We start from the raw sequence: 113904 nt of genomic DNA on the forward strand, positions 1-113904 counted from the left end.
TCAACATGGCCGATCGTACCAATGTTGCAGTGAGGCTTCGAACGGTTGAACTTCTCTTTGGCCATTGCTCGCTTCCTTCAGCGACATTCCCGGTCGCAAAATCGGGCCGTGGGATAGGCGGTTTCCCGCCCTTTCGCAAGACCGGCTTTCAATGGAGAGCCAGTCGGTCGCACCGGACCCGCCGCGCCTCGCCGCATGCCTTGCGCGAGACACGGGGCCGTAGCCGCGATCGATGACAGGCTCATGAAAAGGAAACTGGAGCGGGTGAAGGGAATCGAACCCTCGTCATCAGCTTGGAAGGCTGTTGCTCTACCATTGAGCTACACCCGCGCCGCGTCTCGAACGTCTCGGCTACGGGCGACGTGGTGGGGGAGGTAGGACTCGAACCTACGAAGGCATAGCCAGCGGATTTACAGTCCGCCCCCTTTGCCGCTCGGGACACTCCCCCTTGCACGTCGGTCGCGGCCGGAACGCTCGGTGAGCGTGGTCTCCGGTCTTTCGACCCCGGTCTTGCGACCATCGAACCGGAACGGAGCCGCGCCGGTTCGTGCGGCGCGCTTTATGGTGAGGTGCCCGCGCCCTGTCAACCCCGCCACAACCGCTTCCCACCGTTCTGCATGTGGATGAAATTGCAATGCGCTGCACGGCGTGAGATGAACCGGTGCATGAGCGAACGTAACCGCCCACCATCCAAGGGTCAGCCCTTCCATGCCCGTGGCGGCGCCAGGGGCGCCTCCTCCCGCGGCGAGCGCCCGGCCGGCCGGCCGTTCGGCGCCTGGCCGGACGATGTCGCCATTCTCTATGGCTGGCACAGCGTCACCGAGGCGCTGCGCAATCCGCGCCGGCGCATCCGCCGGCTGCTCGCCACCGAGAATGCGATGCGTCGCCTCACCGAGGAGCAGATCCCGCTCAAGCACGATCCGCAGATCGTGCGGCCCGGCGAGATCGACCGCCTGCTGGAGGCGGATGCGGTGCATCAGGGCCTGTTCGCCGAGGCCGATCCCCTGCCCTCGCCCAGCCTGGCCAAGGCGGCGGAATGCGACCTCCTGCTGGTGCTCGACCAGATCACCGATCCGCACAATGTCGGCGCCATCGTACGCTCGGCGGCGGCCTTGAAGGTCGGCGCCATCGTCACCACCGCCCGCCACAGCCCGGCCGCCACCGGCGTGCTGGCGAAAAGCGCGAGCGGCGGGCTGGAGCATGTGCCCTTCTGCTTCGTGCCCAATCTCGCCCGCGCGCTCGACGAGTTGAAGGATCGCGGCGTGCTGGTCGTCGGCCTCGACAGCGAGGGCGCCGCCGATCTCGCCGATACCCCCCTGCGGGCGCCGCTCGCCCTGGTGCTGGGGGCGGAAGGCAAGGGCCTGCGCCAGCTTACCCGCCAGACCTGCGACGTGCTGGCGCGAATCGATCTGCCCGGCGCCATCGTCAGCCTGAACGTGTCGAACGCCGCGGTGCTGGCGCTTCACATGGCGCGGCGCGCCATCTCGGGAACCACCGGCACCGCGCGCCCCTGAGACACCGCGAAAGCCGAGGACGGGACGACGCGCCCACGCGCCGCCCCGCGCTCCGGCCTTTGCGCGCTCCCAACCCTTCGCACCCGATTCTCCCGAGCCACCCGTCGTCCGGCGGCGCATCGACGCGCCGGGCTGCCGGCCCGGCGTCCCGTCATGGGCAGCACACCCTCAAAGGTTGCATATTCCGTATGGACAACCATTACGTAGCGTGATGGTATATTCCTCTGCGTAAGCTCCCACGGCGAAGACGTCTCCGCCGATGAAAACGCAGCGCTGAAGCTCAGCGCGCGAAGCGTCCACCTTGAAGTCAAGAATAGGATTAAATTCCTAAAATTGAGTGCAATGACCAATACTTGAACGACATCATCCCAATCTCGCCAGGATGTCTCGACATGGACATGACGACATTCAACATTGATCGGTTGCTTTTCATAAATCTCGACCACAGGATCGACCGGCGCGATCACATCGAACGGGTATTGTCGCCCTGCCGCTGGCCCGCCGAGCGGATTTCCGCCGTCCGGCTTCTCTCACCGGAGCTGGCCGCCGAAGAATCGGCACCGTCCCTCAACGCGCTCAGCATCTGGAAGTCGCACCGCAAGGCGCTGGCACATGGGCTGGAGCGCCTTGCCGATGGCGGGCTGATCGTCATCGAGGACGACATCGCGATAAATCGGGATTTCTTCCGCGACACCCTCTCCCTGCCCGCCTCGCTTCCCGGAGACTGGGAGATTCTCCTCTTCAATACCCGCTTCCGAAAACGCTCCATCGTCAGCAACGGCATCAAGATCCGCCAGCGCTGGGAGAAGAACGCCTTCCGCGCCGCGCCCGCCTATCTCCCCGCCATCAAGAAGACCTATATCTGCAACGGCGCGCATTTCTGCGTGTTTCGCGATAGGGGCACCATCGAGAAGATCATCGGGGCGATGGATGCCGCTCCGGCGAAATGTCACATCGATTCGTTCTTCGGCCACAACTTCCGAACCTATGCGCTGCACTCCCGTTCGATCGGCTTTGCAGACTTCGAATCGGACAATCGCCTGGCCGGCCTCCCGGCCGTTCGCCCGGAAGTTGCGGGCCACAGCGCCCCGGTCCAGCCTGCCTTCTAAGCCCGCCCCATGGCCCGCAACTGCCCGCCGGCGCAGGATTTTCCTCGCCGGCGGGCGCGCCGCGTGACGGTGCGGGCAGCGCCGGCCGGCCGATCTCCCGCCGCACCCACTGCCTCTTCCGGCGCCCACCCGGCGGGTTACGACCAATTGCCAATCGTCAAGCTCGGACGAATTCGTCAGACTTTTCCCTAAGGCATGTCGAATACCAGTAATTCGACTTGCAACATCGCCGGAGCACCGTACCGCCGCGACAGATGGCGGGCTGTTCCGGGAGGAAAACGATCCGAGCGATGGGCGGTCGTCAAGAACCCCCAAATCTCGACAGTACTCGTCGGTCGCGCATGTGGCGCGCCGGGCATTTGGCGCGCGCAGTCTCCTGCGAGGCATTTGCGCGGCCGGTGCAAACAACGTCTTACTTTGGGGAAGGATTAGACCATGAGCGTCACTACCGCCGGTCCCGTCGGCTCGACGGCACCGATGACGCGCGAGGAGAAGAAGGTCATCTTCGCCTCGTCGCTCGGCACCGTATTCGAGTGGTATGATTTCTATCTTTACGGCTCGCTTTCCGCGATCATCGCCGCGCAGTTCTTTTCCGGCGTCAACCCGACCGCCGCCTTCATCTTCGCGCTGATGGCCTTCGCCGCCGGCTTCGCGGTGCGTCCGTTCGGCGCGCTGGTGTTCGGCCGGCTGGGCGATCTCGTCGGGCGCAAATACACCTTCCTCATCACCATCCTCCTGATGGGCATGTCGACCTTCGTCGTCGGCATCCTGCCCTCCTATGCCTCCTGGGGCATGGCGGCGCCGGTCATCCTCATCATCCTGCGCCTGTTCCAGGGCCTGGCGCTCGGCGGCGAATATGGCGGCGCGGCCACCTATGTCGCCGAACACGCCCCGCATGGCCGCCGCGGCTTCTACACCTCGTGGATCCAGACCACCGCGACGCTCGGCCTGTTCCTGTCGCTGCTGGTCATCCTCGGCACCCGCACCTGGTTCGGCGAGGCGGAATTCGCCGCCTGGGCCTGGCGCATTCCCTTCCTCGTCTCGATCATCCTGCTCGGCGTCTCCGTGTGGATCCGTCTGACGCTGAACGAATCGCCGGCCTTCAAGAAGATGAAGGAAGAGGGCAAGACCTCGAAGGCGCCGCTCACCGAGGCCTTCGGCCGCTGGGAGAACGCCAAGGTCGGCCTCGTCGCGCTGCTCGGCGGCACCGCCGGCCAGGCGGTGGTCTGGTACACCGGCCAGTTCTACGCGCTGTTCTTCCTCACCCAGACGCTGAAGGTCGACGGCGCCACCGCCAACATCCTCATCGCCGTCTCGCTGCTGATCGGCACGCCGTTCTTCATCGTGTTCGGCTGGCTGTCGGACAAGATCGGCCGCAAGCCGATCATCCTCGGCGGCTGCCTCATCGCGGCGCTGACCTATTTCCCGATCTTCGCCGCCATCACCCACTACGCCAACCCGGCGCTGGAGACCGCGCAGGCCACCTCGCCGGTGCGCGTCGTCGCCGATCCCGCCGAGTGCTCCTTCCAGTTCAACCCGGTGGGCACCTCCAAATTCGTGTCGTCCTGCGACATCGCCAAGTCGTTCCTGGCGCGCAACTCGGTGAACTACTCCAACGAGGCGGCGCCGGCCGGCACCGTCGCCAGCATCCATGTCGGCGACAAGGTGATCTCCTCCTTCAACGGCGTCGGCCTCGACGCGGCGGCGTTCAAGACCCAGTCCGACACCTTCAACGCCGAGATGACCACTGCCATCCGCACCGCCGGCTACCCGGCCAAGGCGGACCCGGCGGCGATCAACACGCCGATGGTGGTGGTGCTGCTCACCGTCCTGGTGCTGTTCGTCACCATGGTGTACGGGCCGATCGCCGCCTGGCTGGTGGAGCTTTTCCCCACCCGCATCCGCTACACCGCCATGTCGCTGCCCTACCACATCGGCAATGGCTGGTTCGGCGGCTTCCTGCCGACCACCGCCTTCGCCATGGTGGCGGCCACCGGCGACATCTATTACGGCCTCTGGTACCCGATCGTGGTGGCGCTGATGACCGTGGTGATCGGCCTGCTCTTCGCGCCGGAAACCAAGGACCGCGACATCGAGAACTGGCACTGAGCGCGGGCGGCGCCCGGTTCGCCGGGCGTCGCACCGCCGGACGCTCCGCGGTCGGCCTTGCGCCGGTCGACGCCTCGGCCCCCGACCCGCAACGGGGGCCGCCTCTTTCGTCGGACATGAAAACGGCCCCGCCTTCCTATCGGCGGGGCCGTTTCATTTCAGCGGCAAGGCTGTCGCGGCGGTTCAGACCGCCGCCGTCACCACGATCTCGACCTTGTAGTCGGGGGTGGCGAGCGCCGCCTCGACGGTGGCGCGGGCCGGCACGCCGCCCGGGGCGACCCAGCCGTCCCACACCGCATTCATCTCGGCGAAGGTGGAGATATCCGCCAGATAGATGGTGGCGGTCAGCAGCCTGGTCTTGTCGGTGCCGGCCTTGGCGAGCAGCGCGTCGATCTCGGCGAGCACCGCCTTGGTCTGCTCGGCGACGCTGGGACCAAGCGCCACCTGCCCGGCGAGATAGGCGACCGATCCATGGACCACGGCCTGGCTCATGCGGGTGCCGGGCTCGATTCTCTTGATGCTCATTGTCTCATGCTCGCTTGTGAGTGTCGGGCGCCCGCGGCGGGGCGGGCGACGCCTAGCTAGAACATGTTGCGCGAAAGATGAAAGACTTTCGCGAGGCGGGCGGATAGCCGGGCTTGCGGCGGCCCGCCCGGTCGCCGGCCTAGAGGTCGCCGGGCTAGAGGCGGATCAGCGCCAGCCCGCTCTGCGGGTCGACCCGCTTGCGCAGATGCGCCGGTGTCTCGGTGAGCATCACCTCCAGCGTCGGGCGGACATGGCCGCGGTTGAAATGCCCGGCCAGCGCCGCGCCGCCGCGGCGGCCGAGCACGGCATGCGCGTGGATCGCCGGCCGGCCGTCGGGGCCCACCGCCACATCCCCCGAGAGCGACGCCACCTCCACCTGCTCGCGGACCGGGATCTCCTCATATTCCCGCCGATCCCAGTCGAAATAGCTGATCACCGCGTCGCGGAAGGCGCCGATGGCGGAGAACTGCGCGGCAGTCACCTGCTCGCGCTCGACGAAGGCCGCGAGCGAGGCCATCGCCTCGTCGCCAGTCTCGAGGATGATCGCGAAGGTGCGCAGCCCTCCGGCATCGGCAAGCAGCTTCGATTGCATGGATGTGTCCTCCTCCGGGTGGCCTCGTCCGGGCGTCCCTGTCCGGGCGTCTTCTTTCGGGTGTCTTCTCCGGCCTTGGCCAACGGGCGGACGCCCCGTCCTGTTCCCTCCCGCGTCGCCGGCGTCCCCTTCGCCCCCCTGGCGCCGGCATGAAAAAGGCCGCCCTGCATCGCTGCGGGGCGGCCTTCCGGGAAGGCTGCGGGCCGGAGAGCCGGACCGCGGAGCCGTCAGCTCACTGCAGCGGCTTCGGCATCGCCGACATGGTGCCGATGGTGAAGATCTCGACGCGGCGGTTGATCGGGTCGGTCGGCTTGGACGGCACTTCGAGCGCCTCCTGGCCGAGGCCGACGGCGTCGAGGCGGGCCGGATCGACCTTGCCGAGATTGACCAGCGCTTCCTTGATGGCCTCGGCGCGCTTCTGGCTGAGCGCGAGGTTGACGGCGCGGGTACCGGTGGTGTCGGTGTTGCCGACCACCAGGAAGCGATAGTTCCACAGGATCGGATGGTGCATCGCATCGGCGATGGAGCCGAGCGCCGCATAGGATTGCGGGCGGATGACTGCCGAATTCAGCGCGAACTGGATCTGCACGTCGATCTGCGCCAGCTTCGCGAGACGCTTGGCAATCTCCGACTGGTCGAGCGGCAGCGGCTGGTTCGCCTGCACGGCGCGCTGCGCCATGTTCTGCAGCACCTGCGCGGTGAGGCTCGGATCGAACTGCGTCACCTCGGACAGCTGCTTGGTGATCTCGGCGCTGCTCATCGGGGTCTGGGCGCTCGCGCGGTCGGCGAAACCGAGGGAGGCGCCGAGCGCGAGGCCGGCGGCGAGGGCGAGGCCGGCGGCGCGGCGGGTGAAAGCGATCATGATGGTGTCTTTCCCTTGAACCTTGCCGTCGGAATCAGTTCGCCCAGCCGGCGTCGGTCAGCCCCTGCCGGCACGCGCCCTTCACGACCTTGTAGGAGGCCAGCAGGCAATCGAGCAGGTTGGCGTCGCCCGGCTTCACGCCCTTGCAGAACTGGCGGGCATCGTCCTGGCACAGCCCGAAGGTGGCCTTCTGGGCGGCGAGGCGCGCCGTGGTGCCGGCCTCGGCCTGCTGCAGGGCGGTGAAGCACTGCGGCGGCACGTCCTTCTGGTGCTGCTGCAGGCAGGAGGCGACCTTGCCGGTGCCGATATCGTCGCGGGCGCAGAAGCGCTCGATGGAGGCGCCGCAGGCCTTGGCGATCAGCGCGCCGGCGTCGGCGAAGCTCATGGTCTGGGCCGACGCGCCGCCCGCCGAGGCGGCGAGCGCGAACAGAGCCAGCCCCATAATATGTCGCTTCATGAATTCAGCCTCCCAAGACGGCGCGGCAGCACATTGAGACTGCGGCCGGCCCCATTTCCGGTCGCCATGACCGGATTACCCAATGTGAAGATTTCGCAGAACCCTACGACACTTTCAATGCGGCAAACGCCCGTATCGCGTGCCCGAGGGGGGTACCGGCAGGAACCGGCAGGCCGGAAGCGCTTGACCGCGGGACGGCCATCGGCGAAGAAACCGCGAGGCGATCTCCAGGCCCCGGCGGCGGGATGATCGGCCCCGGGGCGAGACCGGCGCCGACTCACCTCTTGTCGTGCCGCGGTTTCCTGGCCCGTTCCTGGCTTGCCGGCTTAGCACAGCGGTAGTGCAGCGGTTTTGTAAACCGAAGGTCGGGGGTTCGATCCCCTCAGCCGGCACCAGCCCTCCCCGAGCATCCCGGCTCCGCGAAGGCGGCTCCACGCCGCACACGGCGGCCGGCCACGGGGTAGCATCCGCACCGGCGGGCCTAACCTTCTGAGATTGCCGACGAATCAGTTATATTTTCCGCCACGATCCCCGGGGAAGGCCGACATGCACTCCAAATGGCAGGCATTGGCATGCTATCTCGGCGTGGCGGTGCTGTGCGGGCTCTATCTCCTGCTCGTTCCCGGCGTGCGCCTGCTGGATGTCTGTGCCGGCGCCGGCCTCGGCGCCGCGCTGATGTGGGCCCTCAACGAGTGGGAGGCCGGCAAGTGGGGCAAGGCTGAGCCCGTCCGGCGCCCCCCGCCGGCGCCGCGCCAGGGCGCGGCCGTGCGCCCCGTCCTGCTCGTCCGCCCTCGTACCGCGTCTCCCACCCTCGCCGCGCCGGCACCGCAGCCGCGGGCCATGCCGCTGCCGGCGCCGCCTCCCGCCCCGGCGGCCGCGCCGCCGCCCCCCTATTGGGAACTCGACGAGGCGCAGGCGGCGGCCGAAGCGGCGCGCGGTATGCCGGACTGGGACGCCACCGTCCTCGCCGAGACCTGGGCGAAGCTCCGCGACGAGCTCGCCATCGCCTGCGAGGACAGCCCCCGCGAGACGATCGCCGTCGACCTGCCGGCCACCGCCGAATTCGACAGGACCGGGCGGTTCGCCGATATGTCGCCGGCAAACAGATATGCCGCCCCGCCGGTGGACAAGCCCGCCGCTCGCCAGCCCGCCCCGCCGCCGGTTTCGCACCGGCCCATGGAAAGCGGCGCCGAGGCGCCTTCCCCGCGTCTCGCCCGCCCGGTTCCGCCGGCGATCCTGCGCCCGCATGCCCGCCGGCCGCGCTGACGGCGGGACGGCCGGCCACCGCGCCCTGCGCCGGAGATCGCCCCCGCCGGCTCACTCATCGGCGGAATAGCGCTCTTCCTTCCACGGATCGGCGTGGTTGTGATAGCCGTTCATCTCCCAGAAGCCGCGCCGGTCGGCGGGGCGGAACTCGATCTTCTGCAGCCACTTGGCGCTCTTCCAGAAATAGAGGTGCGGCACCATCAGCCGCAGCGGCCCGCCATGCTCGCGGGTCAGCGGCTTGCCCTCCCAGCTGTGCACCAGCATCGCGTCCGGCGCGGCGAAATCCTCCAGCGCCAGATTGGTGGTGTAGCCGTCATAGGAGTGCAGCAGCACGAAGCCCGCCTCCTCCTTCGGCATGACGAGGTCGAGCAGGTCGCGGGTGAGCAGCCCTTCCCAATTATTGTCGTAGCGCGACCAGGTGGTGACGCAGTGGATGTCCGTCACCTCGCGGCTCTGTTTCTGGGCGAGGAACTCCGCCCAGCTCCACGACACCGGCTGCTCCACCGCACCGGTCACGTCGAGGCGCCAGCGGTCGAGCGGAATCTCCGGCTGCAGGCCGAGGTCGAGCACCGGCCAGTCCTTCACCAGGTGCTGGCCCGGCGGCAGGCGCTCGGTCTCGGGACGCGAGATCCGCCCGGTGAGGAACTTGCCGCTCTGTGCCCAGCTGCGCTTGCTGCGGGTGAGCTTGCTGTCGGCAGGCAGCGCCGCGTCGTCCGGCATCGGCAGCGCGTCGTCATCGGTCATCGGCGAACTCCTCGGGAGGCGGCGGGGGCGGGAGGAAACGGCGGGGTTCCGCCGGGATCATAGCATCGCCCCGCCGCCGCACGCCCGGTTTCGCACGGCCCTCGTCGCATCCCAGCCCCGCGCGGCGCGCACACGAGAACGGTGGCCGAAGCCCCACACAGCGACAAACGAAAACGGCGGGCCGAAGCCCCATCCGGCCGACAAACGAAAACGGCGGGCCGAAGCCCGCCGTCCGAGTCTCGCCTGCGTTCCGGCGGATGTCACTCCGGCCGGCGCTTGCGCTGCAGCATGTTGAGGCCCTCGATCGCCGCCGAGAACGCCATGGCGGTGTAGATGTAGCCCTTCGGCACATGCGCCCCGAAGCCCTCGGCGATCAGCGTAGTGCCGATGAGCAGCAGGAAGCCCAGCGCCAGCATCACGATGGTCGGGTTGCGGTTGATGAAGTTGGCCAGCGGCCCGGCCGCGAACAGCATGGTCAGCACCGCCACGATGACCGCGATCACCATGATCGGGATGTGGTCGGTCATGCCCACCGCGGTGATGATGCTGTCGATCGAGAACACCAGGTCGAGGATCAGGATCTGCACGATGGCGGCGGAGAAGGTGATGTCCACCAGCTTGCCGACGCCGGGCGCATCCTCCTCGTGCGGCTCCATGCTGTGGTGGATTTCCTTGGTGGCCTTCCACACCAGGAACAGGCCGCCGGCGATGAGGATCAGGTCGCGCCAGGAGAAGGCGTGGTCGAAGATCGTGAAGATCGGCGTGGTCAGCTTCACGATGATCGCCACCGTGCTCAGCAGGCCGAGCCGCATGACCAGCGCGAGACCGATGCCGATCTTGCGGGCGCGCGGACGGATGTCTTCCGGCAGCTTGTTGGTCAGGATCGAGATGAACAGCAGGTTGTCGATGCCGAGCACCACTTCCATGGCGATCAGCGTCACCAGCGCCGCCCAGACCGCAGGATCGGCGGCGAGTTGCATCAGGTAGTCCATCGGTCACTCCTCCCCAGCCAGCGTGGCGGCGCGCATCAACGCGCGGCAACCGTAATCGGATGCAGCTTGCGACGGTAAAATTATCATAGGAATGACAAAGCCTTTCACACCGGCATGACGTCGGAAATCGATCCGACATCACGCGAACGCCGGCACGGCTCGCGTCAGAGGGGCCCGGATCATCGGGTGAGCGCAATCTAATGGCTCGCCCCGGCCCCGCCAGCCTCGCGACGCATGACAGATTGTCGCACCCTCGGCCCGGCCGCGACGGGCCATGCACAGCTGTGCGATACCTTTGAACGGATGCGACGATTCCCTTGTTTCCGCGCGACGTTCGCCTTGCGCTGTCCACGGCGCATGTCATCGTTCGTTCATCGCCCCGCACTAGAGCGAGCGCCACTCGCCCGCTGGGCATTGGGAGGAACAGATGAGCCGCTTTTCCCGCCGTAACTTCATGAAGGCCGGCGCCTTCGCCCTTGCCGCTCCGGTGGTGCTGCGCGCCCATGACGCGCTCGCCACGTCCGGGTCGGTCGACGTCTATGCCTGGGGCGACTATTTCGACAAGAACACCGTGCTGGCCGACTTCACCAACGCCACCGGCATCAAGGTGAACCTGTCGACCTACGGCTCCAACGAGGAAGCCGAGAACAAGCTGCGCGCCGCCGGCGGCAAGGGCTTCGACCTCCTGTTCCCCTCGGTCGACACCGGCCCGAACTACTACAAGGACAACCTGCTGCAGCCGATCGACGAGGCGAAGTTCAAGGTCGATCAGGTGATCCCCTCGATCTACCGCAACTCGCTCACCCTCGGCGCCGCCCATCGCGGCAAGCGCTTCCTGGTGCCGTTCGACTGGGGCACCGAGGGCGTGACCTGGGACTCGACCAAGTTCAACAAGAAGTCGGGCGAGATCTCCTATGGCGACATGTGGCTCGCCGACCACCCCAAGCAGACCGCCATCCGCCAGAAGTCGGTGTTCAACGGCGTCGCCCTCTATCTCGACGCCAACGGCACCCTGCCGTCGAACCGCGGCCTCGACATGTACAAGTCGGAAGCCGATGCCCGCCGCGTCTTCGACGGCGTGCTGAAGTTCATCGTCGCGCATCGCGGCAATATCGGCGCCTTCTGGAACAACGCCACCGAGGCGACCGCCGCCTTCACCGATGCCGGCTGCACCATCGGCCAGACCTGGGACACCACCGGCATCCTGCTCCACCAGAAGACCGACAAGAAGTGGAGCTATGGCATGCCGAAGGAAGGCGGCCTCGCCTGGACCGACACGCTGGCCATCCCCGCCGGCGCCGCCAATCTCGAGCAGGCCTACGCCTTCGCCAACTTCCTCTACCAGCCCGAGGTCGGCGCCCGCTTCGCCAACACCACCGGCTACAATTCCTGCGCCAAGGGCGCTGACGCCTTCCTCTCCGAGGAAGCCCGCGCGGCCTTCCAGGCGGCCTATCCGGCCGGCACCATCGACAACCTGTTCTGGTGGCCGATGCAGACCGACTTCTACGCCAAGCTCCGCGGCGAATATGTCGAGAAGCTGACCAACGCCTGATCACCGGCGCGCCGGGGCTTTCCCGGCGCCGCACGGCCCGGCGCGGGCGAAACGGTTCGCGCCCGCATCCGGCGGCGGGGCCTGCCTCGCCCCCGCCTGCCCCGCGTCCCCGGGCCGGTCCCGGGGACAGTCTTTTCGACTTCCGGGCAGTTTCGTAACGTCACCGCACCGGAACATGCCCGGCCGGACCCGCTCCGGTCGCCGCTCCCCTCCCTCCTTCGCGGAACGCCCCATGCGCGGCAAGGACGTACGTCTCGATCAGGTTTCCATCCGCTTCGGCGACGCCGTCGCGGTGCAGCCGCTGAACCTCACCATCGAGGCCGGCGAGTTCTTCTCGATCCTCGGCCCGTCCGGCTGCGGCAAGACCACCATCCTGCGCACGGTCTCCGGCTTCATCGAGCCCACCATCGGCCGGGTGCTGATCGGCGGCGAGGATATGGCCGGCAAGGGGCCGAACGAGCGTCCCACCGCGCTGATCTTCCAGAACCTCGCGCTGTTCCCGCTGATGAGCGTCGCCGAGAACGTCGCCTTCGGGCTCGAGGCCCGCGGCGTCGCCAAAGCCGAGCGGCTGAAGCGGGCGCAGGAACTGCTCGAACTGGTGGCGCTCGGCGGCTATGGCGACAAGAAGCCTTCGGACCTGTCCGGTGGCCAGCGCCAGCGCGTCGCCATCGCCCGCGCGCTCGCGGTGGAGCCGTCCGTGCTGCTCCTCGACGAGCCGCTCTCGGCGCTGGACCTCAAGCTGCGCCAGCACATGCGTGCCGAATTGCGCGCCATCCAGAAGCGGGTCGGCATCACCTTCATCTACATCACCCACGACCAGGGCGAGGCGCTCGCCATGTCCGACCGCGTGGCGGTGATGAGCCGCGGCCAGCTGGAGCAGGTCGCCGCGCCCGACACGCTCTATGCCGAGCCGGCGACACCCTTCGTCGCCACCTTCGTCGGCGAGCAGAACGTGATCCGCGGCACGCTGCGCCGCATCTCCAACGGCATGGCCAGCGTCGATACCCCCCTCGGTCCCGTCGAGGGCCGCGAGGTCGGCACGCCCGCCATCGGCGCCCCGGTGCTGGTGATGGTGCGCCCGGAGCGGATGACGCTGGGCGACGGCCGCGACAACCGCATCCCGGCGACGCTGAAGGCGCGCCATCTCGAAGGCCCGTCGGTCAATCTCGAATGCACCGCCGCCGGCCAGACGCTCACCGTCACCCTCGCCAACGGCCCGGCGGTGCGCGAGCTGCCCGACGATCTGGTGCTGGGCTTCGGGCGCGACGACGCGCGGGTCTATGCCGAGGGAGCGCTCGCCAATGGCTAGCCTGTTCCGCGCCTATGGGCGGGGCCTCGGCGCGCTGCTCATCCTCATCGCCACGCTGTGGATCCTCGCCCTCATCCTGGTGCCGCTCGGCGCCATGATCGAGCAGTCGCTGTGGTGGAAGGACTCCAAGGGCGACATCACCCTGCAGATCGACCGCCTCTACAACGACATGGCGACGCTGCAGCTCGACGCTTCCGGCGAGAGCGACGCGGCCAAGAAGGCCGGCCTCGAGGCGCAGATCGCGCAGAAGCAGGCCGAGGCCACCGCGCTCGAGGCGCAGGAAACCAACCCGCCCAAGACCTACGGCCTCGCCAACTTCACCCGCATGAGCGGGCTGCATTTCTACATCTTCATCCGCACCATCATCTACGCGCTGATGGTCACCGCCCTCGCCCTCGTGGTGTGCTACCCGATGGCCTATGCGGTGGCGCTGGCGAGCGGGCCGCGCAAGGCCATCGTGCTCACCGTGGCGCTGATCGTGCCCTACGCCATCAACGAATTGCTGCGCGTCTATGCCTGGCTGATGATCCTCGACTATCGCGGCGTCATCAACGGCATCCTCGGATGGCTCGGCATGGTCGATCTCGACAATCGCGGCTGGATACCCTTCCTGGAAAATCCCTCCGCCGTCTTCCTGGCGATGATCTACACCTATGTGCTCTTCATGGTGTTCCCGATGGTGAACACGCTGGAGACGCTGGACCGCAACCAGATCGAGGCCGCCCGCGACCTCGGCGCCTCCTCCTTCCGCATCCACCGCCGGGTGATCATCCCGCACGCCAAGCCGGGCATCGCGGTGGGCTGCATCATGACCTTCATGCTGTCGGCCGGCTCCTATTCGGTGCCGGCGATCATGACCCGCGGCCAGGGCGGCGACTGGTTCTCGCAGCTGGTCTACCGGCAGTTCTTCGAGAGCAACAACTGGAACATGGGCTCGGCCTATGCGGTGTCGCTGCTGGTGGTGTGCACGGCGTTCATCCTCATCATGATGCGCCTGTTCGGCGTCGGTCTCAGGGACATCGCGAAATGAGCAGGATCGACGTCTTGTTTCGCCCCCACACGCTGGTCCCCGATCCCCGTGCGCTCTTTCCTTCCCTCTCCCCGTTGGGGAGAGGTGGCCCGCGAAGCGGGTCGGTGAGGGGGCCCCACGTTGGGAAGCCAAGAAGACCCCTCACCCCACCCCTCTCCCCGACGGGGAGAGGGAGCAACGCCGCTCGATCGGCGAGGTCCTTTCGTTCGGCAGGGATCACCGGCCCGGGCGCCCTCACGCCCGCCTTTGTCAGCGCCTATGCCGGAGCCCGCCCATGAGCACCGCCAATGACAGCGCCGGCGCCCGGCTGATCCTCAACATCTATATCGGCCTGTTCTGCCTCTATCTGTTCCTGCCGCTGGCGGTGATGTCGGCCGCCGCGTTCAACTCCTACGACTATCCCTCCGTCACCCAGTGGCGCGGCTTCACGCTGCAATGGTTCGTGGCGCTCGCCCATGACGGGCGGCTGATCCAGGGCCTGCTCAACTCGGTGGTCGTGGCGCTGGGCGTCATCGCGGTGTCGATCCCCGCCGGCCTCGCCGGGGCGCTGATCCTCACCCGGCTCGGCCAGCGCTCCGGCACGGTGCTCTATTCCATCCTCGTCTCGCCGGTGCTGACGCCGGGCATCATCCTCGGCATTTCCAGCCTGATCTTCTGGCGCGAATTCGGCGTGCCCGGCGGCCTGTTCGTGGCGGTGATGGCGCAGTCGAGCTTCATCGCCTCCTACGCCATGCTGCTGTTCCTCGCCCGCCTGCAGCGGCAGGACCGCACGCTGGAAGAGGCGGCGCTCGATCTCGGCGCCAGCCACACGCTGGTGTTCCGCCGCATCACCCTGCCCTTCCTGGCGCCCACCGCCTTCACCGCCGCGGTCGTCGCGTTCCTGCAATCCTTCGAGAACTACAACACCACCGTCTTCGCCATCGGCGGCGAATGGACGCTGGTGACGGAGATCGCTTCGCGGTTGCGCTTCGGCCTCTCACCGGTGATCAATGTGGTGGGCGTGATCTTCGTGGCTCTGACTCTCGTGGCGGCAACGACCTATGTTCTTCTCTCCAGCCGCAAGAAGGCGCGCTGACGCCGTCCTCGTCGCCGCCGGCCTTGCCATGGTCCCGGCGCTCGCCGCCGGGCCGGCGGCGGCCGGCAGCAACGTCATCGGCCTGTCGGTGGCGAGCGAGCGGGAGCCCGGCGACTTGTCCGCCACCAAGTCGACGGACACCCAGCTCAGCTACGCCCATACCTTCGACAACAATGTCAGCCTCGGCGGCTCGGCGAAATATTACGATACCGCCCACACCAGCGCCTATGCCTGGAACGTCGAGGGCACGGTCGGCTACACCTATCCGCTGAACGAGGTCTGGTCGGTGGCCGGCGTCGCCGCGCTGGGCAGCCACATGCCGAGCAACGCCACCGACTTCGCCTATTACAGCTTCACCGGCTCGCTGAACGTGAAGCTCTCCTCCGTCGTCACCTGGACGGTGATCGCCGCGCGCTACCGCAACGCCTTCGACACCGCCTACGCCTATGAGACGCCCGAGTTGTCCACCCAGTTCGATTTCCGCCTCAGCGACGCCCATTCGGTGTCGGTCAAGCTGGAGCGCGACTGGAAGAATGGCGACGTGTCCTACGACGCCATCGAGCTCGGCTATAAATACCACTTCTAGGCGTTTCACCCGAACGTGATACCCGTTGCCGTGACGCTCGCGAGGCGAAGCCCTAGCTTCGGCCCGCCCGCAGCGCGCCGCACCGCGCGCCCGCCCCGCCGGCACACGAACACCCCGAAGGAGACCGCCATGACGACCCTCTCCCGCCGTGACGCCCTCATCGCTTCCGCCACGCTTCCCGCCGCGACCGCCATCGGAGGTCTCGCCATGACCGGCGCCACGCCCGCCGCGGCCCAGACCCCGTCGGGCCAGCAGGTGCCCAGCATCTACCGCTACAAGATCGGCGACATCGAGGTGACGGCGGTCAGCGACGGCGCCCGCGTCGGCCCGCTGCAGGACGGCTTCGTGCGCAACGCCTCCCGCGACGACGTCAATACCGTGCTGGACAAGGCCTTCCTGCCGAAGGACCAGCTGATGAACCAGTTCAACCCGCTGCTCATCAATACCGGCGGCAAGCTGGTGCTGATCGACACCGGCAACGGGCCGCAGGCGGGCAACGCGACCGTGGGCAAGATGTTCGCCAACCTCGCCTGGGCGGGGGTGAAGCCCTCCGACATCTCCACCGTGGTCATCTCGCATTTCCACGGCGACCACATCAACGGCCTGCGTGCCGCCGACGGCGCCCTCGCCTTCCCCAATGCCGAGATCCTCGTCCCCGAGGTCGAGTGGAAATACTGGACCGACGAGGGCGAGGCGAGCCGGGCGCCGGAACGCGCGAAGGGCAATTTCGCCAACGTCGCCAAGGTGTTCAAGGATCTCGACAGCCGCATCAAGCCCTATGCGTGGGACAAGGAGATCGTGCCGGGCATCACCTCGGTGGAAGCGGCCGGCCACACGCCCGGCCACACCGCCTTCGTCGTCGCCTCGGGCAATGGCAAACTGTTCGTGCAGTCCGACACCACCAACAACCCCACCCTGTTCGCACAGAATCCCGAATGGCAGGTGATGTTCGACATGGACGGGGCGAAGGCGGTGGAAACCCGCAAGCGCGTCTGGGACATGCTCGCCGCCGAGCGCATGCAGGTGGCCGGCTATCATTTCATGTTCCCGGCCCTCGGCTTCGCGGAGAAGACCGACACCGGCTACCGCCTGGTGCCGGCGGTGTGGAACCCGGTGCTCTGAGGCGACGGCGGGAGCGCCCGCGCGCTCCCAGGCCGGGCCGGTCTCCTCCGCCGCGCCCGGCCGCCCTCGCGCCGCGCATATGAAGGAGCGCGGCGGCGTTGGCATCCGGCTCCGGCTTGTCTATGTGTCGGCGCATTCGCCATTTGCCGTGCCGAGGACATCATGACCGAGCCGACCACCCTTCCCGACCGCCTCTCCAGCGATCCGTCGAGCCCCTATTACAATGAGGAGCTGCTGACGCGCGGCGTCGGCGTCCGCTTCAAGGGCGTCGAGAAGAACAATGTCGAGGAATACTGCATCAGCGAAGGCTGGGTGCGGGTCTCGGTCGGCAAGGCCAAGGACCGCGCCGGCAATCCGATGACGGTGAAGCTCAAGGGCGCGGTCGAGGCCTATCTCCGCGATCCGCCGGCCGACGATTGAGCCCCGGCGTGGAGGCCACCGGGCGGCGCCGGGCCCTGCTCGACCACGCCCTCGCCCGTTGGAATCTGACGCCGGACGGTACGCCGCTCGCCACCGCCACCAGCCTGCTGCTGCCGGTGCGCCAGTCCTTTGCCGGCTCCGCCCGCCCGGCCATGCTCAAGGTCAGCGACGAGCCCCACGAGGCGCGGGCCATGCCGCTGATGCGCTGGTGGAACGGCGACGGCGCGGCGCACATCTTCGCGCACGAGGTCTTCGCGCAGGAAGCTTTCACGGATCCGGCCTTCACGGATCCGGCCGCCGGCGACAGCGCCGGCGCGCTGCTGATGGAGCGCGCCGAAGCCCCCGGCGCCCTGCTCGCCCTCGCCCGGCACGACGACGCGGCGGCGACCCGCATCATCTGCGCCGTCGCCACCCGCCTGCACCGCCCGCGCGGCCCGCTCCCCGCCGGCCTGGTACCGCTGGACGGCTGGTTCGCGCCGCTGCTCGCCATCGGCCCCGGCCAGGGCGGGCTGCTCGCGCGCGCCGCCGGCATAGCCGAACGGCTTCTCGCCGACCCGCGCGAGATCGCGCCGCTGCATGGCGACCTGCACCACGAGAACATCCTCGACTTCGGCCCCTCCGACGAACGCCCCGCGATTCCCGGCCGCGCCGGCGACTGGCGCGCCATCGATCCGAAGGGCCTGCTGGGCGAGCGCGGCTTCGACCTCGCCATCCTGTTCTGCGATCCCGACCTCGGCCGGCCGGAGATCGAACTCGCCCGGCGGCCGGACATCTTCGCGCGCCGCCTCGCCACCGTCGCCGAGGAGACCGGCATCGCGCATACCCGGCTTCTCGACTGGATCCTCGCCTGGACCGGCCTGTCCTGGAGCTGGGCGGTGGAGGACGGCGTCGACGCCCCCATTGAGCGCGCCATCGCCGGCTTCGCCGCCGCCGCCCGCGACCGCTGAGACCACCGGCACCGGTACAGCCCTTCCCCGCAGGCTAGGCGTCGGTCTCCATCTCGATCCAGTCGAGATAGTCCGGGTCGCCGCCAGTCACCGGCAGCACCAGCACGCCCGGCGTCTCGTAGGGATGGCGGGCGCGCACCGCCTGCGCCACCGCCTCGGCGAGGTCGGCGCGGGTCTTCAGCAGCATCGCCACCTCCTCGGCCCGCTCGATCTCGCCATGCCAGCGATAGATGGAGACGATGCGCGGCAGGATGTTCACCGCGGCGGCCAGCCCGTCGGCGACGATGGCCCGCCCGGCCGCCTCGGCCTCGACGAGACCCGGCCATGTCGTATAGACCATCACCGTGCCGAGCTGTGGCTCCATCCCCTCCTCCCCGCGTATCGGGCTGTCCGTTATGAATGAAGCCGCCCGCCCAGCCCCTTCTTCCGCAGCGGACGCTCCCGAAATGGCAGCATATGGCCGAATCGCCTTTGTCGCGAGCGATGCCGCGGATGCGGTGCGCGCGCGCAGCGAGCTCACCGCGCTATACGGCCATGTCGCGCCGGAGGAGGCGGACATCGTGGTCGCCCTCGGCGGCGACGGCTTCATGCTGCAGACGCTGCACCGCTTCCGCGACACCGGCATTCCGATCTACGGCATGAACCGCGGCTCGGTGGGTTTCCTGATGAACGGCTTCCGGCTGGAGAACCTGCCAGAGCGCATCGCCGCCGCCCAGCGGGTCGTCATCCACCCGCTGCTGATGGAGGCCACCGACGTCAATGGCCGCGTCCACCGCGCCCCGGCGATCAACGAGGTGTCGCTGATCCGCCAGTCCTACCAGGCGTCGAAGCTGCGCATCTCCATCGACGGCACCATGCGGATGGAGGAGCTGATCTGCGACGGCGTGCTCGTCGCCACGCCCGCCGGCTCCACCGCCTACAACCTCTCGGCCCAGGGGCCGATCCTGCCCATCGGCACGCCGCTGCTGGCGCTGACCCCGATCTCCGCCTTCCGCCCGCGGCGCTGGCGCGGCGCGCTGGTGCCGGACCGCGCGCGCATCGACATCGCGGTGCTGGAATCCGACAAGCGCCCGGTCAACGCCACCGCCGATCATTATCAGGTGCTGAACGTGGTGGCGGTGCGCGCCCGGCTCGACACCGGCTCGACGCTGACCATGCTGATGGACCGCGACCATTCCATCGAGGAGCGCATCCTGCGCGAGCAGTTCGAGGTCTGACGCCGGCTCAGGCCGCCAGCGTCGCCGTGCGGGGGTCGAGCGGCGCCTCGTGCCGCCAGCGCTCGAGCAGCGCCACCACCGGGTTGCGCCCGGCAGGCTCGCCGAGGCGGGCATATTGCTGCAGCGCCGCCTCGGCGATGCGCTTCTGCAGCCCGGCCGCGGCGTCCTCGTCGTCGAGATAGGCTTCCTTCTGCACCAGCTGCAGCGCGCTGCGAAAGGCGATGTAGGCGCCGCACGGCAGGCCGATCCGGTCATAGAGCAGGCGGAAGGCGTCGCCGGAGCGGTCGGCGGCCAGCGCCGCCACCCGGTCGGTCGGCAGGCCGGTCAGCTCCGCCGCCATTTCGAGGAACATCCGCATATGGCCAGCCAGCAGCGCCCGCAGCGCCACCGCCGGCGTCAGCTCGCCGCGCTGCTTGAGCCCGGCCGCGAAGGCCCGCAGGTCCGGCGCCGATCGCCCGATCATGGCGATGCCCGGCCGCTCGCCGGTCCCTTCGGCCGCCGCCGCCGGCGCGGTCTCGCCGCCGGCTTCCGTCCCGGCGGCGCGCCGGCCGCGCTCCACCACGAACACCGACAGCGCGTTCGCCACCGCCCGGATCAGCGCCTGATGCACATTGGCCGGCAGGTCGCGGCGGGCGAGCAGCACCTCGCGCAGCGCCGCCGCCTGGCCGTGCCGGGCGACGATGCGGCCGAGCGAGAAGCCGGGCAGGTCGACGCCGGGATTGGTGACGAGGCTGAGGCAGGCCTCCTCGCCGGCGATCTCGGCTAGCGCGGCGGCCACCGGCGCGGTGAGGTGCGCCCGCGCGGCGATGGCGGCGCGGCGCGGCTCGTCGCCGGCCTCGGCGAATTCGACCAGATCGCAGTCGTTCAGCACCGGTGAGCGGGCGAGCATGATGAGGCCGGGTTCGCCGTCGAGCCCGGCGAGCAGCTGGGCGAGATCCTCGGGAAGCCCGGGCTGGCGGCAGAGCGCCTCGACGAGGGCGAGGCGCGCCGGCGCGAAGGGATCCTGGGCCAGCACCGGCAGCGCCGCCTCGAAGCCGAGCCGCTCGGCTCCCCGCAGCTCGCCGCGGGCATAGAGGCCGGCCAGCAGGCCGAGGCCGCGGGCGCGCTCCGCCTCCGAGACCGTCTTCGCCCAGAGGAGATACTGATGCACGATCATGCCCACCTCCTTCCGCCTGCCGGAAGAAGAGTGAATCACGACGGCATTAAGAATTCGTTGACCATGATCGCCGACGCTGATCCGTCGGCCCGGGCGCGCCCGCCGGCCCTACCCGGGGCGCGACCTCAGTCGCCCGAGCCGCCGTCCGCGGCCCCTTCCGGTGCGGCCGCCTGCTCGCCCACCAGCACGTCGACCCGGCTGTCCGAGCCGGATTCGACGTTGAAGGTCTTGGTGAAGGTCTTGCCGTCATAGCGCACCAGCGCGGTGTACTCGCCTTCGGCGAGCACGAAGGCCGGCGTCGGCGCCGAGGAATCCTTGATCGAATCGCCGCCGGGCGTCAGCACCGACCATTGCGTGCCGGAAAGCGGCGCGCCGCCGGCCTGCGCCACCAGCTGCAGCGTGATCTCGGCGGCGCGGTGGTGCAGCGTCGCGTCGGTCACCTTGCCGGGCTGCACGGCGATGTCGGCCTGCAGCACCGCATTGCCCTCGCCATAGGTGGAGACGACGTAATAGTCACCGGCCGGCAGCACCACGAGGTCGCCGGGCGAGGCGCCGCGATAGAAGGGCCGGCTCGCCGCCCGCCCCTGCAGGAAGCTGCCCTCGAAAATGTCGTAGCTGACCTTGGAGGCCGGGATCAGCTTGTCGCCGACGTCGCTCTGCAGCTTGATGCCGCCGGCGGGGATGGTGATCTGCTCGCGGCGCGAATCCTCGCCCACCACGATGCGGCGGGCGATGCTGGCGAGGCCGTAGGAGACGTGCACCACATAGCCGCCCGGCGAGAGGAAGAACACCGGCGCCGGCTCGGCGGCCTCGGCCACCAGCGGATAGGCGCCGGAGGCTTCCGGCCGGTCGTCGAACACCCGCCAGACGAGGCCGCGCGGGATCTGCGGCAGGTTGGCGCCGAAGCGGGCGCTCATGCCGATCGCCGCCTTGCCGGCCGGCGGCTGCGGCAGGATGGTGTGCGCGTCGCCCGCCGCCGTCGCCGCTCCCCCGCTCGCGCCGCCCTTGGCCGCCGGCGCGGTCGCGGCCGGCGCGGTCGCCGCCGGCGTCTGGGGAGCGAGGCGCCGCGGCGCCCCCACGCCCGGCGACTGGGTGCCGACGAAGGGCATGGCCTGCGCCAGCGAGCCGGAAGAGGAAATCGAGGCCGCGTCGCCGCCCGCTCCGCTGCCGGCCATCGCCGCGACGGCGGCGGGAGAGGCCAGGCACAGCGCCGTGAAGGCCGCGACCAGGCGCGTGCCGGCGCGGTGCGGAACAGGGCGGGGACGGGCGAAGCGGGGAACGGAGGCGGACATGGCCTCTTGGTGCCCGCGAACGTGGGCAAATTCAAGTCCGCGGGCGCCCCGGGCCGGGCCCTCCGCCCGCTCGCGGCAAACTGAAACACCCTGACGCTGCGTCGCGCTGGCCCGGCCTGCCGCCGCGTGCTAGGCGCAAAGGCGACAGGGGAAACCGCCATGAAGACCGATACCTCGACCGATGCCCTGCGGCTGCTCAAGCTGCGCAAGAGCCCGAAGATCTTCGATATCGTCGCCCCCGGCCCGAAGCCGGCAGAGATCGACGAGATGCTCACCATCGCCTCCCGCGTGCCGGATCACGGCAAGCTGGCGCCGTGGCGCTTCATCGTGTTCGAGGGCGAGGGACGCGAGCGGGCGGGCGAACTCATCGCCGGGACGTTCCAGAAGGACGTCCCCGAGGCCGACGCCGACCGGGTGAACATCGAGCGCACCCGCCTGTCGCGCGCGCCGCTGGTGATCGCCGTGGTGTCGAAGGCCGCCCCGCATGTGAAGATCCCGGAATGGGAGCAGCTCATGTCCGGCGCCGCCGCCTGCACGCTCTTGGTGCTGGCGGCCAACGCGCTCGGCTATGTCGCGACCTGGCTGACCGAATGGTACGCCTATGACGCCCGCGTGCGGGCCGGCCTCGGCCTGGCGGCGGACGAGCGCATCGTCGGCTTCGTGCATATCGGCACGCTGGCCAAGCCGCAGGAAGACCGCCCGCGCCCGGCGCTCGCCGACATCGTCACCCGCTTCTGAGAGGCCGGCCATGTTCTACGCGCCGGATGACCGGGACCGTACCCTTCTGCCGCACAATCCGCTGAAGGCGATCGTCGCCCCGCGCCCGATCGGCTGGATCTCCAGCCTGTCGCCGGCCGGGGTCGCCAATATCGCCCCCTATTCCTTCTTCAACCTGGTGAGCGAGAGCCCGGACATGGTGATGTTCTCCTCCTCCGGGGTGAAGGACACGGTGCGCAACATCCTCGATACCGGCGAGTTCGTCTGCAACCTCGCCACCCGTGCGCTGCTGGCGCAGGTGAACCTCACCTCGGCGGTGCTGCCGCGCGAGGAAAGCGAGTTCGACCTCGCCGGGCTGGCGCGCGCGCCCTCGCGGCTGGTGAAGCCGCCGCGCGTCGCCCGGAGCCCCTGCGCGCTCGAATGCGTGGCGGTGGAGGTGCGCGAGCTCGCCGGGCGTTCCGGCGCCTCCACCGGCCACTGGCTGGTGTTCGGCGAGATCGTCGGCATCCACATCGACGAGGCCTTCGTCGAGGACGGAATCCTGCGCGTGGAGAAGCTGAACTCCCTCGCCCGCTGCGGCTATTTCGACTACGCCGCCGTCGAGGAGATCCACACTCTGCCGCGCCCGGGCGGCCAGTCGTTCACGAGTGCCTGAGCACCGGCGGCGGGCGGTCACGTCCGCCTGAAGTCGTGAATATTTATGGCAAACGATTCGTTAAGATGCGTGCCGCAACGTGTTCCCCACAGGGGCCGCTGCGATTCGAAGACCCAAGGGGAGCGAGGCGCCGGCGCACCAGGCGTTTTTGCGGGAGACCAGCGGACCATGCCGTCCATCGATCGTCGCGTTCTACTTTCCGGCCTGTCCATGGCCGGCCTGTCCATGGCGCTCGCCGGGTGCAAGAGCACCCAGACGAGCCTGCCCGAGCTGAGCCTGGCGCCGCAGGCGCCGGCCGCCGCGCCGCTGGCCTTCGCGCCGACGCCCACCTACGGCGCGATCCAGGACAAGTTCCCGGTCGCCGCCTTCGACACCTCGAACATGAACCCGGTCTATCTGCGCCGGCAGGTGCCCTATGACGGCAAGCAGCCGCCCGGCACCATCGTCATCGACCCCAAGCAGCATTTCCTCTACCTGGTGCAGCCGGGCGGCACGGCGATCCGCTACGGCGTCGGCGTCGGCAAGCAGGGCTTCGGCTGGTCGGGCACCGCCACCATCAATTCCAAGCAGGAATGGCCGGACTGGTACCCGCCGGCGGAAATGATCGCCCGCCGCCCGGACATCAAGCCGCAGCTGTCCAAGCTGCAGAGCGGCGTCGGGGTACCCGGTGGCCTGTCGAACCCGCTCGGCGCCCGCGCGATGTATCTGTGGCAGGACAACAAGGACACGCTGTACCGCATCCACGGCACGCTGGAGCCGAACACCATCGGCACCAACGTCTCGTCCGGCTGCATCCGCATGATCAACCAGGACGCCATCGATCTCTACAGCCGCGTGCCGGTCGGCACCAAGGTGGTGGTGCTGGGCTCCGGCGCCCAGGTCTGACGCCCCCGCGCCCGTCAAGCCGCCGTCCCCCTTGCTCTCCCTCTCCCCATTGGGGAGAGGTGGCCCGCGCAGCGGGTCGGTGAGGGGCTCTGGCGATTGGGGAGCGAAGAAGGCCCCTCACCCTACCCTCCCCCCAACGGGGAGAGGGAGAAGAAAGGGGCGCTCCTGCCGGTTTGCCCCATCCCGGAGATCGAACTCGGCGCCAGCCGGGTTCGATCGGCGAGAGGGCGCGGGCCGTACCTCGCGACGTGCCCCCGTATAAGCCCCTCCGATGGCCGCATGGCGCTTGCCGCCCGCCGGCCCCGATGCGACCCTAGCCTCTCCGATTCCGACGCGACCGGGGGACGCGCCATGGCCGGCCGGATCATCACCATCGCCCAGCAGAAGGGCGGCTCGGGCAAGACGACGCTCGCCGCGCATCTGGCGGTGGCGCTGGCGCTTGGCGGCGCCCGCGTCGCCCTGCTCGACTGCGACCCGCAGGGCAGCCTCGGCGAATGGTTCGAGGCGCGCGAGGCAAGCCTCGGCGAAGAGGCCACCGGCCTCGATTTCCGCACCGCCTCCGGCTGGGGCGCCCGCCGCGAGGCCCGCAGCCTGGCGCGGGACTACGAGATCATCGTCATCGATACCCCGCCCAAGTCCGACATCGAGTCCCGCCCGGCCATCGAGGCCGCCAGCCTGGTCGCCGTGCCCGTCCAGCCGACCCCGGTCGATCTGTGGGCGACGCAGGCGACGCTGGACATGATCGCCAAGGAGGGCACCCCCTCTTTGCTGGTGATCAACCGGGCGCTGCCCCGCGTCGCCCTGACGCAGGAGATCGGCGAGGCCCTCCGCGCGCTCGGCCATCCCGCCGCACAGACCCGGCTCGGCAACCGCGTCGCCTTCGCCGCCTCGATGGGCGCGGGCCTCACCGTGCAGGAGGTCGCGCCGGGCTCGAAGGGCGCGCTGGAGGTCGAGGCCCTCGCCGCCGAGATCGGCCGGCTGATCGGCGCATAACCTATCGTCATACCGCCAAGGCCGGTCCGAAGGCCCGAAAATGCCCGCCGGCGGTTGACGCGCGCGCCCGCAACCGGCAATCAAAAGAAGGCGGCGGGCGGCAAGTCTTTGTTCACCCTATTCTTCTAGCTTGCCGCCAAACAGTGTTGGCCCCGCACGGGTCGCTCGCGGTCCTGTCCGGGTCCGCGGCCAGCTACGACGGGTATCGAGGGTGGCGTTGCACCGATACGGAAAGGCAGGACTGAGGAGGTTTCGGCTGGCCGTGTTGCTGGTCGCCTCCGTTGCGCCGCAAGCACTGCTCGTCGCGGCGCCGGCGCTCGCCCAATCCGCCTCCCCGCCGGCCTCCCAGACCCCCGCCACGCAGCCGGACACCCAGCCGGCCAACGAGGCGCCGCAATCCGGCGTGCTCGGCCCCATCCTCGACCTGTTCAACCCGTCGCGCGTCGCCGCCCGCGAGCCGCCGACCATCGACGCCACGCCCTACAAGCTCACCATCGACGTCAAGTCGACCGAGCGCGCCATCCGCAACGCCGTCACCGACGCCTCCAATCTGGAGCGGCTGAAGGACCGGCCGCCGGCCGGCGCCGCCGGCCTGATCCGCCGCGCCCTTTCCGACGGGCCGGCGATCAATGCGGCGCTCTATTCGATCGGCTACTACGGCAGCAAGATCCGCATCACCGTCGCCGGCAACGCGCCGGACGCGCCGAATATCTTCGATATCGTCGAGGCGTCGCGCAAGCGCGGCCCGGTGCCGGTGACCGTCACCGTCGATCCCGGCCCGCTGTTCCATTTCGGCCGCATCGCCATCCTCGACGCGAAGACCGGGCGCCCGCTCGTCGACGCGCCGAGCCTCGCCAGCCTCGGCTTCGCGCCCGGCGAGCCGGCGCTCGCCACCACCGTGGTGCGGGCGGAGGCGACGCTGACCAATCACTGGCGCGACGCCGGCCACCCCTTCGCCCGGGTGACGGACAAGGACGTGGTCGCCGACCACGCCGTGCGCCAGCTCGACGTCACCTTCCATGTCGAGCCCGGCCCGCGCGCCACCTTCGGCCGCTTCACCGTGAAGGGCGCCGACTTCCTCACCCCCGGCTTCATCGAGGACCGCATCGAGATCGCCCATGGCACGCCCTATTCGCCGGACGTGCTGAACCGGCTGCGGCGGCGGCTGCTGGAATATGAAGCCATCGCCAGCGTGCGGATCATCGAGGCCGATCACCTCGAGCCCGACGGCTCGCTGCCGATCACCATCGAGGTCTCGCCGCGCAAGCCGCATTATGTCGGCTTCTCCGCCACCTATTCCTCCACCGACGGCTCGGCGATCAACGGCTATTGGGGCGCGCGCAACCTTTTCGGCGGCGGCGAGACGCTGCGCCTCGATGCGCAGGTCTCCTGGTTCGGCCAGGAATCGGAGGCGGTGCCGGATGCCGATCCCTTCGGCTACAAGGTGGCCGCCACCTTCGTGAAGCCGGGCATCATCACCGCGCGCGACGATCTCGTCATGGAGGCCGCGGTGCTGCGCGAGGTCACAAACGCCTATGTGCGCGAGGCCGGCACCTTCCTCGGCGGCATCCGCCACCGGTTCAGCGACGAGATGTCTCTGCAGGTGAGCGTCGATCTCGAACAATCGCGGGTGTGGGACACCACCGGCGTCAACGACTATTTCATCGCCGGCATACCGTTCGAGCTGAATTACGACAGCACCGACAACAAGCTCGATCCGTCGAAGGGCATCCGCTTCACCGGCATCGCCGAGCCCTTCGCCAGGCTGGGTGACGCCGACGGCGTGCCGACCCTGCTCAATGCCCGCTTCTCGACCTATTACGCGCTCGACGAAGCCAAGCGCTACATATTGGCCGGCCGCGTCGCCGCCGGCAGCATCTTCGGCGCCGACCTCACCGACGTGCCGCCGCAACGGCGCTTCTATGTCGGCGGCGGCGGTTCGCTGCGCGGCTATGACTACCAGTCCGCCTCGCCGCGCAATGCCGACGGCATCATCATCGGCGGCCGCTCCTATTTCGAGGCCTCCGTCGAGGCGCGCATCAAGGTCACCGACACCATCGGCGTGGTGCCGTTCTTCGACATGGGCTCGGCCTTCGCCAGCGAGGCGCCGGACTTCGACGAGATGAAATACTCGGCCGGCATCGGCCTGCGTTACTACACCTCGATCGGGCCGCTGCGGCTCGACGTCGCCTTCCCGCTCAATCCGGGGCCGGACGACGGCGACTACGGCATCTATGTCAGCTTGGGGCAGGCCTTCTGATGGTGGCGCGGTTTCTCAGCTTCCTCATCTACGCCGTGATCGGGCTGGTGCTGCTGGTCCTCGCCCTCTTCGGCATCATCCAGACCCCGCCCGGCAAGGCGGTGCTCGCCCGCCTCGCCTCCTCGCTCGCCTCCACCCCCGGTCTCGCCGTCGGCATCGAGGGCATCAGCGGCTTCGTTCCCTCCGATATCGGCGTCGAGCGCATCACCCTTTCCGACGATGACGGGGTCTTCGCCACCATTTCCGGCGCCCGCCTCTCCTGGAGCCCGCTGGCGCTGCTCAACCGCTCGGTGGATGTCACCGCGCTGGAGGCGGCGAAGGTGGAGGTGCTGCGCCGTCCGCTGCCGCCGCCCGAGCCCTCCGCCCCGCCGCCGGCCTCCTCCTCCGCCCCTCCGCTGCTGCCGGTGCGGCTCGAACGCCTCGCGATCGGCGAGATCGTCCTTGCCGAGCCGGTGCTCGGCCATGCCGCCACGCTCGGCCTCACCGCCTCGGCCGACCTGTCGGCGACCACCCGCGCGGTGGCGCTGAAGTTCGAGCTGGACCGGCGCGATTCCCCCGGCCGCGTCGCCGGCACGGCGTCCTTTGCGCCGGAAACCCGGCAGCTCGATCTCGACCTTTCCGCCGAGGAGCCGACCGGCGGCCTCATCGCCCGCGCCGCCGGCATGGACGGGCTGCCCGAGCTCACCGCCTCGCTGAAGGGCAGCGGCACGCTCGACCAATGGGACGGCCATCTCGCGCTGCAGGCCGGCACCATCGCGCAGGCTTCCGGCGCCGCCGGCATCCGCGCGGTGCCGCAGGGCCACCGCTTCACCGCCGCCATCGACGCCGACATTTCCCGCCTGCTGCCGGCGGATCTCGGCCCGCTGTTCGAGGGACGCACCGAGCTCGCCGCCGCCGCCACGCTCGATCCCGCCAACCGCCTCGCCATCGAGAGCTCGAGCGTGCGGGCCGCCGGCTTCGGCGCCTCGGTGAGAGGCGGCCTCGATCTCGACGGCGGCATCGCCGAGCTCACCTTCCAGGCCCGCGTGCCCGACCATGCCCGCTTCGCGGCGCTGGCGCCGGGGATGGCCTGGCAGTCCGGCACGCTCGAAGGCACGGTGATGGGCAAGATCGCCGCGCCCGCCGTCGACGCCCATGTGGTGGCGACCGGCCTGTCGGGCGCCGGCTACGGCACCGGCACCCTCACCGTCGACGCCACCACCCGCCCGGATGCCGAGGGCAACCTCGCCGTCACCGCCGAGGGCGAGGCGCAGGGCCTCACCGCCACCGAGCCGCAGGTGGCCGCCGCGCTGGGTCCGACCGCCCGCTTCCAGGCGACCGGCCTCGTGCCGGCCGGCGACACCGCGCTGGCGCGCCTCACCGGCCTGACCGTGCATCTCACCGGCCTCACCGCGCGCTTCACCGGTACCGCCGACCAGGCCGACATCGACGGCAAGCTCAGCGTCGAGCGGCTCGACCTCGCCACCCTCGTCCCGCTGATCGAGCGGCCGCTGGCGGGCCAGGCCCAGTTCGACATCGGCATCCAGGCGAGCGAGGGCCTCTCCCGCCTCACCGTGACCATTGACGGGCGCTCGCAGAACGTCGTCACCGGCGTTCCCGCCGCCGACGGCTTCTTCGGCCACGCCACCACCCTCACCGGCGCGATCGAGCGGTCGGGACAAAGTGCCATATCGATCAATAACTTGCGGATGAATGCCGACGGGCTTTCCTTCGCGATGGACGGCCGGCTCGACACCACCGCCGCCGATCTGCGCGCCAGCCTCGACCTTGCGGATCTGGCCCGGCTCGACCCGCGCGTCACCGGCGCGGTGAAGGCGCAGGGCGCCTTTTCCGGCTCGCTGGACGACCTGAAGGCCACCGCCGAGGTCTCGATCCCGTCCGGCACCGCCATGGGCAAGCCGATCCAGGGACTTACGCTCGCCTTCACCGGCAACGACATCACCGGCAATCCGAGCGCGACCTTCCGCCTGAACGGCACCATCGCCGGGCAGCCGGCCACCGGCAGCGGCTCCTTCGCCAGCGCCCCGAACGACCGTTTCGAGGTGCAGGAGCTTGATATCGCTATCGGATCGGCGCGCGCCACCGGCGACGTCACCGTCACCGACGCCAGCCTCGCCACCGGCCGCCTGATCCTTGCCGCACCCAATCTCGCCGATCTCTCGCCGCTGGCGCTCACCGAGCTCGCCGGCAGCCTCAACGCCGACATCGGCCTCGACATCAGCGAGGGCCGCCAGCGCGTGGTGCTGAAGGGCAATGCCGAACGCGTCGCCGCCGCCGGCCAGTCGGTCGCCATGGCCCGCATCGACGCCACGGTGATCGACCCCATCGGCGTGCCCGCCCTCGACGGCACCGTGGAGGTACGCGGCGCCAACATTTCCGGCCAAGTCATTGAAAACGCCACGATCCGCGGCAAGGGCGGCACGGACGGCACCGATCTCACCGTCGACGCCACCGTGCAGAACACCGCGCTGCGCGCCGCCGGCCGGCTGAGCCGCCAGGGCGACGGCGCCCGGCTGCGGCTCGATCGTCTCTCGGCGACCCGCGGCGGCACCACCATCGCCAGCACCGCCCCGGCCAACATCGTCTATGCCGGCGGCACCGTGACCATCGACCGCCTGGCGCTCAATGCCGGCGGCGGCACCGCCACCCTGGCCGGCAGCGCCGGTGAGCGCCTCGATCTGACGGCGGATCTTCGCGCCATCCCGCTCTCGCTTGCCGAGCTCGCGGCGCCGGGGCTGAACCTGTCCGGCACGCTGGCCGGCAATGCCCGCGTCACCGGCACCCCGGCCGCGCCGACCGGCAACTACCAGCTGACCATCACCCGGCTGTCGACGCCGGACGTCGCCCGCGCCGGCGCCGGCCCGTTCGACATCACCGCCCGCGGCGACCTCGCCGGCGGCCGCGCCACCCTCCGCTCGGAGATCAGAGGCCGGTATCTTCAGGCGCTTGCGATCAACGGCTCCGTGCCGCTCGGCGCCGGCGCGCTCGATCTCGCCATTCGCGGCGGGGTGGATCTCGGCATTCTCAACCCGATGCTGGCCACCACCGGCGCGCAGGTCGCCGGCAATGCGGCGGTCAACGCCACCGTGACCGGCACCGCCAGCGCGCCGAATGCCGGCGGCACCATCCGCATCAGCGGCGGGCGCTATATCGACAGCCTGAACGGCATCAGCCTCGACCGCATCGAGGCGCTGCTCACCGGCACCCAGCGCAGCGTCACCCTGACCTCGCTCTCCGCCCGCACCGCCAATGGCGGCGGCCTCACCGGGCGCGGCAATGTCGGCCTGGACCCGGCCGCCGGCTTCCCGGGACGCATCGAGATCGACATGGCCAACGCCCAGCTGGTGAACAGCGAGCTGATGCGCCTCGTCACCGAAGGGCGGATCGCGGTGGAAGGCGCTTTCCTCAACAATCCGCGCGTCACCGGCCGCATGGTGGTGCGTGCTCTCGACGTCAACATCCCCGATCGGCTGCCGGGGGGCGTGCAGAGCCTCAATGTCCGCCACGTCAATGCCGGCGCACGTTCGGTGCCCGGCGCCGGCCGGCCGGGCCGCCGCGAGCCGCGGCCGGCGGATACCGGCATCCCGCTCGACCTCACCATTTCGGCGCCCAACAACGTGTTCGTGCGCGGCATGGGCATCGAGGCCGAGCTCGGCGGCGACATCCAGCTGCGCGGCACCTCCACGGCGCCGGTGGCGATGGGCGGCTTCGAGATGCGGCGCGGCAATTTCGATTTCGTCGGCCGTCGCCTCTCCTTCACCCGCGGCCGGGTAACGTTCACCGGCACCACCGATCCCGAGCTGGACTTCGTGGCCGAGACCACCGCCAACGACGTCACCGCCCGCATCATCGTCACCGGGCCGGCCTCGGCGCCGGAGATCGACTTCACCTCGAACCCCACCCTGCCGCAGGACGAGATCCTCTCCCGCCTGCTGTTCGGCCGCTCGGTCGGCCAGCTCTCCTCCGGCCAGGCGCTGCAGATCGCCCAGACCGTCGCCCAGTTCTCCGGCGGCGGCGGGATGCTGAACGATGTGCGCCGCTCGCTCGGCGTCGACAGCCTCGAACTCGGCACCGACGACGCCGGCACCGGCGGGCAGGTCGGCGTCGGCCGGCGGCTCAACGACAACATCTATCTGGGCGTGCGCCAGGGCACGAGCGCCAATTCCAGCAAGGTGACGGTGGACATCGACGTCACCAAGAACATCCGCCTGCAGGGCGCCACCTCGGCCGGCGGCTCCGCCGAGGTCGGCATCGGCGCCCAGTGGGACTACTGAGCGCCGGCCCGCTTGCGGGTCAGGCGGCGCGGTAGCGCTCCGCCGGGCTGTCGAGCGACAGTTCCGGCCCCAGTGCGAGGCGGGCGGCCTCCAGCGCCTCCCACTTGCCGAGATCGCGCAGCGAGGGAATGGTGATCACCTCGCCGAGGTCGAGCCCCCGCAGCGCCGCCGCGACCAGGTCCTCCGCCGACATCATCATGTTCGCCGGAAGCTGCGAGGCGTCGAGCCCGGCCCGGTCGAAGAACTCGGTGCGCGTCAGCCCCGGCAGCACCGCCTGCACCCGCACCGGGCCGCCCTTCAGCTCATTGTGCAGCGATTGGGTGAAGGCCAGCACGAAGGCCTTGGTGCCGGCATAGGCGCCGGTCAGCGTGTCGGCGAGGAAGGCCACCACCGAGGCGATGTTGACCAGCGCGCCGCGCCCGCGCCGGCTGAAGGCGCTCGCCGCCGCCAGCGACAGCCGCGTCAGCGCCACGACGTTGAGCTCCACCATCGCCAGGGTCGGCGCGGGATCGGCGCCCACCACATTGCGCTCGGTGCCCATGCCGGCATTGTTGACCAGCAGGGTGATCGCCGGATCGCTCTCGATCCGCGCCGCCAGCGCCTCCACCTCCTCCGCCCGGCCGAGATCGGCCGGCAGCACTTCCACCGCACGCCCGGTCGCCGCGCGCAGCTCGGCGGCCAGCGCCTCCAGCCGCGCCCGGTCGCGGGCGACCAGGACGAGATCGTGGCCGCGACGGGCCAGCTGCTGCGCATAGGTCTTGCCGATGCCGGAAGACGCGCCGGTGACGACGGCGACGCCGAGTTCGGAGGGGGATGACATGGGAGCCTCGTGAAAGGAGACGGCGAATGCCGCCGGATCGGCATTTAGATTATGTATGTAATGAATAAATCGCAAGCGTCACCAGAATCGCGATGGCGGAAGGGATCTTGCAGCCGTCTGGCGCGTATATGTTCGCCCGCAAGCAACGCGACGATGCCATGTCCCCGACCTCCCCTGCATCCCCGACCTCCCCTGCCCTCGTCTGGTTCCGCGACGATCTCCGTCTCGCCGACAATCCGGCGCTGGCCGGCGCGCTGGCCGAGGGCCGGCCGCCGATCCTGCTCTATGTCCTCGACGAGGAAACACCCGGCCGCGAAACACCCGGTCGTCGCTCCCTCGGCGCGGCGGCCCGCTGGTGGCTCGGCCGTTCGCTCGCCGCCCTCGCCGCCGATATCGCGCGGATCGGCGGGCGACTGGTGCTGCGCCGGGGGCCGGCCGACAGGGTGGTGCGCGAGGTGGTACGGGAGGCCGGCGTCGCCTGCGTGCACTGGAACCGGCGCTACGAGGCCGGCGCCATCGCGCTGGACCGCCACCTCAAGGCGGAGCTGACCGCGGGCGGCGTCGACGTGACCAGCCATTCCGGCACGCTGCTGCACGAGCCATGGACGCTGCGCACCCGTTCCGGCGGCCCGTATCGCGTCTTCACGCCTTTCTATCGCGCCGCGGCTTCCCTTGGCGTGCGCGCTCCGCTCCCCGTCCCCGCGAGGCTGGCGCCCGGGCCGGAATTGCCCGGAGACGATCTCGACGACTGGCGGCTCGAGCCCCGCGAGCCGGATTGGGCCGGCGGCCTGCGGGCCGCCTGGCAGCCGGGCGAAGCGGGCGGACGCGCCGCGCTGGTCGAGTTTCTCGATCGCGGCCTTCACGGCTATGCCGAGCGCCGCGACCGGCCGGACGGCGCGCACACCTCACGCCTCTCGCCCTTCCTGCGTTCCGGCAACCTCTCGCCGGTGCAGGCGCTCGCCGCCGTCGAGCACGCCGCCGAGGCGGGCGAGGCACAGGCGCGCGACGTCGAGAAATTCCGCAGCGAACTCTATTGGCGGGAATTCTCCTACCACCTGCTGTTCCATCACCCCGAGCTGGCGACCGCGAATCTCAACGCCCGCTTCGACGCCTTTCCCTGGCGGGACGACGCCGGCTTCGTGCATGCCTGGCAGCGCGGCCTCACCGGCTACCCCATCGTCGATGCCGGCATGCGGCAGCTGTGGCAGACCGGCTGGATGCACAACCGCGTGCGGATGATCTGCGCGTCCTTCCTGGTCAAGCACGGCCTCGTCGACTGGCGGCACGGCGAGGCGTGGTTCTGGGACACGCTGGTCGACGCCGATCCGGCCAACAACCCCGCCAGCTGGCAATGGGTGGCCGGGTCGGGCGCCGACGCCGCGCCCTATTTCCGCATCTTCAATCCGGTGACGCAGGGCGAAACCTTCGATCCCGACGGCCGCTATGTCCGCCATTTCGTGCCGGAACTGGCCGGGATGCCGGCCAACCTCGTCCACAAGCCCTGGCAGGCGACGCCGGAGGTGCTGGCGCGGGCCGGCGTCACCCTCGGCACCAGCTATCCGCGCCCCATCGTCGAGCTCGCCGCGGCGCGTGAACGGGCGCTCGACGCCTATCGGCGCAGCGGCGGCAAATGACGGCGACAAAGGTTGCCGAGCCGGTTTCCCGCTACTATTTTCTGAGCCCCTTGAACCGACAGATGAAATCAGCGCCATGGATATCCGTAACGGTCTCGTCGAGGCGGTCGGCAACACGCCCCTCATCAAACTGAAGCGCGCCTCGGAGGAGACCGGCTGCACCATTCTCGGCAAGGCGGAATTCCTCAATCCCGGCCAGTCGGTGAAGGACCGCGCGGCGCTGTTCATCATCCAGGACGCGGTGAACAAGGGCCAGCTGAAGCCCGGCGGCGTCATCGTCGAAGGCACGGCCGGCAACACCGGCATCGGCCTCGCGCTGGTCGGCAATGCGCTCGGCTTCCGCTCGGTGATCGTCATCCCCGAGACGCAGAGCCAGGAAAAGAAGGACATGCTGCGGCTGGCCGGCGCCACGCTGGTCGAGGTGCCCGCCGTGGCCTATGCCAACCCGAACAATTACGTGAAGGTCTCCGGCCGCCTCGCCGAGGCGCTGGCCAAGACCGAGCCGAACGGCGCCGTCTGGGCCAACCAGTTCGACAATGTCGCCAACCGGCAGGCGCATATCGAGACCACCGGCCCGGAGATCTGGGCGCAGACCGACGGCAAGGTCGACGGCTTCGTCAGCGCGGTCGGCACCGGCGGCACGCTGGCGGGCTGCGCCATCGCGCTCAAGGAGCGCAACCCGAATGTCCGGGTTGCCCTCGCCGATCCGTTCGGCGCCGCGCTCTACAGCTACTACACCACCGGCGAACTGAAGTCGGAGGGCTCCTCCATCACCGAGGGCATCGGCCAGGGCCGCATCACCGCCAATCTGGAAGGCGCGCCCATCGACGTCGCCTACCAGATCCCCGATGCCGAGGCGGTGCAGATCGTGTTCGATCTCCTGGAGTTCGAGGGCCTGTGCCTCGGCGGCTCCTCCGGCATCAATGTCGCCGGCGCCATCCGCCTCGCGAAGGAGATGGGTCCCGGCCACACCATCGTGACCCTCCTGTGCGACTTCGGCACCCGCTACCAGTCGAAGCTGTTCAACCCCGATTTCCTGCGGGAGAAGGGCCTGCCGGTCCCCGGCTGGCTGGAGCGCAGGATCGACGTCCCCAACGTGATGCTGTGATGGCCACCGCGCTCCTGTTCCGCGACGACGCCTATCTCGCCGACGCGCCGGCCACCGTGGTCGGCCTGACGCCGGAAGGCGGCATCGTGCTGGACCGCACGGTGTTCTACGCCACCGCCGGCGGGCAGCCGGGCGACACCGGCCGGCTGGTCGGGGCCGACGGAACGGAGCTCGCCGTCGCCGGGGCCGTCTGGTCACCGGACAAGACGCAGATCGTGCACCTTCCCGCTGCCGGCTCTCCCCTGCCGGAGGTCGGCGCGGCGGTGACGGCGCGCCTCGACTGGGCGCCCCGCTACCGGCGCATGCGCATGCACACCGCGCTGCACCTGCTCTCCGTCGCCCTGCCCTATCCGGTGACGGGCGGCTCGATCGGCGAGGAGGAGAGCCGGCTCGATTTCGACATTCCCGATGCCGGCCTCGACAAGGACGCCATCGCCGCGCGGGTGAACGAGCTGATCGCCACCGATGCCGCCGTCACCGAGAGCTGGATCACCGACGAGGAGCTCGACGCCAATCCCGGCCTCGTCAAGACGCTGTCGGTGAAGCCGCCGCGCGGCTCCGGCCGGGTGCGGCTGGTCAGGATCGGCGACATCGATCTGCAGCCCTGCGGCGGCACCCATGTGCGGCGGCTCGGCGAGATCGGCGCGGTCGTCATCGGCAAGATCGAGAAGAAGGGCCAGCAGAACCGCCGCGTCCGCCTCGCCTTGGCCTGAACGCGGCGCGCGTCGCCGCAGAGCATTCCCGCAGGGACCACACAGGGATCATCCCCATGACCACCGCCCCGGCCACCCCCTCGAAAGGCCGCTTCGTCACCACCCAATGGCTGGCGGAGCGTCTCGGCGCGCCCGACGTCGTCGTCGTCGACGCCTCCTGGCACCTGCCCACCGCCGGGCGCTCCGCCCGCGCCGAATATGCCGACGCGCATATTCCCGGCGCGGTGTTCTTCGACATCGACGCGGTGGCCGACCGTTCGAGCGGCCTGCCGCACATGCTGCCCACCGAGCCGGCATTCGATGCCGCCGTGGGGGCGCTCGGCATCGGCGACGGCATGACCATCGTGGTCTATGACAGCCTCGGCCTGTTCTCGGCCGCGCGCGGCTGGTGGACCTTCTTCGTGTTCGGCGCCCCCAACGTGTTCGTGCTGGAAGGCGGGCTGCCGCAATGGCGCGACGAGGGACGCCCGCTCGAAGCCGGCGAGGTGAGCCGTCCGCCGGCGCGGTTCACCGCCCGGCTGGACCGCAGCCGCGTCGCCGGCGCCGATCAGGTGGCGCAGGCGAGCGAGGAAGGCAGCGCCCAGATTCTCGACGCCCGCTCCGCCCCGCGCTTCCGCGGCGAGGAAGCCGAGCCGCGGCCGGGCGTGCGCCCGGGCCACATTCCCGGCGCCCTCAACCTGCCGTTCGGCGAGGTGTTGGCGAATGGCCGGCTGAAGTCGCCCGAGGAGGTGCGCCAGGCGGTGACGGCCGCCGGCGTGGATCCGTCGCGGCCGGTGATCACCAGCTGCGGCTCGGGCGTCACCGCCGCCATCCTCTGGCTGGCGCTCGACAGCCTCGGCACGCCCCCCGCCGCGCTGTATGACGGCTCGTGGTCGGAATGGGGCGCCTCGACCCGGCTGATCGCCATCGGACCGGCATAGCTTTGGCAACGCCCACCTCGGCGGCTCGACGCGGGAACGCCCACCTCAGTTCGGGAACACACAACCCTGGGCGACCCGGCGTAGCCTCGGCAATGCTCCACCTCGGCTCGGGAACGCACCACCCCGGGCGGACCGGCATAGCCTCGGCAACGCCCACCTTAGCTCGGGAACACACCACCCGGGCGGACCGGCGTAGCCTCGACCCACCTAGGGCGGTGGGGGGTTTTCAGCTTGCCGCGACGACGCGTTCCGAATGCCTGGCCTGCCAAATGCCTGGTGTCCCCCCGCCCTTGCCGACCTTGCATTTGCCAAACCTGCCCTTGCCGAAAGAGCCGTCCGGCTCCCTCTCCCCGAGGGGGAGAGGGGTGGGGTGAGGGGGATCGACGTTCCCAGACCTTGCCCCAAGGGCTCATCCAAGACCTCATCCAAGATCTCGCCTGACGCCTTCGCCCCACGCCTTCGCAGGGACGCGCCCTCACCGCCCCCTGAAGCTTGCCCCCGGGCCCACCAAAGGCGGCCCCTCGGGGGCGTGCCGTTCTCCGCTCAAGCCGGCTATTTCCGGCTCGGGTTCGACCAACAGACCCGGCAACCGCCGGGTTCTGACCGGATATATCGCGCGTCGACCTTTCCAGCCCCGAACCCGGCAACCGGGGATAGACAAGGACAGCCCCCGCTCTCAGTGCAGGATCTGGCTGAGGAACAGCTTGGTGCGCTCGTGCTGCGGGTTGGAGAAGAACGCGTTCGGCTCGTTCATCTCGATGATCTGCCCGGCATCCATGAAGATCACCCGGTTGGCCACCTGGCGGGCGAAGCCCATCTCGTGGGTGACGCACAGCATGGTCATGCCCTCCTCGGCGAGGCTGACCATGGTCTCCAGCACTTCCTTCACCATTTCCGGGTCGAGCGCCGAGGTCGGCTCGTCGAACAGCATGATCTTCGGCTTCATGCACAGCGCGCGGGCAATCGCCACGCGCTGCTGCTGGCCGCCGGAGAGCTGGCCGGGATATTTGCCCGCCTGCTCGGGGATCTTCACCTTCTTGAGGAAGTGCATGGCCAGCTCTTCCGCATCTTTCTTGGGCATCTTGCGCACCCAGATCGGCGCCAGGGTGAGGTTCTCCAGGATGGTGAGGTGCGGGAACAGGTTGAAGTGCTGGAAGCACATGCCGACTTCGCGGCGGATCTCGTCGATCCGCTTGAGGTCACTGGTGAGCTCGACGCCGTCGACGACGATGGTACCCTGCTGGTGCTCCTCCAGCCTGTTGATGCAGCGGATCATGGTCGACTTGCCGGAGCCGGACGGCCCGCAGATGACGATGCGCTCGCCGCGATGCACCTTGAGGTTGATGTCCTTCAGCACATGGAACTCGCCGTACCATTTGTGGACGCCGATGAGCTCCACCGCGGTCTCGCGGCTCGGCGGCGTGTGCACGGCCGGCAGGTCGTCGCTCGGAACGATGGAATGGGCTTCGGTCATGACGGTCTCCATCGGTTCAATGTCTGTGGGAGGTGTTCAGCCGGCGCTCCACGAAGAGCGAGTAGCGCGACATGCCGAAGCAGAAGATGAAGTAGACGATGCCGGCAAAGGCGAAGCCGGTATACAGCGTCACCGGCGTCGCCCAGTTGGGGTCGGTGAAGGCCGCCCGCAACTGGCCGAGGAAGTCGAAGATCGAGACGATCAGCACCAGCGTCGTGTCCTTGAACAGGCTGATGAAGCTGTTGACGATGCTCGGGATCACCAGGGTCAGCGCCTGCGGCAGGATGATCAGCCGCATCATCTGGCTCCAGGTCAGGCCCATCGCCATGGCGCCCTCGTACTGGCCCTTGGGGATCGCCTGCAGGCCGCCGCGCACCACCTCGGCGATATAGGCGGCGGTGAACAGCGCGACGCCGACCAGCGCCCGCAGGAGCCCGTCCGGGTTCACGCCCACCGGCAGGAACAAAGGCAGCATGTAGGTGGCGAAGAACAGCACGGTGATCAGCGGCACGCCGCGCCAGAACTCGATGAAGATCACGCAGAGCAGCCGCACGATCGGCATTTGCGAGCGCCGCCCCAGCGCCAGCGCGATGCCGAGCGGCATGGAGGTGACGATGCCGGTCACCGCGATCACCAGCGTCACCAGCAGCCCGCCCCATTGCCGGGTCTCCACCCGCTCCAGGCCGAAATCGATGTCCCAGAGCAAGGTGAGGAGGCCCAGCCCGGCGAAGGCGTAGGCGGTCATCCGCGCCGCGCCGCGGCCGCTGCCGGCGGCGAGCCGGCCGATGGCGTAGGCCACCGCCACGCAGAGCGCCGCGGTGAGGAGGAAATCCAGCCAGAAGCCGAGCCGCACGCCCGCCACGCCGGCATCGCCCGCCACCGCCCGGATCAGGCCGAAATGCCCGAACAGGAAGTTGGAGGCGTCGATATTGCCGCCGGTGAGCAGGATGAAGGCGAGGATCGGGTAGGCGACGAAGAACAGGAAGGAGTTCAGCCGCTTGTGGGGCCAGGACAGCACCAGCAGCGGCACCAGCAGGACGACGCCGAGGAAGAAGACGAGGTCGACCCGCCAGCGCTCGCCGGCCGGATAGAATCCGTAGATCAGCTGCGCGAACTTCGCCTTGATGAAGGGCCAGCAGGCGCCGACCTCCGGGCCGAGGCAGGCCTCGCGGTTGCTGCCGGTCCATACCGCGTCGACCAGCAGGAAGCGGATCAGCGGCGGCACGATCCACACCACGAGGGCGAGGCCGAGCAGCGTGAGCACGCTGTTGGTGATGGAGGAGAACAGGTTCTCCCGCATCCAGCCGATCGCCCCGACATTGCGGCGCGGCGGCGGCAGCGGCGTCTGCATCTCCGTGCGGATGAAGGTTCCGTCGTCGAAGGTCAGGCTCATGGCGCGTTCCTCACCGTTCCACGAGCGCGACGCGCTTGTTGTAGGCGTTCATGATCACCGAGGTGATGATCGAGATGACGAGATAGACGCCCATGGTGATGGCGATGATCTCGATGGCCTGGCCGGTCTGGTTCAGCGTGGTGCCGGCGAACACCGCCACCAGGTCGGGATAGCCGATCGCCACCGCCAGCGAGGAGTTCTTGGTGAGGTTGAGATACTGGCTGGTGAGCGGCGGGATGATCACCCGCAGCGCCTGCGGGATCACCACCAGCCGCATGGTGAGGCCGGAGCGCAGGCCGAGCGAATGCGCCGCCTCCGTCTGGCCGTGGCTCACCGAGGTGATGCCGGCGCGCACGTTCTCGGCGATGAAGGCGGCGGTATAGGTGGAAAGGCCGACGGTCAGCGCCACGAATTCGGGGATGACGCGCATGCCGCCGACGAAGTTGAAGCCCTTGAGCTCCGGCTTCTCGAAGGTGATGGGGAAGCCGGTGGCGATCATGGCGACCAGCGGCAGCCCGACGATCAGCCCGAGCCCGATCCAGAGCATGGGAAAGCCCCGGCCGGTCTCTTCCCGCCGCTGGCGCGCCCAGGCGTTCACCAGCACCGTCGCCAGTACCGCGAAGCCGAAGGTCAACAGGACGAGGCCGGTCCCCTCGCCGAACAGCGGGCGCGGAATGACGATGCCGCGATTGGAGATGAAGGCCTCGCCGAAGATGGAGATGCTCTGGCGCGGGTTCGGCATGGCGCTGAGCACGGCGAGATACCAGAACAGGATCTGGAACAGCGGCGGCAGGTTGCGCAGCAACTCCACATAGCAGGTGGAGATCAGCCGGATGACGAAGTTCTTGGACAGCCGGCCGATGCCGACCAGGAAGCCGATGACCGTCGCGAAGAAGATGCCGATCACCGCCACCAGCAGCGTGTTGAGGATGCCGACGAGGAAGGCGCGGCCGTAGCTCGACGTCTCCGAATAGCCGATCAGCGTCTGGCTGATGCCGAAGCCGGCGGTGTTCTCCAGGAAGCCGAAGCCGGTGGCGATCTTTTGCGCCGCGAGATTTTCCCGCGCATTGTCGATGAACATCCAGCCCAGGATGACCACCAGCACCAGCGCCACGACCTGAAGGACGATGCTTCGCACCTTCGGATCGTTCATGAACGACGTACGGCCCCGCGCGGGCGCCGGCTCGACCCAATCCGCCATCAATTCCCCTCGCCTCGTGGAGGCCCCATTCTATCGAAGCCGCAGGCCCGGTCTCATGCCGGTCTTTGCGCCTGCGCCCCGCTTGCGGGGCATCCCCCGGCCAGGCCGGGGGATGCCGGATCGGTCAGCGGATCGGCGGGGCGTATTGCAGGCCGCCCTTGGTCCACAGCGCGTTGGTGCCGCGCGCCAGCTTCAGCGGGGTGTCGGGGCCGACATTGCGGTCGTACATCTCGCCGTAATTGCCGACCAGCTTGACGATCTGGACAACCCACTCATTGCCGAGGCCCAGGCCCTCGCCGAACTTGCCTTCGGTGCCGACCAGGCGCTTCACCTCCGGGTTGGCTGACTTCAGCATCTCGTCGATGTTCTTGGAGGTGACGCCCAGTTCCTCGGCGTTCACCTGCGCGAACAGCACCCACTTCACGATGTCGAACCACTGGTCGTCGCCATGGCTCACCACCGGGCCGAGCGGCTCCTTGGAGATGATCTCCGGCAGGACGATGTGGTCGTCCGGGTTCGTCAGTTTGAGGCGTTCGGCGGCGAGGCCGGAACGGTCGGTGGTGAACACGTCGCAGCGCCCGGCGTCATAGGCCTTGACCGCCTCGTCGGCGGTGGCGAAGGCGATCACCTCGTACTGCATGTTGTTGGCGCGGAAGAAGTCGGCGACGTTCTGCTCGGTGGTGGTGCCGGTCTGGGTACAGACCGAGGCGCCGGAGAGCTCGAGCGCCGAGTTCACCTTCTTGTCCTTGCGGATGATGAAGCCCTGGCCGTCATAATAGGTGACGCCGGTGAAGTTGAGGCCGAGCGAGGTATCGCGCGAGATCGTCCAGGTGGTGTTGCGCGACAGGATGTCGATGTCGCCGGACTGCAGCGCGGTGAAGCGGTCCTTGGCCGACAGCGGGGTGAACTTCACCTTCGTCGCATCGTTGAACACCGCCGCCGCCACGGCGCGGCAGAAGTCGACGTCGAGGCCGGTCCAGTTGCCCTTGTCGTCCGGGCTGGAGAAGCCGGGCAGCCCCTGGCTGACGCCGCACTGGATGAAGCCCTTGGCCTTCACCTGGTCGAGCTTCGCGGCCTGGGCGCCGGCCGCGGCGAGGCCGAGCGCGCCGGCAAGGGCGAAAGTGGAAAGGAGGCGTTTCATAATGGCAGCCCTGTTCATCGGTTTTTGATCGGGCGCACATCTGCTGCCGCAGATGATGCGGACGGAAGGCGAAGCAAGTCGCATGCCGCGCGACGCGCGGGTCTGCCGCAAGGTCGTGCTCCCTTCGTCTGAGGGGCCCGGTTGCTCGCATGGCGTGTCGTGCGGCCGTAAGGTCATCAGAACGATGTATTCTCATGCGGTCAAGCGCTTGACGAGGGGCCTCCGCTTGCCCCCAATGACGCCCCCGCTCGATGAGAACTGCGCCAATCCATGTCCAGACTGCCCAAGGGCTCGCCCCGGCCCGACTACGCGCCCGATACGCTCCTCGTCACGGCCGGCCGCGATCCACAGAGATTTGACGGCTTTGTGAATGTGCCGATCGTCCGCGGCTCCACCGTGCTGTCGCCGACCGTGCACGATCTCGAGCATCATACCGGCCGCTACTCCTATGGCCGGCGCGGCAACCCGTCGGTGGAAGCGCTGGAGACCGCGCTCGCCGAGCTCGAAGGTGGCGCCGGCGTGGTGCTCACCCCGTCGGGCCTGTCGGCGGTCAGCACCGCCCTGCTCGCGGTGCTGCAGGCGGGCGACCACCTGCTCATGGTCGACACCGCCTATGCCCCGACGCGGCGGGTCTGCAACGAAGTGCTGAGGCGCTTCAACATCGAGACCACCTTCTACGACCCGCTCATCGGCGCCGGCATCGCCGCGCTGTTCCGGCCGAACACCCGTGCGGTGTTCATGGAAGCGCCGGGCTCGCAGTCCTTCGAGATGCAGGACGTGCCGGCCATCGTGGCGGCGGCGGCCGGCCGGGAGATCGTCACCCTCATCGACAACACCTGGGCGACGCCGCTCTACTTCCGCCCGCACGATGTCGGCGTCGATCTCTCGATCCAGGCCGGCACCAAATATCTCGGCGGCCATTCCGATCTCAATCTCGGCACCATCTCGGCCAATGAGCGCTGCTACCGGCGCCTGCGCACCACCCATGGCGATCTCGGCCTCACCGTGGCGCCGGAGGATGCCTTCCTCGCCGCCCGCGGCCTGCGCACGCTGTCGGTGCGCCTCGCCCGCCATCAGGAATCGGCGCTCACCGTGGCCCGCTGGCTCGCCGGACGCCCGGAGGTGCTGCGGGTGCTGCATCCGGCGCTGCCGGAGGATCCCGGCCACGCCATCTGGGCGCGCGACTTCAAGGGCGCCTCGGGGCTGTTCAGCATCGTGCTGAAGCCGGCGAGCAAGCCGAGCGTCGACGCCTTCCTGGATTCGCTCGCCCTGTTCGGCCTCGGCTACAGCTGGGGCGGCTTCGAGAGCCTCGCCATCCCGTTCGACTGCTCGACCTACCGCAGCGCCACCAAATGGGCGCCGGGCGGGCCGGCGGTGCGCCTGCATATCGGCCTCGAGGACCCCGCCGACCTCATCGCCGATCTCGAGCAGGGCCTGCGGCAGCTGGTGCCGGCCTGAGCCCCGCTAGGGGGCCGCGGCCGGGGCGAGGCGCGACGGCACGAGGCGCGACGGCACCAGGCCGCCCGCCTCCTCGATGAAGCGCGCGACCTCCGCGACGCCCTCGCCGGCCCGCACATTGGCGAACACATAGGGCCGCCGGCCGCGCATCTTCTTCGAATCGCGGTCCATCACCTCCAGCGAGGCGCCGACATGCGGCGCGAGGTCGATCTTGTTGATCACCAGCAGGTCGGAGCGGGTGATGCCCGGCCCGCCCTTGCGCGGGATCTTCTCGCCGGCCGAGACGTCGATGACGTAGATGGTCAGGTCGGCGAGCTCGGGCGAGAAGGTGGCCGCGAGGTTGTCGCCGCCGGATTCGATGAGGATCAGGTCGAGCTGCGGGAAGTGGCCGCGCATCTCGGCGATGGCGGCGAGGTTGGCCGAGGCGTCCTCGCGGATGGCGGTGTGCGGGCAGCCGCCGGTCTCCACCCCCATGATGCGCTCGGCCGGCAGCGCCCCGGCGCGGGTGAGGATCTCGGCATCCTCCTTGGTGTAGATGTCGTTGGTGATGGCGCACAGATCGTAGCGGTCGCGGAAGAGGCGGCACAGCGCCTCCATCAGCGCCGTCTTGCCCGATCCGACCGGTCCGCCGATGCCGACCCGCAGCGGGCCGCTCCCCTCGCTCATGACTGCACTCCCTGTCATCATCTGAAGCCGGCTCGCGCCGCCCGGGCCGGCCGGCCCTAGCTGCGGAACAGGCGGGTATACTGGGTCTCGTGGCGCATCGAGGCGATGTCGGAGCGCAGCGCCGCCCCGCCCAGCGCGTCGAGATCGACATGCGGCGCCTCGGCGGCGACGGCGCGAAGGGTGGCGGCGCAGCCGGCGAGCGCGCGGTTGCCATCGGTCTGGCCGAGCGGCACCAGTCGCACCGCGGCGGAAACCAGATTGGCCGCCACCGCCGTCAGGAAGGCGGCGAGCGTCGCCGCCAGCGGCAGGGCGTGCAGCGCCGCCGCCGCGCCGACCGCCACGGGATAGGCGAGCCGCCCGTCCCAGGCCTCGGCCAGCCGCTCGAAGCCCGGCGACGGCCAGGCGATGCGGGTGGCGGCGAGGAAGGCGTCGCCCTGGTTGAGGGTTTCCATCTGCCGCTCGCGCGAGGGGGCGAACGCGCTCGCGAGCTCCGCCACCTCGGCGAAGGCGCCGTTGTCGCCCGCCTGCACCGCGCGCCAGGCATGGGCGAGCAGAACGGCATCGGTGAACGGGCCGCCGCAGCGCAGCAGATCGTCGAGCCATCCCTCCAGCCCGGCGGCGGTGCGGATGTCACCGGTCTCCACCGCCCATTCGAGGCCGTGCGAATAGGCAAAGGCGCCGACCGGATAGGCGGGCGACAGCCACACGAACAGCGGAATGAGGTCGGTGGCGGCGGCCGTCCCGAAGCCGGCGTCCGCCTCGCGGCCACCGGCCTCCCGGGCGTCAGCCGTGACGGTGTCCCTTGGAGGCGTGGTCGTGATGATGGTCATGCCCATGATGCTTGTGGTCGTGGTCGTGATCGTGACCGCAGCCGCAGGACTCGCCATGGGCGTGCTTGTGGTCGTGATGTTCGTGGTCGTGATGTTCGTGGTCGTGATGCGCATGCCCCTCGGGCGCCGGCGCGCTGCCGATATGGATCACGTCGTGCTGGTGGTGATGGTGCTCGCCATGATCGTGCCCGCAGCCGCAGGCCTCTCCATGCTCATGGTGATGATGCCCATGGTCGTGATCGTGATGCTCGTGCCCATGATGCTCGTGCCCGTGATGCTCGTGCTCATGATGGCCGTGATCATGGCCGTGCCCGTGCGCCTCGGCGGCCTCATAGGCGCCGCCCTCCGGCTCGAAGCTGGCTTCGACGGTCGCGACCTCGGCTCCGAGCCCGCGCGCCATCTCCTCCAGCACCGGATCGCGGGCGATGCGGATGCGGTCGGCCAGCAGTTGCGCCGGCACATGGCGATTGCCGAGATGCCAGGCGAGCCGCGCCAGATGATGCGGGTCGCGGGCGACGATCTCGGCCACCGGCTCCTCGGCGGCCACCACCGCCACGATGCGCCCGTCCTCCAGCGAAATCCCGTCGCCGTCCTTCAGCCGCGCGGCTTCCGGCAGGTCCAGCAGGAACACCACGTCGCCCTCGCCGCGCATGGCGATGCGCCGGCGGTGCCGGCCGTCATGCGGCAGCACCACCTTGTCGGCGGCGGTCGAGGCATCCCAGCTGCCGGCGGGAACGAGCGTGCGGGCACGGATCATGGCGAAACTCCAGTTGAGAAGCGGCGCGTGGCCGGAGCATCCTTCGAGGCTCGCTGCGCTCGCACCTCGGGATGAGGTGGTTCGAAGGGCCCCTCGTCCTGAGGCGGTTCGAAGCCCCCTCATCCCTGAGGTGCCCGGCCGAGCCGGGCCTCGAAGGATGCCGCAGCAGAACGCCTTCCCCAGTCTTAGAACAGGAAGCAGCGCGGCGCCATCGGCAGTTCGGGGCGAGGAAGACCGCCGCGCCCGCACCTTGGAACGAGGCGGCTCGAAGCCCCTCATCCTGAGGTGCCCGGCGGAGCCGGGCCTCGAAGGATGCCGCAGCAGAACGCCCCTCCCCAGCCTTAGAACAGGAAGTAGCGCTGCGCCATCGGCAGTTCGGTGGCCGGGGCGCAGGTCAGCAATTCGCCGTCGGCGCGCACCTCATAGGTCTCGGGGTCGATCTCCAGATGCGGGGTGGCGTCGTTGTGGATCATCGAGGCCTTGGAGATGCCGCCGCGTACATTCTCCACCCCGACCAGCTTCTTCTCCAGCCCCAGCCGGGCGCCGACGCCCAGTTCCACCGCCGCCTTGGAGACGAAGGTGAGCGAGGTCGCGGTGCGCGCCTTGCCGTAGGCACCCCACATCTGGCGGTAATGCACCGGCTGCGGCGTCGGGATCGAGGCGTTGGGATCGCCCATCTGCGCCGCCACGATGGCGCCGCCCTTGATCACCATGTCCGGCTTGGTGCCGAAGAAGGCCGGCGACCAGATCACGAGGTCGGCGAGCTTGCCCGGCTCCACCGAGCCGATATGGCGGGAGATGCCGTGGGCGATCGCCGGGTTGATGGTGTATTTCGCCACATAGCGCTTGGCGCGGGCATTGTCGTTGCGCTCCGAGTCGCCCGGCAGCAGGCCGCGCTGCAGCTTCATCTTGTGCGCGGTCTGCCAGGTGCGGGTGATCACCTCGCCCAGCCGGCCCATCGCCTGGCTGTCCGAGCTCATCATCGAGACGGCGCCGAGATCGTGCAGGATGTCCTCGGCGGCGATGGTCTCCTTGCGGATGCGGCTCTCGGCGAAGGCGAGGTCCTCGGCGATCTCGGGATCGAGATGGTGGCACACCATCAGCATGTCGAGATGCTCGTCGAGCGTGTTCACCGTGAAGGGCCGGGTCGGATTGGTGGAGGACGGCAGCACGTTGGGCAGCCCCACCACCGTCATGATGTCCGGCGCATGGCCGCCGCCGGCGCCCTCGGTATGGAAGGCGTGGATGGTGCGGCCCTTGAAGGCGGCGACGGTGTCCTCGACGAAGCCGCTTTCGTTCAGCGTGTCGGTGTGGATCATCACCTGCACGTCATAGTCGTCGGCCACCGAGAGGCAGTTGTCGATGGCGGCCGGGGTGGTGCCCCAGTCCTCGTGCAGCTTCATGGCGCAGGCGCCGGCCTCGATCATCTCCACCAGCGCGCCGGGCAGCGAGGCGTTGCCCTTGCTCGACAGAGCGAGGTTCACCGGGAAGCTGTCGAAGGCGCGCAGCATCATCTCGATATGCCAGGCGCCGGGGGTGCAGGTGGTGGCGTTGGTGCCCGCCGCCGGGCCGGTGCCGCCGCCGAGCATCGTCGTCACGCCGCTCATCAGCGCGTGCTCGATCTGCTGCGGGCAGATGAAGTGGATATGGCTGTCGAAGCCGCCGGCGGTGACGATCTTGCCCTCGCCGGCGATCACCTCGGTGCCCGGCCCGATGACGATGTCGACGCCGGGCTGGATGTCCGGGTTGCCGGCCTTGCCGATGGCGTGGATCCGGCCGTCGCGCAGGCCGATATCGGCCTTCACGATCCCCCAATGGTCGAGGATCACCGCATTGGTGATGACGGTGTCGACCGAGCCCTGGGCGCGCGTGGTCTGCGCCTGGCCCATGCCGTCGCGTATGGTCTTGCCGCCGCCGAACTTCACCTCCTCGCCATAGACGGTGAAGTCCTTCTCCACCTCGATGATCAGCGCGGTGTCGGCGAGGCGGATGCGGTCGCCGGCGGTCGGCCCGAACAGCTCGGAATAGAAGGCGCGGGAAATCTTGAGAGCCATGGACTGGGATCCGATCGAAACGTGGGACGGACGGGACGGGCGGCGCGGTCAGAGACGGCCCATCACCTGCTGGCGGAAGCCGTAGACCTCCTTCTTGCCCGCGAGCTCGACCAGCGTGACCTCGCGCGTCTGGCCCGGCTCGAAGCGCACCGCGGTGCCGCTGGGAATGGCCAGCCGCTTGCCGCGCGCCAGCTCGCGGTCGAAGGCGAGCGCCGGGTTGGTCTCGAAGAAATGATAGTGGCTGCCGACCTGGATCGGCCGGTCGCCGGTATTGGCGACGGTGAGCGTCACCGTCTCGCGCCCGGCGAGCAGCTCGATCTCGCCCTCCTCGGTGAGGATCTCGCCCGGCACCGGGCCGGCGAACAGCCGGCGGATCGGCTCGTGCACGGTGACGAGCTTGGTGCCGTCCGGGAAGGTCGCCTCCACCTGCACGTCGTGGATCATGTCGGCGACGCCGGGCATCACCTGCTCGGCGGTCAGCACGGTGGCGCCGAGCGTCATCAGCTCGGCCACCGTCCGGCCGTCGCGCGCGCCCTCCACCACCACGTCGGTGATCAGCGCCACCGCCTCGGGATGGTTGAGCTTCACGCCGCGCTCCAGCCGCCGGCGGGCCACCATCGCCGCCATGGAGACCAGCAGCTTGTCCTTTTCGCGCGGGCTCAGATTCATCGGTCTACTCCGGGAAATTTCGTGCGAGAACGGAACGCATCAGAAATGCCAGATGCGCGGCGGGTCGCAAACACCCAGCGGGGCGATCAGCCGGCGGATGGCGGCGTCCAGCCCGGCGCCGTCCTGCGCCAGCAGCCGCACGCAGGCCATGCCGTCCCAGGCGCTGACGCCGATCTCGACATCCGCCCGCATCTCGTGAAGGGCCTCGCCGACCTCGCGCAGGGCGTCGAGCCGCCCCATCGCGTCGGGGGCGACCAGCAGCAGGCTGGCGAAGGCGGCCCAGCCATTCGCGCAGGCCCGGCGCGCCAGCACGCCGCCGACCGCGCCGTCGAGGCTCAGCCCGTCGGCATAGATCAGCCGGCCGCCGCGGCGGATGCGCCAGGAATCCGTCAGCCGGCCATAGGTGAAGCGCTCGCCGCGCGCGGTGCGCCCGAGGATCACCGATTCCACCAGCAGCAGCCGCGCGCCCTCCGCCACCTCCGCGCGGATGCTCCGCGTCACCCGGGCGCCGTCGAACAGGATGGTCGCCTGCGGCAGCCAGTCGAGCGAGGCGCCGGCCTCCACCGCGAGGTCGACCGACAGGCGCGAGACGCCGCCATCCGAGCGGTAGCACTTCTCCGCGGCCTGCGAGGTGAGCACCAGCCGCGCCCCCTCGCCCGCCTCCATCCGCGCGGCGAAATGGTCGCCGCCGGCCACGCCGCCGCCGGTGTTGAGGATGATGCCTTCCAGCGAGCGGCCGCGCCGCGCCGCCGCCGGGAAGCGGATGCGGCTCGGCCCCTCCTCCTCCAGGCGGTCGGGGATGGTGCGTCCGTCGGCGAAGCGGGCATGGAGCAGCAGGCGGCCGCGCGAACGCAACGCGCCGGGGACGATCACCCCCGCCGCGGGCTCAAACGGCAATGCGGTTGCGTACATCCGGGTCCTCGAGGGCGGCGCCGTCGCCCGACATCACCACCGCCCCGCGCTCCATCACGACGAAATGGTCGGCGAGCTCCTTGGCGAAGTCGAAATATTGCTCGACCAGCACGATGGCCATATCGCCCTTGCTGCGCAAGTAGCGGATGGCATTGCCGATGTCCTTGATGATCGAGGGCTGGATGCCCTCGGTGGGCTCGTCGAGCACCAGCACCTTCGGGCGCATCACCAGCGCGCGGCCGATGGCGAGCTGCTGCTGCTGGCCGCCGGAAAGGTCGCCGCCGCGCCGGCGCATCATCGAATCCAATACCGGGAACAGCGAGAACACGTCGTCGGGGATCGAGCGGTCGATGCGCTTCAGCGGCGCGAAGCCGGTCTGGAGATTCTCGGCGACGGTGAGCAGCGGGAAGATCTCGCGTCCCTGCGGCACGAAGGCCACGCCGCGCCGCGCGCGCTCCGCCGGCGCCATGGCGGTGATGTCCTCGCCATTGAGCCGGATGGCGCCCTTCGCCACCGGATGCCGGCCGACGATGGCGCGCATCAGGCTGGTCTTGCCGACCCCGTTGCGGCCGAGCACGCAGGTCACCTTGCCGGGCGCCGCCGTCAGCGACACGCCGCGCAGGGCCTGCGCCGCGCCGTAGAACAGGTTGATGTCGTTCACTTCCAGCATGAGCTCAGCGCCCCAGATAGACTTCGATGACGCGCTCATTGGCGCTGACCTGGTCGAGCGTGCCCTCGGCGAGCACCGCGCCCTCATGCAGGCACATCACCCTGACGCCGAGGTCGCGCACGAAGGTCATGTCGTGCTCCACCACCACCACCGAATGGCCGTTGGCGTTGATCTCGCGCAGCAATTCGGCGGTCTGCGCGGTCTCGGCGTCGGTCATGCCGGCCACCGGCTCGTCGACCAGCAGCAGCTTCGGGTCCTGCGCCAGCAGCATGCCGATCTCCAGCCACTGCTTCTGGCCGTGCGAGAGGTCGCCGCCCATGCGGTGCCGGTGCTCGGAGAGCTTGATGGTCTCGAAGATGGCGTCGATCTTCTCGCGCTCGGCGGCGGTCTCGCGCTTGAAGATGTTGGCGAGCGCGCCGCGCTGGCCCTTCAGCGCGAGGCGCAGATTGTCGAGCACGGTGTGGCTCTCGAACACGGTGGGCTTCTGGAACTTGCGGCCGATGCCCAGCGTGGCGATCTGCGTCTCGTCCAGCTTGGTGAGATCGGTGGTGCCGCCGTTGAAGAAGACGTCGCCCTTGTCGGGGCGGGTCTTGCCGGTGATGCAGTCCATCATCGTGGTCTTGCCGGCGCCGTTGGGGCCGATGATGGCCCGCATCTCGCCGGGATCGACGGTGAAGGACAGCGCGTTCAGCGCCCGGAAGCCGTCGAAGGTCACGGTGACGCCGTCGAGATAGAGCAGCGCCTCGGTCAGGTCCTTCCGGGCGATGGCCTCGACCGGGGCGCTTTCGGGTTCAAGCGTATCGGCTGCGCTCATGGCTAGTCCCCTCATTCGGCCGGCTTCGGTTCGGGCAGGCCGCCATCGGCGGGCGTCGCCGAGGCGCGGCGGTCCCGCCACTCGTAGAAGGTGCCGACGATGCCCTTGGGCAGGAACAGCGTCACCGCCACGAACAGGCCGCCCAGCATGAACAGCCAGTAGGGGGCGAGGAGGCCGGAGGTGAAATAGGTCTTGGCGTAGTTCACCAGCACCGCGCCCAGCGCCGCGCCGATGAGCGTGCCGCGCCCGCCCACCGCCACCCAGACGATGATCTCGATGGAGTTGGCGGGGGAGAACTCGCCGGGATTGATGATGCCGACCTGCGGCACGTAGAGCGCCCCGGCGATGCCGGCCAGCATGGCCGAGACCACGAAGGCCACCAGCTTGTAGTTCTCCGCCCGGTAGCCGGTGAAGCGCACCCGCGTCTCGGCGTCGCGTATGGCGATCAGCACCTTGCCGAAATGCGAGCGCACCAGGAAGCGGCACAGCACATAGCCCAGCGCCAGCGCCAGCGCCGAGAGCACGAACAGCACGAGGCGGGTGCCGTCGGCCTGGATGTTGAAGCCGAGAATGTCCTTGAAGTCGGTGAGGCCGTTATTGCCGCCGAAGCCCATGTCGTTGCGGAAGAAGGCCAGCAGCAGCGCGAAGGTCATCGCCTGGGTGATGATCGACAGGTACACGCCGGTCACGCGCGAGCGGAAGGCGAACCAGCCGAACACCAGGGCGAGGATGCCCGGCGCCAGCAGCACCATCAGCGCCGCGAAGGGGAACAGGTCGAAGCCGTGCCAGAACCACGGCAGCTCCTTCCAGTTCAGGAACACCATGAAGTCCGGCAGCACCGGGTCGCCATAGACGCCGCGCGGGCCGATCTGGCGCATCAGGTACATGCCCATCGCATAGCCGCCGAGCGCGAAGAAGGCGCCGTGGCCGAGCGAGAGGATGCCGACATAGCCCCAGATGAGGTCCACCGAGAGGGCGAGCAGCGCATAGGTGAGGTATTTGCCGAGCAGCGAGACCACATAGGTCGGCACATGCAGCGCCGAGTCCGGCGAGGTGGCGAGGTTCAGGAGCGGCACCAGCACGGCGGCGCCGAGCACCACGCCGAGGAAGACGAGGCCGCTCCTGCCGAGCAGCACGGGTTGGGGCGTCAGAGTGCTCATGCTTCGATCGCCCGTCCCTTGAGCGCGAACAGGCCGCGCGGCCGCTTCTGGATGAACAGGATGACGATGACCAGGAGCGCGATCTTGCCGAGCACGGCGCCGGCATAGGGCTCCAGCATCTTGTTGGCGATGCCGAGCGACATGGCGCCGACCAGCGTGCCCCACAAATTCCCCACCCCGCCGAACACCACGACGAGGAAGCTGTCGATGATGTAGCTCTGGCCGAGATTGGGCGACACGTTGTCGATCTGCGACAGCGCCACCCCGGCGATGCCGGCGATGCCGGAGCCGAGGCCGAAGGTCATGGCGTCCACCCAGTTGGTGCGGATGCCCATGGAGGCGGCCATGCGCCGGTTCTGCGTCACCGCCCGCATTTCGAGGCCTATGCGGGTCAGCCGCAGCGTCGCCAGCAGCGCCACGAAGACCAGCATGGCGAAGACGATGATCCACAGCCGGCCGTAGGTGATGGAGAGCTGGCCGAGCTCGAAGGCGCCGGACATCCAGCTGGGCGCGCCGACCTCGCGGTTGGTGGGGCCGAACATGGTGCGGATCGCCTGCTGCAGGATCAGCGAGATGCCCCAGGTGGCGAGCAGCGTCTCCAGCGCCCGGCCATAGAGGAAGCGGATCACCGTGCGCTCGATGACGACGCCGATCAGCCCGGTGAACAGGAAGGCGACGGGAATGGCGATCAGCAGCGAGGCGTCGAACAGCGCCGGATTGTAGGTGCGGATCGCCTCCTGCACCACGAAGGTCACATAGGCGCCGAGCATCACCATCTCGCCATGCGCCATGTTGATGACGCCCATCACCCCGAAGGTGATGGCGAGGCCGATGGCCGCGAGCAGCAGCACCGAGCCGAGCGACACGCCGTACCAGACGTTCTGGCCGACCGCCCAGATGGCAAGGCTGCGCTCGATGCCGGCAATGGCGCCTTGCGCCGCCTGCTTCACCGCCGGCGAGGCGTCGGCCGGCACGCTGCGCAGCACCGCGAGCGCGTCCTGGTTGCCCTCCCCGCCCACCGTGGCGATGGCGGCGATGCGCTCGGCGTCCGGCACCCCGGCCTTGCCGATCAGGATGGAGGCGCGGGCGAGCGTCAGCGCCGATTTCACCCGGGCGTCGCTTTCCTTGGCCAGCGCGGCGTCGAGTGCCGGCAAGGCCGCCTCGTCGCGCGAGCGCATCACCGCGCTTGCCGCCGCGAGGCGCTTGGCCGGGTCGGCATCGACGAGGGCGAGCGTGCCGCTGGCCGCCTCGATGGCGCGGCGGATGCGGTTGTTCACCCGCACCGCCTTCAGCCCCGGCGGCGCCTCGGCCACCGGCTGGCCGGTCGCGGCGTCAGTGAGGCCGCCCTCGGGCGTCTTGATCAGCACCTGCTTGGTCGCCGGGCTGTACATCAGCCGCCCGTCGGCGAGCGCCGCGACGATGCCGGCCGCCGCCGGGCTGCCGCTCACGCTGAGCGCGCCGAGCGCGGCTTCTGTGTCGTCATATTTGTCGGTGGCGAGCTGCGCCAGCGGGGCGCTGATGTCGGGTGCCGCCCCCTGGGCGAGGGCCGGACGCGGCAGCGTCGCGGCCGCGGTCAGCAGGCCGAGGGCGAGGAACAGCACGCCGCCGAGGCGGCGAAGGAGGCCACGGGAAATCATCGTCATCCGTCGGTGCGAGTTCGGATGCGCCGGGCCGGTCCCGGCGGCGGGGCGCCCGGCGGCGGAGGGGCGATCCCTCCGCCGCCGGGCCGGTCGGAAAAGGCGGGTCAGGCCGGCCTCATCGGACGAGATCGGCCTGACCGTACGCCTCATCGGTCCGCGTCACTGCGCGCCGCACTTGCCGGTCTTGACGTTGAAGTTGCCGCAGTTCATCGGCGCCCGCCAATCGGCGATCAGGTCCTTCGACCCTTCGAGGTAGGGCGACCATTCCTCCGCGACGATCAGGCCCGGGGTCTTCTCGACCACGTCGAACTGGCCGTCATCCTTGATTTCGCCGATCAGCACCGGCTTGGTGATGTGGTGGTTCGGCATCATGGTGGAGAAGCCGCCGGTCAGGTTCGGCACGGAAACGCCGATCAGCGCGGGGATCACCTTGTCCGGGTCGGTGGTGCCGGCCTTCTCGACCGCCTTCACCCACATGTTGAAGCCGATGACGGTGGCCTCCATCGGGTCGTTGGTCACGCGCTTGTCGTTCTTGATGAAGGCGCGCCACTTCTTGATGAACTCGGCATTCTCCGGCACGTCGACCGACTGGAAGTAGTTCCAGGCGGCGAGATGGCCGACCAGCGGCTTGGTGTCGATGCCGGCGAGTTCTTCCTCGCCCACCGAGAAGGCCACGACCGGGATGTCGGTCGCCTTGATGCCCTGGTTGCCGAGTTCCTTGTAGAACGGCACGTTGGCGTCGCCGTTGATGGTAGAGACCACGGCGGTCTTCTTGCCCGCCGAGCCGAACTTCTTGATGTCGGCGACGATGGTCTGCCAGTCGGAATGACCGAACGGCGTGTAGTTGATCATGATGTCCTCGGCGGCGACGCCCTTGGACTTCAGATACGCCTCGAGGATCTTGTTGGTGGTGCGCGGATAGACATAGTCGGTGCCGGCGAGCACCCAGCGCTTCACACCCTCGTTCTCCATCAGGTAGTCGACGGCGGGGATCGCCTGCTGGTTCGGGGCGGCACCGGTGTAGAACACGTTGCGCTCGCTCTCCTCGCCCTCGTACTGGACGGGGTAGAACAGGATGCCGTTGAGCTCCTTGAACACCGGCAGCACCGACTTGCGCGACACCGAGGTCCAGCAGCCGAACACCACCGCGACCTTTTCCTTGGCGAGCAGTTCGCGGGCCTTCTCGGCGAAGAGCGGCCAGTTGGAGGCCGGGTCGACCACGACCGGCGTCAGCTTCTTGCCCAGCACGCCCCCCGCGGCGTTCTGCTGGTCGATCATGAACAGCACGGTGTCCTTCAGCGTCGTCTCCGAAATGGCCATGGTGCCGGACAGAGAGTGGAGGACGCCGACCTTGATCGTTTCCTGGGCTGCGGCGGGCACGGCGACGCCGGCGACGGCCAGTGCGGCGAGGCCGGCCATGGTGCGGCCCGCCACGCGGCGCGCATGGGAGAACAGATTAGACATAGTCGTTCCCTTCTGGAGTTCACACGCAGGACCCCCGTCCGCGTGCCGGGAACGACGGGTTGCAACGCCCGTGCCAAACCACCTTTAGGGAAACGCAATACGTCGAACGACGCAGATCGCCGCCTCGTCCGGCAATCCGATCAAAAAATGAGCAGATGCCGGCGACCTGTGCGATTTGTATGCCGCACGCCCGTCAACGCCCATTCGGGCAGCACATTCAGGCGGCCCGGCGCAATCGCGCCAGCCGCTCGATGGCGGCATCGAGCGTGGCATCGGTCTTGGCGAAGCAGAAGCGCGCCACGCTGCGCACCGCCTCACGCGCATAGAAGGCGGAGACCGGAATGGCGGCCACCCGGTGACGCTCCACCATGTCGCGGCAGAAGGCCTCGTCGTCGAGCCGCGGGTCGAGGGCCGCGAGGTCGACATTTAGGAAATAGGTGCCGGCGCTGGGCAGCGGCGTCAGCCCGATGCCGGCGAGGCCCTCGGCCAGCCGGTCGCGCGAGCGCTGCAGCCCGGCGCGCATCTCCTCGAACCAGGCCGGCTCCTTGCCGAGCCCGTAGGCCACCGCATGCTGCAAGGCCGGCGGCGTGGTGAAGGTGAGGAACTGGTGGGCCTTGGACAGGCCCTTCATCAGCTCCGGCGCCGCGCAGACCATGCCGACCTTCCAGCCGGTCATGCCGAAGATCTTGCCGGCCGAGGCGATCTTCACGCTGCGCTCGCGCAGGCCCGGCAGCGACAGCACCGACACATGGCGCCGGCCGTCGAACACCACATGCTCCCACACCTCGTCGGCGATCAGCACCGCACCGGAGCGGCGGCAGAACGCGGCCAGCAGTTCCAGCTCCTCGCGATCGAAGACCCGGCCGGTCGGGTTGTGCGGGTTGTTGAACAGCACCACGCGGGTGTTCGGCGTGAAGGCGCTGGCCAGCACCTCCTCGGTCAGCCGCCAGTGCGGCGGGGTCAGGCGGGCGAGGCGGGGCACGCCGCCGGCCCGCTCGACCAGCGGCAGATAGGCGTCGTAAAGGGGCTGGAACAGCACCACCTCGTCGCCGGGCGCGATCAGCGCCAGCAGGGCGCCGGCGATCGCCTCGGTGGCGCCGGAAGTCACCATGACCTCGCCCGGATCGAGATCGAGCCCCTGCCAGTGGCGGTAATGATCGGCCGCCGCCTGCCGCAGTTCCGGCACGCCCATCATCGGCGGATACTGGTTCCAGCCGTCCAGCACCGCCTGCGCCGCCTTCTCGCGCACGTCGCGCGGGCCGGGATCGTCCGGGAAGCCCTGGCCGAGATTGATCGCCTCATGCTGGCGGGCCAGCTGCGACATGGTCTCGAACACGGTGGTGGGCAGGCCGGCGAAGATCGGATTCATCTACAGAGCGTCCATGTAAGACAAGGCGATCGGACATCGCCTTCCTGTCTTATCGATCCGTCGCCGACAAAAGGAAAGAGCGTCGCGCCGCTACGCCCCGACCAGCACCGCGTGATTGTCGAAGCGCGGACCACCGGAGCGGCGGGCGACCACGCCCACCCCCTCCTCGTCGGCGGCGATGAGGATCACCTCGCCGAGGCCTGAAGTGGCGAGGAACCGCCCCGGTTCATGGGTGGCGGCGAGGCCGCAGCCATCCACCAGCGGCACACCGCCGAGGAACCGCCCCTCGCGTGTCCATACCGCCACGCGGTTGCCGCGCGGGCTGGCGGCGGCGACATAGCGGCCGGAGCGATCGGTCGCCACCGAGCCGACATAGGTGCGGAAGGCGCGCCATTCCTCCTCCGGCGCGTCGAAGCCGCGCAGCCGACCATCCGCCTCCACCGCATAGACCAGCGGCCGGGCGATGGAATCGTTGAGCAGATCCTGCGCCGCCACCACCACTAGCCCGTCATCCGAGCGCGCGAGATGGCGCAGCGACAGCGAGGCGAGGTCGCCGTCCAGCGTGCCGACCGCGCGGGTCTCGCCGCTCGCCGGATCGAGTATGGCGACGCCGGCATCCGCCACCTCGGCGCCGACCGCCTCCGGCGTATGCGGCTCGATGCCGCCATTGGCGACGACGAGGCCGCCATGGGCCGGCAGCATGTCGTGTGGGCCGATGCCGGAGGAGGTCCATTCCGAAACGATCGAGAAGCCGTCGGAAACCTCCCGCAGCGAGACGACCCCCTGCCCGTTCGCCCGTTCGATCTCCACCGCATAGAAGCGTCGCCCGCCCTCGACGAAGCGGCCATGGCCGGAGAACACCCGCCCCTCGCCCGGCTCGAATGTCGCGAGCACGCGGCCGGCGCGACGGTCGAACAGCACCGCCGTGGTACCGGGCCGGCGAGCCACCGCCACCGCGGTGCGCCCGTCCGGGCTCGGCTCCACCCAATGCAGCCGCTGGGTGCCACGCCCGACGGGAGTGGCGTCGAAGCCGGCGGACAGCACCACCGGGGCGAAGCCTCCCTCCATCCCGGCCGTCGCCAGCCATTCGGCGTCGAGCAGATGATCCCGCGCATGGGCGGCGCCGAACAGGAAGCGCGGCGAGGCGACGAGGCTGCTCAGCCCGGCGAGCAGGGAGCGGCGGGTGGCGGACATCGGCACCTCCTCAATCGCCGTCGAGGGCGTTGAAGCCGAGCCCGACCCCGAGCCCGGCGGCGAGCGGGTTGGCGATGCTCGCCTGCGCCGCCTTGAAGGAGGCGGCGGCGTCCTGGAGCGCCTTGCGTCCCGGCGCGGTCTGGCTGGCGCCGCCAATGTCGTCGGGCAGCTTCTGCGCCGCGGCGTCGGCGGCATCGAGCGCCTTGTCGAGGATGGCGCGGCCCTTGGGGTCGATCCCCTCCCCCAATTGCCGCCCAAGCGAATCCGCGCTGGTGATCATGGCGACGATAGTCGCCTTGGAGCGGCCGCTGCGGCGACGGTCGGCGGTGAGCGGCTTGGCGTCGTCCGGCGTCTTGCCGAGCACCGCGAACAGGCGCTGGTCGACGACGCGCTGATAGGCGCCGGCGAGGTCGGTGACGATCTGGCTCATCAGCGCCGACGGATCGGGAAAGAACACCGGGTCCGAATTGCCGGCGACGAGCTGGGCGAGCAGGCCGCCGGCCTTGTCGCCCCAGCCCTGGCGGATCTCGGTGGCGATGGTTTCGAGATTGGTGGCGATGGCGAGGCCTATGGCGCAGCGGCGCGTCGCCTCCGCCCCCGAGACCAGCGCCGCCTCGGCGCCCTCGTCATACAGGAGCCGCTCCAGCGCCGGCAGGCCCTGCGCCGCGGCGCTGAGGCGGCCGAAGCGCTCCGGCTTCAGCCGCTCGTCGGTGGGATCGGCGATCAGCTCAGTCACCGAGCGACCGACGGCGTTGCGCCGCTCGGGAAACAGGTTCATCCGGTCCGGCCGCAAGGAAAGCATCACCGGGCCGAAGGTGATGAACTCGACCGAGGCCCAGCCATCCGACACCGCGCCGAAGCGTTCCTTCAGCAGGGTGACGCCGGCCGGGTCCGGCTTGGCGCAGAAGGCGGCCCAGGCCTCGCGATTGGCGCGGGCCGCCGCGACGAGCGCATCATAGCGCGGCAGCAGCCAGTTCTCGACCACTTCGGGACCGGCAATGGACGCGGCATCGGCGCGGCCGGCGAAGATGCCGGTGAGCAGCGAGGTCGCCGCGGCGACGACAGGAACGCCCTGCGCCACATGGCCCATTTGCGAGGCCAAAGCGAGGACGAGGGCGAAGGGTGAACGGCGCATGATGAAGTCCCCGGAAGGCAATAGGGGTCACAGACGAGAAACGTAGTCGATCAGTCGCTGGCGGTCGCGCGCGTTCAGCGCCTCGAAGCGGGCGCGGGCGCCCGCCGCCTCGCCGCCGTGCCAGCCCACCGCGGCGGCGACATCGGCGGCACGCCCGTCATGCAGCAGCCCGACGCCCTTATCCAGCGCCCGCGACAGCCCGGCAAGCGGCGCGGTGCGCCATTCCGCAGCGGCGACGCCGGGCATGCCGGCCGGATCGGCCAGCCCCTCGCCCATGTCGTGCAGCAGCACGTCGGTGAACAGGGCCACCGTGCCACCATCACCCGTCGGCAGCGACGGGCGATGGCAGGCGGCGCAACCGGCGGCGGCGAAGAGTCGGGCGCCGGCGGCATCCGGCTCGGGCGCCGGCACCTTCAGGCCGCGCAGATAGGCGACGATGCGCTCGACGATGGCGGCGGAAATCTCCGGCTCGCCCTCCCTGTCGCGCCCGTGCGGCGCGGCGCGGCAAGCAGCCTGCGCTTCCGTGCAGTCGCCCCACGGCTCCATGCGCAGCGGCGTCGACAGGCCGAGATCGAGTGCGAAGGCCTCCGCCGTCTGGCCGGCCAGGGTCGGATGGCTGGCCTTCCAGCCGAAGCGGCCGATGCGCGAGCCGCCCTCGGGCGTGTCGAAACGGCGGGCCCGGCCGCGCACGCCGTCGCCGTCGCGATCGTCGGGGTCCTCCAGCGCCAGGATCGCCGCGTCGGGCACCTGCTCCAGCCGGCCCCGCCCGCGCAGCTCGGGCGCCGCCCGCAGCGAGATATGCGTGGCGGCATCGAGCGGACCATAGCCGAGCGCCTGCGGCTGCGGCACGCGCCGCCCCTCCGGCACCGCGACCCGGAAGCCGCCCTCCGCCGGCACGCCGGGCAGCGTCATCGTCTCCAGACGGTGGCCATAGACCGGGTCGCCGGCGCCGTCCTCGCGGAACAGCGACAGCACCAGCCCGAGCCCTTCCGGCATGCCCGCCGCATCGATCTGCGTGGCGCCGGGCCCGGCGCCGGGATGGCAGGCCGAGCAGGAGCGGGCGTCGAATAGCGGGCCGAGCCCGTCATTGGCGCGGGTGGAACTCGGCGCCGGCACCCAGGGCCGCTCGAACAGCGCCTTGCCCACGGCGCGGTCGAGGCCGGCCTCATCGGCCAGCGCCGGAACGGGCAGGAGAGTGAGGAGCACGACGAGCCAGCGTACACCTCTCCCCCTGTGGGAGAGGTCGGCGCCAAGCGCCGGGTGAGGGGGGAGGCCGGCTGGGAAGCCCTCGACGCCGCGTCCCCCCTCACCCCACCCCTCTCCCCCGCGGGGAGAGGGAGCCGGTCGCGGCGGAAGGAACCCAGCCATCTCAAACCACACGGAACCAGCCCATCATGCCGGTCTCCATATGTTCGAGGATGTGGCAGTGGAACACCCAGTCGCCCGGCGCGGCGACGAAGGCGATCTCCACCGCCTCGCCCGGCTGGGTCAGCACCGTGTCGGCGAAATGCTTCGGCAGCCGCCCCTTGCTGGAGGAGAGCACCGCGAAGGCATGGCCGTGCAGGTGCACCGGGTGCGGATAGCGCGTCTCGTTCTTGATCTCGATGCGGTAGCTCCTGCCCGCCTGCATCCGCGCCAGCGGCGGCGGCAGGTTGCGCCGCTCGCCGGTGGGCCAGGATTGCTGGGCGATCGACCAGTAAGTGGTCGCGCCGACGCACAGGCTGTCGATCAGCGCTCTCGCGAGCGGATCGTCGGGCGGCAGGCCGGTGTCCTTCACCGCCGCGTCGGTCGCCTGCTGCAGGGTGAAGGAGTGGAACTCGGCCGCCTTGAGATCCGGCATGGGAAGATCGGGCGGCGGCAGGGCGAGCGGCCCCCGACGCCGGGGACCACGCGCCCTCCCCTCGGCCGCAAGCGTCGCGAAGGTGAAGATCTCGGCGGCGCGATAGTCGCCAATGGTCACCGGCCGGCCGTCACGCGGCATACGGACCTGCACGTCGATGCGCTGCGCCGGCCCCATGCGCCAGATGCCGTCGGGCAACCTGTCCATCGGCACCGGCGGCAGCGCATGGCCGTCAATGGCGATCAGCCAGGCCTCGGCGCCCTCGACGCCGATATCCATGATGCGGGTGGAATCGACGTTGAGAATGCGCAGCCGCACGTCGCCGCCGGCCGGCGCGGCGAGGTCGAGATGCGGCCGGCCGTTCACCGTGCGGGTGGCGCCGAAGGTGCCGGCCTTGGCGGCGCCGTCCGGCTCGGACATCGGCAGGAGCCCGCCCTGCCCGTCGAGCCGCCAGTCCTTCAGGCACAGCACGTACTCGGCGTCGAAGGCCGGATCGCGCGCATCCTCCACCACCAGCGCGCCGATCAGGCCGCGCCCGGACTGGCCGGTCTCGTCGCAATGCGGATGGAAGAAGAAGGTGCCGGGATCGTCGAGCGGAATGCGGTAGGTGAAGCTGCCGCCCGGCTCGACCACCGGCTGGGTCAGCGTCGGCACGCCGTCATATTCGTTCGGCATGCGGATGCCGTGGAAATGCACGGTCGAGGCCTCGGCAAGGCGGTTCTCGAACCTCGCCTCCAGCCGCGTGCCGCGCGGCACCCGCACCAGACGGAACGGCTCGCCGTCATAGGCGTAGATGCGGGTCGCCGGCTTGTCGGCACCGAGCAGGCGCAGCTCCGTCTCGCCGGCGGCAAGGGTGAGGCGCTGCGTCGGCTCGAAGGCCGCCGGCACGCGGGCAAGCCCGGTGCGGGCCGGCGCCAGCGCCGCGCCGACGCCGAAGGCCGCTCCCGCGGCCAGCAGGGCGCGACGCGAAATGGTCGCGCCCCCGGTCATCGCTTCCGCCTCACTCGCCGACCTTGGACGGGTCGTCGAGGCTGTCGGAGCCTTCCACCTTGATCTTCAGCTTCAGCGCCGCGACCACGCCCTCGATGGCGCGGGTCTGGGCGACGAGCGAATCGACGCCCTTCTGCACCAGCGCGTTGCCCTCGGTGTTGCCCTCGGCGATCATCTGGTCATAGGCCTGCTTGCCGCTGTCGGCCTCGTCCTTGATCGCCTTCAGCGCGGCGAGCGCGGCATCGATCTTGGCCTGCGCCTCCTCGGCGGGCTTGGGCGCCAGCGCGGCGGCGTAGGAGGCGACCGACGCCCCCTCGACGATGCGGCCGTCGACGCGGGTGTACTTGCCGCGATAGATCGAGGCGATGCCCGCCTCGTCGTAATAATGCGAGTTGTGGGTGTTGTCGGAGAAGCAGTCATGCTCCTCCTCCGGGTCGTGCAGGATGAGGCCCAGCTTCATGCGCTCGCCGGCAAGCTCGCCATAGGAGAGCGAGCCGAGGCCGGTGAGGATGGTGCCGAGCGCCTGCTTGTCCTTCTGCTTCAGCACCACGGCGCGGGCCTTGCCCTTGACGCCCCAGGCCCTGGTCATCTCCTCGAGGTCGCTGACCAGGAGGTCGGTGGCGGCCTTGAGATAGGCGGCGCGGCGGTCGCAATGGCCGTTCGTGCAGTTCTTGGTGTCGTAGTCGGTGGCGGGCCGGGCGCCGGCGCCGGGCCCGGTGCCGTTCAGGTCCTGGCCCCACAGCAGGAACTCGATGGCGTGGTAGCCGATGGCGACGTTGGATTCGACGCCGCCGGCCTCCTGCAGGCTGTTGAGCAGCTTGGCGTTGATCTTGGTGGCTTCGATGGTCTTCTTGCCGACGCGGATCTTGGTGTTGGCGATCACGTTGGCGGTGTAGAGCGGGTTCTCGTCCGAGGTGGTGCCATAGCCCTTGTCGACATAGTCGATCAGCCCCTCGTCGAGCGGCCACGCATTCACCCGGCCCTCCCAGTCGTCCACCAGCGCATTGCCGAAGCGGAAGCCCTCGGTCTGCTGGTAGGGCACGCGCGCGGCCTTCCAGGCGCTCCGGGCCCGGTCGAGATTGGCCTGGGTCGGTTCGGCGATGAAGGCATCCACCGCCACCTGCAGCGCCTTGGCGGTGATCAGGGCGTCGCCATACATCGCCTCGGCGATGTTGGCATAGGTGACGACCACGTCGCGCACCTTCGGCGCCGTCTCCGCCTGCACCGGGCCGGCGGCGACCAACGCGCCGAAGGCGGCCGCCGCCATGAGCGTCGAGGCGATCTTCTTCGGCGCGGCGAATTTCATGAGACTGGCTGGCATCGACTTTCCTCCCGCCGCCACGCGGCGGCCTCTCCATGGATGCGAGTCGTACGCCAGCCTGCCAAGCAATCGCAAGATATCAGATCTACTTTAGAACCATTATACGAAATGGCTACCTTGCGTAAATGATAAAAATTCTTGGAAAAATCTTGAATACTACGTATTCGACGAGATCATCGTGCGTCCACGAAAGCGGCCAGCGCCTCCGCGAGATCGTCCTCCACCACCTCGGAAAGCGGCCGCAATATCTTCGCCGCCTCGGTCCGCCGCCCGGGACGCATGATGAGGATCACGGTCTCGGCGCCACCGCAGGCGGGGTCGCCGCAGGCGATCTCGCTGATGGAGATGGTGGTGTCCTCGTCGGCGGCCAGCATCTGCCGCGCCTTTGCCGCCAGCTCCCGTGCCGCGTCCGGCGCCGCCTCGGCGGAGCGCCCGCTCCGGAAAAACAGCCGCGCCATGCATCCCTCCGCTTCGTCATGCGGCCGACCCGACGGCCGACGCACCAACCCTACAGCTAGGCCCACCGGAACCGCCCCGCAAGCGGCAGCACGATTACTGGAACCTCTCGAAGTAATAATTAAGGCATCTAGTTTAGAACTATAATAATCGTTGAAGATAATCGTTGTATGAAACGGAATCGTCGAGTAATCAAATCAGCAACTCCTCGACGGCATCGTGACCGCCCGGACGAGGATCAGGATCGAACCGTTCGCGAGGCCGTTTTCCCGGCTGGTCTCGTGAGCCGCGCGGGACGGTGGCACGCGCTCCCTCAGCTGCCGTCCCGCGCCATTCCTTCCGCACCCTGCCCGTCCGATGCCGCCCATCCGCCCTGCCACGCCTCCGGCGCCGGCAGGCCGAGCCGATGCGCGATGCCGTTCGCCGCCCGCCAGCCGGTGGCGAAGGCACCCTGCAGCAGATAGCCGCCGGTCGGCGCTTCCCAGTCCAGCATCTCGCCGGCCGCGAACACCCCCGGCCTCCCCTGCAGCATCAGGTCGGCCGTCAGGCCTTCCCGCGCGAGGCCGCCGGCCGAGGAGATCGCCCGCTCGATGCCGGCAATGGCCGCGACGCGAAGCGGCACCGCCTTGGCCAGCGCGGCAAGGCCGGCGGGATCGGCCGGCAGCTGGGGGGCGACCTCACGCATCAGTCCCGCCGCCACCGCCGGCAGCCCCGCCTTGCGCAGCCGGTTGGACAGCGTCTCGCCCTTGCGCCCCTGCGCGAGGCGCTTCGCCAGCGCCTCGGCGGCGAGATCGGGCCGCAGGTCGAGGGTCAGCACCGCCTCCCCGGCCGCCAAGGGCTCGCGCAACCGGTCGGTGAGGGCATAGATGCCGCCGCCTTCCAGTCCCTGCGCGGTGATCACCGCCTCGCCGCGCAGCGCCCGCCCGCCGGCGGCGAGGCCGATGCGCTTCAGCGGCTCGCCGGCGAAGCGCTGGCGGAACGTCTCGCTCCAGTCGACGATCACACCGGCATTGGCGGGGCCCAGCGCTCGCACCTCGACCCCCGCCGCGGCGACCGGCGCCGTCCAGCCGCCATCGGTGCCGAGCCGCGGCCAGCTGGCGCCGCCCATGGCCAGCAGCGTGGCATCGGCGGCCTGCACGATCTCGCCTTCCGGCGTCGCGAAGCGCAGGCGCCCGCTATCGTCCCAACCGTGCCAGTGGTGGCGCGGCGCGAAGGTCACGCCCAGCCCGTCGAGCCGCCGCAACCAGGCCCGCAGCAGCGGCGAGGCCTTGAAGCTCTTCGGGAACACCCGGCCGCTGGACCCGATGAAGGTCGGTTCGCCGAGGTCCTCCACCCAGTTGCGCAGCCGCGCCGGCGGAAAGGCGTCGATCATCGGCGCCAGCCACTCCGCCGCCGCGCCGTAGCGGGCGAGGAAACGCTCGCGCGGCTCGGAATGGGTGATGTTCAGCCCGCCGCGCCCGGCCATCAGGAACTTGCGCGCCGGCGCCGCCAGCCGGTCATGCACCGTCACCCGCGCGCCGGCCGCCGCCAGGGCCTCGGCCGCCATGAGCCCGGCCGGACCGGCACCGATGATCGCCACGGCGGGCGCGCCGGAAAAAGACGAGTCGTTCCCGATTGTTGTCGTCATCGGCTCAGGACCTGATTCAAACCGGGCATGCAGCCCTCCCGAAAGCATTCAGTGAGTCGGCTCAAGAACTTGGCCGCGGGTTCGCATGCGGATTCGACGTTCCGCCCCGGCGCCCGCCCGGAACGGCGAAAGGCGGGCGAACCGATTCCGGCTTTCACGATACGGCATTGCCGGTTCACATCTTTTCCGGGTCGGCGACATCGCAGATCCGCAGGTTCGGCTGCGCCCTCCCCTGCCAGCTGTCGAGCTCCAGCATGCCCGCGACGTGCCGGGTCTGGCCCCGGCCTGCCAGCAGCGCCTCGCCGAGCGGCGTCGCCGCCGCGCGGAAGGCGACGCCCGATAGCACCGAGCCGTCGGCGGCGCGCAGCCGCACCCGCACCTGGTCGGCGCTGCCGGCCTCGGCATAGACGATCCGGTGGGCGGGAAAGGCGAAGACCGGCTGCGGATTGCCCGCTCCATAGGGACCGGCGCGCTCGACGAGCTCGATCAGTTCGGGTGTCGCCGCGCCGGCGGAAAGCGCGCCGTCGACGATGGTCTCCTCGACATGCCGGGCCCGTTCGACGGAGGGGGCGAGCTCCTCCTCGAGATAGGCGCGCAGCGCGCCCAATTGCTCGCGCTCCACCGTCAGCCCGGCCGCCATGGCATGGCCGCCGCCCTTCACCAGCAGGCCGCGCTCCACCGCCCCGCGCACCGCGCGCCCGACATCGACGCCGGGAATGGAACGCGCCGAGCCGGCGCCATGCGTGCCGGTGAAGGCCACCGCAAAGGCGGGCCGTCCGAACTTTTCCTTCAGCCGCGCCGCCACCAGCCCGACCACGCCGGGATGCCAGCCCTGCCCGCTCGCCAGGATCACCGGGCTCGCGCCCTCATGCCCCAGCGCGGCATCCGCCTCGGCTTCCGCCTGCGCGACGATCGCCTTCTCCACCGCCTGGCGCTCGCTGTTCAGCCGGTCGAGCTCGGCGGCCAGCGCGCGCGCCTCGATCGGATCCTGGGTGAGCAGCAGCCGGGTGCCCAGCGCGGCGTCGCCGATGCGCCCGCCGGCATTGATGCGCGGGCCGAGCAGGAAGCCGAGATGCCACGCCTTGGGCGGGCCGGACAGCCGCGCGGCGTCCATCAGCGCGGTGAGCCCCGGCCGCTCGCGCCGGCGCAGCGCGATCAGCCCCTTGGTGACGAAGGCGCGGTTGAGGCCGGTCAGCGGCACGACGTCGGCCACCGTGCCCAGCGCGACCAGATCGAGCTGGCCGAGCAGGTCCGGCGCCGGCCGCTCGGCCGTCCACCAGCCGCGCCGGCGCAGTTCGCGCAGCAGCCCGACGGCGGTGACGAAGACGAGGCCCACCGCGCAGAGATGGCCGAGGCCGGAGAGGTCGTCGATGCGGTTCGGGTTCACCAGCGCCGCCACCTCCGGCAGCGCTTCCCCGGCCTGGTGGTGGTCGATCACCACCACGTCGAGACCGATCGCGGCGGCACGGGCGAAGGGCTCGAAGCTCATCGTGCCGCAATCGACCGTGACCAGCAGGCTCGCCCCGTCGGCCCGCAGTGCCTCGATGGCGGGAATGTTCGGCCCGTAGCCCTCGAAGATGCGGTCGGGGATGTGGAACGCCGGGTCGAGCCCGCCGGCGCTGAGCACGTCGACCAGCAGCGCGGTGGCGGTGGCGCCGTCGACATCATAGTCGCCGAACACCGCCACCTTCTCGCCGCGCGTCACCGCATCGGCGAGCCGCGCCACCGCCGGCGCCATGTCGGTCAGCGTGTCCGGGTCGGGCAGCAGATGCTTGACGGTCGGATCGAGATAGGCCGGCACCTCGTCGAGGCCGACGCCGCGGCCGGCCAGCACGCGGGCGAGCAGTTCCGGCACGCCGTGGCGCTGGGCGATGGCGAGCGCCGCCGGCGCGCCGCGCGCATCCAGCCGATCGCGCCAGAGGCGGCCGGTCGCCGAGCGGGTGACGCCGAGAAAGGCGCGGATGGGCGGCGGGGCGATGGGCAGATCGAGACTCATGGCCGCATAGAGCCCGAACCGCGCCTCCGCGTCGAGTGTCGCGGCGGGCGGGGAGCGAACGACGCGGCGAAGGATGCGTCGAGAACGGCCCGGTTCCCTTCTGACATCCGCGGATTGCGGCTATGATCGGCGCATCGTGACACCCGAACGGCGGGAGGCGCAGATGAGCGCCAAATATCGGGCATGCCTGCCGATGCAGACCGACAAGGTCTTCATCATGGATGGCGGGTTGGAGACCACGCTGATCTTCGAGCAGAATGTCGATCTGCCACTGTTCGCCTCCTTCACCCTGCTCGACAGCGAGGAAGGCCGCGCCACCCTCAACGGCTATTATGCGCGCTATGCGGCGCTCGCCCGCGATCATGGCGTCGGCTTCGTGCTGGAGACGCCGACCTGGCGCGCCAATGCCGACTGGGGCGCGCAGCTCGGCTTCGACGCCACCCGGCTCGATGCCCTCAACCGCCGGGCCATCGAGTTGGTGGCCGACATCCGCGACCGCTTCGAGACCGACGCCTCGCCCATGGTGCTCAACGGCGTCCTCGGGCCGCGCGGCGACGGCTACGAGGTCGGCCAGATGATGTCGATCGCCGACGCCGTCGACTATCACACCCCGCAGGTCCGCAGCTTCGCGGCGAGCGCGGCGGATCTGGTCGGCGCCTTTACCCTCACCTATGCCGAGGAGGCGGCCGGCATCGCCCTCGCCGCCAGGGCCGCCGGCATTCCCTCGGTGATCTCCTTCACGGTGGAGACCGACGGGCGGCTGCCGAGCGGCCAGAGCCTGCGCGAGGCGATCGAGCAGGTCGACGCCGAGACAGATGCCGCACCGGCCTTCTTCATGGTGAACTGCGCGCATCCCCTGCATGTCGAGTCGGCGCTGGCCGGCGGCGGCGACTGGCTCGCCCGCATACGCGGCTTCGAGGGCAACGCCTCCACGCTCAGCCATGCCGAGCTCAACGCCTCGCCGACGCTCGATCCCGGCGATCCCGTCGATTTCGGCCGGCGCTACCGCAGCCTGCGCGAGCGGATGAAGCAGCTCACCGTGCTCGGCGGCTGCTGCGGCACCAGCTACGCCCATATCGAGCAGATCTGCCTCGCCTGCCTGCCGGAACCGGGGTGAGACCTCCCGGCGGGGAGTGTCACCGCACCGTCACCGCGGCGTAACGTCACCGACATGCTCGGGGGTCACAGGAAGGCTATCGCGGCGCCTCGCCGCTTGTCTTCAGGAGACCCATCCATGAACCGCACCGAGATCCGTGCGAGCCTGCTCGCCGGCGCCGCGCTGGCGCTGGTCGCGCTGGCGCCGGCGGCCCGCGCCGAGCAAGCCTCTGCCGACCAGGCCTATCCCGCCACGCTCGCCGGCCATGCCGTGCTGCCGGCCGAAAGCTTCATCGAGATGCCCGCCGACGCCCCGGCGGATCTGAAGACCTCCGGCAAGTACACCACCGGCAAGCGCGTCGAGGCGATCGGCACCGTGGAAGGCAAGTCGGGCGGCCGTCCCACCGGCGTGTCGGCGCCGTTCAAGGGCCAGCCGCTGCAGGGCCATTCCGGCATCAAGGTGATGGCAGACGGCTCGTTCTGGATCATCACCGACAACGGCATGGGCGCGAAGGCCAACAGCCCGGATTCGGCGCTGTACCTCAACCGCTACAAGATCGACTGGCAGACCGGAAAGTTCGAGCGGCTGGAAACCGTCTTTCTCACCGATCCCGACAAGAAGGTGCCGTTCCGCATCGTCCACGAGGGCACCGAGAAGCGCTATCTCACCGGTTCCGACTTCGATCCCGAGAGCTTCCAGATCATCGGCGACGACTTCTGGATCGGCGAGGAATTCGGCCCGTACCTGATCCGCGCCGACAAGAGCGGCAAGGTGCTCGGCGTGTTCGAGACGGTGGCCGGCGAGACGCCGGTGCGCTCGCCGGATCACTACATGGTCACCTCCGCCGGCGCGCCGAACGCCACCGCCGAGTTCAACGCCCGCCGTTCCAAGGGCTATGAGGGCATGGCCTCGTCCAAGGACGGCAAGTTCCTCTACGCGCTGCTCGAAGGCCCGCTGTGGGACGCCGCCAAGAAGGACTGGCAGAAGACCGCCGAGGGCAAGGAATTCCTGCCGATCCTCGAATTCGACGTCGCCGGCCAGAAGTGGACCGGCCGCATGTGGCAGTACCCGCTGGAGCAGAACGGTAACGCCATCGGCGACTTCAACATGATCGACGCCACCACCGGCCTGATCATCGAGCGCGACAATGGCGAAGGCACCGCCGACAAGGCCTGCGTCGCCGGCGCCAAGGGCCCGGACTGCTTCCACGACCTCGCCAAGTTCAAGCGCATCTACAAGATCGAACTGACCGACGCCAATGCCGGCGGTCTGGTGCGCAAGATCGGCCATATCGACCTGATGGCCATCGCCGACCCGGACAAGAAGTCCCGCAAGCCGCTTACCGACGGCAAGCTCGCCTTCCCGTTCTTCACCATCGAGGACGTGGATGTCGTCGACGCCACCCACATCGTGGTCGGCAACGACAACAACCTGCCCTTCTCCTCCTCGCGCGACCCGAAGAAGGCCGACGACAACGAGCTGATCCTGCTCGAGGTCGGCGACTTCCTGAAGGCCAAGTGAGCTGAGGCTGGCGAGCTGAATCTCGAATAAGCCGCGAGGCGTGACGGGTCCGGCCGGGTCTCCCGGCCGGATATCTCCTATTCGGCGGCGTCCGGCAGTGTCGGCGCCGGCTTGCGCAGGATGAGCGCGACGCCCACCACCATGATCAGCGCGCCGATCATCTTCACCGGCGAGGGATCGTCGCCGATCAGCACGATGCCAAACAGCACGGTGAGCAGCGGGTTGAGCATCGAATAGGGCACCACGGCATTGATCGAGTGGCGCTGCAGCAGCCAGTACCAGATGCCGTAGCCGATGATCGAGGAGCCTACCGCGCTATAGGCCACCGAGAACCAGCCGTGCCACCCGGCGGTGGCGACCATGCCCCAATGATCGGCCTCGAAGATCCAGGAGGCCAGCAGCAACTGGGGGATGGAGAACAGCGACGACCAGCCCATCATCGCCATCGGCCGCACGCCCTCCACCTGCTTGACGATCAGGTTGGTGACGGCCCAGCCGGTGGCGCTGAGCAGCAGCAGCCCCAGCGCCTGCGGCGGCGGCAGCGTCGGGCCGGCGGCCAGCACCACGATGCCGGCCACGGAAATGGCGAGACCGGCGGAACGCGCCCAGCCCAGCGGCTCGCGCAGCAGCAGGCAGGCGAGCACCGTGGCGATCGGCGCGCCCAATTGCAGGATGACGGCGCTGGTGCCGGCCTCGGCATGTTCGAGCGCGGTGAACAGCAGGCCGAAATGCAGCGTGCCGAAGGTGAAGGACACCAGCAGCACACCGGGCAGCTGCCGGCGGGAGATGCGGGTGAAGGGCACCAGCAGCGCCGCGACCATCACGAAGCGCAGGGCCGTCATCAGCATGGGCGGGATTTCCGCCACCCCGAGCTTGATGACGATCATGTTGAGCGCCCAGACGCAGACGACGGCAAGGGCGAGCAGCTTGTCCCGGAACGGCATTGCGGACCAATGGCGAGAGCGCGGACGCGATCCGGCGGCGGAACGCAAACCGCCGGACGATTCGAGTAGGCACCGCGCCGGCAGGGTGGGAGATACTCCCCGCCCGCGACGCTGCAAAGACCCGGCGGACCATGCCAGCCCTGCGACGTCCGCATGGCGATGGCGGCTCTGCCGCCCGGTTCGCCGAGGCGCGGCCCCCTGCCGCCTTGCCTCCGCCGGGCGCCGCATTATGGTGCGCGCCATGCTCGATCTTTCCCTCCTCGGCCGCCTCCAGTTCCAGCACACCGCCCCGACCAGGCCGCCGCTGCCGCCCGGCCGGCACGATCTCGGCCTGTTCGAGACGCGCGACTATGTGCTGATCGTCCCCGAGGGCATCGACCCCATGCGGCCGACGCCGCTCATGTCGCTGTTCCATGGCGGCGGCGGCAGCGCCGAGAAGATCCTGCCGATCATGCGGCACCATGCCGAGGCGCGCGGCTTCCTGCTCCTGGTGCCGCAATCGCTGTTCCCCACCTGGGACATCGTCATCGCCGGCAACGGGCCGGACCGCGAGCGGCTGGACATCGGCCTCGCGGAGGTGGCGTCGCGCTTCACGCTTGACCCGGCGCATTTCGCCTTTGCCGGCCATTCCGACGGCGGCAGCTACTCGCTCTCCACCGGCCTGTCGAACGGGCAGATCGTCACCCACATCCTCGGCATGTCCGCCGGGTTCATGACGGTGCTGGCGCAGGAGGGCGAGCCGAAGGTGTTCATCGCCCACGGCCAGAACGACACCCAGACCCCGATCCGCACCGCCGGCCGCTCGCATGCCGCCAAGCTGCGCGCGGCGGGCTACGATCTCACCTATGTCGAGCATGACGGCCCGCACGCCTCGCAGCCCCCCATGGTGCAGCTCGGCGTCGACTGGTTCCTCGCCGACCTAGCCGGGCCGGCCTGAACGAAAAACGCGCCCGCTCTACTGAGCGGGCGCGCAAGTTCTCCGAGTACGCACGGTCGCGTGGGAAAGGGCCGCCGAGGCGCGGCCCCTCGGGAGCGGCATGCGGCCGTCACGCAGACGACGCCCGCATGCCGGGGACGAGAAGGCGTCAGCTCGCCTTCTTGAACTTCTCGGCCTCTTCCGAGCCGCCGGTCGCATTGCCCTTGGAATAGGAATGCGCGCCGACGCCGGCGAGGTTGCCGCCCTGCACGATGAGATATTCGTCGCGGATCGGACGCCCCTCGAAGAAGCACTCCAGGATCTCGCGGGTGCCCGCCGCATAGCGGGTCTGGGCGGAGAGCGAGGTGCCGGAGATATGCGGCGTCATGCCGTTCCACTTCATGGTGCGCCAGGGGTGGTCCTGCGGCGCCGGCTGCGGGAACCACACGTCGCCCGCATAGCCGGCGAGCTGGCCGCTCTCCAGCGCCCGGGCCACGGCGTCGCGGTCGGCGAGCTTGCCGCGGGCGGTGTTGACGATATAGGCGCCGCGCTTGAACAGCTTCAGCGTCTCGTCATTGATCATGTGCTCGGTTTCGGGGTGCAGCGGGCAGTTCAGCGTCACCACGTCGCAATGCGGGTACATCTCCTCGCGGGAGGCGTGCCAGGTAAGGTTCAGTTCCTTCTCCACCGCTTCCGGCAGGCGGTGGCGGTCGGTGTAGTGCAGCTTCACGTCGAAGGGCGCGAGGCGGCGCAGCACCGCGAGGCCGATGCGGCCGGCGGCGACCGTGCCGACGCTCATCGCCTCGAGATCGTAGGAGTGCGCCACGCAGTCGGCGATGTTCCAGCCGCCCTTGCGCGCCCAGTCATGCGAGGGAAGATAGTTGCGCACCAGGCCGAGGATCATCATCACCACATGCTCGGCGACGCTGATCGAGTTGCAGTAGGTGACCTCGGCCACGGTGATGTTGCGGTCGATGGCGGCCTGCAGGTCGACATGGTCCGAACCGATGCCGGCGGTGAGCGCCAGCTTCAGGTTCTTCGCCTTGGCGATGCGCTCCGGCGTCAGATAGGCCGGCCAGAAGGGTTGGGAGATCACCACGTCGGCGTCGACGAGTTCCTTCTCGAACACCGAGTTGGGGCCGTCCTTGTCGGAGGTCACGACCAAGGTGTGGCCGTTGGCTTCGAGATATTTGCGCAGGCCGAGCTCGCCGGAGACCGAGCCGAGCATGGTGCCGGGCACGAAGTCGATCGCCTTGGGCGTCGGCAGGGTCTGGCCGCCCGGATAATGGTCGATCTTCGGCAGGTCGTCGCGCGCATAGGTCTTGGGGTAGCCGTCGATCGGATCGTCGTACAGCACGCACAGAACCTTGGCCATGTCGGTATCTCCTCCTTGTGGTCCCCGCGGACCGTATGGGTGAGCGGAGGCGTTCCCGCCGCATGCGCAGCCGGCCGAGACGTATCGGTGCCTGTTTCCTGATCCGAACCGCCCGCCCTGTTCCGGTGTCATCGTCCGGTGGGCGGAGCCTTCGGGTTTCCTCCGCGCCGGCGCCGGGCGGGAATTCGCTGTCCCGCTTCGTCGTCGGCAGGGTCAGATTGCGCGCCGTGCCCCGGCGCTTCAAATCGAAAGGGGTGAACAATTGATAGATCACACAAATCAATGTCCACCGGTTACACGAAATTTTCTAATCAAAACTCCCCATCGTGCCGGCACGGGCGGCCCGCAGCAGCGCGGCCGCCACCGGCGGCAAGGGATCGCGATCCGAGACCACCAGGCCGACCGGCTGCACATGCTCGGGCTCGACCAGCGGCACCGCCACCAGGTCGCTCCCTTCGCCGAGGCCGGTGAAGCTTGCCGACGGCACGATGCTGCCCCATGGCCCGCGCCGGACGAAGGCCCAGATGCCCATGAAGGAATTGGTCTCGATCTCCGGCTGCGAGGCGATGCCGAGGCCGGCCAGCACCTGGTCGATGATGCGCCGGTTCTGCATGTCGGGGGTAAGCAGGCACAGCGGCTCCGCCGCCGCCTGCGCCCAGCCGATCGAGCGGCGACGCGCGATCTTTTCCGCCGCCCGCGTCACGAAGACGTAGCGCTCGGTATAGAGGTCGAGACGGCGCACACGGCTCAGCGGCTCGTTCTCCAGATAGGTGATCCCCGCATCGAGCTCGAGTTCGTCGAGGCCGCGCTGGATCAGCGCCGAGCTCAGGGAGAACATCTGCACCTTCACCCCCGGATGCCGGGTGCGGAAGGGCGCCAGCAGTGCCGGCGCCGCCGCCGTCACGGAAGGAATGGCGCCGACCCGCAGCGTGCCGGAGATCCGGCCGACCGCATCCGCCTTCTCCTGCCGCAGGCTGTCATAGTCGGCGACGATCTGCCTGGCCCAGCCGAGCACGCGCTCGCCCTGCTCGGTGAAGCCGATGAAGCGATGCCCCCGCACTACCAGCGGCAGGCCGAGTTCCTCCTCGAGCTTGCGAAGGCCGGCGGAAAGCGTCGGCTGCGACACGTTGCAGGCGTCGGCGGCGCGGGCGAAATGCTTCTCGCGCGCCAGCGCCACCAGATAGTTCATCTGCCGGACGAACATGGCGGCGTCTCCTCTGGCTCCCCGACAGGCGGCCTCTATCGATAGAAAAACGCTCTCGATTCGAGAAGATCAATAACGTTCTCTCGATCGTCCCATTTCTCGATCCGGCTCAACCATCGGCGCCCGAGGCCTTCGCATAGGCACGGATGCGGCGAGCGAAGGCCTTGGGCCGCTCCGCGAACAGGCGGGCATGCAGGCGCAGGGCCCTGGCCGCGAGCCTTGCCTGTCGGGCCCGCGCCGCCGCCGCCACCTCGGCGCGCCAGCCCGTCCCGGCCGACCCCTCGGCGGCCACCGCGGCGACGAGCATGGCAAGGTCATGATGATGGCCGAGCCTGTCGCGCAGCTTCTGCAGCTGCTTCACCCATGGCTTGCCGAGCGCCGGCCAGCAGGGCGTGAGCAGCTCCATCTGGTAGCGATGGGCGATCACCGCCTTGCGCAGCTCGTGCATGTCCGCGTCATCGCCGGAAACGACGGAACGCCCGCGCCGGCGCGCCCGCGTATAATCGGCGGCCAGCGCCGCAACCGGCATGTCGCGCCCCGCACTCTCGGCGAGCCGCGTCGCGACGCGGGTGCATCGCGCCACCAGGCCCCGCAGCTCGGCGACCGGTGCCGGCCTCTCCTCCGGCGCCGGGCCGCCCGTCAGGGCCGCGCGGGCGGAGCGGCAGGCTCGCAGGCTCAGCCGTCCCTTCGCGGCCAGCCTGTCCAGCGTCTCGCGCCGCACCACCTCGTCGCGCGGGCCGGAGAGGGTGCGGGCCGCGGCACCGATCTCCGCGCGCAGATGGCGCGCCTCCCGGCGATGGGCGCCGCGAACCAGGCGCAACAGCCCTCGCAACTGCTTGAAGGCCTTGCGCACATCGTGGACGGCTTCCGCCCTGTCGTCCCGCTCGAATGCCGCGTCCGCCGCCTCTGCCGCGGCCTGCAAGGCAGCCGCAAGTGCGTTGCGCGCCACGACGCGTGAAAGGGTGCCCGAGGGACGCACATCTTTGTCGAAATGGGCGGACATGGAATTTCTCCATTTCCTTCAACCCATTATGTGAGAAATCCACTGGAAAGGCGACAGTTGGACGACAAAAATTCGCCCCTCCCCCTTTCAATTGCGGATCGGGATTGCTAGATACCCGCCGTCGCCGACGGCATCTGCCGCACCGGCCTCTGACGCGGGGTGGAGCAGCCCGGTAGCTCGTCAGGCTCATAACCTGAAGGCCGCAGGTTCAAATCCTGCCCCCGCAACCACTGATACCGACAAACCCGCAGCCTCGGCTGCGGGTTTTGTTTTTTGCCGCTCTTTCCGATAGCTTGGCGCTCTGTCCATTCGAGGATCGTCCGCAGTTCGCCGTACAGCGTCGCGAACATCTCGCCTCGTTCATTGCCAGGCGTCAGCACGATCCGCTCGATCAGCATCCGCAAAGCTTCCGCGGCCCGAGGTCTTTCTTCCGGCCTGTTCAGCGCATGGGTCAACGTCGCGACCTTGCTCGCATAAATGTTGCCGCTGGACCGCGATCTCTGAAGCGCTAATCTTTTGACCAGTCTGGCCAGAGCCACGCTGCAGTTGCCGCTGGACCGCGATCTCTGAAGCGCTAATCTCCGCCATGATGAGGCCATGTGGTGGGAGCCGTTGCCGCTGGACCGCGATCTCTGAAGCGCTAATCTCTTGGCGACCTGCCACCTACGCCGCGCGCTGTTGCCGCTGGACCGCGATCTCTGAAGCGCTAATCTGCGTCGCGTGCAGGTGAAGTCGCTCTTCCAGTTGCCGCTGGACCGCGATCTCTGAAGCGCTAATCTTCTCGGCAGACGGTCGAGAACTATGAGCGCGTTGCCGCTGGACCGCGATCTCTGAAGCGCTAATCTCTTGAGGGAGGCGGCGTAGTTGTCGATGAAGTTGCCGCTGGACCGCGATCTCTGAAGCGCTAATCTGCGGGTGGACAGGTCGAGAAGAACATCGTAGTTGCCGCTGGACCGCGATCTCTGAAGCGCTAATCTGCGCCCATTTCTGGTGCAGCAGCCGATGCGGTTGCCGCTGGACCGCGATCTCTGAAGCGCTAATCTGACGAGGGAGATCGTTACTTCCCCGATAAGGTTGCCGCTGGACCGCGATCTCTGAAGCGCTAATCTTTGCCGAAGGTGTTTGCCGTCGCCACCATGGTTGCCGCTGGACCGCGATCTCTGAAGCGCTAATCTGGAGCCACTCAGCAATGTTTTGCTTGATGTGTTGCCGCTGGACCGCGATCTCTGAAGCGCTAATCTGATGCGCGGCGGCGAGGCTTTCCGTTCGGAGTTGCCGCTGGACCGCGATCTCTGAAGCGCTAATCTCCTATCCCACCATCCCAGTTATCCCAGTTGTTGCCGCTGGACCGCGATCTCTGAAGCGCTAATCTAAGCTCGCCGGCCATGAAGTGGGCCTGATGGTTGCCGCTGGACCGCGATCTCTGAAGCGCTAATCTCCATGAAGGCCGGCGTCAGTGGCGTCTACAGTTGCCGCTGGACCGCGATCTCTGAAGCGCTAATCTGTCGACCAAAACGGCCAGTGCGCTGGCTCCGTTGCCGCTGGACCGCGATCTCTGAAGCGCTAATCTTTGGGCGCGGGGGTGGCGCTGGCGGCGAGCGTTGCCGCTGGACCGCGATCTCTGAAGCGCTAATCTAATACGTCGTCCAGGGCGCCGATCAGCAGCGTTGCCGCTGGACCGCGATCTCTGAAGCGCTAATCTAATACGTCGTCCAGGGCGCCGATCAGCAGCGTTGCCGCTGGACCGCGATCTCTGAAGCGCTAATCTATATCCAGCATAGCATCCGGCGCCCCCGTCGTTGCCGCTGGACCGCGATCTCTGAAGCGCTAATCTAGATCAGCCCGGATCCCTTTGGAAACAAAGGCGATCCGGGCGTTCGCGCCATCCTCGAAATGGCCATTCCGCTCAGAACAAGGCGAGCTGATCTGGATTTTTCCGCTGTCGTCTGCGCCTCTGGCCGGAGAATCGCACGATGTTCTCATATTGCCGATCCGTGAACGTCAGGATATGGACGTCGCCGCGTTCGGGCAAATTGGCCTCGATCCGGCGCATATAGGCCTCGAACTGCTCCTTGCCATTGCAGAAGCGAGCATAGACCGAAAACTGGCTCTTCTCGAAACCTTCGTCGAGCAGGTACTGCCGAAACTTCGTCGCCGCGCGGTTCTCCTTTTTGCTGGTCACCGGCAGATCGAACATCACGAATATCCACATGAGTCTGTAGCCGCTGAGCTGGGTGATCGTCATGCCAAGGGATCGACCGCGGCAAGCGTCTCTTCTGTCTCGGCCGATCCGGAAACCAGCTGGTCAAGCCCCGCGATCTCTATCGGCGTCGGCGGCAGGGGAAGCTGGAGGGCGGCGGCATCGCCCGTTTCGAAAGCGCGAGCGAGCGACTGCGCCAGCCGCTGCGCCGCGACCGTCACGGTTGTGACGCCGTCACCTCCCGGGAGATCGATCGCAATCAGCCCGGCGAAAGCTCGCTTGGTCGTCGGCTCCACCTTATCGAACCCCTTCGCCGCGAGACGGACCGCCAGAGCGTCGACCAGCGGTCGAAACGGCTCGACGAGATCATCGGCCAGAGCGAAAGCATTGCCGCGATTAGCATGGTGAATGCCGATCGAAGGATGCAAACCGGCGGCAACCACGGAACGCGCTACCAGCGAACGCAGGATGGTGTAGCCATAGTTCATCGGGCCGTTGATGTCGGCGGCATCGCGATCCCGCCGGAAATCCGGCCCCATTAACAACGGCCAGTAGCGCCGCGCCGCCTGGGACTCGATATTATCGGGATCACCGGAACGAACCTTGCGGATCAGCATGTCGAGCGCGGCGCGTTCCTTACCGTGGGCTTGCAGCACCGCGGACTGCCAACGCAGCTTGGCGATCACCACTCGGCTCCAGAGCTGTTTGGTCAGCGGGCGTCCCGCGTCCCATTGCGCCCGCATCCGGGCATTCTGACCGTGATGACCATCGAGCGGCAGGAAGACGCCGACCGGCGCATGGTTCGGGCCGCACAGAACCAGCGGCGCTGCGCGCTCGGCCAGGGCCACCGCAAGATTTGTGCTCCAGGTCACGCCATGAGCGTGGACGATCACCGCGGCGACGTCGTCCAGCGGGACGCGCCCGACCTCCCGCCTCTCCTCGCTGACGACCAGGAAGCCGCGATGGGCGGAAAGGTGCCGGCCGTCGCTGGCGATATCGACGACCCGCTCCATGACCTAGACTTTCGTGCGCGGCTTGCGGGCCGGGAAGCCGGGGTCGAGCACGCGGCCGAGTTCGTCGATGCGCACTTGCCGGGCCTTCCAGCGCTGCAGCGAGCTGGGCGAACCATAGACGTAGCGGAACGGATCTTCCTTGTCGGCGTCCCGCGCTTTGAGGCTGCCGGCCTCCTGCGGCGGAGCCAGCACCAGCGTACCCGATGAGAATTTGACGACACGCATCAGTTCGCGCTCGCCTTCGCGCTCCACGGCGACGACATCGTTCTGCTGAAGCGAGAGCACCTTGCGCGCCGTCGGATTGGCGATGCGGACCGGCGAGGTCCAGCCCGGCTGATGGGCCTCGAACATCGAGACAACCTCATCCTTCCACTTGCCGGTCTTCAGTTCCCAGACGTCGAAACGGTGATTTGAATCGCCCTTATAGGCCTTGTAGGCGCGTCCGTTCTGGTCTCGGATCGGGATCACCGAGAGCGGTTCGACCACGCGGATGCGGCGGAGACCGGGATAGAAGCGGGGGCCGCGCTCGGGGTGGCCGAAGCTTCGCATCGCCTGAACGAAGGCGGCACCCTCCTTGCCGGCGGTCCAGTCCTTCAGCTTCTGCTTCAGTTCCTCGTCGCGGATTTCCTCCAGCTTCGCCGGCTTGTCGAAATAGCCGAGCGGCTTGCGGGTGACGACGATGTCGAGACCGCGTGGGTCCTTCTGGCCGGTGAGGCCGTAAGCGGTCTCGTTGTGCAACTGTGCGGCGGTGACGTCCCTGGTCTTCGAGCGGCCGGTCTTGGCGGCGCTGCCATGATCGGGGCGATGGCTGACAGTGATGTTGCGCACTACGCGGCCGATCTCCTCGGAAAAGCCATCCCATGGATCGGGAATCACCGACGTCACGCGGTCGGCGGCGACGAGACCCTCGCGACCGGCCTCGCGGGCGATGCGGTTCAGCAGGCCGCGATCGGTGACGGCGATGACGATCGCATCTATGGCATGGTGGCGGTGGTCGCGCCGGTTCTTCGGCTGGTTGGCGCCGCCCGAGAGATTGTGGTCGGGCAGATGGTGGTTGAGACCCCAGCTCCGCCGCAGCATCTCGGTCAGCCGGCCGGGCGAAACCCAGACATGGCTGGAGCCTTCGCCTTTCTCCGGGTAGAGCGCGGAGAGATATTCCCGCGCGAGGCGCGACAGATGCTGTGTGTCGGTAAGCTGGCGGGCGAGAAAGCCCCCCTGTGCGTCGAAGCGATGCATCGCATCCGGCTCGAAACGCCAGCGTTTTTCGCGCGGCAGGCGCGCGGCGCGGGCGGCGATGGCGTCCCAGTCGGCATCGGGGCCGAAATGGGCGCGCAGGTCGTCCTTTGCCTCATAGGGCGAGCGTTGGCGCTTGATGCGGTTCACCTCGCGCAGGCAGAGGATGCGGTTGCCGTTGGAATCGTCCACCGTCTGGCTGAACGGCAGGATGTGGTCGACCTCGACCGCGCCGGAGAACAGCATGGAAGGCGAAATCTGCCTGCCGCTGTAGACGCAGCGGCGATCCAGCACGTTCTCGTAATTCAGCTCTTCCCAGAGCTTCAGGACGGCGCGATTGCCGCCCTTGTCGGCCTGATTGAGGTCTTCACGAAGGGTCTTCGAGCGCCGTTCCGCCGCCGCGCGGTTTTCGCGGTTCTTCTGGTTGACCTCGCGTTTCCGCTCTTCGTCGAGCTTCAGCTCGCGGGCGAGTTCAAGCGCGATCTCCGTCGGTGGGCCGTAGCGGCGGATCAGGGTATTCAGCACCCGGCGGAGCTGGTTAAGGCCGATGTGCACGGTCGGATTGGTCAGACGGCCGATGCGCAGCGCGCAGTCTTTCTCTTCCGGATCGGCGGTACCGGGCAGAATGTGACGTTCAAGGATTTCACCGTAGTACGGCAGGGCGACGTTGCCATTCTCGTCCTGCCAGACCTGCCCGTCCCGGAAATCGGAGTGATGGCCGAGGCCGGCACGCGCCACCGCCTCGCTATAGACGACGACATCCTTTTCCAGCTCCGCGATCAGCAGGCGCGTGGCGGTCTCGCCGAAGCGGCCATAGCCCTCGGGCAGACGCGCTCCGGTGACGGCACGCGCGGCTTCCGGCGACAGCTCGAAGCGTTCGCACAGCCACGCCTCGAATGCGGCGACCTCCTCCTCGCTCTCCAGCTTTTCGAGGCGAGCGATCACTTCCCACTGCACATCCGGCGCCATGCCGAGCCACACTTTGCCGAAACGGGTTTTGTGGGAGAGTTCGGCGGCGACCTCGTCGCCCTTCATGTCACGGCGGTTTTCAGTCTCCTTGTTGAAGCGCACATCAAGATCGAGCTTCAGCCCTTTGCGCAGGCTTTCGTAGGAGACGGTCTTCTTCGGACCGAGTTTGGAGAGCAGCGCGTCGCGTTCGGCCTTTTCCAGAAATCGGGCCTCCGCGCCGGGCTCCACAATTTTTAGCGTGTTGACCTCTTCCAGAAGGCGCCGGCGCTGGAACAGCGGATGAGATTTGGGCAGGCGCGGCTCGGGCGGCAGCAAGGTGCAGAAGCCGATCTTCGGCTCCTTCAGTGGGCGCTGGTGGAAGATGATCTCGTAGAACTGCGCCTGCCGCTCCAGCGTCAGCACGTCGGGATGGTGGATCGCCTGCGCCTCCCAGATCGCCTGGAACTCTTCTTCCAGCGTCTGGCGATCAGGGTAGAAATCATAGACCTCGCTCGCTTTTTCTTCCTCCACGTCCGGTGCGACGATGCGGGTGCGGACATGCGGGATCGTATTCAGATTTGTAGCGCCAGCCCGACGCTTGTGCAGGAACTCACCCAGTGTCCTCGCATCGACTTTCGCCATCTGCTCGTGCAGCCGGGCGACACCGATCCGGACCATGCCGGCATCATCGTTCTTGCTGCGGTCGGTCTTGCGATTCGATTTGAAGCCGCGGCGCTGATTCAGATGGAACAGCGCGCGGCCGAGATGGGTGAGTGGCAGTTGCTCATCGAGCGCGCGGGCTCGCAGTTCATATGGATCAAGCGCAGCGAGGGCGGCACGCTCCGTCTCGTCGGCAGGGAAAAGGCCCGCGAGCGTGAGGTATTTGATCAGCGCTGCCTGACGCTGCTTGAAGCGGTCGCGCCGGCGGCGCATGGCGCGCGCATCGCGACGCTGGACGGCAAGAGAGGCGCCAGATTTCGGCTCGCGCCCGTCGGAGAAGATACGTGAGCCGGCGGCGATGATGCGGATGGGCTTCCAGCCATTATCAGTGCTGGCGAGCTCGATAGCTGCCCACCCGAGCGAAGAGGTGCCCAAGTCCGCCCCAAAACGCCAACGCATCATGCTCGCCCTAGATGCCGCCGACCACAATACTATCTGTGCTTGCTCCCGAGTCCATACGGCCGGCCCTCGCAAAGCGGCCTGCTATCCAACGCTTCACGAACGGACGATCAGCCAGTACAAAGTATCACCCAAATTTAAGATTGCCTAAGGCAATTGACAGACCCTGGTTGCTAGGCCACCATTAAGGTGCTTGAGAGCGCGAGTTGGGTCTCCACAGCCCAAGCACGTGGCGGATTCAAGCCCGCCCTAGTCCGAGCGCTCGGATGCACTCTTAGGTCTTTCTGGGGGAAGAGCGATCTTCAACCACCCCCAAGATTGCCTAGTTGCCGCTGGCCTGCGGTCTCTGAAACGGTGCTTGACCAGCGCTTCGGGGGTGTTACTTTGACACCTTCAGAGATCGTGGTCTGGCTGTTAACAAGCAGTCATGTCTGCACCAGATAAGGGCGACGCTCCGGCGTCGCCTTTTTTGCATCAATCGATCTGACTACTCTGCGAGAATACCGAAAGCGGATGTACCGAGGTTGGCCATTGGGTCAACACACGTCATAGGGCTATAGCGAACACATAGTTCTTTTTTTGGTCGCTCGCGGCCCGCCATTCGGAAGAAGAGGCGGGGGCATACGCCGAAGAAGAGCGCTTGATCGAGAGCTCCTTGCGGCAGACACCACATCTCTGCGCGGCCTCTCCGTAAAGCTCGACGTGCTGATCGTCGTCGGCGCCGATGGCGCCGAGGGGCGGTATTTTCCGTGGCCAGAGTTGCGGCGCATCCGCAGGGATGTTGCGCGCTTGATCCAGTTGCAGCGTCACGATGCAGTCGGCTTTTCCGCCACCTTCCGCGGCTTGTAATAGACAATCCAGTCGTCGACGCAGGCCTGGACGCGGCGGAGATACCGCCGAGGGAACTGGTACCGCGTACGCCGAAGCCAGAGGCCACGCCACGCTGCTAATGCTGCGCCGGTATCATGACCATCATCGAGACCTTCGCCCGAGGCTCGGCGCCGAAGACCTGGCCCGCCACCTCCACCATCAGGATCGATACTCATGAGAACCGGCTCCGTCCCCCCGTACCTGGATATTGTCAACGCCGTCTCCGGCATCGGCGCTGCATGCGCCCTGCCGTTGGCGGAGCCGCGTCCATCACCATCGTGGCTGCCAGACAAGGTCGTTCGTGCGCCGGCCTGCCCCCGACCGTGTACGCCGATCCAGTCTGTCAAACGGCACGCAATGTTGCCCCCGATTGGAGTGGGCTCCTCGAGGCGGACAGGGAGTTAAGCTTGGGTCGGCCTGCCGTGAGGACGAAGCTGAGGATGGGGAAGAGGAAACGGTATTCTGCGGAGTTCAAGTTGCGGACAGGCTGGCGAGCTGCCAGAGGCGCCCCTTTCGCTCCATCAGTTCGGCAAAGCTGCCGTTTTCGACGATGCGCCCATGCTCCAGCACCAGGATCCGATTGGCACGGCGGATCGTGCTGATCCGATGCGCGATCAGGATCCGAGTAGAAGGCATCGCCTGCACCGATGCCATGACCTGCGCCTGGGTGGCGTTGTCGAGGGCGCTGGTCGCCTCGTCGAGGACCAGGATGGGTGGTTTGGCGAGCAGAGCGCCAGCCAGCGCCAACCGCTGAATCTGACCGCCCGACAGCGTGCGGGAGGCGTCCAGCAGCAAGGTGTGCAGGCCGAGCGGCATCGCCGAGACGTCCGCCGCCATGGCGGCAGCGGCCAGCGCCTGCCAGATCTCTTCTACGGTGGCATTAGTCTCGCCACGGACAATTTCGAAGATGGTCCCGGGCGGCAGCTGGCCGTCTTGCAGCACCACGCCGATCTGCCGGCGATACGCCTCCGGATGCAGTGCGCGCACGTCGTGACCATCGACATACACCGCCCCGTGAGACGGGGTCTCAAGCCCGAGCAGCAACCGCACCAGCGTTGACTTGCCGCTGCCGGACGGGCCGACGATGGCGACCATCTCGCCCGGAGCCGCGCGGAACGACACGTCGGCGAGGACGGCCGGCCCGCCGCCATAGGCAAAGCCGATGGATGAAAACTCGATCTCGCCTTCGAGCCGCCCCGGGTCGGACAGTCCGGCCGTCGGCTCGGGAGCCATCTCCACCAGCGGCCGGGCATAAGCCCAGCTGGAGCGCAGCAGCCAGACGGCGAGACCACCCCGTAGAAGCTGGGACAGCGCCAAGAGCATCAGCGAGAAGGACGCGAGGATGGCCGCGACCGACGCGACGGGAATGCCGGGCGTGCCATCCGCTCCCCTGCTGACGGTGTGAATGATGGCGAGCAGGGCGGCGCCGGCAATGCCGGGCCATGCGGCCAGCCAACCTTCATAGATGTTCATGATCCGGCGGGCCGCCACCTGTCGGGCGCGAAGCGCAACGAAGCGGTCCACCCAGCGCCGGGTGGCGCGCGTCTCCGCGCCGGCACTGCGCACGGCGGCGATGCCGTTGACGAACTCAGCCATCTGGCTGTCGGCGGTTCCCTGGAGTTGCTCGCCATCACGGATGGCCCGCGCCTGCAACCAGCCGGCCAGGATGCCGGCGGCGACCAGGAACGCCACCAGCGCCAAAGCGAAGGCGGCAAGCCGGGGATCGTGCCAGAACAGGAAAGCCATGCTGGAGAGCATGGTGGCGCCGGTCCCGACGCCCTGGAAAATGAACTGCCGCGCGCCGGAGACTGTCGCCTGGGCCGCCGAAACTCTCGCGCCGAGATCTGCACTGGCATGGCCGCGCAGGGCGGCGAGCGGCAGGCCGACGATCCTGTCCCACAGGGCTTCGTGGAGCCGGCCATCGCCGCGGGCGGCGATACGCTGGCGCGCGGCTTCGCCTATGAGCTGAACCAGGAAGCCGGCGAGGCCGACGCCGAGGATCACGAGGCCGACCTGCAGCACGGCGTTCTGCAGCGCCGCAGGCACCAGCACGCCGTAAATGAAGCCGGTCGCAAGCGGCAAAATCTGGCCGATGGCGCTCCCCGCCACCAGGGCGGCGAGAAAAGGCGCGATATCCCAGAGGCCGGCGGCGACGCCGACACCGAACAGGGTGGCGAAGCCAGACCGGGCCGGCAGGGGACGGAACACCGCATGAGCGGCGGCGGCGATACCGGCGGCCTCGGCCGCCGCCACCGGCCGCCCGGCGCCGCTGGGGTCGTATTCCTGCCAGCGGTGGCCGCGCCAGATAAGCGCAATCGGGGTGTCGTCTGTCCGCCTCGCGAGCATGGGAGCCGCTTCGGCCGTCCACCAGCCCTCCGCAAGCTGCACCGGCTGAAGCCGGATGTCGGACGCGCGCGCAATATCCTCCAGCGTCGGCGCCAGGTCCATCTGGGCGCGGCGGGCCTTGACCGGACGACGGACCGACGCCCCGATTTCCCGCCCGATGATCCGCATCACGTCCATCAGGCCGTCGCCGCCGTCCGCCTCGGAGCGCGGCGGCAGCGGGTTCGCCAGGATGTCGGCTATCCTCAGCGCCCCCTGGAACGCGTCATGTTCCTCTTCCGCCTGCCGGGTGCGGAGGCGGTTCGCCTCGTCGGTCTCGGCGAAGCCCCGCGCCAGCGGCAGCAGCTCCGCGACGGCGATGTGGAAGGCGTCGAGGGCGGCGGGCCAGTCGTCGCGCGCAAATCCGGCGTCCCACCCGAGAACCCGGATTTCGACCGGCTTGGCGAGTGTCAGCCATAGGCCGACGGGCAACGGCAGCAGGCCCTGCACGGGCTCTATCCCGCACAGCCGCGCGCCATCGGCGGGCAGCTCGACCCAGACGATCTCGCCGCCGCCTCCGATGACGGCGCCGGCGGCGAACGCTACCGGCCCCGCCGTCGCCGGGCGGACGACCAGAGGCCGGATGTCGGTCTCGACAACGTCCGTCAGTCCGTCGGCCAGGTTCCGAAGCCAGACGGCGACACCTGCGACGAATGCGGCGGTGGGCCCCCGTGTTCGCCAGCCCGCCGGCGGCAGCTGGTAGAACCGGGCGCCCGGACCGGGCACGGCAATGATCTTCTCGTCACCGAACTGGCCGGCCGGCATGCCGAAGAGCAAGCCGCGGTCGGGGATGCGCGCGACCGGATGGCGGGCGGAGCGGCTGGCGTCCCGCACCGCGAACAGCATGGCCTCGCCGCCCAGGACGAAATGGCAGCTGCCCGGTTCGTCGAGCACGAGCCACGGCCCTTCAACCCTGATCGGCGTTGCGCTTGCAGAGGGAGCTTCTTCGCGCACGGTCACCGGTCAGCCCGCACGCATCAGGTCGTGGAAATGGCCGGGCTCGGCCAGCAACTGGCCGGGCGGCCCGTGCTGGATGATCCGGCCTGCGTCGAGCACGAGGATGCGCTCGCACTCGCGCAAGGCGGTGTAGCGATGGGCGATGACGATCATGGTCGCCCCATTGCGGCGCAGGTTGGCGAAGAGTTGCCGTTCCGTCTCGCTGTCCAGCGCGGCCGTGGCCTCGTCGAGGATCAGGACGCGCGGATCCCGTACCAGGGCGCGGGCGATCTCCAGCCGGGCGCGCTGGCCCCCGGACAGGTCGGTGCCGCCTTCCCGCAGGCGCGAGCCGTAGCCGCCCCGGCGCATCACCGTCTCGTGCAGCAGCGCCAGCCGAGCGGCGGCGACGATCCGCTCGTCCGGCAGGCTGTGGTCCCACAGGCCGATATTGTCACGCACCGTGCCCTCGAATATGGCGGCGCGCTGGTCCACATAAGCGAGGGATTGGCGCAGGCGCGACCGCGGAACATCGGGCAGCGGCACGCCGTCGAGGAGAATTGTGCCGGCGCTGGTCTGGTGAAGGCCGGCGATGAGGGAGGCCAGCGTCGACTTCCCCGATCCCGAAGCCCCGGTGATGCCGAGCCGTTCTCCCGGCTCCAGGGCGAAGGAGACGCCATCGAGGATCAGGGGGCTGCCAGCCCCATGCCGGAAGCCGACCTCTTTCGCCGCGACGGCACCGAGCAGCCGGCCGCCATGCCCACCGGCTGCAGCGTCATCGCCGATGAACTCCGGCGCGACCGGATGGTCGAGCGTATCGTCCAGCAGCCGGAGATTGGCGTGCCCATCCTGGATGCGGGCGCCGAGCTGGACCAATGTCGCGACGGGTCCGAGGAAACCCATCATCAGCGCCTGGAAGGCGACGAGCATGCCCAGCGACATCTCCCCGGCGATCACCTTGATGCCACCGAGCATCAGCACCAGGGCCCCGGCGATCGCCGCGGTGAGGCCGGGCAGCGCGCCGAGGCGCATCTGGGCGACGCCGATGGATTGGCGCAGGTTGAGCGCACGGGCATTCATCGCCGTCAGGCGCTCCCGCAGGCGGTGTTCGGTGCCGCTCGCCTTGTAGGTGTCGATCATGCGCAGGCCTTGCCGGACGAAGCCGGCATGGCCGGTGGTGGCCGCGAGCAGGCGGCGGTTGTCGTCATCCAGCGCGCGCGACGACCAGGCCAGCAGGCCGAGATTGCCGAGGCCGAGCAGAAGTACGATGAGGCCGAGATCCGGCGCGTAGAACAGCATGGCGGCGAGATAGGCCAGGGCGGTCAGCAGGCTGGAGAGGGCGGCCCCCACCTCGACGGCCAGCAATTGTGCCAGCCGGTTGTTCAACGCGGTGCGCCCGGCGACCTGCGCGGGCTGGCGCTGGGCGAAATAGCTGATCGGCAGGCGCAGGATGTGGGTGGCGAAGTCCAGCCCGCCAGCGATCGCCAACCGTGTCTCCAGCCGCAGCAGGACCTCGCGCTGAAGCCAGGTCAGCAGCCCCATCGCCGCCGCGCACCCCACCATGCCCAGAAGCAGATAGCCCAGCCAGTCGTCGAAACTGTTGATCAGGATCTGATCGATGAAGAACTGCGCAAAAGCGGGCACCAGCAGTCCCGGCACCACCATCGCCAGCGAGATCATGACGACGAAGGCGAGGGCGCTTCGGCTGCCCTCCAGTCGCCTCGCGAGGCTCCGCGCCAGCGATGGCGGTCGTTCCGTGCGCTGAAACCCGGGACCGGGCCGCAGGGAGAGCACGATGCCGGTAAAGCCACGGTCGAATTCTTCGTCGGAGACGCGCCGGGGACCCTGGGCCGGGTCGTTCAGATAGACGGTGCCGCGACCGAACCCCTCCACCACCAGAAAATGATCCATGCCCCAGTGGATGATCACCGGCATGGCCATGTTGCGCAGGTCCGCGGGCTCCATGCGGGCGGCGTCGACCTCCAGGCCCTCGCCGCGGGCGGCCCGCACGATGGAGCGGGCGGAGCTGCCGTCCCGCGTCACGTTGCAGGCGACCCGCAGTTCCTCGAGCGTCACCCAGCGGCCGTAATACGCCAGCACGATGCCGAGCGCCGCCGCCCCGCACTCCGTCGCCTCCATCTGCAGCAGGGTAGGGGTGCGGCGGCGTGCCGGCATGGCTTACGAGCCCCAGTCGCGCAGGCGGTTGAGGATCGGGAAGACGAGGGTCAGCAGCGGAGCGGAGCGCACGGTGACGCGAACCTCGGCGAGCGTGCCGCTGGCGACCGGAGGCGCGGCCGCGCCACGGCTCGACGACCAGAGATATTGCTGGGGATCCTCAGGGTCCATCTCAGGCTCGATCGTGATTTCCAGCGGCACGCCGAGTCTGGCGACGAAGGACTGGACGAGCCGGTCGTTCTGAAGGGTCCGGGTCATGCCGGCGGTGCTTGCCGGGGCTTCGGCCACATGGGTCACGCGTCCCCGGATGAAACCATATTCCTCCTGCGGAGCCGTCAGCGGCGAGATCTCCGCAACCATGCCTTCCGCGATCTTCTTGCCGTCGGCCGCCTTCACATAGGCAACCACCAGCGGCACTGGAATGATATGACTCTGGCCCTTGCCGTTCGGAGACAGCCGCGGCACGCGCTCCACGGCAAGGATCGCCGTTCCCGGCTGGACCATCTGGCCGACATTCGCCTTCGCCTCCACCACGTGGCCGCCGAACGGAGACCGGATGGCGCCCTGGCGCTCCAGCTGGTCCTCCAGCGTCGTCACCGCGCGCCTGGCCTCGGTCACCTGGCGCTCTGCCTCCAGGCGGGCGCGCTCGTTGTCGGCGGCCTTGATGACCGCGGCCGCCTCCATCTTGGCGATTTCGTCCTTGGCGTCGGCGATCTGGCTGTTGACCTGCAAAACCGCCGCGCTCACCTCGATCAGCCGCTCGCGGGTGACGATCTGGCGTTCCGCCAGCCGTTCGACGCCCGCCTGCTGTTCGAGCAGCGTCACGTTCTGATCCTGCAAGGCGGCCAGCCGGTCCTTCAGCGAAGCGAGGCGCGCGGCGCGCATGGCCGCCTGCTCTGCGGCCTCCCGCTCCTGAAAGCGGATCAATGCGTTGCGAAAGTCGACGGCGTCATCCATCTCGCCGCGCGCCACCACCAACCTGAGCAGCAGCTCGGGCTGCTCCACGCGCGCAACCACCATGCCGGGACCGACAACGTCTCCCGGAGCAACGGTCAATTCGCGGATCTGCCCGGTGGCGTCGGACACCACGTCGATGATCCGGCCGGACGACAGGAAGATGCCGTCGCCGTCCACCGAGATGGGAATGGTGAAGACGGCGCTCCACGCCACGGCACCCGCGACCAGCGCGACAAGGGCGAAGCCGGCGCCCCACAGGCGGGGACGCATCACCCGCAAGGCATCCCGATAGTCGTTCCCCGTGGCGAGGGACGCCGCGGCCTCTGGCCGGAAGATCGGATCGGGACCGGACATCGGTGCTGGAGCGGACTAAGGCGTGTCGGTCAGCGGCTCCGATCCGGCCCCTCAACGCGGTTCTTGTCAACTGCGCTCTGGGCGGCGGCTTGGTGGGATTGGCTCTCGATCGGCTGCATTTGCTTGTTTATAAAATCCTGGAGCGTCGAAAGCTCCATCGCAGACAAGTCACTGATATTGTTTCGCGTTTCTTCCGCTTGCTCAAGCCCGGCCTGCATCTCCGCCGCGTTCAATTGGCCGTCCTGCAAAGCATCGGTGGCGAATCCGAGTTCTTTTGCCACCTCGCCGAGGGTGGTTTCCTCGTCGTTGAACGTGACCTTCGTATCGAGTGAAACGTCGGCGCCTTGGCTGTCCGCCTCCGCCTTGTTCAGCAGGTTGATCCCCTCGCTGTAGCTGAGCCCGAGATCGTTGAGCTGCGACGCGCGCGTGTATTCGGCGTCGACCATGTCGTTCAGTGCGGCGTACCGATCCGCCATCACACCGGCCACCACCTCCGATATGCTCATATCCTGTACGCTCATATCCCGGCCGGTCCCGCCGTGAATATTGGCAAGATCGTCGTCGCTCAACGACTTCGGCGTCTCGTTTCCAGCCATGATCGACCCGCCTTGAGTAGGAACGGAACCTTCTTTCAACTTACGCGACCAACGCAACGCGGTAAAGGACCATGGTACCGGCCACCTCGCTCGCGGAGCCCCGGGCGACACGGTGGCGATGAACGGCGAGGAAGGGTCAGGGCCGCCGGGCCGGAGGGCGGATCGCGCCCCGGGTGTTGACGTAGATGGCGTAGAGCGACGTGTGCGCGGTGATGAACAGCCGGTTCCGCTTGCGGCCGCCGAAGCACAGATTGGAGACCCGCTCGGGCATGGGCAGCGTGCCGAGATGCGTGCCGTCGGGCGCGTAGCAACGGGCTGAGCGGAAGGCCGAGGTCCACACATTGCCGAAGACGTCGCAGCGGAGGCCGTCGAAGAAGCCCTCCTCAAGGACGGCGAAGGTGCGGGGATTGGCGAGGCTGTCATCCGGCAGGACGTCATAGGCGGTGAGCGAGCGGGGGTGATCCGCCACATGGCTTGCGCCGGTATCGCTCACATAAAGCGTCGTCTCGTCCGGCGAGAAGGCGAGCCCATTGGGCTGAACGCGGTCGGTCGCCACGGCGGCGAGGGCACCTGTCCGCGGATCGAGGCGGTAGACGCATTGCCGACCCAGTTCGGACGGCGCGGCGTCTCCCTCATAATCGGTGTCGATGCCGTAGGTCGGGTCGCTGAACCACAGGCTGCCGTCCGACTTCACGACGACGTCGTTGGGCGAGTTCAGTCGCCTGCCCTCATAATGGCTGGCGAGGGAGACGACGGAGCCGTCAGGCTCGGTGCGGGTGACGCGCCGCGTGCGATGTTCGCAGGTGACGAGCCGACCTTCCTGATCGACGGTGTTGCCGTTGCTGTTGTCGGACGGCCCGCGAAACACGGAAACCATGCCATTGGTTTCGTCGTAACGCATCATCCGGTCGTTGGGGATGTCGGAAAACACGAGATAGCGGCCGGCCGCGAGATAGGCGGGGCCTTCGAGCCAGCGCCCGCCGGTCCACAGATGGTCGAGCTGGGCATAGGCGAGCACAAGGCCGCCCATGCGCGGATCGCGTATCTCAAATTCGCTCATGTCACCCCATCCCCGGTTCGCGCCGCGCGCCGCCTTCGGCCGGCTCGGCGCGATCAGGCCGCGCCGAGCCCTGCGGCATAGGCGGCCAGCGCCTTCATATGGCCCTCGTCGGCACGCAGGCCGAGATAGCCGTCGGGCCGGACGACGAACAGGGTCAGCCCGTCGACGCCGAGCCGCTCCGCCACCTCGGGATCGATGCCGGCATGGCCGTCGGCGGTCGGCCCGTGGGCGGCAAGGACGAGGTTCGCCTCCAGGATCGGGCTCCCCATCTGCGCCGCGAGGGCGAGCTGGAGCCTGCCGAGATCTTCCTGCGAGGCCGCCGCGCCGGCGATGAGGAGGGCGGTGTGGCCGGTGCGGTTGGCGAGTGCGTTGAGCACGAATGGCGCGCCACCGGCCGGCCGGACCTCGATATGATCAGGCCAGAGCTGGCCGGGCGCGAGGGCGTCGCTCCGGGCGCCCATGACGATGGGCGAGGCGCCGTAGTCGATATCGAGTTCCGCCTCGGCCACCGCTTCCTGATGGCGGGTGACCGGGTCGGCGAAGGCGGCGCGGATCGACGCGTCGCGCATGCGCCGCGGGGCCGCGCCTTCGATCAGCTGGGCGCGGTCGACCTCGTCGCCGGTCCTCACGATGTTCTCGGCGACCGGGCGCCGCTCGGCCTCATAGCTGTCGAGCAGCGTATCGGCGCACTGGCCGGAGCTGACCAAGGCGAGTTTCCAGGCCAGGTTGAAGGCATCCTGAATGCCAGTGTTCATGCCGTGGCCCTGAAGCGGGCTGCAGGTGTGAGCCGCGTCGCCGGCGAGCAGCAGGCGCCCTCTGCGATACTGGCGCGCCACCTTGCTGTGACAATGGAAACGGACGGGATTGGCCACCTCCGCAAAGGAGGCTTCGGGCAGATAGCGCCTGAGGGTGAGGGTGGCATCGGCCACCAGATCGCTCGCCTCGCCGCTGGGCCGCACATAGGCGCGCCAGCGCTGATCCGGCAAAGCGGTGAGGATGATCGGCGGGATGTCGAAATAGGCGAAATTGCCCTCATGGGAATAGGGCCAGCCGTCGACTGCGGCATCGAACACCGCCCACGCCTCCTCGATGGGGTGGCCGTCCTGCTCGATGCCGGCGAGGTCGCGCACGGTGCTGCGATGGCCGTCGCAGCCCACGACCCAGCGGGCCAGAACCTCAATCTCTTCGCCCTTGCAGTCCATGGTGGCCAGAACGCCGTCGCCGCGCTCCTCCAGGCCGACCAGCTGCGTGGCGCGCGTCACCGCTCCGCCGAAGCTTTCGAGATAGCTGGTGAGGATCGCTTCCGTGACTTCCTCGGACACGCCCACATTGAAGGGAAAGCGGCTCCCGCACAAAGCGAGGTCGATCTCCGCCAGCGGAACGCCGTTGGAAAAGATGCGGGCGAGGCGCTGCCGGGCACCGATCTTAAGCAAGGGATCGGCGATACCGAGCGCGTCGAATATCTCGACCGACCGCGGATGCACCACGGTGGCGCGATCCCAGGTCAGGGGATTCTCATGCGCATCGATGACGAGGCAGTCCACGCCCCGGCGCTTGAGTTCTGCGGCCAGCAGGAGCCCCGTGGGGCCCGCGCCCACCACGAGAACAGCGACATCCTTGACCACAGAGCAACTCCCCGAGAAGGCCTCATCGCCCCAACATCACCAACAACAAGGCAAACCTCAAGCGCCTGCGACCTGAGACCCTGCCCCTCCCCCGGCTTCAGGTAGAGACCGTCAATGATCCCTCGATGGAAGAAGAAGGGTTCCATGAAGGCATCGAAGTTCTCGGAGGCGCAGATCACCTTTGTCCTGAAGCAGGCTGAAGACGGAATGGCCACCGTCACGCACCGCCGAGCCGCCGCGGCATCGCCCCTTGGCCAGCGGCGCCGGGTCGTCACAAATCCGGGAATTGCTAGCGTGGTGAGGGTTGGGCAACGTGAATTCATGCCGGCGCTCTATAGCGCCGCCTCCAGTGAATGTCGGCATCGGCGACTGCGCACCCCCGCAACCAAAAAGCCTTGAGAACTCAATAGCTTCGAAGAGCCGCCGCAAGGCAGCTCTTTCGTTTTCAGCGCTTCTGTCGCCACCGAGGCGCCACGACAGGCGGCAAGACGGGATATTGCGAGGAAGCAGCCTCATCCCTTCCGCGCCAGCTTCCTCCACACGCCCGATTCGGCGAATTCCCTGATCAGATCGCCGAGCCCCGGCTCGTCCGCGAGCAACGCAGCACCACTTGCGTCTGGCCTCCCCGATCACCCCCGCCCCTGCCGGGCCTCGACCTTCCGTCACCCCTCCGGCAGTCCCGGATCGATCGTCGCCGTGCGCATGGCCCATTCGGCGAAGGAGGCGGCGAGAGCGGCGTGCGCGCCGGCGGGGGCGTAGCCCAGCCGGTATTCCGGCCCCGCAATACGTATGGCCCGGAACGGCTCGACCAGCTCGCCCCGGGCGAGAAGGTCCGAAACGACCTCGATCGGTGCCGCGATGGCGCCTTGGCCGGCGAGGCAAGCCTCGAGCGCGATGTAGAAGTGACCGAAGCGCAGAGCCTCGGTGGCGTGGTCGACCGACAGGTCCGCCGCTATCAGCCAGCGGGCCAGTTCCCCCGGACGGGTGACGGCCTCCAGCAGCGGCACGCCGGCGAGATTCGGGCGCCCGCCAAGCGAGGCGGCCACTTCCGGCCGCACCAGCAGTCCGATTTCCTCGCGCAGCAGGCCGACGCTGCGCAGGTCGCTCTGCAGCGCCTCTCCGCGCCGTATCACCACGTCGAACGGAATGTCGCGCCACTCCTCGCCGGTATGGAGCGGACGCACGCGGACATCGACATGCGGGAACTCCACCTCGAACGCCGGCAGGTGCGGGATCAGCCAGCGCATGGCGAAAGTGGCCGGCGCTATGACCTCCAGCACGCGCGGCTCCCTGACCGGCATGAAGGCTTCGACCGAGGAGGCGAGAAGGTCCAGCGCCGCGCCGGCGGCGCCGGCCATCCGCAGGCCCGACGGCGTCGCCGTCATGTGGCGCCGATTGCTTTCGAAGAGCGGCGCGCCGAGCCAGGCCTCCAGCGCGGCCAGTTGCTTGCTGACCGCGCTGTGGGTGACGCCGAGCTCGTCGGCGGCCGCAGTGACGCTGCCGACGCGCGCCACGGCCTCGAACGCCACGATCGCCTTTAGCGGCGGAAGACTGCGTCGCATGGTTCTGTTCCAAAACCTCACACAACGACAGAACTAATATCGCTTTACTGGCGACGATGATAGTCAATAATAATATAGAAAGAGCGATGAAGCGAAATCGTAAATCTATCTAGTATAGATTACGTTTGCGACGGTTTTATAACGGAAAATTAAAATGGAAATGACGACGTCCGGCGCCGGTGCGCTGCGCGACTACATTGTCGTGAACGGAAAATCTTATCGCAAACCGCAGCGCACGACGGTGGTGATCTGCTTCGACGGCTGTGACCCCGCCTATATCGAGTCCGCCTCGCAGGCCGGTGTGACCCCGACGCTCGATGCCATGCGGAGTGGCGGCCATTTCGCTCTCGCCGACGCGGCCATGCCGACCTTTACCAATCCGAACAATGTGTCGATCGTCTGCGGCGCGCCGCCGTCGGTACATGGCGTCGCCGGCAATTTCTATCTCGACCGCGCCACCGGCGAGACGGTGATGATGCTCGACGCCGCCCTCATGCGCGCGCCGACCATCCTCGCCGGCCTTGCCGAGCTCGGCAGCGCGGTCGCGGTCGTCACCGCCAAGGACAAGCTGCGCAAGGCGCTGGCCTTCGGGCTCGACGGCATCGCCTTCTCGGCCGAATGCGCGGAAGGCACGACCGAGGACGAGCATGGCATTGCCGACGCCGCCGGCTTCGTCGGTCTTGCGAGGCCGGATCAATATTCGGCCGAACTGTCACTGTTCGTGCTCGACGCGGGCATCCGGCTGATCGAGGCCGGGCGGGCGCAGGTGCTCTATCTCTCGCTGTCCGACTATGTGCAGCACAAGCACGCCCCGACGGCGCCGGAGGCTCTGGCCTTCATGGCGGCGGTGGATGCACGTGTGGCGCGGCTGGTCGCGCTCGGCGCCGTCGTCGGCATCACCGCCGATCACGGCATGTCCGATATGGCCAACCCCAACGGCACGCCGCGCGTCACCTATCTCGGCGATACGCTCGACGCCGCCTTCGGCGAAGGGGCGACGCGGGTGATCTGCCCGATCACCGATCCCTTCGTGCGCCATCACGGCGCCCTCGGCGGCTTCGTGCGTGTCCATCTCCTGAAGGAAGGCGTCTCGGCGGACGCGGTGCGCGATCTCCTTCTCGCCCAGCCGGGCGTGGCGCTGGCGCTGACGGGGGACGAGGCCGCCGCCCGCTTCGAGATGCCGGCGGACCGCGAAGCCGATTTCGTGGTGGTCGGCGCGACGGGCGTGGCGCTCGGCGCCCGGTCGGCGGATCACGACGTCACCCAGCTTGCCGGCGAGCGGCTGCGCTCGCATGGCGGCCTGTCGGAACAGCGCGTGCCGTTCCTGCTGTCCCACCCAGTGGAGAACGCGCACGAGGGCGGCCGGCTGCGCAACTTCGACATTTTCGACTATGCGCTCAACAGGGTGGGCTGAGCGATGCGCCGCTGTGTCCTCGTCATTCTCGATGGCCTGCGTCGCGATTTCGTCGATGCGGAGCGCACGCCGCATCTGGCGGCGCTCAGGGAGCGCGGCACCTCTTTTCCCGCCTATCGCTCGGCCTTTCCCTCCGCCACCCGGGTGGTGTCCTCGACGCTGGCGACCGGCTGCTGGCCGGCGCGACACGGGTTGCAGGGCAATTCCATGGTGCTGGTCGAGGAGGGGCGGCTGGTGCGCCACGACGTCGGCCATCCCGATTTCCTGCAGCACAAGCGCCGCGTCACCGGCCGCTCCCTCGCCATGCCGACCCTCGCCGAACGGGTGGCCGGCCATGGCGGGGCGATGATCTTCAACAATGTCTCGCCCGGCGCCGCCTATGCCCATGACCCGGACGGACATGGCCGGGTGTTCCATCGCGCCGGCTCCTTCGGTCCCGGCCGGGTGCCGCTGGAGAACGGGCTCGACGTCACGCTGGACGCGGCCGGCGATGCGGCCATGACGACGCGCTTCATCTCCGAGGCGCTCATGCCCGGCGGCCCGGCCCTCGCCGTGCTCTGGATGGGAGAACCGGACCATATCCAGCACGAGGCGCCGCTCGGCTCGCCGCAGAATCTCGCGGTGCTCAAGGCCGCCGACGCCAATCTCGGCCGCGTCATCGGCGCAGTGGAGGCGCTGCGCGCGGCGGGCGAGGAGGTACTGCTGGTCGCCGGCTCCGATCACGGCCACGAGACCGTCACCGGCATCGTCGACATCGAGGAGGAACTCGTCGCCGCCGGTCTCAAGGCCGGTCTCCATTCCGACGACGTGGTCGTCGCCGCCAACGGGACGGCCGCGCTCATCTATCTGCATCCCGATCAGGACGGCCGGCGCGGGCGGATCGACGACTTCCTGCGCAGCCGGCCCTGGGCCGGTGCGGTGTTCGGTCAGGATGAGCTTGGCGCCGTGGGCCAGGCGCCGATGGGCGCCCTCGCTTTCGCGGTGTCGATGAGGGGCGGCGACACGCCCAACGCATTCGGCATCGTCGGCTCCGGCCTCGCGGTCCGGCCGCAGGGCGGCAAGGCCGACCGTCTCGGCTTCGGCCAGCATGGCGGGCTGAATGCCCGCGAGCAGTCCCCGGTCCTCGTCATCGACGGCGCCGGCTTCGCCGCCAGCATCTGCGACACCCCGGTGGCGGTGGTCGACATCGCCCCCACCCTCCTCGCCCATCTCGGTCTGCCGGCGGACGACATGGACGGCACTGCCCTGCAGAACGCGGCGGCGTCGCGTCACGCCTCCGCCGCATCCCCTTCCCCCCAGCTTTCCGCTTCGGAGATCCGCTGATGACAACGCCAGGCCTCAACCGCCGCACCTTCCTCGCCGGTACCGCCGTCGCGGGCCTTGCCGGAAGCCTCACCGGCCTTGCCCCCCACGCCGCGCGCGCAGCTGCCGATCCCCAGCGCGGCGGCGTGCTGCGCTATGCGACGCTCGGTCTCGACACCGCCGACCCCCACCGGCACACCGGCTCGATCGCCGTGCAGCAAATCTATGCGGAGGCACTGACCTCGATCGGCGATGACGGCTCGGTCAAGCCTTTCCTGGCGGAGAGCTTCAGCGTCTCGCCGGACGGCAAGACCTACACCTTCACGCTGCGCGACGGCGTGACGTTCCACAATGGCGACGTGATGGGCGCCGAGGACGTCGTCGCCAACATCACCCGCGTCAGGGACAAGGTGAAGGGCGGGTGGCTCGCCGCGGCGATGAAGCTGGTCGACAATGTGACGTCCCCCGATCCGAAGACCGTCGTCGTCACCATGCGCGAGCCCTATGCGCCGCTGGTGAACCTGATGTCCGAACTGTGGATCCTCTCGCCCAAGTCGCCGGGCTGGGACGATACCATCACCACCCCGATCGGCACCGGCCCCTTCACCTTCGGCGAGTGGCAGCCCAAGGTGAAGCTGACCGCACCGGCGCATGCCGCCTATTGGCGGTCAGGCATGCCCTATCTTTCCGCGATCGAGGCCGACCTGCGCGATGGCGCGGACCGCCAGCTGGCGCTGCGCGCCGGCGAAATCGACATCGCCAATGTGCCGGCCGATGTCGCCAAGCAGCTGGCGAAGGACCCCAATTTGCGTGTTTCCCAGCTCAAGGACGCCGGCTGGTACTTCGTCGCCTTCAACAACCGCAAGCCGCGCCCGCCGTTCAACGACGTCCGGGTGCGCCAGGCGCTCGCCTACGCCATCGACAAGGCGGCGTTCGTCAACTTCGCCTCGGCCGGCACCGGCGTCGTGTCCAACCAGATGGTCGGCCCCGGCAATGTCTATTTCGACGAGGCTCTGTTCAAGGCCGACCCGCATGCCAGGGCGGACCTCGCCAAGGCGAAAGCCTTGCTGAAGGAAGCCGGCGTCGACCCTGCCAAGGAAACCATCGAGTTCGTCTCCTGGCAGGAGAGCTACCCGCAGGTGGTGGTGCAGATGGTGCGCAAGCTCGGCTTCAACGTGAACCATGTCGCGCTCGACGACATCGGCGCGCAGAAGCGGCTCGGCCAGTACGACTGGGACATGAACTGCATGAGCTCGGGTCCGCGCGCCGATATCTTCCTGCGCTATGTGCGCCTGATGAGCGACGGCCCGAACCCCGTTCTGTGGGGCGGCATCCAGGATCCCGCCTTCGACGCGCTGGTGCAGAAGGCGGTGGCCGAGACCGACCTCGCCGCGCGTCGCCAGCACTATCTCGACGCCTGGAAGCTGGTGATGGACAGATATTACGTCGTCGCCCTCGGCCTCGACGCCGACCAGATCGTCATCCGCAAGGGCGTCGAGAGCTACGAACCCGGGTTCACCTGGTCGCCCAATCGGGTCGATGGCGGCGTCGCCCAGACCTGGCTCGCGGGCCGGTCGTGAGCGTCGCCCTCCCCTCGGCGGCGATCGGAACGGTGCGGCGGGGGCCTTCCCCCCGCACCGCGATCGCCGGGCTGGTGCTGACGGCGATCATTGCGCTGGCGCTCGCCGCGCCGTGGATCGCGCCGTTCGACCCGCTCGACCAGGACCTGCTGGCGCTGAACCGGCCTCCCGGCCCGGAGCACTGGCTGGGCACCGATCATATGGGGCGCGACGTGTTCTCCCGCCTCGTGACGGGTGCGCGTACCACGCTCATGGTCGGCTTCGGCGGGGCGCTGGTCGCCTTTGTCCTCGGCGCCGGCTTCGGCCTCGTCGCGCTGTCTCTCGGGCGGGTCGCGGAGACGGCGATGTTCGCCCTCATCGACCTCATACGTGCGATGCCCGACGTGTTGCTGGCGCTCCTGCTCATCGTCGCGCTCGGCGCCGGGGCGCAGCCGGTGGTGATCGCCCTCGGCATCGCCTTCGCGCCCTTCTTCGCCTATGTCGCCCGCGCCACCTTTCATCGCGAGGCGGTGAAGGAATATGTCGCGGCGGCACGGCTGTTCGGCGGGAGCAGGCTGCATGTGCTGCGCCTGCATCTCGCGCCGAACCTCGTCGGCGGGCTGGTTACCCAGGCGGCGATCCTGCTGCCGCGCTGCGTGGTAACGGAATCGGTGCTCAGCTTCCTCGGCCTCGGCTCCTCGCCGGACCAGCCGACCTGGGGCCGCATGGTGGCGGATGCCAGCCGCTACATCGAGACGTCGCCGCACGCCATTATGGCGCCGGTGATCGCCATCGTCGCGCTGACATTGTCGCTGTCGATCGTCGGCGAAGCGGTGCGCCGGCATCTCGATCCGCTACGCGCCGCCGGCGAGGCAAGGTTATGAAGACCCTTCTTCACCGCCTCGCGCCGTTCGCCTTTGCGCTGGCGCGGATGCTGGCGCAGGCCGCCGGCATCGTGGTCATCGTGTTCCTGCTGGCCCGGCTGGTTCCCGGCGACGCCGTCGACGTGAAGGGTCTCGATGGCGATCTCACCGCCGCCCAGCAGGTCGCGTTGCGTCATGAGCTCGGACTGGATCGGAGCATTGAGGAGCAGTTCGTCGCCTGGAGCTGGCGGGCGCTCAACGGGGATTTCGGCGATTCGATCCGCTTCGGCCGACCGGTGTCGGGCATGCTGGCGACCGCCCTGCCGACGACCCTGCTCTTCACCGCACTCAGCTTCTCGTTCGCTCTCGCCCTCGCCCTCTCCGTCGCGGTCGGCGGAGTGACCATGGGCAGTCGCGGGCTTCGCGGACTGGCCGATCTGCTCAATCTCTGGTCGATCGCGCTGCCGACCTTTTGCGTCGGCGTGGTCGGCATCCTGGTCTTCTCGGTCTGGCTCGGCTGGCTGCCCGTGCTCGGCTCCATGGTTCTGCCGGTCATCATCATCGGCATCGACAGCGCCGGGGTGATCGTGAAACCGCTGCACGAGGAACTGCGCGAGGCCGCGACCTCCGCCCATATACGCACCGCGCGCGCCAAGGGCCTGGCGCCCTGGCGCATCGCCCTGCGTCATCTGCTGCCGACCGCTGCGCCGGTGATGCTCGCGCTGTCCGGCCTCGTGCTGACCAGCCTTGTCGCAGGCACGCTGACCATGGAGGTGCTGTTCGGCTTGCCGGGTGTCGGCAGCCTGCTGCTCAACGCGATCCACGGCCGCGACTACCCGGTCATCCAGGCGACGATCCTCGTCATCGCCGTCGCGCTGGTGGCGATCAACGCCGTCACCGACCTCCTCCATCGACTGATCGACCCGAGGATGACGTCATGACCGAAACCCTGCTCCGCCTGCACAATCTGGTCGTCAGCGCGGCCGGCCGCCGGCTCGTCGACGGTGTCTCGCTCGATCTGGAGGCTGGGCGCACGCTCGCCATCATCGGTGAATCAGGCTCGGGAAAATCGCTCACCGCGCTGTCATTGCTCGGCCTGCTGCCGGAGGGGCTCGCCGTCGATCCGGCCACGCGCATCGGCGTCGAGGGCCGCCCCCTCGCTCCGCAGGACGAGCGCGGCTGGCGGGCGCTGCGGGGGCGCCGGATCGCCATGGTTTTCCAGGATCCCATGGCCTGCCTCAATCCTTTCATGCGGGTGGGCGCCCAGATCGGCGAAACGCTCCAGCGCTGCGGCATCGCTTCGGGAAGCGAACGCCGCGCGCGCATCGAGGCCGGCCTGGCAGAGGTCGAGCTGCCCGACCCCGCCGCGCTCGTACGTCGCTATCCGCACCAGCTTTCGGGCGGCCAGCAACAGCGCGTGATGATCGCCATGGCGCTCGCCGGCGAGCCGGACATCCTCATCGCCGACGAGCCGACCAGCGCGCTCGACGCCAGCGTACAGGCCGACATCGTGGCCCTGCTGGCGAGGCTGCAGGCGAAGCGCCGCCTCGCTCTGCTGATCATCACCCATGACCTCGCAGTCGCCGCCGCGCTCAGCCACTCCATCGCCGTGATGCAGCACGGCCGCATCGTCGAGGCGGGGCCGACGGCAGAAGTCATGGACCGGCCGCGCCATCCCTATACGGCGCGTCTCGTCGGCGCGGGGCGGCGCCTTGTCGACACGCCGGCGTCGACCGTGCCGCGTCACGTCGTGGTGGCCGCTGAGGGCGTCTGTATCGACTATGCGGCGCGCCGGCTGTTCGGCCGCCCGTCCCGCGCGGTTCACGGCGCCTCGCTGTCCTTGCAGGCCGGCCGCACGGTCGGGCTGCTCGGCGAATCCGGTTCCGGCAAGAGCACCTTCGCCGCGGCGCTCGCCGGGCTGCGGCCGCTCGCAGGCGGGCAGATCCGCTTGCTCGGCCATGTGATCGAACCGGGCGGGAAGCCTCTGCCGAAAGCCTTGCGGCGCCGCTGCCAGATGGTGTTTCAGAACCCCTATGGCGCGCTCAACCCCCGCCTCGCCATTGGCCGCACCCTCGCTGAGCCGCTGGAACTCGCGGGGATGCCGGCGTCTATGCGCGCCACGCGCATCGCTGCCGGGTTGAATGAGGTTGGGCTCGATGCCGGAGTTGCCGATCGCTACCCGCACCAGCTTTCCGGTGGCCAGCGCCAGCGCGCCTGCATTGCGCGCGCCCTGCTCTGCGACCCCGAAGTGCTGATCTGCGACGAGGTGATCTCGGCGCTCGACATGACGGTGAAGGTGCAGATTCTGGACCTGCTGAAGCGGCTGCAGGGGGAACGCGGTTTTGCCATGCTGTTCGTCGGCCACGATATCGACGCGGTGCGCTGGATTTCCGACGAGGTGCTCGTGATGCATCGGGGGCGCATCGTCGAGAGCTGCCGATCCGAGGAACTGGATCTGGTGCAGGTGCGCGATCCCTATACGCGGCGCCTTCTGTCCGCCCGGCTGATGTCGCGGCCTGCCGGCGAGAACGGGATCGCCCCTGTGCGGGAACAGCTGCTGCGCGACGCGCCGGTACCGAGCGTCGCGGGCTGATCCGGGCCGTGACGCGGGTGCTTCGACAGGCATCGACAGCAGTCGGAACTCGGATCCCGGAACAATCGGCTCGGTCATCCCGGGCGGGTGCGTGCCCAAGGGCTATTTCAGGCGGCGGGCCTTCCACTCGTCCGTCGCGGCGAGCGACAGCAATGTCTCCACGGCCACCTCGGCGACGGCCATCGTGGCCCGCGAGGATGGCCTGTTGAGCGGCGTCGCCAGATGGACCGTGCGGCGGAAGCTGGGATCGACGATGCGGAACGTATGGATCGGCGCCTTGCCCGCCAGGCTTGAGATCGATCCGGGATGGCGGGCCGCCAGGGAGCAGATCGTCGCCCCATGCCCGCGCCGTACCAGTTCGAATATTTGCGGCGAGGCGTCGATCTCCATGCCGATGTTCAATGGAACGGCGTGACGCCGCGCCGTCGCCTCCACAAGCACCCTGAGGCCATGTTCGGGCCCCGGCATCACCAGCTTCAGGTGCTGAACGTCGCGCATGCGGATCTCTTCCCTCTCGTTCAGGAAGGGGGCGACGACCGCGCGATCATAGGTGGCGATATAAAGCTCCTCCTCGGCGATGGGACGTAGCGAGGCGCTGCGGTCGGTCGCGGCGCCGCCGCCGAACACCACCGCGGCGTCGAGCGTGCCCTCACGCAGCCAGCTCGCGATGTAACCCGACATGCTCTCCACCACGCGCAGGCGCACCTGCGGGAAGCGCTCGAGACAGGTCTCGATAAGCTGCGCCGTCAGCAGCCCGACCAGGGAACCGGGCACGCCGAAGCGCACGGCCCCGACAGGGGGCTTCTCGCGGCTGAGCATGCTCGCCTTGGCGTCTTCTGCCTGCTTGAGGATGGCATAGGCATGGGAGAGGAACTCCCGCCCCTGCTCGGTGAGTTTGAGCCCCCGCGCCCAGCGTTCGAACAGCGTCGTGCCGAATTCGTCCTCGAGATCCTTCAGCCGCACGCTCAGCGACGGCGGGCTGCTGTGCAGCACCTTCGCGGCGGCGGCGAGCGAGCCGGTCTCGGCGATCGCTACGAAGGCTCGCAGATCACGAAGGTCCATCCCGCTCCACGCCCGTTACGCCACCCGCGCTCTCTGTGCCCTCATATCGGCCAGGCCGGCAGCGCGGGCAAGGATCGACCGCGCGCGATCGGCCACCGGCAGGTCGACCATCGCGCCGCGAAAGGTGACGGCGCCACGGCCCTCGGCCAGGGCCTGCTCGAAAACGGCCAGCGCGCCCTGCGCCCATTCTATCTCTCCCCGGGAAGGCGCGAAGACTTCGTTGAGAATCGGCACCTGCCGGGGATGGATGCAGAATCCACCCGTGAAGCCCATTTCCCGTGCCTGCTCGATGGTGCGGCGGAACTTCGCCTCGTCGGCATAGTCGGCGACCGTGCCGACGAAACCGATCGGCTGGATCCCGGCGTTGCGGGCGGCGACGACCGCCTGGGCGTTGTGAATATACAGCGTGTCGTAGGTCGGCGAAGCGCCGAGCGAGACGGCGAGGTCCTCGGCGCCGACGATCATGCCGGCCACGCGCGGATGGGCGGCGGCGATGGCCGCCATGTTGAGCAGGCCCTCGGCGGTCTCGATCATGACCACCAGCCGGGTGTGACCCGGCGTCATCCCCCGCTCGCGCTCCAACTCGTCGATGATCTCGGCAATGGCCCTTACGTGCGACGCGTCGGGAACCTTCGGCAGGGTGAGACAGCAGACATGCGGGCAGATCGAGGCTTCGATGTCGGCTGTCGCCTGCCGCCAGGGCCGGTTGATCCGCACCACGACGTCGAGCCCCTGTTCCGCAAGGCGCGCGGCGGCCGGCACGACGGCACGGCGGGCCTCCTCCTTCTGGCCGGGCGGGATGGCATCCTCCAGATCGAGCTGGATGCAGTCCGCGTCCCGCTCGGCGGCACGGGCCAGAAAGCGTTCGTTCAGCACGGGGACGAAGAGCATGGAGCGCCATGCCGATGGAGAACGGGTCATCTCAGGAAACCTCTGCCGGCTGCTTGGGGGTCGCCATGCCGAGTTCGCGGCGGAGCTCCTCGGTGTGCTCGCCGATGTCGGGCGCGGGACGGCGGAACGGGGCTGGCGTGGCGGAAAAGCGTGGAATGATGTTGTGCATCGGCACCGAGCCGAGGTCGCGGTCCGGGATCTCGACGATCGCCTCGCGGCCCTCGACGAAGGGATGCTCCAGGAGGTCCAGCACCGAGCACACCGGCCCGACGGTCACGCCGGCGGCTTCGAACAGGGCGAGATTCTCAGCCTGGCTGCGGCCGGCGATGAACGTGGCGATGATGGTATCGAGCTCGTCGCGATGGGCGACACGCGCGGCGTTGTCGACGAAGCGCGGATCGGTCTTGAGCTCGGGCCGGCCGATCGTGTCGAAGAGCCGCTCGGCCATGGACTGCATCGAGCCCGACAGCGCCACATAGGCGCCATCCGCGCATTCGTACACGTTGCGCGGCGCGGTATGCGACGACTGGTTTCCGGCCCGCGGCGTCGGCGCGCCCGTGAGGCGGATCTGCGCCGCCTCGGCGCCGATCAGGGAATGGATCGGCTCGAACAGCGACAGGTCGAGCACCTGCCCGGGCGCGCCGCCCTGCTCGACCGCCCGCAGCGCCGCGAGGATCGCCGCCGTGCCATACAGGCCGGCCACCATGTCCGCCATGGCGAGCGGCGGCAGCGTCGGCGGCTTGTCGGCATGCCCGTTCATGAAGGCCCAGCCCGACATCGCCTCGACCAGCGTGCCGAAGCCCGGACGCAGCCGCCAGGGGCCCGTCTGCCCCCAGCCCGAGACGCGCAGGATCACCAGCCTGGGGTTGCGGGCGAGCAGGTCGTCCGGGCCGAGCCCCCAGCGCTCCAGCGTGCCCGGCACGAAGTTCTCGACGAGCACCTGCGCCGTATCGACGAGACGCAGCAGCATCTCGCGCCCGTCGGGATCGTGGATGTCGAGCGCGACGCTCCGCTTGTTGCGGGCATAGACCTTCCAGAACACCTCGACGCCCTCGACGCGCCAGCTCCTGAGGTCGTCCCCCTTGCCGGGACGCTCGATCTTGATGACATCGGCGCCGTAGTCGGCCAGCACATGCGTCGTCATGTTCCCCGCGACGAGGCGGGACAGATCGACCACGCGCACGCCGTCGAGCGGGCCGCGCCCGTCGGGCGTGAAGGGAATGGTGCGGGGCATGGGCAACCTCCTCAATCCATCACGATGAGCGGCTTGATCTCCTGCAGCGCATGCATGCGCTCCAGGGCCGTGTTGACCTCGTCGAGGCTGTAGCGACCGGTGATCATCTTGCCGAAGGGGATGCGATCGATATGGGCGGAGGCGAATTGAAGCGCCTTCCAATAGGACTTCACGTCGCCGGAGAAGGACCCGATGACGCGGATGTTCTTCTTGACGATCAGCGAGGGACAGAACGTCGCCGTCCCGCTGCCGAGCTGTCCGACGGTGAGATAGCGCCCGCCCTTGCGCACCAGTTCCAGCCCCTCGGCGAAGGCGCCGGGATGACCGGTGAACTCCATCACGATGTCCGGGCCGCGCCCGTCGGTGATCTCGCGCACTGCCGCGAGGCGCTCTTCGTGGGTCGTGCCCTCGATGGTGAAGGTGTGCGTGGCCCCGAAGTCGCGGGCGAGCGCAAGCCGGGCCTCCGGCGCACCGATGACGCTGACCGTGCGCGCGCCGTTGACGCGGGCGACCGCCGCCGCCAGCACGCCGAGCGGTCCGGCTCCCTGGATCGCCACATGCTCGGACGGCTCGATGCCGCCGAGATTGTCGAAGGCGTTCATCACCGACCGGAAGGCGCAGCTGCACAGGCTGGCGACGCCGTCGTCGAGATTGTCCGGCACGCGCACGCGGCCCGATTCCGGCAGCACATAGCCATATTCGGAGAACCCGCCGAGCAGATAGGGCGGCTTTTCGATGTTCTCGTACATATAGGCGCGGCGGTTCTCGCACAGCGTCGGCTGGCGGGCGATGGTGCAGTAGAAGCAGTGGCCGCAGGCGGTGTGCGTCCACAGGATGCGGTCGCCGATGGCGAGCGGCTGGCCGACGCTATCGCGCTCCGCCCCCTCGCCGATGGCGACCACGCGCCCCACCATCTCGTGGCCGAGGATCACCGGCAGATCGACCGCCAGGGACAGGTTGCCGCGCGACAGATGCACGTCGGTGCCGCAGATCGAACAGGCGGTCGTCTTCACGATCAGCGCGCCAGGTTCGGGACCGGAAGGCACCGGCACGCATTCGATCTTCACCGGTTGGCCGAACTGGCGGACCACCGCCGCGCGCGAGACGTCGGGAAGCTTGGTTTCACCCTTCATGAGCATTGGATCACACACGTCTAGAGGTAACGGAACCAGAGGGTCACGAACGGCACGAAGGTGATGATCGCCTGACCGAGCAGCGCCGCGCCGAAGAACCATCCGAGATAGGGGAGCATGTCGGCGAGCCGGGCATTGGCCGCCCGCGCCGCCACGTAGAGATTGGCCGCCATGGGCGGCGTCAGCAGACCGATTTCCAGATTGGTGGCGGTGATGATGCCGAAATGCACGGGATCGATGCCGAACTTCTCCGCCGCCGGGGCCAGCAGCGGCCCCATCAGCAGGATCGAGGCATTGGTCTCCATGAAGGTGCCGACCAGCAGGAGGACGACGTTGACCATCAGCAGGAAGGCCACCGGGCTCTCGATATAGGTCGCCACCCACATGGCGATGTCCTGCGGCACCTGGTTCAGCACCATGGCGCGGTTGAACACGCCGGTCATGGCGATGACGATCAGGATGCCCGAGCCGGTGATGGCCGCCGACCGGAACGAGCGCGCGAAGTCCCCGCTGGTGAGCAGGCGGCGCAGCAGCGAGACTCCGACCGCATACAGGCAGCCGATCGCCGCCGCCTCGGTGGGCGTCATCAGCCCCCCATAGATGCCGCCGAGGATGACGACCGGCAGCAGCAGCGCCGAGGCGGCCTCCAGCCAGATGGTCCGCTTCGATTTTCCGGTGGTGAGCGTGTCGCTGCCTTCCGGCCGGTTCTCGACGCCGCCCTTGAGCAGGCGGCGCGACAACGCGTTGTGCACGATGAGGAACAGCAGGCTCATCAGCGCCGCCGGCATCAGCGTGGCGAGGAACAGCTGCGAAATCGACACGCCGACCGTCGCGCCATAGAGGATCAGCGGGATCGAGGGCGGCACCAGCACCCCGAGCAGCCCGGCCGAAGACGTGAGCGAGGCGATGTATCCCTTGGGATAGCCGCGCTCGGCCATGGCCGGGCTGACGATGCCGCCGATGGCGGCCACCGTGGCGACCGAGGAACCGGTGATGGCGCCCATCATCGCCGAGGCGGCCACGGTGATGTAGCCGAAGGCGGCCCGGATGCGGCGCAGCAGCAGCTCGGCCAGCGCGATCAGTTCCCCCGCCATGCCGCTGCGGTTCATCAGTTCGCCGGTCAGCATGAAGAGGGGAATGGCTACCAGCGGATAGCTGGAAATCTCCTCATAGGGGATGTTGCTCAGGCCGGAGATGGAGAGCCCGAAGGCCCCCATCTGCAGGAAGATGACGAGGCCGAAGGTGACGGCGAGCGGCGCGCCGAGGACCAGGAAGAGGGCCATGAGGCCGAAGGTCAGCGCCATGGATCGAATCCTCCGGGTTCGCGCCCTTCGAGCGCACGCCAGATGTCGAGCATCGAATGGAAGGTCATGAGGACCGCCCCGGCCAGCACGAAGCCGGCCGGAATGGCGACCGGCGTATCGCGGTCGATGAGACGCTCGCCCGAGGACCAGGCATAGTCGAACAGGTCCCAGGCCAGCACGATGAAGAACAGGCCGAAGACGAGGCACAGTATCGCCGCGACCGCATCGAGGCTGCGCCGCAGGAGGCCGGGCGGCAGCATCTCGACGATATCCGCCGTCAGGTGACGGTGAAGATGGCTGCACAGCGCCCCGCCGATGAAGGTCAGCGGCGACATGGCGACCATCGCCCATTCCCCGGTGTCGGCGATCGGCAGGTTGAAGGTGCGGATCGCGACCGACATCGCGACCGCGGCGATGGCCACGACCATGGCCGTGATCACCACCATGTTTTCCACGCGGGCGAGCACGAGCTCGCCCCGCATGAGCGCGCCGAGCACGGGGCTGCCGCCACAGGTCGCCGCGCCGGCTTTGCCGCCGCTCATCGCTGTCGTTTCGTCAAAGGCCATCGCCGCCTCACTCGCCGCGCGCCGCGGCGATTTCCTTCTTGAGCTCGGCGATGCGCTCCGCGCCGTAGACCGCTTCCAGCTTCTGCCAGCCGACCTGGCCGATACGGGCGAACTCGGCCATGGCTTCCGGCGTCGGGGTGACGACCTCCACGCCGCCGGCCTTGATCTTCTCGAGGAAGGCGGCGTTGGCGGCGCGATTGCGCGCGATGCCTTCCTGCGCGGCTTCCTGGGCCGCCCGGGCGACGATCTTGCGCTGCTCCTCGCTCAACCGGTCCCAGAAGCGCTTGCTGACGGTGATGGCGCCCATCGCATAGACGTGGTTGGTCAGCGTCATGTATTTCTGGGCTTCGAACAGGCGCGAATTATAGGTGATGCTGGCGCCGTTATCCTGGCCGTCCACGGTGCCCTGCTGCAACGCCACGAACAGGTTGGGCATCGGCATGGTGACCGCCTGCGAGCCCGCCGCCTCGAAGAAGCTGCGGATGGAGGCCGAGCCGGGCACGCGGACCTTGAGGTCCTTCAGATCCTCGACGGTACGCACCGGATGCTTGGAATTGGTCACGGCGCGGAAGTCGAGCTCGAAATACGCCAGCGCCACCATGTTGTGCTTGGCGAGCGTCTCCCCCAGCGTCCGCTGCAAGATCCCCTTCGGATTGTAGAAGATCTTGTCGACCTCCTGGGTATTGGCCGCGATGTAGGGGAGGTAGTGGATGTCGAGCAGCGGATCGAGACCGGTCAGCGAGCCGATATTCAGGAAAGCGAACTCGACCGACCCCCGGCTGAGGTCGCGCCCGAGCGCCTCGTCGCCGCCGATCTGGCTGTTCGGAAACACGGTGATGTCGATCTCGCCATTGGTCCGTTCCTTGACGAGCCGCGCGAAGATCTGGCTCGCCTCGTCGGCGGCATTGCCCTGCGCGAAGACGTGGCCGAGGCGGGCCTTCTGAGCCAGCACCGGCTGGGACAGAGTCATGACGGATACCGCCGCGAGCGCGGCGAGAAGCAGCTTCTTCATGGTTTCCTCCCGGGGAAACGGCCGTCTTCTTCTTGTTTTTGTTCAGAAGACGGCCGGATTTTTCACGTGTTGTGGTCGATCACCACCGTTTTGGCGACGGTGTATTCCTTCAGGGCCTCGAAACCCTTCTCGCGACCGTGGCCGCTCTTGCGGAAACCGCCGAACGGCAATTCGATGCCGCCGCCGGCCCCATAGCCGTTGATATAGATCTGGCCGGCGCGGATGCCCTTGGCCATCCGCATCTGGCGACCGCCGTCGCGGGTCCACACACCCGCGATGAGGCCGTAGTCGGTTCCGTTGGCGAGGCGGAGCACGTCGTCCTCGTCGTCGAAAGGCAGCGCGGCGAGCACCGGGCCGAACACCTCCTCGCGCGCCAGTTCATGCGTGCGCGGCACGAGGCCGAACAGGGTCGGCGGCACGAAATAGCCGGCCTTGCCGGCCTCGGGGTGGATCTGCCCCTGCGCGGCCACCTCGATCCCGTCGCGCGCGGCGCGGTCGAGGAAACTCATCACGCGGTCGCGCTGGACCGCATTGATGACCGGGCCGCAATCGAGGTCCTGGCCGGGATAGCCCACCTTCATCGACGCCATGCGGTCGGCAAGCTTGCGCATGAAGGGCTCGTAGATCGATCGCTCGATGAGCACGCGCGAGCCGGCCGAGCAGGTCTGCCCGGCATTCTGCACGATGGCGCCGATGATGACCTCGCACGCCCTGTCCTGATCGGCGTCGGCAAACACGATCTGCGGCGACTTGCCTCCAAGCTCCAGAACGCAGGGAACATGGTTCCTCGCCGCCGCCGTCTGCACCAGCGTGCCGACCTCCGGCGAACCGGTGAAGGAGAGGAAATCGATTCCGGCATGGCTTGAAAGCGCGGCGCCCGCCTCCTCGCCGAGGCCGGTCACGACGTTGATGACGCCGGCCGGGAAGCCGATCTCCTCGGCAAGCTCGGTGAAGCGCAGGCAGGAGAGCGAGGCTTCCTCCGCGGGCTTGAGGATGGCGGCATTGCCGGCGGCCAGCGAGGCGCCGAGCGTGCGGCCGAACATCGAGGCCGGGTAGTTCCACGGGATGATGTGCCCGGTGACGCCGCGCGGCTCGCGCAGCACCATCACCTGGTAGCCCGGCAGGAAGGGAATGGTGTCGCCATGGATCTTGTCGGCGGCGCCGCCGTAATACTCGAAGTAGCGGGCGGTGACGCGGATGTCGTTCCGGGCGAGCTTCATCGGCTTGCCGGTGTCCGCCGCCTCGATCTCGGCGAGCTCGTCCAGCCGGTCGAGGATCAGCAGGCCGAGCCGGCTGAGCAAGCGCCCGCGTTCCAGGGCCGGCATGGAGCCCCAGGCCGTCTCGAAGGCGATGCGGGCGGCGGTCACGGCGCGATCGATGTCGGCGGCGCCCCCGCGCGCGATGCGGCCGATGGTTTCGCCGGTGCTCGGATCGATCACGTCGAGCATCGCGCCCGAAGCCGGCTTCACCCAGTGACCATCAATGAAAATCTCGTCGCGCCCCATCGGCATCCTCCACACTCCTTTTTTGCGTTTGTGGGGATGCTCTACGGCCGACCGGCCTTCCGCAATGCCGAAAAATGATAAGCGGCGTTCGGATTTTCCGAAGGGTTGACGGCGCGCCAGCCTCGTATGCGATGGCGATCGAGAGAAGAGCGGCGGGCAAGGCGAGCCTTTGCTCGGAGGTCAGGAGACCGGTTTGCTGCGGCGTGAAAACCAGGCGACGCCCCCTGCGGGGACGCGTCGATACCGGAGAATGGACCATGAAATGGGAATATCTGGTGGTTGAAACAGCCTTGGATTCCGTCGCCCTCAGGGAACTGGGCGCGGAAGGATGGGAGCTCGTCACGGTTGTCTCGCCGGCGCACTTCGTGCTGCACTACTTCTTCAAGCGTGAGGCACGCGCGTAGCCGACATCGATCCTCGGGCACCGCTTCCGGGCGAAGCATCCATGGAGTGTTTTCAATGGCCAAGCGTGACGCCGTCTTCCCCGCCGGCCGGCATGATCTCTACAAGGCGCAGACCTATTCCGCGGCGATCCGGTCGGGCGATCTCCTGTTCGTATCCGGCCAGGTCGGCAGTCGCAGCGACGGCTCGCCCGAGCCGGACTTCGAGACCCAGGTCCGCCTGGCCTTCGCCAATCTCGAGGCGACGCTGAAAGCGGGCGGATGCGGGCTCGACGACATCGTGGACGTGACGACCTTCCATACCGATCCGCAGAACCAGTTCGCCACGCTCATGAAGGTCAAGGGCGACGTCTTCCCGGAGGAGCCTTATCCGAACTGGACGGCGATCGGCGTCAACTGGCTCGCGGGGTTCGGCAAATGTGGTCGCCTTCTACGAGCTGATGTTCAACGCCTGTCGGCCCGCCGAGGCCGTCGAGCGCTTCGTCGGGGACGAGTACATCCAGCACAACCCGCATGTCGCCACCGGCAAGGAGGGCTTCATCGCCTATTTCGAGCGCATGGCGCGGGAATGGCCGGGCAAGCGGGTCGAGATCAAGCGGGTCGTGGCGGAGGGCGCGTATGTCGTTCTGCATTGCTTCCAGCACTGGCCCGGAAATCACGACTACGCCGGCATCGACATTTTCCGGCTCGACGATCAGGGAAGGATCATCGAGCACTGGGACGTGTTGCAGATCCTGCCCGAGCAGGCAGCCAACGCGAACGGCATGTTCTGATCCTCCGTCCGGCCCGGCCGCCAGCGGCTTCTGACGACATGCCATCCGAGGCCATCGCGTCCCGTCTCAGATCGGCTTCTGATCGTGAAATGGCGCGGAGGGCCCCGCAACCAACGACAAGAACCTCGGCAACGCCCCGAGCTGTCGAGGTTCTATGGTCATCGCGGCTCGGGAACGCGGCCCTGTTGCCGGGCGATCCGCAACGCCGCCTGTGCGGCGCCGAAACCGTTGTCGATGTTGACGGCGACGAGGCCCGGCGCGCAGCTGGCCAGGGCGGAATGCAGCGCCACATGCCCCCCCGTGGCGACGCCCCGCCCCACCGAGGTCGGCACCGCGATGATCGGCGCGGCGACGAGGCCGGCCAGCACGCTGAACAGCGCTCCCTCCATGCCGGCGACGGCGATGACGACGCGCGCGGCGCGAATCTCCTCCAGCCGCGCCATCAGGCGCCACAGGCCGGCCACGCCGACATCGGCGATCACCTGCGCCGGCACGCCGCAAAAGGCGAGCGTGCGCACCGCCTCCCCGACCACCGGCATGTCGGCGAGGCCGGCGGCCACCACCGCGATCTCCGCCTTTTCCGCCAGGACTGGCGGCGTGCCGAAGATCGCCGTGCAGGAGAGCGGGTCATGATCGAGGAGCGCCTGCAGCGGCGCAGGCAGTTGCGCCAGCCTTTCGGCGGAAAGCCGGGTCAGCAGCAGCGGCCGCTCGCGCAACCGCGCCTGCTCCAATATGGCGACGAGCTGCGCCGCCGTCTTGCCCTCGGCATAGACCGCCTCAGGCAGGCCCATGCGCGCCTCCCGCTCCCAGTCCATGAGCGGTGAACCCTCGGCGGTCATTGCGCGGCCTCGCTGACGAAGGCGCTGCCGGTCCGATAGGGCGCGATGCCGGCGAACAGGCGGTTCTCCTCGGCGCAGCGCTCCACCAGCAGGGCGGTGAGCGCGGCCCGTTGCGCCGGGTCCAGCCCGCGGGCGATCTCCAGATGCACCCCGTCGCGCCGCACCCGCACGCGCACCGTCTCGCCGGTGCCGAGCCGCGCCCGCACCGCCCGCTCCGTGCGGTCGATGAAGGCGAGATCGCGCGGATCGATGGCGATGCCGGTTTCCACCCGGCTGGCGAGGCAGGGCTGGGCCGGCAACTCGGCGAAGCGGGTGAAGCCGAGATGGCGGGTGATGGCGCGGATCGCCGCCTTGTCGATCCTCGCCGTCACGAAGGGATGCACGACGTCATGCTCGCGCGCGGCGATCAGGCCGGGCCGGTGATCGGAGAGATCGTCGAGATTGGTGCCGGAGGCGAGCAGGCGGTCGGTGGCCCCGCGCATGGCGGCATAGAGGTTCGACTTGCAGAAATAGCAGCGGTTGAACGGATTGGCGCGATAGGCGGCGTCGTTCTGCTCGCCGGCGTCGAGGAAGCGCAGATGCCACCCCTCCGCCCGGCCATGTTCCTCGATCAATGCGCGGGCGGCGGCGGGAACCGCCGGGGAGACCGCGTGGATCATCATCGGCGCGAGCGCCGTCGCCCGAGGCGCCACCCGATGCGCCACCGAAGCGAGCGTCATGCTGTCGACGCCCCCGCTCACCGCCACCGCGAGCGGGCCGAGGCCGGCGATGACGCTCTCCAGCCTCGCCAGCTGGTCAGCCACCTCCGGCATCAGTCCGTCGCCTTCGCCAGGCGGCGGCGGGCCGCCAGAGTGGGGATATCGGCGAGGACGTCGCTCTCGACCTTGGCGCTGCGCGTTCCGTCCGGCCGATGCGCGCGCTTCACCGGCTGCCCCCCGGCGGTCACGTCGTGATCGCGCGCCAGCACCCGCCGTTCCACCGCGTGCCAGCGCAGGCCGAGCGTCGAGGTTTCCAGGAAAATGGCGTCGCCGACGGCATCGAAGGCCGCGGGCTCCGCCAGCAGGGAGAAGGTGGTCACAGGACGTCCCTTCTTGCCGATGGCGCCGGTGAGGCGCAGGTCACGGACCCCGTCGAGCCCCCGCAGCCGGTCGGCCGCCTGCGCCATTTCCTCGCCGGTCATGTCGTCTATGTCGAAGGCGATGTCGAGAAGCCGGGTCTCGTCCGTGGCGGCGTCGGCGGTGAAGAGGCTGGCCCGCAGCACATTGGGCAGCCCGTGGAGAT

The 113904-nt window shown here is 68.7% G+C and carries 96 protein-coding genes, 4 tRNA genes, 2 pseudogenes and 1 CRISPR repeat array (1 of these 103 only partly in view); of the genes and pseudogenes, 40 read left to right on the forward strand and 62 right to left on the reverse strand.

Translation table 11 applies throughout. The features are described from left to right. Positions 1-256 precede the first annotated feature (256 nt). Both KHC19_RS00315 and KHC19_RS00320 read right to left on the reverse strand, forming a co-directional pair. Positions 257-330: transfer RNA gene (locus KHC19_RS00315), tRNA-Gly, on the reverse strand. A gap of 33 nt (positions 331-363) precedes the next feature. Further along, positions 364-448 (reverse strand) — tRNA-Tyr (locus KHC19_RS00320). Between the two features lie 217 nt (positions 449-665). Between KHC19_RS00320 and KHC19_RS00325 the strand changes: the two genes are divergently transcribed. The 3 genes from KHC19_RS00325 (at position 666) to KHC19_RS00335 (ending at position 4732) form a co-directional block, all read left to right on the forward strand. Next, positions 666-1514, forward strand: a complete 849-nt coding sequence (locus KHC19_RS00325; RefSeq protein WP_213350046.1) for a TrmH family RNA methyltransferase — start codon at positions 666-668, stop codon at positions 1512-1514. Between the two features lie 392 nt (positions 1515-1906). Next, positions 1907-2623, forward strand: a complete 717-nt coding sequence (locus KHC19_RS00330) for a glycosyltransferase family 25 protein (protein ID WP_213350047.1) — start codon at positions 1907-1909, stop codon at positions 2621-2623. Positions 2624-3058: 435 nt separating this feature from the next. Continuing rightward, positions 3059-4732: an MFS transporter gene (locus KHC19_RS00335; RefSeq protein WP_213350048.1), complete on the forward strand. Its 1674-nt coding sequence runs from the start codon at positions 3059-3061 to the stop codon at positions 4730-4732. 183 nt (positions 4733-4915) lie between these two features. Here KHC19_RS00335 and KHC19_RS00340 read toward each other — a convergent pair whose 3' ends face one another. The 4 genes from KHC19_RS00340 to KHC19_RS00355 form a co-directional block, all read right to left on the reverse strand. Next, positions 4916-5257 carry a RidA family protein gene (locus KHC19_RS00340; RefSeq protein ID WP_213350049.1) on the reverse strand — a complete coding sequence of 114 codons (342 nt, stop codon included), beginning with the start codon at positions 5255-5257 and terminating at the stop codon, positions 4916-4918. Between the two features lie 154 nt (positions 5258-5411). Then, entirely contained in the window at positions 5412-5849 is a 438-nt protein-coding gene (locus KHC19_RS00345; RefSeq protein ID WP_213350050.1) for a PPC domain-containing DNA-binding protein, read from the reverse strand. Between the two features lie 232 nt (positions 5850-6081). After that, positions 6082-6711 (reverse strand): OmpA family protein, encoded by a 630-nt coding sequence (locus KHC19_RS00350; RefSeq protein ID WP_213350051.1) that lies wholly within the window; start codon positions 6709-6711, stop codon positions 6082-6084. Positions 6712-6745: 34 nt separating this feature from the next. Beyond that, on the reverse strand, positions 6746-7168 hold the full coding sequence (locus KHC19_RS00355; protein ID WP_213350052.1) for a cysteine rich repeat-containing protein: 423 nt from the start codon (positions 7166-7168) through the stop codon (positions 6746-6748). A 320-nt stretch (positions 7169-7488) separates the two neighbouring features. Here KHC19_RS00355 and KHC19_RS00360 point away from each other — a divergent pair. Beyond that, a tRNA-Thr gene (locus tag KHC19_RS00360) sits at positions 7489-7563 on the forward strand. A gap of 151 nt (positions 7564-7714) precedes the next feature. After that, positions 7715-8434, forward strand: coding sequence for a hypothetical protein (locus KHC19_RS00365; RefSeq protein ID WP_213350053.1), 720 nt, complete (start codon positions 7715-7717; stop codon positions 8432-8434). Between the two features lie 51 nt (positions 8435-8485). Here KHC19_RS00365 and KHC19_RS00370 read toward each other — a convergent pair whose 3' ends face one another. Next, positions 8486-9154 (reverse strand): sulfite oxidase-like oxidoreductase, encoded by a 669-nt coding sequence (locus tag KHC19_RS00370; RefSeq protein ID WP_213350960.1) that lies wholly within the window; start codon positions 9152-9154, stop codon positions 8486-8488. Between the two features lie 284 nt (positions 9155-9438). Then, positions 9439-10170, reverse strand: coding sequence for a TerC family protein (locus tag KHC19_RS00375; RefSeq protein WP_213350054.1), 732 nt, complete (start codon positions 10168-10170; stop codon positions 9439-9441). A gap of 427 nt (positions 10171-10597) precedes the next feature. Between KHC19_RS00375 and KHC19_RS00380 the strand changes: the two genes are divergently transcribed. The 8 genes from KHC19_RS00380 to KHC19_RS00415 all read left to right on the forward strand — a co-directional run bounded on the left by KHC19_RS00380 (position 10598) and on the right by KHC19_RS00415 (position 18211). Beyond that, on the forward strand, positions 10598-11722 hold the full coding sequence (locus tag KHC19_RS00380; RefSeq protein WP_246548054.1) for an extracellular solute-binding protein: 1125 nt from the start codon (positions 10598-10600) through the stop codon (positions 11720-11722). A gap of 232 nt (positions 11723-11954) precedes the next feature. Then, on the forward strand, positions 11955-13031 hold the full coding sequence (locus KHC19_RS00385) for an ABC transporter ATP-binding protein (protein ID WP_213350055.1): 1077 nt from the start codon (positions 11955-11957) through the stop codon (positions 13029-13031). Next, positions 13024-14061 carry an ABC transporter permease gene (locus tag KHC19_RS00390; RefSeq protein ID WP_213350056.1) on the forward strand — a complete coding sequence of 346 codons (1038 nt, stop codon included), beginning with the start codon at positions 13024-13026 and terminating at the stop codon, positions 14059-14061. Before KHC19_RS00385 ends, KHC19_RS00390 begins: the two co-directional genes overlap by 8 nt. 274 nt (positions 14062-14335) lie before the next feature. Beyond that, complete coding sequence (locus KHC19_RS00395) at positions 14336-15136, forward strand: ABC transporter permease (protein ID WP_213350057.1); 801 nt, start codon at positions 14336-14338, stop codon at positions 15134-15136. Between the two features lie 28 nt (positions 15137-15164). Further along, entirely contained in the window at positions 15165-15722 is a 558-nt protein-coding gene (locus KHC19_RS00400; protein ID WP_213350058.1) for a hypothetical protein, read from the forward strand. A 129-nt stretch (positions 15723-15851) separates the two neighbouring features. Beyond that, a complete protein-coding gene (locus KHC19_RS00405; protein ID WP_213350059.1) occupies positions 15852-16844 on the forward strand; it encodes an MBL fold metallo-hydrolase in 993 nt (330 codons plus the stop codon). A 162-nt stretch (positions 16845-17006) separates the two neighbouring features. After that, on the forward strand, positions 17007-17264 hold the full coding sequence (locus KHC19_RS00410; protein WP_213350060.1) for a DUF3297 family protein: 258 nt from the start codon (positions 17007-17009) through the stop codon (positions 17262-17264). An 8-nt stretch (positions 17265-17272) separates the two neighbouring features. Next, positions 17273-18211: an aminoglycoside phosphotransferase family protein gene (locus KHC19_RS00415; RefSeq protein ID WP_343207614.1), complete on the forward strand. Its 939-nt coding sequence runs from the start codon at positions 17273-17275 to the stop codon at positions 18209-18211. 34 nt (positions 18212-18245) lie between these two features. Here KHC19_RS00415 and cutA read toward each other — a convergent pair whose 3' ends face one another. Next, the gene (gene cutA / locus KHC19_RS00420; protein WP_213350061.1) at positions 18246-18575 is read right to left on the reverse strand and encodes a divalent-cation tolerance protein CutA; all 330 of its coding nucleotides are present in this window, start codon (positions 18573-18575) and stop codon (positions 18246-18248) included. A gap of 31 nt (positions 18576-18606) precedes the next feature. On the opposite strand from cutA, the gene KHC19_RS00425 reads away from it, so the two are divergent. Further along, positions 18607-19428 (forward strand): NAD kinase, encoded by an 822-nt coding sequence (locus tag KHC19_RS00425; protein WP_213350062.1) that lies wholly within the window; start codon positions 18607-18609, stop codon positions 19426-19428. A gap of 7 nt (positions 19429-19435) precedes the next feature. Here the strand turns inward: KHC19_RS00425 and KHC19_RS00430 are convergent, their stop codons facing one another. Then, a complete protein-coding gene (locus KHC19_RS00430) occupies positions 19436-20584 on the reverse strand; it encodes a DUF2336 domain-containing protein (protein ID WP_213350063.1) in 1149 nt (382 codons plus the stop codon). Positions 20585-20709: 125 nt separating this feature from the next. Beyond that, positions 20710-21876 (reverse strand): hypothetical protein, encoded by a 1167-nt coding sequence (locus KHC19_RS00435; RefSeq protein ID WP_246548055.1) that lies wholly within the window; start codon positions 21874-21876, stop codon positions 20710-20712. 159 nt (positions 21877-22035) lie between these two features. Here KHC19_RS00435 and KHC19_RS00440 point away from each other — a divergent pair, with 159 nt between their 5' ends. From KHC19_RS00440 to KHC19_RS00465, 6 genes are all read left to right on the forward strand, one after another. Further along, entirely contained in the window at positions 22036-22614 is a 579-nt protein-coding gene (locus KHC19_RS00440) for a nitroreductase family protein (protein ID WP_213350064.1), read from the forward strand. 10 nt (positions 22615-22624) lie between these two features. Then, positions 22625-23248, forward strand: a complete 624-nt coding sequence (locus KHC19_RS00445) for a flavin reductase family protein (RefSeq protein ID WP_213350065.1) — start codon at positions 22625-22627, stop codon at positions 23246-23248. A gap of 168 nt (positions 23249-23416) precedes the next feature. Beyond that, positions 23417-24133 (forward strand): L,D-transpeptidase, encoded by a 717-nt coding sequence (locus KHC19_RS00450; RefSeq protein WP_213350066.1) that lies wholly within the window; start codon positions 23417-23419, stop codon positions 24131-24133. 351 nt (positions 24134-24484) lie between these two features. Continuing rightward, on the forward strand, positions 24485-25126 hold the full coding sequence (parA, locus tag KHC19_RS00455; protein ID WP_213350067.1) for a ParA family partition ATPase: 642 nt from the start codon (positions 24485-24487) through the stop codon (positions 25124-25126). Between the two features lie 262 nt (positions 25127-25388). Beyond that, on the forward strand, positions 25389-27386 hold the full coding sequence (locus KHC19_RS00460; RefSeq protein WP_343207615.1) for an autotransporter assembly complex protein TamA: 1998 nt from the start codon (positions 25389-25391) through the stop codon (positions 27384-27386). After that, positions 27386-31660 carry a translocation/assembly module TamB domain-containing protein gene (locus tag KHC19_RS00465; RefSeq protein ID WP_213350068.1) on the forward strand — a complete coding sequence of 1425 codons (4275 nt, stop codon included), beginning with the start codon at positions 27386-27388 and terminating at the stop codon, positions 31658-31660. Before KHC19_RS00460 ends, KHC19_RS00465 begins: the two co-directional genes overlap by 1 nt. Positions 31661-31679: 19 nt before the next feature. On the opposite strand, the gene KHC19_RS00470 is transcribed toward KHC19_RS00465, so the two are convergent. After that, positions 31680-32480, reverse strand: a complete 801-nt coding sequence (locus KHC19_RS00470) for an SDR family NAD(P)-dependent oxidoreductase (protein WP_213350069.1) — start codon at positions 32478-32480, stop codon at positions 31680-31682. Between the two features lie 158 nt (positions 32481-32638). Between KHC19_RS00470 and KHC19_RS00475 the strand changes: the two genes are divergently transcribed. From KHC19_RS00475 to sseA, 4 genes are all read left to right on the forward strand, one after another. After that, positions 32639-34114 (forward strand): cryptochrome/photolyase family protein, encoded by a 1476-nt coding sequence (locus KHC19_RS00475; protein ID WP_213350070.1) that lies wholly within the window; start codon positions 32639-32641, stop codon positions 34112-34114. 76 nt (positions 34115-34190) lie between these two features. Next, positions 34191-35222, forward strand: coding sequence for a cysteine synthase A (locus KHC19_RS00480; protein WP_213350071.1), 1032 nt, complete (start codon positions 34191-34193; stop codon positions 35220-35222). Beyond that, entirely contained in the window at positions 35222-35935 is a 714-nt protein-coding gene (locus tag KHC19_RS00485) for an alanyl-tRNA editing protein (RefSeq protein WP_213350072.1), read from the forward strand. The genes KHC19_RS00480 and KHC19_RS00485 overlap by 1 nt, the downstream gene beginning before the upstream one ends. Positions 35936-35991: 56 nt before the next feature. Continuing rightward, complete coding sequence (gene sseA / locus KHC19_RS00490) at positions 35992-36855, forward strand: 3-mercaptopyruvate sulfurtransferase (protein WP_213350073.1); 864 nt, start codon at positions 35992-35994, stop codon at positions 36853-36855. Positions 36856-37531: 676 nt separating this feature from the next. Here sseA and KHC19_RS00495 read toward each other — a convergent pair. From KHC19_RS00495 to KHC19_RS00510, 4 genes are all read right to left on the reverse strand, one after another. Next, positions 37532-38329 carry an amino acid ABC transporter ATP-binding protein gene (locus KHC19_RS00495; protein WP_246548057.1) on the reverse strand — a complete coding sequence of 266 codons (798 nt, stop codon included), beginning with the start codon at positions 38327-38329 and terminating at the stop codon, positions 37532-37534. Between the two features lie 16 nt (positions 38330-38345). Next, on the reverse strand, positions 38346-39722 hold the full coding sequence (locus tag KHC19_RS00500) for an amino acid ABC transporter permease (RefSeq protein ID WP_213350074.1): 1377 nt from the start codon (positions 39720-39722) through the stop codon (positions 38346-38348). 10 nt (positions 39723-39732) lie between these two features. Continuing rightward, a complete protein-coding gene (locus KHC19_RS00505) occupies positions 39733-40923 on the reverse strand; it encodes an amino acid ABC transporter permease (protein ID WP_213350075.1) in 1191 nt (396 codons plus the stop codon). A gap of 124 nt (positions 40924-41047) precedes the next feature. Continuing rightward, on the reverse strand, positions 41048-42064 hold the full coding sequence (locus KHC19_RS00510) for an amino acid ABC transporter substrate-binding protein (protein WP_213350076.1): 1017 nt from the start codon (positions 42062-42064) through the stop codon (positions 41048-41050). A 270-nt stretch (positions 42065-42334) separates the two neighbouring features. Between KHC19_RS00510 and metC the strand changes: the two genes are divergently transcribed. Continuing rightward, positions 42335-43522: a cystathionine beta-lyase gene (gene metC, locus KHC19_RS00515; protein ID WP_213350077.1), complete on the forward strand. Its 1188-nt coding sequence runs from the start codon at positions 42335-42337 to the stop codon at positions 43520-43522. Between the two features lie 6 nt (positions 43523-43528). Here metC and ureG read toward each other — a convergent pair whose 3' ends face one another. The 20 genes from ureG to recJ form a co-directional block, all read right to left on the reverse strand. Next, a complete protein-coding gene (gene ureG, locus KHC19_RS00520) occupies positions 43529-44188 on the reverse strand; it encodes an urease accessory protein UreG (RefSeq protein WP_213350078.1) in 660 nt (219 codons plus the stop codon). Between the two features lie 56 nt (positions 44189-44244). Continuing rightward, on the reverse strand, positions 44245-45018 hold the full coding sequence (locus KHC19_RS00525; RefSeq protein ID WP_213350079.1) for an urease accessory protein UreF: 774 nt from the start codon (positions 45016-45018) through the stop codon (positions 44245-44247). Beyond that, the gene (locus KHC19_RS00530; protein WP_213350080.1) at positions 44972-45775 is read right to left on the reverse strand and encodes an urease accessory protein UreE; all 804 of its coding nucleotides are present in this window, start codon (positions 45773-45775) and stop codon (positions 44972-44974) included. The genes KHC19_RS00525 and KHC19_RS00530 overlap by 47 nt, the downstream gene beginning before the upstream one ends. Positions 45776-46116: 341 nt before the next feature. Beyond that, positions 46117-47829, reverse strand: a complete 1713-nt coding sequence (ureC, locus tag KHC19_RS00535; RefSeq protein WP_213350081.1) for an urease subunit alpha — start codon at positions 47827-47829, stop codon at positions 46117-46119. Between the two features lie 48 nt (positions 47830-47877). Beyond that, positions 47878-48498 (reverse strand): urease subunit beta, encoded by a 621-nt coding sequence (locus KHC19_RS00540; protein ID WP_213350082.1) that lies wholly within the window; start codon positions 48496-48498, stop codon positions 47878-47880. Positions 48499-48537: 39 nt separating this feature from the next. Next, positions 48538-49395: an urease accessory protein UreD gene (locus KHC19_RS00545; RefSeq protein ID WP_246548058.1), complete on the reverse strand. Its 858-nt coding sequence runs from the start codon at positions 49393-49395 to the stop codon at positions 48538-48540. Next, positions 49385-50080 carry an urea ABC transporter ATP-binding subunit UrtE gene (gene urtE / locus KHC19_RS00550; RefSeq protein WP_213350971.1) on the reverse strand — a complete coding sequence of 232 codons (696 nt, stop codon included), beginning with the start codon at positions 50078-50080 and terminating at the stop codon, positions 49385-49387. The genes KHC19_RS00545 and urtE overlap by 11 nt, the downstream gene beginning before the upstream one ends. A 4-nt stretch (positions 50081-50084) precedes the next feature. Continuing rightward, positions 50085-50894 carry an urea ABC transporter ATP-binding protein UrtD gene (urtD, locus tag KHC19_RS00555; protein WP_213350084.1) on the reverse strand — a complete coding sequence of 270 codons (810 nt, stop codon included), beginning with the start codon at positions 50892-50894 and terminating at the stop codon, positions 50085-50087. Between the two features lie 11 nt (positions 50895-50905). Continuing rightward, the gene (gene urtC, locus KHC19_RS00560) at positions 50906-52054 is read right to left on the reverse strand and encodes an urea ABC transporter permease subunit UrtC (protein WP_213350085.1); all 1149 of its coding nucleotides are present in this window, start codon (positions 52052-52054) and stop codon (positions 50906-50908) included. Next, positions 52051-53691: an urea ABC transporter permease subunit UrtB gene (gene urtB / locus KHC19_RS00565; protein WP_213350086.1), complete on the reverse strand. Its 1641-nt coding sequence runs from the start codon at positions 53689-53691 to the stop codon at positions 52051-52053. Before urtB ends, urtC begins: the two co-directional genes overlap by 4 nt. 162 nt (positions 53692-53853) lie before the next feature. Further along, the gene (gene urtA / locus KHC19_RS00570) at positions 53854-55158 is read right to left on the reverse strand and encodes an urea ABC transporter substrate-binding protein (RefSeq protein WP_213350087.1); all 1305 of its coding nucleotides are present in this window, start codon (positions 55156-55158) and stop codon (positions 53854-53856) included. Between the two features lie 217 nt (positions 55159-55375). Further along, a complete protein-coding gene (locus KHC19_RS00575) occupies positions 55376-56527 on the reverse strand; it encodes an aminotransferase (protein WP_213350088.1) in 1152 nt (383 codons plus the stop codon). 90 nt (positions 56528-56617) lie between these two features. Further along, positions 56618-57721: a DUF1513 domain-containing protein gene (locus tag KHC19_RS00580; RefSeq protein ID WP_213350089.1), complete on the reverse strand. Its 1104-nt coding sequence runs from the start codon at positions 57719-57721 to the stop codon at positions 56618-56620. Between the two features lie 10 nt (positions 57722-57731). Next, positions 57732-58856 carry an imelysin family protein gene (locus KHC19_RS00585; protein WP_213350090.1) on the reverse strand — a complete coding sequence of 375 codons (1125 nt, stop codon included), beginning with the start codon at positions 58854-58856 and terminating at the stop codon, positions 57732-57734. Positions 58857-58883: 27 nt separating this feature from the next. After that, entirely contained in the window at positions 58884-60062 is a 1179-nt protein-coding gene (locus KHC19_RS00590) for a di-heme oxidoredictase family protein (RefSeq protein ID WP_343207616.1), read from the reverse strand. Between the two features lie 163 nt (positions 60063-60225). Continuing rightward, a complete protein-coding gene (locus tag KHC19_RS00595; protein WP_213350092.1) occupies positions 60226-61686 on the reverse strand; it encodes a multicopper oxidase family protein in 1461 nt (486 codons plus the stop codon). Positions 61687-61696: 10 nt separating this feature from the next. Next, positions 61697-63007 carry an imelysin family protein gene (locus tag KHC19_RS00600; protein ID WP_246548060.1) on the reverse strand — a complete coding sequence of 437 codons (1311 nt, stop codon included), beginning with the start codon at positions 63005-63007 and terminating at the stop codon, positions 61697-61699. 173 nt (positions 63008-63180) lie between these two features. Beyond that, on the reverse strand, positions 63181-63465 hold the full coding sequence (locus tag KHC19_RS00605) for a hypothetical protein (protein WP_213350093.1): 285 nt from the start codon (positions 63463-63465) through the stop codon (positions 63181-63183). A gap of 311 nt (positions 63466-63776) precedes the next feature. After that, positions 63777-65090: a TIGR03862 family flavoprotein gene (locus KHC19_RS00610; protein ID WP_213350094.1), complete on the reverse strand. Its 1314-nt coding sequence runs from the start codon at positions 65088-65090 to the stop codon at positions 63777-63779. Positions 65091-65265: 175 nt separating this feature from the next. Beyond that, on the reverse strand, positions 65266-67086 hold the full coding sequence (gene recJ, locus KHC19_RS00615; RefSeq protein WP_213350095.1) for a single-stranded-DNA-specific exonuclease RecJ: 1821 nt from the start codon (positions 67084-67086) through the stop codon (positions 65266-65268). 163 nt (positions 67087-67249) lie between these two features. On the opposite strand from recJ, the gene KHC19_RS00620 reads away from it, so the two are divergent. Both KHC19_RS00620 and KHC19_RS00625 read left to right on the forward strand, forming a co-directional pair. After that, a complete protein-coding gene (locus KHC19_RS00620) occupies positions 67250-68203 on the forward strand; it encodes a homocysteine S-methyltransferase family protein (RefSeq protein WP_213350096.1) in 954 nt (317 codons plus the stop codon). A gap of 117 nt (positions 68204-68320) precedes the next feature. Next, entirely contained in the window at positions 68321-69703 is a 1383-nt protein-coding gene (locus KHC19_RS00625) for an esterase-like activity of phytase family protein (protein ID WP_213350097.1), read from the forward strand. Between the two features lie 77 nt (positions 69704-69780). Here KHC19_RS00625 and KHC19_RS00630 read toward each other — a convergent pair whose 3' ends face one another. Then, complete coding sequence (locus KHC19_RS00630) at positions 69781-70647, reverse strand: DMT family transporter (protein WP_213350098.1); 867 nt, start codon at positions 70645-70647, stop codon at positions 69781-69783. Between the two features lie 241 nt (positions 70648-70888). Between KHC19_RS00630 and KHC19_RS00635 the strand changes: the two genes are divergently transcribed. Then, a complete protein-coding gene (locus KHC19_RS00635) occupies positions 70889-71584 on the forward strand; it encodes an alpha/beta hydrolase (protein ID WP_246548062.1) in 696 nt (231 codons plus the stop codon). Between the two features lie 148 nt (positions 71585-71732). On the opposite strand, the gene KHC19_RS00640 is transcribed toward KHC19_RS00635, so the two are convergent. From KHC19_RS00640 to KHC19_RS00650, 3 genes are all read right to left on the reverse strand, one after another. Beyond that, positions 71733-72938 carry an NAD-dependent formate dehydrogenase gene (locus KHC19_RS00640; RefSeq protein ID WP_213350100.1) on the reverse strand — a complete coding sequence of 402 codons (1206 nt, stop codon included), beginning with the start codon at positions 72936-72938 and terminating at the stop codon, positions 71733-71735. A gap of 307 nt (positions 72939-73245) precedes the next feature. Then, positions 73246-74142 carry a LysR family transcriptional regulator gene (locus KHC19_RS00645; RefSeq protein WP_213350101.1) on the reverse strand — a complete coding sequence of 299 codons (897 nt, stop codon included), beginning with the start codon at positions 74140-74142 and terminating at the stop codon, positions 73246-73248. A 109-nt stretch (positions 74143-74251) separates the two neighbouring features. Next, positions 74252-75145, reverse strand: coding sequence for a CHAD domain-containing protein (locus KHC19_RS00650; protein ID WP_213350102.1), 894 nt, complete (start codon positions 75143-75145; stop codon positions 74252-74254). A 153-nt stretch (positions 75146-75298) separates the two neighbouring features. Between KHC19_RS00650 and KHC19_RS00655 the strand changes: the two genes are divergently transcribed. Next, positions 75299-75375: transfer RNA gene (locus KHC19_RS00655), tRNA-Met, on the forward strand. Positions 75376-75624: 249 nt separating this feature from the next. Then, positions 75625-76979: direct repeats of the CRISPR family, unit length 36 nt; unit sequence GTTGCCGCTGGACCGCGATCTCTGAAGCGCTAATCT. Between the two features lie 72 nt (positions 76980-77051). On the opposite strand, the gene cas2 is transcribed toward KHC19_RS00655, so the two are convergent. The 4 genes from cas2 to KHC19_RS00675 all read right to left on the reverse strand — a co-directional run bounded on the left by cas2 (position 77052) and on the right by KHC19_RS00675 (position 82468). After that, on the reverse strand, positions 77052-77390 hold the full coding sequence (gene cas2, locus KHC19_RS00660) for a CRISPR-associated endonuclease Cas2 (RefSeq protein ID WP_246548063.1): 339 nt from the start codon (positions 77388-77390) through the stop codon (positions 77052-77054). Then, complete coding sequence (cas1, locus tag KHC19_RS00665) at positions 77387-78358, reverse strand: type II CRISPR-associated endonuclease Cas1 (RefSeq protein WP_213350103.1); 972 nt, start codon at positions 78356-78358, stop codon at positions 77387-77389. Before cas1 ends, cas2 begins: the two co-directional genes overlap by 4 nt. Before the next feature lie 3 nt (positions 78359-78361). After that, positions 78362-81658, reverse strand: a complete 3297-nt coding sequence (cas9, locus tag KHC19_RS00670; protein ID WP_213350104.1) for a type II CRISPR RNA-guided endonuclease Cas9 — start codon at positions 81656-81658, stop codon at positions 78362-78364. 546 nt (positions 81659-82204) lie between these two features. Then, positions 82205-82468: a hypothetical protein gene (locus KHC19_RS00675; RefSeq protein WP_213350105.1), complete on the reverse strand. Its 264-nt coding sequence runs from the start codon at positions 82466-82468 to the stop codon at positions 82205-82207. Positions 82469-82545: 77 nt separating this feature from the next. Between KHC19_RS00675 and KHC19_RS26410 the strand changes: the two are divergent. Beyond that, positions 82546-82701: pseudogene (locus tag KHC19_RS26410) on the forward strand (IS91 family transposase); the annotation flags it as partial. Positions 82702-82999: 298 nt separating this feature from the next. On the opposite strand, the gene KHC19_RS00680 reads toward KHC19_RS26410, so the two are convergent. The 6 genes from KHC19_RS00680 to KHC19_RS00705 form a co-directional block, all read right to left on the reverse strand. Then, positions 83000-85870, reverse strand: coding sequence for an ATP-binding cassette domain-containing protein (locus KHC19_RS00680; RefSeq protein ID WP_213350106.1), 2871 nt, complete (start codon positions 85868-85870; stop codon positions 83000-83002). A 3-nt stretch (positions 85871-85873) separates the two neighbouring features. After that, complete coding sequence (locus tag KHC19_RS00685; protein ID WP_213350107.1) at positions 85874-88018, reverse strand: ATP-binding cassette domain-containing protein; 2145 nt, start codon at positions 88016-88018, stop codon at positions 85874-85876. 3 nt (positions 88019-88021) lie between these two features. After that, entirely contained in the window at positions 88022-89329 is a 1308-nt protein-coding gene (locus KHC19_RS00690; protein WP_213350108.1) for an NHLP bacteriocin system secretion protein, read from the reverse strand. Positions 89330-89358: 29 nt separating this feature from the next. Continuing rightward, complete coding sequence (locus tag KHC19_RS00695; RefSeq protein WP_213350109.1) at positions 89359-89925, reverse strand: hypothetical protein; 567 nt, start codon at positions 89923-89925, stop codon at positions 89359-89361. Between the two features lie 136 nt (positions 89926-90061). Continuing rightward, positions 90062-90985: an SMP-30/gluconolactonase/LRE family protein gene (locus tag KHC19_RS00700; protein ID WP_213350110.1), complete on the reverse strand. Its 924-nt coding sequence runs from the start codon at positions 90983-90985 to the stop codon at positions 90062-90064. A 53-nt stretch (positions 90986-91038) separates the two neighbouring features. Beyond that, entirely contained in the window at positions 91039-92610 is a 1572-nt protein-coding gene (locus KHC19_RS00705; RefSeq protein WP_213350111.1) for an FAD-dependent monooxygenase, read from the reverse strand. 144 nt (positions 92611-92754) lie between these two features. Between KHC19_RS00705 and KHC19_RS00710 the strand changes: the two genes are divergently transcribed. Further along, complete coding sequence (locus KHC19_RS00710) at positions 92755-93009, forward strand: hypothetical protein (RefSeq protein WP_213350112.1); 255 nt, start codon at positions 92755-92757, stop codon at positions 93007-93009. A gap of 263 nt (positions 93010-93272) precedes the next feature. Here the strand turns inward: KHC19_RS00710 and KHC19_RS00715 are convergent, their stop codons facing one another. Beyond that, entirely contained in the window at positions 93273-94172 is a 900-nt protein-coding gene (locus KHC19_RS00715; protein WP_213350113.1) for a LysR family transcriptional regulator, read from the reverse strand. Between the two features lie 154 nt (positions 94173-94326). Here KHC19_RS00715 and phnA point away from each other — a divergent pair, with 154 nt between their 5' ends. Genes phnA through KHC19_RS00745 form a run of 6 tightly spaced genes read left to right on the forward strand, consistent with a single transcriptional unit; the run spans position 94327 to position 101903 of the window. Continuing rightward, the gene (gene phnA / locus KHC19_RS00720; protein WP_213350114.1) at positions 94327-95586 is read left to right on the forward strand and encodes a phosphonoacetate hydrolase; all 1260 of its coding nucleotides are present in this window, start codon (positions 94327-94329) and stop codon (positions 95584-95586) included. A gap of 3 nt (positions 95587-95589) precedes the next feature. Continuing rightward, a complete protein-coding gene (locus tag KHC19_RS00725; protein WP_213350115.1) occupies positions 95590-96909 on the forward strand; it encodes an alkaline phosphatase family protein in 1320 nt (439 codons plus the stop codon). Further along, positions 96909-98468, forward strand: coding sequence for an ABC transporter substrate-binding protein (locus tag KHC19_RS00730; RefSeq protein WP_213350116.1), 1560 nt, complete (start codon positions 96909-96911; stop codon positions 98466-98468). The genes KHC19_RS00725 and KHC19_RS00730 overlap by 1 nt, the downstream gene beginning before the upstream one ends. Continuing rightward, complete coding sequence (locus KHC19_RS25715; protein WP_213350117.1) at positions 98465-99331, forward strand: ABC transporter permease; 867 nt, start codon at positions 98465-98467, stop codon at positions 99329-99331. Before KHC19_RS00730 ends, KHC19_RS25715 begins: the two co-directional genes overlap by 4 nt. After that, complete coding sequence (locus tag KHC19_RS00740) at positions 99328-100251, forward strand: ABC transporter permease (protein WP_213350118.1); 924 nt, start codon at positions 99328-99330, stop codon at positions 100249-100251. The genes KHC19_RS25715 and KHC19_RS00740 overlap by 4 nt, the downstream gene beginning before the upstream one ends. Continuing rightward, the gene (locus tag KHC19_RS00745; RefSeq protein ID WP_213350119.1) at positions 100248-101903 is read left to right on the forward strand and encodes a dipeptide ABC transporter ATP-binding protein; all 1656 of its coding nucleotides are present in this window, start codon (positions 100248-100250) and stop codon (positions 101901-101903) included. Before KHC19_RS00740 ends, KHC19_RS00745 begins: the two co-directional genes overlap by 4 nt. 102 nt (positions 101904-102005) lie before the next feature. Here the strand turns inward: KHC19_RS00745 and KHC19_RS00750 are convergent, their stop codons facing one another. From KHC19_RS00750 to KHC19_RS00785, 8 genes are all read right to left on the reverse strand, one after another. Further along, positions 102006-102965, reverse strand: coding sequence for a LysR family transcriptional regulator (locus tag KHC19_RS00750; RefSeq protein ID WP_213350120.1), 960 nt, complete (start codon positions 102963-102965; stop codon positions 102006-102008). A gap of 15 nt (positions 102966-102980) precedes the next feature. Beyond that, complete coding sequence (locus KHC19_RS00755) at positions 102981-103856, reverse strand: HpcH/HpaI aldolase/citrate lyase family protein (protein WP_213350121.1); 876 nt, start codon at positions 103854-103856, stop codon at positions 102981-102983. 31 nt (positions 103857-103887) lie between these two features. Then, positions 103888-105090, reverse strand: a complete 1203-nt coding sequence (locus tag KHC19_RS00760; protein ID WP_213350122.1) for a CaiB/BaiF CoA transferase family protein — start codon at positions 105088-105090, stop codon at positions 103888-103890. Between the two features lie 11 nt (positions 105091-105101). Continuing rightward, positions 105102-106223, reverse strand: coding sequence for a zinc-binding dehydrogenase (locus tag KHC19_RS00765; protein ID WP_246548066.1), 1122 nt, complete (start codon positions 106221-106223; stop codon positions 105102-105104). A gap of 20 nt (positions 106224-106243) precedes the next feature. Then, positions 106244-107527 (reverse strand): TRAP transporter large permease, encoded by a 1284-nt coding sequence (locus KHC19_RS00770; RefSeq protein WP_213350124.1) that lies wholly within the window; start codon positions 107525-107527, stop codon positions 106244-106246. Next, positions 107518-108069: a TRAP transporter small permease gene (locus tag KHC19_RS00775; protein ID WP_213350125.1), complete on the reverse strand. Its 552-nt coding sequence runs from the start codon at positions 108067-108069 to the stop codon at positions 107518-107520. The genes KHC19_RS00770 and KHC19_RS00775 overlap by 10 nt, the downstream gene beginning before the upstream one ends. Before the next feature lie 31 nt (positions 108070-108100). Then, positions 108101-109105 carry a TRAP transporter substrate-binding protein gene (locus KHC19_RS00780; protein ID WP_213350126.1) on the reverse strand — a complete coding sequence of 335 codons (1005 nt, stop codon included), beginning with the start codon at positions 109103-109105 and terminating at the stop codon, positions 108101-108103. A gap of 62 nt (positions 109106-109167) precedes the next feature. Continuing rightward, positions 109168-110616, reverse strand: coding sequence for an aldehyde dehydrogenase family protein (locus KHC19_RS00785; protein ID WP_213350127.1), 1449 nt, complete (start codon positions 110614-110616; stop codon positions 109168-109170). Positions 110617-110867: 251 nt separating this feature from the next. Between KHC19_RS00785 and KHC19_RS00790 the strand changes: the two genes are divergently transcribed. From KHC19_RS00790 to KHC19_RS00800, 3 genes and pseudogenes are all read left to right on the forward strand, one after another. Further along, positions 110868-111014, forward strand: coding sequence for a hypothetical protein (locus KHC19_RS00790; protein ID WP_213350128.1), 147 nt, complete (start codon positions 110868-110870; stop codon positions 111012-111014). A 55-nt stretch (positions 111015-111069) separates the two neighbouring features. After that, positions 111070-111423: pseudogene (locus KHC19_RS00795) on the forward strand (RidA family protein); the annotation flags it as partial. A 7-nt stretch (positions 111424-111430) separates the two neighbouring features. Continuing rightward, on the forward strand, positions 111431-111784 hold the full coding sequence (locus KHC19_RS00800) for a nuclear transport factor 2 family protein (RefSeq protein ID WP_343207617.1): 354 nt from the start codon (positions 111431-111433) through the stop codon (positions 111782-111784). Positions 111785-111942: 158 nt separating this feature from the next. Here KHC19_RS00800 and larB read toward each other — a convergent pair whose 3' ends face one another. The 3 genes in view from larB to larC are tightly spaced (each overlapping or abutting the next) and all read right to left on the reverse strand, a layout consistent with a single transcriptional unit that may run on beyond the window. After that, positions 111943-112623: a nickel pincer cofactor biosynthesis protein LarB gene (larB, locus tag KHC19_RS00805; RefSeq protein ID WP_213350129.1), complete on the reverse strand. Its 681-nt coding sequence runs from the start codon at positions 112621-112623 to the stop codon at positions 111943-111945. Next, positions 112620-113435: an ATP-dependent sacrificial sulfur transferase LarE gene (larE, locus tag KHC19_RS00810; protein WP_213350130.1), complete on the reverse strand. Its 816-nt coding sequence runs from the start codon at positions 113433-113435 to the stop codon at positions 112620-112622. Before larE ends, larB begins: the two co-directional genes overlap by 4 nt. Continuing rightward, positions 113435-113904, reverse strand: the end of a protein-coding gene (larC, locus tag KHC19_RS00815; RefSeq protein WP_213350131.1) for a nickel pincer cofactor biosynthesis protein LarC. Its footprint extends 781 nt past the window's final position; the window shows 470 of its 1251 coding nt (coding positions 782-1251); the start codon falls outside the window, past its right edge; it ends in the stop codon at positions 113435-113437. Before larC ends, larE begins: the two co-directional genes overlap by 1 nt.

It is taken from the genome of Ancylobacter oerskovii (assembly GCF_018390555.1).
GTDB classification, from domain to species: domain Bacteria; phylum Pseudomonadota; class Alphaproteobacteria; order Rhizobiales; family Xanthobacteraceae; genus Ancylobacter; species Ancylobacter oerskovii.

Excerpts from the sequence above, each read along its gene's own strand:
- KHC19_RS00480 (WP_213350071.1), top strand. The coding sequence starts at position 34,191 with ATGGATATCCGTAACGGTCTCGTCGAGGCGGTCGGCAACACGCCCCTC.
- KHC19_RS00760 (WP_213350122.1), bottom strand. The coding sequence starts at position 105,090 with ATGCCCCGCACCATTCCCTTCACGCCCGACGGGCGCGGCCCGCTCGAC.
- KHC19_RS00610 (WP_213350094.1), bottom strand. The coding sequence starts at position 65,090 with ATGACGACAACAATCGGGAACGACTCGTCTTTTTCCGGCGCGCCCGCC.
- parA (WP_213350067.1), top strand. The coding sequence starts at position 24,485 with ATGGCCGGCCGGATCATCACCATCGCCCAGCAGAAGGGCGGCTCGGGC.
- KHC19_RS00790 (WP_213350128.1), top strand. The coding sequence starts at position 110,868 with ATGAAATGGGAATATCTGGTGGTTGAAACAGCCTTGGATTCCGTCGCC.
- KHC19_RS00355 (WP_213350052.1), bottom strand. The coding sequence starts at position 7,168 with ATGAAGCGACATATTATGGGGCTGGCTCTGTTCGCGCTCGCCGCCTCG.
- KHC19_RS00725 (WP_213350115.1), top strand. The coding sequence starts at position 95,590 with ATGCGCCGCTGTGTCCTCGTCATTCTCGATGGCCTGCGTCGCGATTTC.
- urtD (WP_213350084.1), bottom strand. The coding sequence starts at position 50,894 with ATGAGCGCAGCCGATACGCTTGAACCCGAAAGCGCCCCGGTCGAGGCC.
- KHC19_RS00330 (WP_213350047.1), top strand. The coding sequence starts at position 1,907 with ATGGACATGACGACATTCAACATTGATCGGTTGCTTTTCATAAATCTC.
- KHC19_RS00750 (WP_213350120.1), bottom strand. The coding sequence starts at position 102,965 with ATGGACCTTCGTGATCTGCGAGCCTTCGTAGCGATCGCCGAGACCGGC.
- KHC19_RS00685 (WP_213350107.1), bottom strand. The coding sequence starts at position 88,018 with ATGCCGGCACGCCGCCGCACCCCTACCCTGCTGCAGATGGAGGCGACG.
- KHC19_RS00540 (WP_213350082.1), bottom strand. The coding sequence starts at position 48,498 with ATGAATCTGAGCCCGCGCGAAAAGGACAAGCTGCTGGTCTCCATGGCG.
- KHC19_RS00395 (WP_213350057.1), top strand. The coding sequence starts at position 14,336 with ATGAGCACCGCCAATGACAGCGCCGGCGCCCGGCTGATCCTCAACATC.
- KHC19_RS00340 (WP_213350049.1), bottom strand. The coding sequence starts at position 5,257 with ATGAGCATCAAGAGAATCGAGCCCGGCACCCGCATGAGCCAGGCCGTG.
- larE (WP_213350130.1), bottom strand. The coding sequence starts at position 113,435 with ATGCCGGAGGTGGCTGACCAGCTGGCGAGGCTGGAGAGCGTCATCGCC.
- KHC19_RS00595 (WP_213350092.1), bottom strand. The coding sequence starts at position 61,686 with ATGACCGGGGGCGCGACCATTTCGCGTCGCGCCCTGCTGGCCGCGGGA.
- KHC19_RS00715 (WP_213350113.1), bottom strand. The coding sequence starts at position 94,172 with ATGCGACGCAGTCTTCCGCCGCTAAAGGCGATCGTGGCGTTCGAGGCC.
- KHC19_RS00510 (WP_213350076.1), bottom strand. The coding sequence starts at position 42,064 with ATGAAACGCCTCCTTTCCACTTTCGCCCTTGCCGGCGCGCTCGGCCTC.
- KHC19_RS00765 (WP_246548066.1), bottom strand. The coding sequence starts at position 106,223 with ATGAAGGGTGAAACCAAGCTTCCCGACGTCTCGCGCGCGGCGGTGGTC.
- KHC19_RS00425 (WP_213350062.1), top strand. The coding sequence starts at position 18,607 with ATGAATGAAGCCGCCCGCCCAGCCCCTTCTTCCGCAGCGGACGCTCCC.
- KHC19_RS00640 (WP_213350100.1), bottom strand. The coding sequence starts at position 72,938 with ATGGCCAAGGTTCTGTGCGTGCTGTACGACGATCCGATCGACGGCTAC.
- KHC19_RS00385 (WP_213350055.1), top strand. The coding sequence starts at position 11,955 with ATGCGCGGCAAGGACGTACGTCTCGATCAGGTTTCCATCCGCTTCGGC.
- KHC19_RS00405 (WP_213350059.1), top strand. The coding sequence starts at position 15,852 with ATGACGACCCTCTCCCGCCGTGACGCCCTCATCGCTTCCGCCACGCTT.
- KHC19_RS00495 (WP_246548057.1), bottom strand. The coding sequence starts at position 38,329 with ATGACCGAAGCCCATTCCATCGTTCCGAGCGACGACCTGCCGGCCGTG.
- phnA (WP_213350114.1), top strand. The coding sequence starts at position 94,327 with ATGGAAATGACGACGTCCGGCGCCGGTGCGCTGCGCGACTACATTGTC.
- KHC19_RS00435 (WP_246548055.1), bottom strand. The coding sequence starts at position 21,876 with ATGTCCGCCTCCGTTCCCCGCTTCGCCCGTCCCCGCCCTGTTCCGCAC.
- KHC19_RS00730 (WP_213350116.1), top strand. The coding sequence starts at position 96,909 with ATGACAACGCCAGGCCTCAACCGCCGCACCTTCCTCGCCGGTACCGCC.
- KHC19_RS00380 (WP_246548054.1), top strand. The coding sequence starts at position 10,598 with ATGAGCCGCTTTTCCCGCCGTAACTTCATGAAGGCCGGCGCCTTCGCC.
- larB (WP_213350129.1), bottom strand. The coding sequence starts at position 112,623 with ATGACCGCCGAGGGTTCACCGCTCATGGACTGGGAGCGGGAGGCGCGC.
- KHC19_RS00485 (WP_213350072.1), top strand. The coding sequence starts at position 35,222 with ATGGCCACCGCGCTCCTGTTCCGCGACGACGCCTATCTCGCCGACGCG.
- ureG (WP_213350078.1), bottom strand. The coding sequence starts at position 44,188 with ATGAGCGAGGGGAGCGGCCCGCTGCGGGTCGGCATCGGCGGACCGGTC.
- KHC19_RS00580 (WP_213350089.1), bottom strand. The coding sequence starts at position 57,721 with ATGTCCGCCACCCGCCGCTCCCTGCTCGCCGGGCTGAGCAGCCTCGTC.
- cas9 (WP_213350104.1), bottom strand. The coding sequence starts at position 81,658 with ATGCGTTGGCGTTTTGGGGCGGACTTGGGCACCTCTTCGCTCGGGTGG.
- KHC19_RS00745 (WP_213350119.1), top strand. The coding sequence starts at position 100,248 with ATGACCGAAACCCTGCTCCGCCTGCACAATCTGGTCGTCAGCGCGGCC.
- cas1 (WP_213350103.1), bottom strand. The coding sequence starts at position 78,358 with ATGGAGCGGGTCGTCGATATCGCCAGCGACGGCCGGCACCTTTCCGCC.
- cas2 (WP_246548063.1), bottom strand. The coding sequence starts at position 77,390 with ATGACGATCACCCAGCTCAGCGGCTACAGACTCATGTGGATATTCGTG.
- KHC19_RS00635 (WP_246548062.1), top strand. The coding sequence starts at position 70,889 with ATGCTCGATCTTTCCCTCCTCGGCCGCCTCCAGTTCCAGCACACCGCC.
- KHC19_RS00740 (WP_213350118.1), top strand. The coding sequence starts at position 99,328 with ATGAAGACCCTTCTTCACCGCCTCGCGCCGTTCGCCTTTGCGCTGGCG.
- KHC19_RS00450 (WP_213350066.1), top strand. The coding sequence starts at position 23,417 with ATGCCGTCCATCGATCGTCGCGTTCTACTTTCCGGCCTGTCCATGGCC.
- KHC19_RS00575 (WP_213350088.1), bottom strand. The coding sequence starts at position 56,527 with ATGAATCCGATCTTCGCCGGCCTGCCCACCACCGTGTTCGAGACCATG.
- KHC19_RS00350 (WP_213350051.1), bottom strand. The coding sequence starts at position 6,711 with ATGATCGCTTTCACCCGCCGCGCCGCCGGCCTCGCCCTCGCCGCCGGC.
- KHC19_RS00600 (WP_246548060.1), bottom strand. The coding sequence starts at position 63,007 with ATGCCAGCCAGTCTCATGAAATTCGCCGCGCCGAAGAAGATCGCCTCG.
- KHC19_RS00335 (WP_213350048.1), top strand. The coding sequence starts at position 3,059 with ATGAGCGTCACTACCGCCGGTCCCGTCGGCTCGACGGCACCGATGACG.
- KHC19_RS00390 (WP_213350056.1), top strand. The coding sequence starts at position 13,024 with ATGGCTAGCCTGTTCCGCGCCTATGGGCGGGGCCTCGGCGCGCTGCTC.
- KHC19_RS00770 (WP_213350124.1), bottom strand. The coding sequence starts at position 107,527 with ATGGCGCTGACCTTCGGCCTCATGGCCCTCTTCCTGGTCCTCGGCGCG.
- KHC19_RS00475 (WP_213350070.1), top strand. The coding sequence starts at position 32,639 with ATGTCCCCGACCTCCCCTGCATCCCCGACCTCCCCTGCCCTCGTCTGG.
- KHC19_RS00785 (WP_213350127.1), bottom strand. The coding sequence starts at position 110,616 with ATGCCGATGGGGCGCGACGAGATTTTCATTGATGGTCACTGGGTGAAG.
- KHC19_RS00625 (WP_213350097.1), top strand. The coding sequence starts at position 68,321 with ATGAACCGCACCGAGATCCGTGCGAGCCTGCTCGCCGGCGCCGCGCTG.
- KHC19_RS00525 (WP_213350079.1), bottom strand. The coding sequence starts at position 45,018 with ATGACCATCATCACGACCACGCCTCCAAGGGACACCGTCACGGCTGAC.
- KHC19_RS00410 (WP_213350060.1), top strand. The coding sequence starts at position 17,007 with ATGACCGAGCCGACCACCCTTCCCGACCGCCTCTCCAGCGATCCGTCG.
- KHC19_RS00325 (WP_213350046.1), top strand. The coding sequence starts at position 666 with ATGAGCGAACGTAACCGCCCACCATCCAAGGGTCAGCCCTTCCATGCC.
- KHC19_RS00500 (WP_213350074.1), bottom strand. The coding sequence starts at position 39,722 with ATGAGCCTGACCTTCGACGACGGAACCTTCATCCGCACGGAGATGCAG.
- urtA (WP_213350087.1), bottom strand. The coding sequence starts at position 55,158 with ATGTCTAATCTGTTCTCCCATGCGCGCCGCGTGGCGGGCCGCACCATG.
- KHC19_RS00530 (WP_213350080.1), bottom strand. The coding sequence starts at position 45,775 with ATGATCCGTGCCCGCACGCTCGTTCCCGCCGGCAGCTGGGATGCCTCG.
- KHC19_RS00775 (WP_213350125.1), bottom strand. The coding sequence starts at position 108,069 with ATGAGCGGCGGCAAAGCCGGCGCGGCGACCTGTGGCGGCAGCCCCGTG.
- KHC19_RS00465 (WP_213350068.1), top strand. The coding sequence starts at position 27,386 with ATGGTGGCGCGGTTTCTCAGCTTCCTCATCTACGCCGTGATCGGGCTG.
- KHC19_RS00695 (WP_213350109.1), bottom strand. The coding sequence starts at position 89,925 with ATGGCTGGAAACGAGACGCCGAAGTCGTTGAGCGACGACGATCTTGCC.
- KHC19_RS00430 (WP_213350063.1), bottom strand. The coding sequence starts at position 20,584 with ATGATCGTGCATCAGTATCTCCTCTGGGCGAAGACGGTCTCGGAGGCG.
- KHC19_RS00630 (WP_213350098.1), bottom strand. The coding sequence starts at position 70,647 with ATGCCGTTCCGGGACAAGCTGCTCGCCCTTGCCGTCGTCTGCGTCTGG.
- KHC19_RS00470 (WP_213350069.1), bottom strand. The coding sequence starts at position 32,480 with ATGTCATCCCCCTCCGAACTCGGCGTCGCCGTCGTCACCGGCGCGTCT.
- KHC19_RS00375 (WP_213350054.1), bottom strand. The coding sequence starts at position 10,170 with ATGGACTACCTGATGCAACTCGCCGCCGATCCTGCGGTCTGGGCGGCG.
- urtE (WP_213350971.1), bottom strand. The coding sequence starts at position 50,080 with ATGCTGGAAGTGAACGACATCAACCTGTTCTACGGCGCGGCGCAGGCC.
- KHC19_RS00585 (WP_213350090.1), bottom strand. The coding sequence starts at position 58,856 with ATGCGCCGTTCACCCTTCGCCCTCGTCCTCGCTTTGGCCTCGCAAATG.
- KHC19_RS00690 (WP_213350108.1), bottom strand. The coding sequence starts at position 89,329 with ATGTCCGGTCCCGATCCGATCTTCCGGCCAGAGGCCGCGGCGTCCCTC.
- urtC (WP_213350085.1), bottom strand. The coding sequence starts at position 52,054 with ATGAGCACTCTGACGCCCCAACCCGTGCTGCTCGGCAGGAGCGGCCTC.
- KHC19_RS00345 (WP_213350050.1), bottom strand. The coding sequence starts at position 5,849 with ATGCAATCGAAGCTGCTTGCCGATGCCGGAGGGCTGCGCACCTTCGCG.
- KHC19_RS00620 (WP_213350096.1), top strand. The coding sequence starts at position 67,250 with ATGAGCGCCAAATATCGGGCATGCCTGCCGATGCAGACCGACAAGGTC.
- KHC19_RS00400 (WP_213350058.1), top strand. The coding sequence starts at position 15,165 with ATGGTCCCGGCGCTCGCCGCCGGGCCGGCGGCGGCCGGCAGCAACGTC.
- recJ (WP_213350095.1), bottom strand. The coding sequence starts at position 67,086 with ATGAGTCTCGATCTGCCCATCGCCCCGCCGCCCATCCGCGCCTTTCTC.
- KHC19_RS00700 (WP_213350110.1), bottom strand. The coding sequence starts at position 90,985 with ATGAGCGAATTTGAGATACGCGATCCGCGCATGGGCGGCCTTGTGCTC.
- KHC19_RS00605 (WP_213350093.1), bottom strand. The coding sequence starts at position 63,465 with ATGGCGCGGCTGTTTTTCCGGAGCGGGCGCTCCGCCGAGGCGGCGCCG.
- urtB (WP_213350086.1), bottom strand. The coding sequence starts at position 53,691 with ATGATTTCCCGTGGCCTCCTTCGCCGCCTCGGCGGCGTGCTGTTCCTC.
- ureC (WP_213350081.1), bottom strand. The coding sequence starts at position 47,829 with ATGGCTCTCAAGATTTCCCGCGCCTTCTATTCCGAGCTGTTCGGGCCG.
- KHC19_RS00370 (WP_213350960.1), bottom strand. The coding sequence starts at position 9,154 with ATGCCGGACGACGCGGCGCTGCCTGCCGACAGCAAGCTCACCCGCAGC.
- KHC19_RS00445 (WP_213350065.1), top strand. The coding sequence starts at position 22,625 with ATGTTCTACGCGCCGGATGACCGGGACCGTACCCTTCTGCCGCACAAT.
- KHC19_RS00755 (WP_213350121.1), bottom strand. The coding sequence starts at position 103,856 with ATGCTCTTCGTCCCCGTGCTGAACGAACGCTTTCTGGCCCGTGCCGCC.
- KHC19_RS00650 (WP_213350102.1), bottom strand. The coding sequence starts at position 75,145 with ATGTCCGCCCATTTCGACAAAGATGTGCGTCCCTCGGGCACCCTTTCA.
- KHC19_RS00505 (WP_213350075.1), bottom strand. The coding sequence starts at position 40,923 with ATGGCGGATTGGGTCGAGCCGGCGCCCGCGCGGGGCCGTACGTCGTTC.
- KHC19_RS00365 (WP_213350053.1), top strand. The coding sequence starts at position 7,715 with ATGCACTCCAAATGGCAGGCATTGGCATGCTATCTCGGCGTGGCGGTG.
- metC (WP_213350077.1), top strand. The coding sequence starts at position 42,335 with ATGTCCAGACTGCCCAAGGGCTCGCCCCGGCCCGACTACGCGCCCGAT.
- cutA (WP_213350061.1), bottom strand. The coding sequence starts at position 18,575 with ATGGAGCCACAGCTCGGCACGGTGATGGTCTATACGACATGGCCGGGT.
- KHC19_RS00780 (WP_213350126.1), bottom strand. The coding sequence starts at position 109,105 with ATGAAGAAGCTGCTTCTCGCCGCGCTCGCGGCGGTATCCGTCATGACT.
- KHC19_RS00710 (WP_213350112.1), top strand. The coding sequence starts at position 92,755 with ATGAAGGCATCGAAGTTCTCGGAGGCGCAGATCACCTTTGTCCTGAAG.
- sseA (WP_213350073.1), top strand. The coding sequence starts at position 35,992 with ATGACCACCGCCCCGGCCACCCCCTCGAAAGGCCGCTTCGTCACCACC.
- KHC19_RS00440 (WP_213350064.1), top strand. The coding sequence starts at position 22,036 with ATGAAGACCGATACCTCGACCGATGCCCTGCGGCTGCTCAAGCTGCGC.
- KHC19_RS00645 (WP_213350101.1), bottom strand. The coding sequence starts at position 74,142 with ATGTTCGTCCGGCAGATGAACTATCTGGTGGCGCTGGCGCGCGAGAAG.